Genomic DNA, 84,653 nt, shown 5'->3' with positions numbered 1-84,653 from the left:
TCTCAAGGAACGGACGCTTCCTTCGGACCGCCTTCCAGCGGACCCTCCGGGCTTCGTTCTTTCGTGTTTCCAGCTTACCAGATGCTTTCCGTTCCGTTTACCGGGGGTTTTTGCATCTGAAATCTGGCGTTAACCGCCGAGTTGCGGCGACTCGCCCAACCATAGCGGGTCGGCAGCCGGAGCGCGAACCGGGGCGCACCCGGGGTCGCTCGGACGGCGGCATGATTTGTTGCTCTCGCGAGCATATACAGCAATGGTCTCGATTCGCCAAGATGCCTGTAGAGTGCGGCGCATCGGCCAGAGGACTAGACCACTAGCGGGCCGGTGAGTCGCCGGCCGGCTAGGTAGGCAAGGGCGGGGTCTTCGCCCGGGAATGTCAGCAGTTGTCCGAAGTTGACATGAATTAGGCTTCAGTTGATCGTCGCGCCGCTCCTCGCGGCCGCTCGCTGTACTGCACTTGGGAGGCACAACCATGACCACTGTGACGTCGCCGCTGACCGGCAAGATCGTGGGGCTCGCGGGCGTGCCCGACCCGGTGTTCTCGGGTGCGATGGTCGGCCCGGGCACCGCGGTCGACCCCGTTCGCGAGCAGACCACGGCGGTCGCTCCGGTGGACGGTGTCGTCGTCTCCATGCACCCGCACGCGTTCGTCGTCGTGGACGCCGAGGGCCACGGTGTGCTGACCCACCTCGGGATCGACACCGTTCAGCTCAACGGCGAGGGCTTCGAACTGCTCGTCAACAAGGGCGACACGGTGACCCGTGGTCAGGCCGTCATCAAGTGGGACCCGGCCGCCGTCGAGGCCGCCGGCAAGTCGCCGATCTCGCCGATCGTGGCGCTGGAGGCCACCGCCGACTCGCTCGGCGACCTGCGGGAGGACGGCGAGGCCAAGGCCGGCGAGCAGCTGTTCAGCTGGAGCTGACCCCTTCCTTCCGACACCCGCCCCGGACGAGATGACGGGGCGGCCCCCACACACAGCGGTTCCCGGCGGGGCCGCTCATCTCAGCGGAGACAGTGACATGGAGAAGACGCTGCGCGGCGTGGGCGTGAGCCACGGGGTCGCGATCGGCCAGGTGCGGCACATGGGGACGGCGGTGCTGGAGCCCCCGGCCACCCAGATCCCGACCGAGGACGCCCCGCGCGAGCAGGCCCGCGCCCAGGCCGCCGTCGAGGCGGTCGCCGCCGACCTCGTCGCGCGCGGCAACCTCGCGGGCGGCGAGGCCCAGGCCGTGCTGGAGGCCCAGGCGCTGATGGCGCAGGACCCCGAGCTGATGGCCGACGTGTCCCGCCGGATCGCCGTCGGCAGCAGCGCCGAGCGCGGCGTCTACGACGCGTTCGCGGCCTACCGGGCGCTGCTCGCCTCCGCCGGGGAGTACCTGGCCGGGCGGGTCGCCGACCTGGACGACGTGCGCAACCGGATCGTGGCCCGGCTGCTCGGCGTGCCGATGCCGGGCGTGCCGGACAGCGACGAGCCGTACGTGCTGTTCGCGCGGGACCTGGCGCCGGCCGACACCGCGCTGCTCGACCCGACGCTGGTGCTCGGCTTCGTGACCGAGGAGGGCGGGCCGACCAGCCACAGCGCCATCCTGGCCCGGGCGATGGGCGTGCCGGCCGTCGTGGCGCTGCCCGGCGCGATCGAGGTCGCCGAGGGCACCGTCGTCGCGGTGGACGGCAGCTCCGGCGATGTCCTGCTGGAGCCGTCCCAGGAGAAGCAGGACGAGCTGCGGGCGGCCGCCGCCGCGCGCAAGGCCGCGCTGGCCGCCTCCTCCGGCCCGGGGCAGACCTCGGACGGTCACCGGGTGCCGCTGCTCGCCAACGTGGGCGGCCCGGCCGACGTGCCGGCCGCGCTGGAGAACGGCGCCGAGGGCGTCGGCCTGTTCCGCACCGAGTTCCTGTTCCTGGACGACTCGGCGAAGGCGCCCAGCGCCGAGAAGCAGGTCGAGGCGTACCGCAAGGTGCTGGAGGCCTTCCCCGAGGGCCGGGTCGTGGTCCGGGTGCTGGACGCCGGCGCGGACAAGCCGCTGGACTTCCTGACCCCGGCCGACGAGCCGAACCCGGCGCTGGGCGTGCGCGGTCTGCGCACCCTGCTCGAGCACCCCGAGGTGCTGCGGACCCAGCTCCGGTCGCTGGCCAAGGCGGCCGAGGGCCTGCCGGTGCACCTCGAGGTGATGGCCCCGATGGTGGCCGACCGCAAGGACGCCAAGGACTTCGCGGCCGCGTGCCGGGAGGCCGGGCTGGACGCCAAGTTCGGCGCGATGGTGGAGATCCCGTCGGCCGCGCTGCGCGCCAGGTCGATCCTCCAGGAGGTCGAGTTCCTGTCGCTGGGGACCAACGACCTCGCGCAGTACACCTTCGCGGCCGACCGTCAGGTCGGTGCGCTGGCCCGGCTCCAGGACCCGTGGCAGCCGGCCCTGCTGGACCTGGTCGCCGCGGCGGCCGACGCCGCGCGGGTGAGCGGCAAGAGCTGCGGGGTCTGCGGCGAGGCGGCCGCCGACCCGCTGCTGGCCGTGGTGCTGACCGGTCTGGGCGTCACCAGCCTGTCGATGGGCGCGGCCTCGATCCCCTACGTGCGGACCACGCTCGCCAAGTACACGCTGGCGCAGTGCCGCCGGGCGGCCGAGGCGGCCCGGGCCGCGGACAGCGCCGAGGAGGCGCGGGCCGCCGCGCAGCAGGTGCTCTCCGGCGAGTAGGGCGAGCAGCCGACGTAGCGACATGAGAAGGGGCGCTCCCACCAGGACGGTGGGGGCGCCCCTTTCGTGTGCCCCGGGGCCGGTCAGGCCTGGCGGTCGAGGCCGAGCCGCTCGAAGAAGCGCAGGTGCTCGATGCGGTCGACGGAGCCGGGGTTGACGGCCTGCTCCAGCGGGGTGCCGGAGAGGATGCGCTTGACCGGGACCTCGATCCGCTTGCCGGTGAGGGTGTGCGGGAGGCCGTCGACGGCGATGACCTCGTCGGGCACGTGGCGCGGGGAGAGCTCGGTGCGCAGCGAGGTGCGGATGCGGCCGATCAGGTCGTCGTTCAGCTCCGCACCGGGGGCGAGGACGACGAACAGCGGCATCCAGTAGCCGCCGTCGGGCTCCTCCAGGCCGATGACCAGGGACTCGGCGATCTCGGGGAGGCGCTCGACGACCTCGTAGATGTCCGAGGAGCCCATCCGGACGCCCTGGCGGTTGAGGGTGGAGTCGGAGCGGCCGTGGATGACGACGGTGCCCCGGGAGGTGACGGTGATCCAGTCGCCGTGGCGCCAGACGCCGGGGTACATGTCGAAGTAGCTGTCGTGGTAGCGGGTGCCCTCGGGGTCGTTCCAGAAGCCGGTGGGCATCGAGGGGATGGGCTTGGTGACGACGAGTTCGCCGACGGTGTCGGTGTGCGGGTGGCCCTGGACGTCCCAGGACTCGACGGCCGCGCCGAGGCAGGGGGCCTGGATCTCGCCGAGGTGCACCGGGAGGGTGGGGACGCCGCCGACGAAGCAGGAGCAGACGTCGGTGCCGCCGCTGACGGAGGCGAGCCAGACGTCCTCCTTGACCTCCTGGTAGATCCAGCGGAAGCCGTCCGGCGGGAGCGGGGAGCCGGTGGTGCCGATGCAGCGCACGGCGGACAGGTCGAGGTCGCGGCCGGGGTGGAGCTCGGCCTTGCGGCTGGCGATCACGTAGGCGGCGGAGGTTCCGAGGACGGTGGCGCCGGTGCGGGCGGCCACGGACCAGAGGGCGCCGGTGTCGGGGTGGCCCGGGCTGCCGTCGTAGGTGACGATCGTGGACCCGACGAGGAGGCCGGCCAGCAGGAAGTTCCACATCATCCAGCCGGTGGAGGTGTACCAGAGGAAGCGGTCCCGGGGGCCGAGGTCGAGGTGGAGGCCGGCCTGCTTGAGGTGTTCGAGCAGGATGCCGCCCTGGCTCTGGACGATGGCCTTGGGCAGGCCGGTGGTGCCGGAGGAGTAGAGGACCCAGAGCGGGTGGTCGAAGGGGACGGGCTCGAAGACCGGCTCCACGTCGTCGGCGACCAGGTCGTCCCAGTGCAGGGCGCCCTCGGCGGCGGGCGCGCCGAGCAGCGGGACGTGCACGACGGTGTGCAGGCTGGGGAGTTCGCGGCGCAGCTCGGCGACGACCTCGGTGCGGTCGTGGTCCTTGCCGCCGTAGTGGTAGCCGTCGATGGCGAAGAGGACGGCGGGCTCGATCTGCTGGAGGCGGTCGAGGACGCTGCGGGCGCCGAAGTCGGGGGCGCAGCTGGTCCAGACCGCGCCGACGGCGGCGGTGGCGAGCAGGGCGACGGCGGCCTGCGGGACGTTGGGCAGGTAGGCGCTGACCCGGTCGCCGGGGCCGATGCCGCGGGCGCGCAGGGCGGCGGCGAGCGAGCCGACCTGGCGGCGGAGCTCGGACCAGGTGAGGACGGCCGGCTGCTCGGTGGTCTCGTCGAGGTGGAGGATCGCGGGGCGGTCGGCGTTGGCCGGGTCGTCGGCGGCGCGCAGGGCGTGCTCGGCGTAGTTGAGGCGGGCGCCGGGGAACCAGCGGGCGCCGGGCATGGCGGCGTCGGCGAGGACGGCTTCGGGAGCCCGGGTGAAGCGGACGTCGAACCACTGGGTGATCGCGGTCCAGAACCGGTCGAGGTCCTCGGTGGACCAGGCCTGCAGGTCCGCGTAGCGCTCGGCGGCCTGCTGGTCGTCGGCGGCCGGGGCGAGCGGGGCGGCCGGGGCGCCGTGGTGTTCGGCGGCCCAGGCCTGGAAGGCCACCAGGGTGGTGGCGGCGGCGCGAGCGGGGTTGGGGCGCCAGAGCGGCTGGTCCTGCGGTGGGGTGCTCACGGTGGTGGTCTCCCGGCCGGTGGTGGGGACGGGAGCGCTCGTGGCAGACCCGTCCGGTTGGGCTGTCGGTGCAGACCATGCCATGTGATCGCCCGCCGCGCCAGGGTCGGCCGGTGGGTCAGCGGGGGGTGAACTCGCCGCTGAACCAGCGGCGCAGGACGCCGTTGTGGAAGTCCCAGACGAGCGGGGTTTCGGCGGTGGCGAGCAGCCAGCCGTCGGTCTCGTCGGTGGGGCGCGAGGGCGGGAGGTCGGCGAGCGGGCGGGCCGGGAGCAGTCCGCAGAGCATCACGAAGCGGCCGTCGGGGTCGGAGGCGGTGTGGATCAGGGTGACCTCCGCCGGGTCGGCGGTGATGCCGGTCTCCTCGTGCAGTTCGCGCACGCAGGCCTGCTGCCAGCTCTCGCCGTAGTCCATGTAGCCGCCGGGGAAGGCGAGTTCGCCGTAGCCGGGCTCGATGGTGCGGCGGATGACGACCAGGGCCGGGTCGGCGTCGGGGCGGGTGACGGGGAGGACGGTGATCGCGACGGGCAGCGGGTTGCGGTAGCTGATCTCGGCGCAGCCGGGGCAGGTACGCGGCCAGGCGCGGGTGTCGGCCGGGTAGGGCGTACCGCAGAAGTGGCAGTGCGAGAAGGGCCGGTGGGCGGTCTGCTGGGCCTCGTCGGTGGGCGTCGCTTCGTCAGTGGTCATGGCCGGATGGTAGCCCGCTCGGCCGACGGTGCCGCCGGGGGCCGCGGACCCTCAGTGGGAGCCCGCGTCGTCGGCCGTGCTGTCGGCCGCGTCGTCGTCGGCCGTGCCTTCGCGGGCGGGGCGGAGCAGCGCGGGGTGCAGCAGGCGGGCGTCGCCGGCGTGGTAGGTGCGGGCGCGGGGGCCGCCGCGGGCTCCGCCGCGCTCGGTGGTGGTGCCGGTGCTCTCGACGAAGCCGGGCACGGACAGCACCTTGCGGTGGAAGTTGCCGGGGTGGAGCTTCTCGTCCCAGACCGCCTCGTAGACGGCGCGGAGGTCGGGGATGGTGAAGTCGTACGGCAGGAAGGCGGTGGCCAGCGGGCTGTACTCGAGTTTGGCGCGCACCCGGTCGAGGCCGTCGGCGAGGATGCGGGCGTGGTCGAAGGCCAGCGTGAGCGGGCCGGGGCCGGTGCGCCCGTCGACGCCACCCCCGTGGGTGTCGGCGGGCACACCGGCGGTTCGGGACCGGCCGCAGGGCCGGAGGTCCAGGTCGGAGACGGGGTGCCAGGCGGCGGCCGCGGCGTCCGTTCCGGCCTGGGGGTCGGGCAGGTCTGGGGCGAAGGCGAGGTAGGCGACCGAGACGACGTGCATCCGCGGATCCCGCTCGGGGGTGCCGTAGGTGCCGAGCTGCTCCAGGTGGAGGCGGCAGAGCCTGGTCTCGGCCTCGGAGGCGCTCTGCAGGCCCGTCTCCTCGGCGAGCTCGCGGGCGGCGGCCTCGTCCAGGCCCTCTTCCCCTGCGCGCAGGAAGCCGCCGGGCAGCGCCCAGCAGCCCTGGTAGGGCGGGGCGCCGCGTTCGACGAGCAGGACGTGCAGGCCGCCGTGGCGCAAGGTCAGGGCGACCACGTCCACGGTGACGGCGACCGGGGTGTAGGCGCGCGGGTCGTACGCGGCGAGCCACTCCTCCTCGGCCCCGGGCCCGGTGGGGGGCGGCTGGTCGTCCGCTGCCATCGCCGGGCTCCTTTCCGTCGTCGCCGGTGCCACCGGGCCTGCCGTGCCGGTGCTGGATCGTCGTCCGAGGTCTGTTCCGACCGTTGTGATCAGGCCGTTCTTCTCGGGCTGAGCACAACGTAGCGAGTGCGTTCCCCGGCGGCAAATGGTTTTCCTGCCCGGCGGGGGCCTCCGCCTCTAGGCTGTGACCAGGAACTCTGCCCGAGGAGGCCGCCATGCCCACTGCTCCCCCGCCGGACTTCGCCGCCGCGCTGGCCGCCGGTCCGCTGGTGCTCGACGGAGGGATGTCGAACCAGTTGGCGGCGGCCGGGCACGACCTCTCGGACGGGCTCTGGTCGGCGCGGCTGCTGGCGGACGACCCGCAGGCGGTGGTGGCGGCGCACCGGGCGTACTTCGCGGCGGGCGCCGACGTCGCGATAACCGCGAGCTACCAGGCGAGTTTCGAGGGCTTCGCGCGCCGCGGGGTCGGCCGGGCGCAGGCCGCCCGGCTGCTGGCGAGCAGCGTGGAGCTGGCCCGGGAGGCGGCGCGCCCGGAGCCGGGCGGGCGGCGGCGCTGGGTGGCGGCCTCGGTGGGCCCGTACGGGGCGGTGCTGGCGGACGGCTCGGAGTACCGGGGCCGGTACGGGCTGGGCGTCGCGGAGCTGGCGGACTTCCACCGGCCGCGGCTGGAGGTGCTGGCGGCGGCCCGGCCGGACGTGCTGGCGCTGGAGACGGTGCCGGACGTGGACGAGGCGCGGGCGCTGCTGGGGCTGGTGCGCGGGCTTGGGGTGCCGGCCTGGCTGTCGTACAGCATCGAGGGCGACCGGACCAGGGCCGGACAGCCGCTGGCGGAGGCGTTCGCGCTGGCCGCCGACGTGGACGAGGTGGTCGCGGTGGGCGTCAACTGCTGCACGCCGCAGGACGCGGACCGGGCGGTGGCGGTGGCCGCCGAGGTGACCGGGAAGCCGGTGGTGGTCTACCCGAACAGCGGGGAGAGCTGGGACGCCGGCCGTCGGGGCTGGCGCGGCGAGCCGACCTTCCGCTCGGCCCGGGTGGGCGGCTGGCTCGCGGACGGCGCTCGGCTGGTGGGCGGCTGCTGCCGGGTCGGGACGGACGGGATCGCGGCGCTGGCGGCGGAGGTGACGGTGCTGCGGGCGCAGTGCGCGGAGGCGGTGGGCTGACCTCGCGGGCGGGGTGAGGCCCGGCGCGGGGCGGTGAGGACCGGCGCGGGGGCGCATGTGCACGCCCCGGCCCGGACCTGGGAGCACGGCAGGTGAACACGGGGTCGAGAGCGGGTTACCCGGGGGGAAGGTGCACGGAGTCAGGGCGGCCTGGCAGACTCGTCCCGTCACCACTGTGGTCGACAATGTCGACCGCCTGTCAGCGCGGAGGTTCCCATGCCCGGCCCGATCCAGTCGCTTTCCCGGGCCGCCGCGATCATGCGCCTGCTGGCCGGCGGCGAGCGCCGGCTCGGCCTGTCCGAGGTCTCGACGGCACTGGACCTGGCCAAGGGCACGGCGCACGGCATCCTGCGCACGCTGCAGCAGGAGGGGTTCGTCGAGCAGGACCCGGAGACCGGCAAGTACCAGCTGGGCGCCGAGCTGCTGCGGCTGGGCCAGAGCTACCTGGACGTGCACGAGCTGCGGGCGCGGGCGCTGGTGTGGGCGGACGACCTGGCCCGGGCGGCCGGGGAGACGGTCTACCTGGGCGTGCTGCACCAGCAGGGCGTGCTGATCGTGCACCACGTGTTCCGGCCGGACGACACCCGGCAAGTGCTGGAGGTGGGCTCCATGCAGCCGCTGCACAGCACCGCCCTGGGCAAGGTGCTGGTGTCCTACGACCCGGTCGCGCGCGGCGAGTTGGGCGACGGCCCGTACGAGTCGTACACCGTGCGCACGCTGACCGAGGCGGCCGACGTGGACGCCGAGTGCGCGCTGGTCCGGGAGCGCGGCTGGGCGGACTCGATCGAGGAGACCTGGGAGGGCGTGGCCTCGATCGGCGCGCTGATCCAGGACCGGCGGCGCAACCCGGTGGGCGCGGTCTGCATCAGCGGGGCGGTCGAGCGGGTCTGCGAGGACGGCTTCGTGAAGCCCTCGCTGGTGGCCTCGGTGCGCAGCGCGGCGCGGGCGATCTCCCGCGACCTGGGCGCCGGGCGGTTCTGAGCACATCCACGGGCGGCTCGCGGAGGGCCGTCGATTCGTCACGCTGAGGCGCGGACGGGCGGAGGCCTGTCCGCGCCTCTGGCGTTTTGTCCTGTTTCGGGGCGCTCCGCTCGGTAACGTCGACGGACCTGTCGGGGTCAGGGTCACAGCTCCGTAACCCTGCCTTGACGCGGGGGCGACCTGGGGAGGAAGCTTCCGCATGACGGTCGACATTGTCGAACGATGGCCGGAGAGATCACTCCCACAGTGCGCTCACCCGCACAACGATCGACCGGCCGCCTGCCCCCACCCACCCTCCGGGCCATATGGACAAGGGAGTCTTTGTGTCCGCGTTCTCCAACGGCGACGTCTTCGTCGGCGAAACCCTCGGCACCGCCGCCCTGATACTTCTCGGCGGTGGCGTCTGCGCCGCCGTGACCCTCAAGAAGTCGAAGGCCGTCAACGCCGGCTGGCTGGCGATCACCTTCGGCTGGGGATTCGCGGTCCTCATCGCCGCCTACATGTCGGCCCCGAAGTCCGGTGCCCACCTCAACCCGGCCGTCACCATCGCCCTCGCGGTCAAGAGCGGCGAGTGGAGCCAGGTGCCGCTCTACCTCGGCTCCCAGCTGCTCGGCGCGATCATCGGCGCCGTCCTGGTCTGGGCCACCTACCTGGGCCAGTTCAACGCGAACAAGGAGCCCACCCTCGGCATCTTCTCGACCGGCCCCGAGATCCGGAACCCGGTCCAGAACGTGATCACCGAGGTCATCGGCACCTTCGTGCTCTGCTTCGCGATCCTCACCATCGGCACCAACAGCGGCCTCTCCCAGTCCGGCACCGGCACCCTGATGGTCGCCTTCACCGTCGTCGGCATCGGCCTCTCGCTGGGCGGCCCGACCGGCTACGCGATCAACCCGGCCCGTGACCTCGGCCCGCGCATCGCGCACGCCCTGCTGCCGATCCCGAACAAGGGCGGCTCCGACTGGTCGTACGCCTGGATCCCGGTCGTCGGCCCGATCCTGGGCGGACTCGCGGCCGGCGGACTCTACAACGCCATCTTCTAAAGGACGGGTTCGACCCCGCCGCACACGGGGACTGACCGACCGACGCGTCAGGCCCACCCACCCCGTAACCCCCGAACCCGAGCCGAGGACCCTCCCCATGACCTCCACCGGTAACTACATCGCCGCGATCGACCAGGGCACCACCTCCAGCCGCTGCATCATCTTCGGCGCCGACGGCCGGATCGTCGCCGTCGACCAGCAGGAGCACCGGCAGATCTTCCCCCAGCCCGGCTACGTCGAGCACGACGCCGCCGAGATCTGGACCCGGGTGCAGTCGGTCGTCCGCGGCGCGCTGGAGAAGGCCGGCCTGACCAAGGACGACATCCGCGCGATCGGCATCACCAACCAGCGCGAGACCACCGTCCTGTGGGACAAGAACACCGGCGAGCCCGTGCACAACGCGCTGGTGTGGCAGGACACCCGCACCGAGGGCCTCTGCCGCGAGCTGGGCCGCAACGTCGGCCAGGACCGCTTCCGCCGCGAGACCGGCCTCCCGCTGGCCAGCTACTTCGCCGGCCCGAAGATCCGCTGGCTGCTGGACAACGTCGAGGGCCTGCGCGAGCGCGCCGAGGCCGGCGACATCCTGTTCGGCACCATGGACACCTGGGTGATCTGGAACCTCACCGGCGGTGTCGACGGCGGCAAGCACGTCACGGACGTCACCAACGCCAGCCGCACCATGCTGATGAACCTGCACACCCTGCAGTGGGACGACAAGATCGCCGAGTCGATGGGCGTCCCGATGTCCGTCCTGCCGGAGATCCGCTCCTCCGCCGAGGTGTACGGCGAGGCCGTCGGCGACCTGGCCGGCGTCCCGGTCGCCTCCGCGCTCGGCGACCAGCAGGCCGCGCTGTTCGGCCAGACCTGCTTCGACGAGGGCGAGGCCAAGTCCACCTACGGCACCGGCACCTTCCTCCTGCTGAACACCGGCGAGAAGATCGTCAACTCGTACCACGGCCTGCTGACCACCGTCGGCTACCGGATCGGCGACCAGGCCCCGGTGTACGCCCTGGAAGGCTCGATCGCCGTCACCGGCTCGCTCGTCCAGTGGCTGCGCGACCAGCTCGGCATCATCTCGACCGCCGCCGAGATCGAGACCCTCGCCAACACCGTCGAGGACAACGGCGGCGCCTACTTCGTCCCGGCCTTCTCCGGCCTGTTCGCCCCGTACTGGCGCTCCGACGCCCGCGGTGTGATCGCCGGTCTGACCCGGTACGTCACCAAGGGTCACCTGGCCCGGGCCGTCCTGGAGGCCACCGCCTGGCAGACCCGCGAGGTCGTCGACGCCATGCAGAAGGACTCCGGGGTCGAGCTCACCGCCCTCAAGGTCGACGGCGGCATGACCAGCAACAACCTGCTCATGCAGAACATCGCCGACGTCCTGGACGCCCCGGTCGAGCGGCCCTACGTGGCCGAGACCACCGCCCTCGGCGCCGCCTACGCGGCCGGACTCGCCGTCGGCTTCTGGAACGACCTCGACACCCTGCGGGCCAACTGGCACCGCGCCGCCGAGTGGACCCCCCGCATGGACGAGGCCACCCGGGAGCGTGAGTACAAGAAGTGGCTCAAGGCCGTGGAGCGCACCATGGGCTGGGTGGAGGAAGAAGAGAACAACTGACCGACAGCCGGTCGGGGCCCCGTGCCCCGACCGGCCGCCCGCCGTTCCGGCAGCGGGTGTCACCGCGTTTCACCGGCCCGCCGCACCGGGCCGACCGGCCTCTCCCGCAGAGGCCGCACCGCACACGAGAGGAGTAACGGCGCCGCCCGACCCGCGCGCCGTACACAACCACCATGGCAACCATCCCGACCCTGGGCGCCGAGCGCACCGCCGGCCACACCGCCTCCCGCGCCGAGACCCGCGAACTGCTCGGCAAGGCCACCTACGACCTGCTGGTGATCGGGGGCGGCATCCTCGGCACGGCCGTCGCCTGGACCGCGTCCCAGGCCGGCCTGAAGGTCGCCATGGTCGACGCCGGCGACTTCGCCGGTGCCACCTCCAGCGCCTCCTCCAAGCTCGTCCACGGCGGTCTGCGCTACCTGCAGACCGGCGCGGTCAAGCTGGTCGCGGAGAACCACAAGGAGCGCCGCGCGCTCTCCACCGACGTGGCCCCGCACCTGGTCAACCCGCTGACCTTCTTCGTGCCGGTCTACAAGGGCGGCCCGCACGGCGCCGCCAAGCTCGGCGCCGGCGTCTTCCTGTACTCGGCGCTGTCCGCCTTCCGCGACGGCATGGGCCGGGTCTCCACCGCCGCGCACGCCGCCCAGCAGGTGCCCGCGCTGCGCACCGAGGGCCTGCGCTCGGTGGCCGTCTACGGCGACCACCAGATGAACGACTCGCGCGTCGCCGTGATGACCGTGCGCGCCGCCGTCGACGCCGGCGCCGTGGTGCTCAACCACGCCGAGGTCACCGGCCTGCGCTTCACCGGCGGCCGGGTCACCGGCGCCGAGCTGCGCGACCGCCTGGACGGCAGCGAGTTCGGCATCGACGCCCGCCTGGTGCTGAACGCCACCGGCCCGTGGGTGGACCACCTGCGCAAGATGGAGGACGCGGGCGCCGCGCCGTCGATCCGCCTCTCCAAGGGCGCCCACGTGGTCGTCAAGCGCCGGGCGCCGTGGCGCGCCGCGCTGACCATCCCGATCGACAAGTACCGCGTCTCCTTCGCCATCCCGTGGGAGGACCACGTCCTGCTCGGCACCACCGACGAGGAGTACACCGGCGACCCGAAGGACGTCCGGGCCACCGAGGCGGACATCGACCAGATCATGGGCGAGGCCGCGCACGCGATCCGCGACGAGCACCTCGACCGCGACCTGATCACCTACTCCTTCGCCGGCCTGCGGGTGCTCCCGGGCGGCCCGGGCGACACCGCCGCCGCCAAGCGCGAGACGGTCGTCACCGAGGGCCGCGGCGGCATGCTGTCGGTCTCCGGCGGCAAGTGGACCACCTACCGGCACATCGGCCGCACCGTGCTGGAGAAGCTGGCCCACGTGCCCGGCACCAGCCTCGGCGAGGACATGTCCCCGATCGCCCCGACCGTCCCGCTGCCGGGCGTCGGCGCGCCGAACGCGGTGGCGCACCGCCTGCTGATCGACCGCGACCCGGGCTCGCGGATGGAGCCGCTGGTGGCCAAGCACCTGGCCAGCCACTACGGCACCCTGTCCTTCGACATCGCCCGCATGATCGACGAGAACCCGGAGCTCGGCCGGCCGATCCACGAGGACGGTCCGGACGTCTGGGCGCAGGTCGCGTACGCGGCGGACAACGAGTGGGCGTACACCACGGACGACGTGCTGCGCCGCCGCACCACCATGACGGTGCGCGGTCTGGACACGCCGGAGATCCGGGCCGAGGTCGAGGCCTTCCTCGCGAAGCGCGGCACCAAGTAGGCACGGCCGGGCGAAGCGCGGTAGCGCGGGTCCTCCGCGGCGGGCGGGCGTTCGGGGTCTTCCCCGGGCGCCCGCCCGCCGTTTCGCCGTGCGGCCGTTCGGCTGTGCGGCCGGGCCGTCAGACCGGGACGCCGGCCTTGACCACCCGCTTCGGGTGGAGGTCGGACCGGGTGAGGACGGTGAGGTCGGCGAGCGGGTCGCCGTCGAGCACCAGCAGGTCCGCGTGGGCGCCCGGGGCGAGGGTGCCGATCTCCCCCGCCATGCCGAGCAGCCGGGCCGCCGTGGTGGTCGCCGAGCGCAGCACGTCCGCGACCGGCTGGACCCGGGCGCGCAGGGTGAACTCCTCCAGCTGGGCCGGGTGCAGCGGGCCGAGCAGGTCGCTGCCGTAGACGAGGTCGACGCCCGCGCGGTGGGCGCGTTCCAAGGCCTCCAGGCCCCGGTCTCGGACCTCGGCGAGCTTGCCCAGCGAGGCGGCCGGCAGGCCGGAGGCGGCACCGAGCCTGGCGGTCTCCTCGTAGGCGACCAGGGTGGGCACCAGGAAGGCGTCCTTCTCCAGCAGCAGGGCGATCGTGCCGTCGTCCAGCAGGTTGCCGTGCTCGACGCAGCGCACGCCGGCCCGCAGGGCGCGGTCGATCGCGCGCGGGTGGTAGGCGTGCACGGTGACGTAGCGGTTGTGGTTCTCGGCCTCCTCGACGACCGCGCGGATCTCCTCCTCGCTGTACTGGACGGCGCCGATCTCGTCGTGCGGGGAGGCGACGCCGCCGGAGAGCAGCACCTTGAGGTGGTGGGCGCCCTTGCGGAACTCGTCCCGGGCGGCGGTGCGCACCGCGTCCACGCCGTCGGCGATCCGGGCGAAGTTCGGGCGGGACTCGCAGCAGGGCAGCACGTCCTCGCCGAGCGGGCGCAGGTCGCCGTGGCCGCCGGTCTGGGACAGCGCCTTGCCTCCGTGCAGCAGCCGCGGGCCGGGTACCAGGCCCTCGTCCAGGGCCCGGGCCATCCCGTGGTCGGCGCCCCCGACGTCGCGGACGGTGGTGAAGCCGCGGCGCAGCATCCGCTCGGCCTCGGCGAGGGCGCGCACGGTGGCGTAGCCGGCAGTCCAGTTCGCGAAGTCGGGCAGGTCGAGCGAGGTGATCAGCAGGTGGACGTGGGCGTCGATCAGGCCGGGCAGCACGGTGCCGCCGGCCGCGTCGAGGACCCGGACGTCCTCGCCGGCGGCGGGCGGGCGGCCGGTGCCGGTGGCGGCGATCCGGCCGTCGGCGGCCTCCAGCCAGCCGAGGTCGGTGCGGATGCCGTCCTCGGGGTGGAGCAGGTGGGCGTTGGTGATCAGCAGTCGACTCACGGAGCGGCTCCTCGTTCAGTATGGCTCGTATTGAATACGACTCGTACTGAATACACCATGTATCGTTCTCCCGTGAACCCGCCCCCCGCCGAAGCCACCCCCCGACCACCCAGACGCCGCGTCCACACCCGGGCCCGGCTGCTGGCCGCGGCGAGCGAGCTGTTCCTCTCCGTCGGCTTCGCCCGGACGAGCATCGAGGATGTCTGCGCCGCCGCCGGCTACACCCGCGGCGCCTTCTACTCGAACTTCGGCAGCAAGGAGGACCTGCTGCTGGCCCTCTTCGACGACCAGGCGGGGCAGCGGCTGGCCGAGCTCGCGGAGCTGGCCGCCGCCTGCGAGTCGCTGGCGCCGCGGGAGCGGGCCCGGCGGCTGGTCGAGGCGCTGCTGCGGGTCGAGCCGGCGGAGACCGGGTGGATCCTGCTGTTCCTGGAGTTCCGGCTGGTCGCGGCCCGGAGCCCGGCGCTGGCCGAGCAGGTCGCCGCGCACGACCGGGCGGTCGCGGCCGCGCTGGCCGGGGTCCTGGAGCGGAACCTGCCGGAGCTGGTGCCCCCGGGCGCGAGCGCCGGGCAGGCCGCGGCGGTGGTCCTGGCGGCGCGCGAGGGGGTGCTGGCCCGGACGGCGGCGGGCGGCGCGGCCGCGGAGGAGCTGCTGGCGGCGACGGCGGCGGTGCTGTCGGGGCTGTCGCGGCGCTGACCTGACTCCTGGCACGGCCGGGAGGCCGGAAACGCCGAGGGGCGGCACCCGTACGGTCACGGGTGCCGCCCCTCGGCGGTGCTGCTTCGCGCGCTAGATGATCAGGCTGAGCGGCATGATCAGGGCGATGGCGACCACCGAGATCACCGTCTCCATCACCGACCAGGACTTCAGCGTCTGCCCGACGCTCATCCCGAAGTACTCCTTCACCAGCCAGAAGCCGGCGTCGTTGACGTGCGAGAGGAACAGCGAACCGGCGCCGATCGCGAGCACCAGCAGGGCCGCGTGGGTCGAGGACATGTTCGCGGCGAGCGGGGAGACGATGCCGGCCGCGGTGATCGTGGCGACCGTCGCCGAGCCGGTGGCCAGGCGGATCAGCACGGCGATCAGCCAGCCGAGCAGCAGCGCGGAGATGTGCCACTTGCCGGACCACTCGCTGACCGCGTTGCCGACGCCCACGTCGATCAGGGTCTGCTTGAAGCCTCCGCCCGCGCCGACGATGAACACGATGCCGGCGATCGGGCCGAGCGACTTGCCGACGGTGTCGGAGACCCGGGCCTTGTCGAAGCCGGCCGCCTTGCCGAGCGTCACCATGCCGAGCAGGGTCGCGGCGAGCAGCGCGATCAGCGGGGAGCCGATGAAGTCGAACACCCGCTGGCCCAGCGCCTTCGGGTTGTCGATCACGACGTCGGCCAGCGCCTTGCCGAGCATCAGCACGACCGGCAGCAGGATGGTGGCCAGCACCGCGGCGAAGGAGGGGGTGCGGTCGTGCTTGGCCGTCTCCTCGGGGGCGGTGGCCGCCGGGATCTCCAGCGGGCCGACCCAGCGCTCGGCCACCCGGGCGAACAGCGGACCGGCGATGACCAGGGTCGGGACGGCGATCAGCAGGCCGAGCGCCAGGGTGATGCCGAGGTCGGCCTTCAGCGCGTCGACGGCGACCAGCGGGCCCGGGTGCGGGGGCACCAGGCCGTGCAGCACCGACAGGCCGGCCAGGGCCGGGATGCCGACCCGCATCAGCGGCACGTTGCCGCGGCGGGCGACCAGCAGCACGATCGGGATCAGCAGGACGACGCCGACCTCGAAGAACAGCGGCAGGCCGAGCACGGCCGCGATCAGCGCCATCGCCCAGGGCAGCGCCTTGTTGCCGGTGCGGGAGAGCACGGTGTCGGCGATGATGTTGGCGCCGCCGGAGTCGGCGAGCAGCTTGCCGAGCATCGCGCCGAGGCCGATCAGCAGGCCGACGCTGGCGACGGTGGAGCCGAAGCCCGTCGAGAAGCTGCTGAGCAGCTTGTCGAAGGGGGCGCCCGCGACGGCGGCCAGCAGACCGGAGCCGAGCGTGAGGGCGAGGAACGGGTGCAGCTTCAGCTTGGTGATCAGTACGACGATCGCACCGATGCTGAGCAGCACCGCGATCAGCAGCTGGGAGTCGCTGCTGGTGTGCGGCAGGGCCGGTGGGGCGGCCGCCAGCAGAGTGGGGGCAATGCTCACGCGAGGTCTCCATTGACGGGCCGCAGCAGCGCCACGGCCATCTCGACGAGTTCTTCGGGGGACGGGCCCACGTCCAGGGCGGCGCCGCGCTCGTCCGCACCCAGGGGCTCCAAGGTGGCGTACTGGGAGTCGAGCAGCGACGTCGGCATGAAGTGGCCGGTGCGGTGGGAGAGCCGGTCCTCGACCAGCTCGTGACCACCGCTGAGGTGCAGGAAGAAGGCTCCCGGGGCGTCCGCGCGCAGGATGTCGCGGTAGCGGTGCTTCAGCGCCGAGCAGGTCACCACGCCGCCGGTACCGGCCTCGGCCCGCTCCTTGAGCCAGGCGCCGATGGCGCGCAGCCAGGGCGCGCGGTCCTCGTCGTCCAGCGGGATGCCGGCCGACATCTTGGCGATGTTGGCCGCCGGGTGGAAGTCGTCCGCCTCGGCGAAGGGGAGGGCGAGGCGGTCTGCCAGCAGGCGGGCCAGGGTGGTCTTGCCGACGCCCGAGACGCCCATCACCACGATGGTGAGGGGGGACTGCGGGAAGTCGTGGTTCTCGACGCTGAGAGCCATGGGGTGGTGCTCCTTCGTTGCCTGGCCGCCACTATCGCCTCAAAGATATGACGTATTCAAGTGGCGGAAACCAAATCGTCATACTTTTGCGGTGTGGTCTGGGTCGCAGGACGCCACGCCCCGGACCGCGGGGCGGCACGACCACCGCCACAGGGCGACGTGAACGCGCGCGGGGCGGGCGTCTACCCTGGGCGGATGGAGATCCAGGGGCTGCCCGGGCGGCTGCTTGACGAGCTCGGACCGGCGATCGCGTCGGGGGAGGTCCCCGAGGGGGCCGTGCTGCGCGGCGAGGAGCTGGAGCACCGGTTCGGGGTCTCCCGGACGGTGGTCCGGGAGGCGGTGCGGATCCTGGAGGGGATGCGCATGGTGGCGTCCCGGCGACGGGTCGGGATCACCGTGCAGCCGAAGTCGGTCTGGGACGTCTTCGACCCGATGGTGATCCGCTGGCGCCTGGCCGGCTCGGACCGGCCCGCCCAGCTGCGCTCGCTCGGCTCCCTGCGGGTGGCCGTCGAACCGGCCGCGGCCGCGCTCGCCGCCACCCACGCGAGCGACGACGACCGGCGTGAACTCAGTTCACTGGCCGTGGATCTGACGGTCACCGCGCGGGCCGCCGACCTGGCCACCTTCCTCGAACACGACATCGCCTTCCACTCCCTGGTGCTGCGCGCCTCCGGCAACGAGATGTTCGCCCACCTCGGGGACACCGTCGCGGCGGTGCTCACCGGCCGGACCGAGTACCATCTGATGCCCGATCAGCCGGAGTCGTACGCGATCCGGCTGCACCGCGAGGTCGCGGAGGCGATCTGCGCCAAGGACGCCGGCCACGCCGAGCGGGCGATGCGGACGATCGTGAGCGGCGCGCTGGAGGAGCTCAACGCCCAGCTGGACTGAACCGGGGCACCGGGGGTGTCTGCCAGGCCTGCCGGGACGGCAATGACGGGCCGGATGGCACGGTTTGGCGGCAGTTCGGCGGTTATGGAGGCATAGTCCTGGTTCGGCGGGGCAGAGTGAGCCGAGGGGGCGCGTTTCGTGTGCGCCCGTTCCGTATGCTTCACCGAACACGCGCCACGCGCCTGGGGGTCGCTCGATGTCCGTGCCACGCCGCCGCCGTCGCCGCCTACCCGACGAGGTACGCGCCGCCGCAGTCCGGGCGGTGCTCTGCCTGTCCTTCACCCTGGTCGGCGTCGTGGTGGCGACGCTGGCCTCGTACGCGGACAGTTGGCTGCTGACGCCCGCGCTGCTGGCGATGGGGCTGGGGGTGTTCGGCACCATGTGGTGCCTGGTGGAGATCCTGATCTCCCGCCAGGTCGCGGCCCAGCGGATGCAGTCGCCGGGCTCCGCGCACCCGATGGCCGGCAGCCGGGCGCCCTCCGAACCGCTGGCCGCGCGGCCGTTCCCCCGGCCCGGCTCGTCCTCGGTGTACCGGCAGCCGTACGAGTCGCCGCAACCGCAACCGCAGCCGTACGGGCCGGGGCGGCAGCAGCCCCAGCCGTACGGGTCGGGGCAGCCGCCGTACGGGAACCAGCAGCCGCCCCGACCGCCGTACCAGCAGCCCTACCAACCGCCGCGGCAGCCACCGCAGCAGCAGCCGCGCCAGGCCCGGGTGCAGCCCAACCACCCGTAGCACCAGGCGGATCGGTCAGTCCCGGAGCGGCAGCGCCCGGTAGTGGGTGGTGAGCCGGCGGTCCTCGTCCAGGACGTGGAAGGCCAGCATCGGCGGGTGGTCGAAGGAGATGCCGGGCCCGCCCTCGAAGGGCAGCGTGACGGTGGAGACCACGCCGGGCGCGATCAGCAGCGGCAGGCCGGCGAAGGCGGTGGCCGCGGAGGTGTGCGCGTGGCCGCAGAACAGGGCGGCCACCCGGGGGTGGCGGCGCAGCACCCGCTCCAGCCGCTCCTCGCCGAACTGGCGGATCGGGTCGACGTACGGCAGGTGCAGTTCCACGGGCGGGTGGTGGAAGGCCACCAGGGCGGGCAACTCGGTGCGGCCGGAGGCGAGTTCGGCGTCCAGCCAGTCCAGCGTCGGCTCGTCCAGCAGGCCGTCGTGCTGCCCGGGTATCGAGGAGTCGAGCATCAGCACGTCGGCGCCCGGCAGTCGGTGCAGCCGGTTGACCGGCCCCTCCCCCGGCGCCTCGCCGAGCAGCACCTCCCGGTACGGCGACCTGGAGTCGTGGTTGCCCGGACAGGTGAACACCGGGTGCCGGGAGACCAGGACCTCGGCGACCTGCCGGTACTCCTCCGGCAGGCCCTGGTCGGCGAGGTCGCCGGTGACCAGCACCGCGTCCAGCGGGCCGGGCAGGGCGTCGAGGTACGCCATCACCTGCTCGGCCCGCCGGCGGGCACGCTTGCCGTCGTCCCGGCCGTGGTCCTGGCCGAGGTGGATGTCACTGAGGTGCGCGATCGTCAGCATGGCGATCACGCTAGTGAGTTCACGGCTGGGCGGGAACCTCCGCGGGGCGCTTGAACATCCGGGTGGCGGTGATCTCGCCGTGGATGGTCGGGCCGTCCGGGTCCGGCGCGGCGGGCAGGCCCGGGCGCAGGTGCTCCTCGACCGAGATGTACTTGAGGCCGGCCCGCAGGTCGGCGTCGTTGCGCAGGCGGATCACCAGCGGGAACTCGGCGAGCGCGGTGGTGTCGAACAGGCCGGTGGTGTAGATCAGCTGGACGCCGAGCGCGTCGGCCACGGCCCGCTGGAGCTCCAGCAGGTAGGTGGCGTTGGCGCGGCCGATCGGGTTGTCCAGGAACAGCGTGCCGGCGTGCCGCAGTTGGGACTGGCCGCGGTCGTTGGCGCGCAACGCGGCCATCGTGCAGTACAGCGCGATGGCGGCGGTGAGCAGCTGGCCGCCGGAGAAGACGTCGGACATCTGGCCGACGCTGACCCGCTCGGCGCGCAGCACCGCGTCGGGCTTGAGGATCTCGACGCTGACGCCCTTGGGGCCGATCGCGGCGGCGACCCCGCGCAGCAGCAGGGACATGCCGTCGCGGCGCAGGTCGCTGTTCTTCCTGACGGCGGCGCGGGTGGCCTCGTCGATGACCTCGCCCAGGCGCTCGACCAGGGTGGCGTGGTCCGGGTCCTCGAAGCGGATCCGGAGGAACTCCTGGCCGGACCACTCCCCCAGGCCCTCGGGCAGCCGGGAGAGCCGCTGGGCGGCGCGCAGGGTGGTGAGCGAGGACTCGACCAGGCCGCGCAGCCGGTCCACGATCGAGCCGCGGTTCTTCTCCAGCTGGGCGAGCTCGTCGGTGAGCACCCGCAGCCGGGGCGCGAAGGCGGTGGCCCAGGCGGCGGCGTGCTCGGGCAGCGCGGAGGCGGGCAGTTCGCGGATCTGCTGGCGGGCGGGGGTGCGGACGGCCTCGTAGCGGGCCGCGTTGGCGTGCCGGACCAGGGCGTCGGCGGTGTCGCGGACGGCGAGTTCGGAGGAGGACAGTTCGCCGGCGGCGGTGCGCAGGGCGCGGCGGGCCTCGGTGGCGCCGGTGCGGGCCTCGGTCAGCGAGCCCAGGTACGGCTCGACCGGGTCGTCCAGGTCCTCCTGGTGGTCGCGCAGGCCGTCGCGGAGCTGGCCGGCCAGCTCGTCGAAGTCGGCGGCGGAGGCCTGGGCGGTGTCGAAGGTCCGCTGGAGGTCGGCGTGGGCGGTGCGGGCGGCGTCCAGGGCCTCGCGGCGCTCGGCCAGGCGGCTGGTGGCGGTGCGCAGCAGGGCCTGGGCGTGCTCCGGATCGGTGGGGACGAGGTCCTCGGGCAGCTCGGTGTGCGCCTCGCCGTCGGCGGGGGCGGAGCGCTCGGCCTCGCCGCGCAGCCGGCCGAGCTGCTCGCTGGCGGTGGCGGAGCGGGCCTCGATGGTGGCGACCAGTTCCTCGGCGCGGGCGGCGGCGGCCTGGCGGGCCGGGCCGTCGGCGCCGTCGGGGCTGCCGAGGAGTTCCTCGGCGCGGATGCGCACCTTGTTGGTGAGGCGGTCGAGTTCGGTCGCGGCGGCGGCCTCGTCGCCCTCGGCGCGGGCCTGTTCGGCGCGCAGGTCGGCGCCGACGCCGACCTTCTCGTACAGCTGGGAGGCGGCGCGGTAGGCCTCGCGCAGGGCGGGCAGCGCGGCGGGGGCGGTCTCGGCGGGCTCGTCGGCCTGCTCGGCGGCGGGGATCTCGGCGCGTTCGGCGCGCAGCGCGCGGGCCGTCCGGCGGGCGTCGTCGGCGGCGCGCTGGGCGGCGCGGCGGTCCTCGTCGCAGGTGCGGGCGCGTTCGGCGCAGAGCGCCTGGCGGCGGTCGCACTCGGCGGCGTCCTCGGCGAGTTCGCGCTGGCGGCGGGCCCAGTTGGCGCGCTCGCGCAGCCGGAAGGCGAGGCCGGAGAGGGCGTCGGCGCGGCGGCGGGCGCGCTGGGCGGCCTCGCGGTGCTCCTCGTGGGCGGAGGCGGCCGCGGTGTGGTCGGTCTCGGCCTCGTCGTGGTCGGCGCGCAGGGTGGCCAGGGCGGCGGCGGCCTGCTCGGCGTGCTCGCGGGCGGCCTCGGCGGCGGCGGCGAGTTCGGCGAGGGTGCCGGGCGGGCAGCTGGCGTGCCAGGAGGCGAGGCGGGCGGCGAGGGCGCGGTCGGCGCCGAGGCGGCCGGCCAGTTCGCGGATGTGCTCCTCGCGGGCGCTCGCCCGGGCGCGCAGTTCGCGGCGCTCGCCGTCGGCGGCGGACTCGTCGTGCATGGCCGGGTTCGGCGGCACGAGGAAGAAGGCGGGCTCGTCGGTGATCGGGGCGATCAGCGAGGCGGCGGCGCCGACGGCGACGGTGGAGCGCGGCAGCAGGGCGGCGGCCTGCAGGGCCTCGCGGGCGCGCTCCAGCGAGGAGGGGTCGGTGACGACGACGCCGTCGACCAGTTCGGGGCGGGCGGCGAGGATCGCCTCGTGGTCGGCCGGGTCGACGGACTGGGCGAGGTAGCGCCAGCCGGGCAGGGCCGGGATGCCGTGCTCGGCGAGGTACTCGACGGTGGCGAGCACGTCCGGGCCGGGCGGCAGCAGGCCGCCGTCGCCGAGGGCGGCGAGGATGCGGGAGTCGTCGGCGGCGGCCGTGCGGAGGTCGAACAGGGTGCGTTCGGCGGTGGCGATGGACTCGTCGAGGAGTTCGCGCAGGTACTCGGCGTTGCGGTCGAGCAGGGCGGGGGTGAGGAAGCCTGCGTCCTCCTCGGCGCCCTCCTGGTACGGGGTCAGGGAGAGCAGGTCGGCGAGGCGCTGTTCGGTGGCGAGCAGGGCGGCGGTGCGCTGCTCGGCGGCGAGGGACCGGGCGGCGTCCTTGCGCGCGTCGCCGGCCCGCTCGGCGGCGAGTTCGGCGCGCGAGGTGGCGGCGGCGGCCTCGCGCAGCCGGGCGGCGGCGGACTCGGCGGCGGTACGGGCCTGGGCGAGCGCGGCGGAGGCGGCCTTCTCGACGTCGGCGGCGTACAGGGCGGCGCGGGCCGGGTCCACGTCGCCGTCGGCGTCGATGAAGCCGGCCGCGACGGCGGCCTCGGTCTCCTGCTCGACCTCGGCGAGGCGCTGGCGCAGGTGGTCGGCCTCGCTGCGGGCCTTCTGGGCGGCGGTGGCGGCCTCGGTGGCGTCGGTCTGGGCCTTGCCGCCGTCCTGCTGGAGTTCGCCCGCGCGCTCCTCCTCGGTGTCGGCGCGGGACTCGGCGGCCGCGGCGGCGGCCTCCAGGGCACGGGCCAGGGCGGTCGCGGCGCGGGCGCGGGCGGCGAGCGCGGGGGCGGCGTCCAGCTCGGCCTCGCGGATGGCGGCGGCGACCCGGGCGACCCGGTCGGCGGCGGCGCGCTGGCGCAGCACCGCCTCGGCGGCCTGCCAGGCGGAGTGCAGGGTGCGGGCGTCGATGAGTTCGCGGCGCAGCGCGGCGGCCTCGGCGGTGGCCGCGGTGAGGCTCAGGGTGGCGTGCCGGTGGGTGAGTTCGTCGGTGATCAGGCTGTGCCGGGTGCGGTCGGCCTCGGCGGCGGTGACGGCGCTCGCGGCGGCGGCGACCTCGATGGCGAGGTCCTGGGCGCGGTCGCGTTCGGCGGTGGCGCGGGAGGCGAGGGCGTGGGCGAGGCGGCGGGTGCGGCGCTCGGCGGTGCGGTGGGCCTCGCGGACGGTCTCGCGGGCGGTGGTGGCCTCGGCGATGCGCTCCAGGAGGTCCAGTGAGCCGGCGGTGAAGTCGCGTTCGGCGGTGAGTTCGGCGCGGCGGCCGAGCTTGGCGGCGAAGCCGTGCACGAGGTCGGCGAGGCCGTCGGTGTCCCGGGTGTCGGTGACGGCGCGCAGCAGGAGGTCGGTGAAGTCGCTGTCGTGCTTGACCGCGAAGAGGCCGGCCGCCTCGCCCTCGTCGGCGTTCATCTCGCGCTGGTAGCGGAAGAGTTCGGGGTCGAGGCCGAGTTCGCCGAGGTGCTCGGTCCAGCGGTCGTGGCCGTCCTCGAAGACCAGGTCGAGGTGGGGGTGGGCCTTGCCGGCCTCGGTGAGGGCGTCGCGGAAGCCCTTCATGGTGCGGCGGCGGCCGCGGGCCTTCTGGTCGCCGGCCAGGCTGACCCGTTCGGCGACCGGCAGCGAGTCGAGGGTCAGGCCGGGGCCGGGGCGGAAGGAGTACCAGGTCTCGGCGAACTTGCGCGGGTCGGAGGAGACCTGGCGGCCGCGCCACTCGCTGACCTTGCCGACCACGATCGGCTCGCCGGTGACGGTGTGCTGCCACTCCAGGGCGACGTGGCCGCAGTCGTCGGCGAGCAGGAACTTGCGCAGCACGCCGGAGCTGGCGCCGCCGAGGGTGTTGCGGTGGCCGGGGAGCATGACCGAGAAGATCAGCTTGAGCAGGACGGACTTGCCGCCGCCGTTCTCCAGGAAGAGCACGCCGGCCGGGGCGGGGCGGCGGACCGGGCCGTCGGGTTCCTCGCCGAACAGGCCGATCTGCTGCGGGGCCGGGTCGGCGACCGGCTCGCCGACGCCGCGCAGGTCGAGCACCGTGTCGGCGTAGCGGGCGCCGGCCGGTCCGATCGAGTAGAGGCGGACCCGGTTGAGCTCGTACATGTGCGGCTGTTCTCCGTGGCTTGCGTGGCGTGAGGGATGGGCGGCGGGCCGGATCGGGGCGGGTGGGCCGGGGCCGGCGCGGTGGGCCCGGAGCGGGTGGGCTCCGGGCGCCGGGGCTCAGAGGGAGTGGAACGGCAGCCCCGCGTCGGCGACCAGTTCGTCGCCGGTGTCCGGCGGCAGCAGGCTGGCGGTGCCGTCGGAGACCGGGACGATGCCGAGGTCGAGCAGTTCGGCCATGGCCGCGCTGCCCGCCAGGTCGCGCACCTGGAGCTGGTAGCGGGCGGTGGTGCGGTAGGTGCCGCCGGAGTCGTCCGAGACCTTCTGGAGGAAGCCGGAGTCGACCAGGAACAGCACGGCCTTGGCGACGATGCCGATGGTGGAGCCGGAGAGCCGGCGGGCGTCCTTGGTGGCGCCGGTGGCGGTGCGCCGGGCCCAGACCCGCCAGGCGGCCTCCAGACCGGGGGCGTCGGAGGCCGGGTCGGTGTTGGCGCCGTCCGCGTCGGCCTGCTCCTCCAGGCGGCGGCAGGCCTGGCGGACGAAGGAGTCGACGCCGTTGACGGTGATCCGGCCGAGGTAGCCGTCGTCGGCGAGGTCCTCGGGGCGCGGGAAGGCCATCGCGGCGACGGCCAGGTGGGCGAGGCCGTGCAGGAAGCGGTCGGTGGACTCGGAGGCGGCGCGGCGCGAGTAGTCGCCCATCCGGACGGCGAACAGCGAGTCCTCGGCGGCGGCCACGGCCATGCCGGCCCGCGGGGAGACCTCCAGGACGACCAGGCCCATGCCGGTCGCGATGGCGTCGGCGAGCCGGGCGAACGGCGGGTCCTCGCGGTGGCGGCGCACCAGGTCGGCGTACTCGGCGTCGCGGGCGGGCAGCAGCTTGGCCTGGAGGCCGAAGGAGACCAGTCGGGCGGCGTCCGCGACGTCGGCCGGGGTGATCGGCGCGGGGGCCGCGGGTTCGGTCTCGGCCGCCCAGGACGTGTCGTGGTGGGTCGTCACGGGCGGTGCTCCTCGGGGGTGGCGCGGTGGTTACGGTTCGTCATGGTTGGTCCCGGCGGGGTTGGTCCCGGCAACGTGTGCTCCCGGCCGGTCAGCCGGCGTCCTTGCGGTCGGCGGCCATGCCGACCGCGTCGAGAAGGGCGCTGCCGACGATCAGGTCGGCGCCGCCGAACTCCCGGTCGCGCAGCGGGGTGCCGTCGTCCACGGCGAACAGCAGCCGCTCCTCGCCCTGGCGGTAGGCGGTGCCGACCGGCGGGCTGGCCGCGTGCACGGCGAGCAGGGCGACCAGGTACGGCAGGTCCGGGTCCTGCTTGCGGGCGTCGGCGAGCAGGCCGGAGAGCCGGCGGGGGGCGTCCGGGGGCAGGTCGAGCAGGAGCATCGCGGACTCCAGCTGGGCCTCGGAGAACCGGCTGTCGTCCGGGGTGGCGACGAGGTCCGGGTCGGGCAGCTCGGCGCCGAGGTGCTCGCGCTCGACCGGCGGGGTGAGCAGCAGGTCGACCAGGTCGGCGACCCGCACCGAGACCGGGGTGCGCAGACCGGCGCCGCGGGCGAAGAACGCGCCGGTGGGGCGGACGGCCTGCTCTATCGGCAGCCGCAGCACGGGGGCGAGCAGCTGCCCGTAGAGGTCGATGCCGCTGCGGGCGCCGGGGGCGGCGAAGGCCTGGCGGTCCTGCTCGGCGCGGAACAGCGGGCCGGCCTCCAGCAGGCGGGTCTGGAGCTGGGTGTGGCGGCGGATGCAGTCCTTGACGATGTCGACCAGCTCGGCGGCGCGGCGCTTGTGCTCGGGGTCCTCGGCCTCGTCGCGGGCCTTGCGGATGTTGGTGAGAATCGCGTTCTCGTGCCGGTAGCGGTCCGCGATGTGGTCCAGCGCCTCCTCGATGAGATCGGGGATGGCGCGCATCCAGTCCACCGCCCGGACGTTGCGGCGGGTGGCGTCCAGGGCGCGGCGCAGCGTCTCGGCGTACTGGACGGTGCGGTAGCGGGCCTGCTCGGCGGCGAGCTGGGCGTCGGCCAGGCGGCCGCGGCGGATCAGCACCTCCAGCTTGACCTCGGCGGCGATCTGGGCCGAGGTGACGTCGGTGTCGAGCGCGCCGACCAGGACGTTGACCGCCTCGTCGGTGGTGCGCAGGTAGACGCCGCCGTCGGGGCCGGGGACCTCCTCGATCAGCTTGAAGTCGTAGTCGCGGCGGACGTACTCGCCGTCCGCGCCGAAGGTGCCGTAGACGGCGCGGAAGCCGCGGTCCACGCTGCCGACGTTGATCAGCGACTCCAGCACCCAGCGGGCGACCCGCTCGTGCTCGACGGCGGGACGGCCGACGGCCTGGGCGGCGACCCGGGGCAGCAGCCGGGCGAGCACTATCTCGCGGTCGGCCCCGGTGTCGAAGTCCATGTGCAGGGTGACCAGGTCGATCGCGGCGAGGCCGACCTCGGCCATCGCGTAGCCGCCGTACTCGCCGGCCAGGTTGACCTTGCGGTTGTCCAGGTCGTGCAGCGGGGCGGTGCAGGCCAGCGCCTTGAGCCGGCGGGCCAGGCCCTCGTCGGCGGCGGGGCCGGGCGCGGGGCGCGCGGCGGCCGGGCCGGCCGGGGGTCGGAGGCCGGGCTCGATGGGCGGGTCTGCGATGGCGGTCACGGTGGACAAGATTAGAGGTTCGCACCGAGTTCGACCGAAACGGACCTTGCGGGCGGGCGGAGCGGCAGGTGGGCGGCGGTTCGGGTGACGGATTCGGAACGTGGTTTCGACGGGATTCCGCCATTCCCGAACCGGTATTCGAGAAAACCGTGAGGGTCGCGCACCGGTTCGGTGATGATCGACCCATGATCACCCGACTGGCCAAAGCGGGCCTCGCCGCCGCGCTGTCCGTGACCACCCTCACCACCGGCGCCGTCCTCGCCACCGGTGCCACCGCCGAGGCCGCGACCCCGGCGGTCCCGACCTCCGCCCAGCACGTGACCGTCTCGCAGAGCGGGAACTACCCCGGCGGGTTCTTCACCACCGGAAACATGTCGGTGTCCTGGACCGTCGCCGGCACCACGGAACTGACCGGGCCGACCCACATCACCCTCGACCTGCCGCCCGGCGTCACCACCGACGGTGCGATGTTCTTCCCCGCACCGGCGGACTACACCTTCACCACCGCCCTCTCCCCCGACCACCGCCACCTGGAGGCCGTGTTCACCGGCACCCGGCCGGTCGGGAGCTACAACTTCATGAAGCTCAACCTGGCCACCACGCCCGGCGTGCCGATCGTCGGCGCGATCACCGCGACGGTCGCCAACCCGAACGACACCGACCCGACCGGGCACGTCTCCGGCTACGACCTCGGCAGCAAGAGCTACCTGCCGGCGACCGTCCAGGCCGCCCCCGCCGTCACCGGCCTCGACACGGCCACCGGCCCGGGCACCGGCGGCACCGCGGTGACCGTCAGCGGCAGCAACCTGGCCAACGGCATGGTGCTGGTCGGCGGCGTCCCGGCCCCCGGCCGCTGCACCGACACCGCCTGCGCGGTGACCACCCCGGGCGGCACGGGCAGCGCCCCGGTCAGCGTGGTGACGCCCGGCGGCACGACCGCGGCTCCGGTCACCTTCGACTACACCGGCGCCCCGCCGCCGGCCCCGGCCGCGCCGGTGCTCAGCAGCGTCTCTCCCACCTCCGGCCCGGCCGCCGGCGGTACCCGGGTGTACCTGTTCGGCAGCAACCTGACGTACGGGTCGGTGGCCTTCGGCGGGGTGCCGGCCACCCACGTCTCCTGCGGCCCGGCCGCCTGCACCGCCACGGCCCCGGCGGGCGCCCAGCCCGGGCCGGTGGACGTCACGGTCACCACGGCGGGCGGGACCAGCGCGCCGGTGACGTACACCTACACGGCGTAGCGGCCGTACGCGGCGCGCTGGCCGCCGTCGGTGCCCGGGTTCCGCGGAGCCCGGGCACCGCTGCGTTCGGGGCGGGGCAGTGCCGCCGCGTCCCCTGCACGACTCCGGCCGGGGCCGGCCCCGGCCACCCTTCCCGCCGACGCGGCCGGTCCCCCTCCAGCCCCCGATCCGGCCCCGGCCCACCCCTGCGTGCCCCCGACCACCCCGCCCGTTCCCCTCCTCGCCCCACCCACCCCGAAGGCTAGTTGAACACGTTCAAAAGATAGGTCTAGAGTCGGTTCCGCGCAGGCGGGACAAGGCTCCGCCTGCACTTCGGCATGCTCGGCATGGAGGTGTGCGAGATGGACGGCGACTCGGCGGTCATCCTTCGCAAGGTCCGACGGTGGCTCTGGTTCTTCCTGGTCTGCCTGGTGCTCAGCGGTCTCACCGCGTTCCCGCTGGAGACCGAGACCCGCTGGCTGGCCGACTTCGCCGCCGGCCCGGCCGCGCCGCTGAGCGATCACCTCCCCGGCGCGACGGCCTGGATCGACCGGGTCCACACGGGCGTCGCCGAGACCAACGCGCGGTACCCCTTCCTGGCCTACGGCACCGACTGGCTGGCCTTCGCCCACCTGGTGATCGCCGCCGCCTTCTGGGGGCCGCTCAAGGACCCGGTCCGCAACATCTGGGTGATCCGCTGGGCCGTGCTGGCCTGCGGGGCCGTCATCCCGCTGGCGCTGATCTGCGGGCCGCTGCGCGGGATCCCGCTGACATGGCGATTCATCGACATGTCGTTCGGCGTCTTCGGCGTCATCCCGCTCCTGGTCGTGCTGCGGGCGCTGCGCCCGCTGGAGCGCGCGTTCCGGGGGCCGGCGACCGCCGGTTGAGCCCGGGCGGCCCGCGCGCCCGGCTCGCACCCCGGCGCGACCCCGCGCGGCGCCGCCCCGGGGCGTGCGGCCCCGGGCACACGCCGCGGCGCCCGCGGGGCTCCGGGTCACGGGCAACGGCCTTCATCCGCAGGCCCTACCATCTGGCTCAACAGCTGCTGGGAGGCGGACGGGCGTGGCCGATGCGGTGATCGATCTCAATGCGGACCTCGGAGAGGGGTTCGGACGCTGGACCCTGACCGACGACGAGGCCCTGCTGTCGGTGGTGACCAGCGCCAACGTCGCCTGCGGGTTCCACGCCGGGGATCCGTCGACGATGCGCCGGGTCTGCGCGCTGGCGGCCGAGCGCGGCGTCCGGATCGGCGCCCAGGTCTCCTACCGCGACCTGGCCGGCTTCGGCCGCCGCGCGATGGACGTGCCCCCGGAGGAGCTCGCCGACGAGATCGCGTACCAGATCGGCGCCCTCCAGGTGTTCGCCCGCGCGGCCGGGTCCAAGGTCTCCTACGTCAAGCCGCACGGCGCCCTCTACAACCGGGTGGTCGGCGACTCCGAGCAGGCCGAGGCCGTGGTGGCCGGCGTGCTGCGGGCGGGCGCGGTCTGCGACGGGCCGCTGCCCGTGCTCGGCCTGCCGGGCTCGCTGCTGCTGGAGGTGGCCGAGGGCGTCGGGCTCCCGGTGGTCGCCGAGGCCTTCGCCGACCGCGCGTACACCCGTACCGGCACCCTCGTGCCGCGCCGCGAGCCGGACGCCGTGGTGCACGACCCCGAGTCGGTGATCACCCGCGCCGTCGCCATCGCCCGGGACGGCACGGTGGAGGCCGCCGGCGGCGAGCGGATCGCCGTCGAGGCCCGCTCGCTCTGCGTCCACGGCGACACCCCCGGCGCCGCCCAGCTCGCCTGGCGGATCCGCGGCGCCCTGGCCTCCGCCGGGGTCCGGGTGGAGGCCTTCACGTGACACCGGGGACGGTGCGCCGGGTCGGCGAGCGGGCGCTGCTGGTCGAGCTGCCCGGGACGGCCGAGGTGGCCGCGCTGTACGGCTGGCTGAGCGAGCGCCGGGAGTCGGGGGCGCTCGGTGCGGTGGAGGAACTGGTCCCGGCCGCGCGCACCCTGCTGCTGGACGGCGTCGCGGACGTCGACGCGGTCGCGGCCCTGCTGCGCACCGCCCGTCCGACGGCGGCGGCGGCCGGGGTGGCGCACGGACCGCTGCTGGAGGTCCCGACCGTGTACGACGGCGCCGACCTGGCCGAGGTCGCCGCGCTGTGGGGGGTCTCCGTGGAGGCCGCCGTCCGGATCCACACCGGGCCCGAGTACGTCGTCGCGTTCTGCGGCTTCGCCCCCGGCTTCGGCTACCTCACCGGCCTCCCGGCGCCGTACGAGGTGCCGCGCCGGGCCACCCCGCGCAGTTCCGTCCCGGCCGGCTCGGTCGCCCTGGCCGGCCCGTACACCGGCGTCTACCCGCACCCCTCCCCCGGCGGCTGGCAGCTGATCGGCCGGACGGCGCTCGCCCTCTGGGACGCCGACCGCGAGCCCCCGGCCCTGCTGGCCCCGGGCACCCGGGTCCGCTTCACCGCGGAACGGGCCTGAGGGGGAGACGAGTTGAACGAGCTGGTGGTGGAGCGGCCGGGGCCGCTGACCACGGTCCAGGACCTCGGGCGGCGCGGGGTCGCCCACCTCGGGGTGCCGAGGGCCGGGGCACTGGACGAGCCGGCCCTGCGGGCGGCCAACCGGCTGGTGGGCAACGAACCCGGGGCCGCCGGGCTGGAGACCACGATCGGCGGGGTCGCGCTGCGGGCCGTCGCGGCGGTCCTGGTCGCCGTCACCGGTGCGCCCTCGCCCGTCCGGGTGGACGGCCGGCCGGCCGCCTGGGGCGCACCGGTCCTGGTGCCGGCCGGAGCGCTGCTGGAGGTGGGGGCGGCGACGGCCGGGGTGCGCGGCTACCTGGCGGTGGCGGGCGGGATCGACGTCCCGCCGGTGCTCGGCAGCCGCTCGACGGACCTGCTCGCCGGGCTCGGGCCGGCCCCGTTGGCCGCCGGGGACCGCCTGCCGGTCGGCACCCCGCCGCCGTACCGGGCCCGGCCCGAGCTGGTGCCGCTGCCCGCTCCCCCGGCCGAACTGGTGCTGCGGCTGCGGCTCGGACCGCGCGCGGACTGGTTCACCCCGGAGGCGGTGGCCCGCCTCGGCCTCGACCGGTACCTGGTCTCCCCGACCGGCAACCGGGTCGGGCTGCGCACCGAGGGCCCGCCGGTCGCGCGCGCCCGGGACGGCGAACTGCCCAGCGAGGGCATGGTGTTGGGCGCGGTGCAGATTCCGCCGGACGGCCGGCCGGTGGTGTTCCTGGCCGACCACCCGACCACCGGCGGCTATCCGGTGATCGGCGTCGTGCCGGCCGCCGACCTCGCGGCCGCCGCCCAGGCCCGGCCGGGGACGCCGGTGCGCTTCGTGCCCCTGCGGGGGCGCTGAGCGGGAGCACCGGGCGACCCACGAACCCGCTCACCCCTGTTCGAGCGCCTCCGCCGCGGCGGCCGCGAAGCCGTCCGGGTTGTCGATCATGATGTTGTGCCCGCAGTCCGGCACCGCGACCACCCGGACTCCGGCCGCGCGGAGGGCGTCGGCGCCGGTGGGCTCGCCGTCCGCCGCCGGGTGGAGGAAGGTGCGCGGGAGGTCGAGGCCGAGCAGCAGCTCGCGCATGGTCGGTTCGGTCGCCCGGGCGAGGTGGCGGGCGCTGCGGTGGAGCGCCTCCGGCCCGGCCAGCCGCATGGTGGACCACCAGAACGGGCCGACCCGCTCGGCGACTTCGCCCAGGCCGCCGGCCAGGAACTCCTCCTCGTCGTAGGCCGCGATGCCGCTGCTGCCGGGGCGGCGCCGGTCGGGGTCGATCCGGTCCAGGTTGGCGTCCACCAGGAGCAGCCGCTCGACCAGGTGCGGGTGCCGCCGGGCGAGGACGATCGCGACCGCCCCGCCCATGCTGTGGCCGACCACCTCGACCCGGTCCGGCCCGGCGGCCGCGACCGCCGCCGCGACCGCGTCCGCGTGCTCCTCCAGCGTGTAGCCGAAGTCCGTCGGCCGGTCGCTGAGGCCGAAGCCGAGCAGGTCCAGCAGCAGCGAGCGCCGCCCGGCCAGCAGCGGGTGGGCGGCGGCGGCCGCGAAGTAGGCCGGCGAGCTGGAGCCGAGCCCGTGCAGGTAGAGCCGGACCGGCTCGGCGCCGGGCAGCTCGACCCAGCGGATCCGGTCGCCGTTCGGGGTGACGGGGGCCTCGCGCATGCTCACTCGCTCCTCATTCCTGGGGGCCGGCTCGGGGTACCGGCCCGGGGGTTTCCGGCGGACGAGCAGGACCATACATCGAACACGAGGTATCACGATAGCGAGATACCCATGCCCCGAGGGACGGATCTGAGAGAGTGGCCCCATGCTGAAGCTCGCCATCCTCGGATTCCTGTACGACCGCCCCCTGCACGGCTACGAGCTGCGCCGCCACCTCGCCGCGCTCACCGGGCACGTCCGACCGATCAGCGACGGCACGCTCTACCCCGCGATCAAGCGTCTGGAGGCCGACGGCCTGCTGGTCCGCGAGACCGAGCCGGGCAGCGCCGCCGCGCCCCGGCACACCCTGCACCTCACCGGGGCCGGCCGCGCCGCGCTGCTCGACCGGCTGCGCGAGCCCGAACCGCTCGACGTCAGCGACGAGAACCGCTGGTTCACCCTGCTCGCCTTCCTGCGGCACCTCGCCGACCCCGCCGCCCAGGCCGCCGTGATCCGCCGCCGACTGGCCTTCCTCGCCGAGCCGGCCAGCTTCTTCTACGAGGGCGACCGCCCGATCGGCGCCGAGGAGTTCGACGACCCCTTCCGGCGCGGCCTGCTGCTCGTCGCCCGCGCCACCACCGAGGCCGAACTCGCCTGGCTGCACGCGACCCTGGCCGACCTGGAGGACGGCCCCCGGTAGACCGACCCCGAACGCGCCGCGGCCCGCGCGGACCTGCCGACGCCCTCTTCCCCCACCCACCCGTCCGTGTTCCGATGAACGGCATGGCAGACGAACGACGCGATGGCTACGACGGGACGGGCGAGGGCGCGATCACCCCGGACGGCTGCGCCGTCGAGGTGTGGACCCGCCTCCCCGCGGGCGACGCCCCGGACGTGATCGAGGCGGCGGTGCCGCCCGGCGCGCACATCCTCGAACTCGGCTGCGGCGTGGGCCGGATGACGCACCCGCTGACCGACCGCGGCTTCACCGTGACGGCCGTGGACGAGTCCGCCGACATGCTGGCCCGGGTCCGCTCGGACGTCCGCACGGTGCGCAGCCCGATCGAAGGGCTGGACCTCGGCGAGCGCTTCGACGTCGTCATGCTCGCCTCCTTCCTGGTGCACGCCGGTGACGTGACGGTCCGCCGGGGCCTGCTGGAGACCTGCCGCCGGCACGTCGCCGAGGACGGCTGCGTGCTGGTGCAGCGCGAGGGCGAGGACTGGCACCGGAACGTGCCGAGGGAGAGCTCGATCGGCCCGGACGGGCGGGCCCGGCTGGTCTCGGCCACGCCGGTCGGCGACGGCGTCAACTCCGTGCGGTTCGAGTACGTCTTCCCGGACGGCACCTGGACCCAGACCTTCCTGTCCCGACCGCTCAGCACCGAGGCGTTCGAGCACGCGCTCGTGGAGGCCGGTCTGGTGGTCGAGCGCTACCTGACGGCGGACCGCACCTGGGTCCGGGCGCGGCCGGTGCTGTAGCTCCCGGCCGCCGCCGGAGCGGCGGGGGCCCTGTGCGCAAAGCCGGAACAAAGGGTGAACAAAGAACTGTCACTTTCACCCCGTACCATCAGCCGCGCGCCGGGCTCGCGCGCGGCCCGCGGGCCGGGCGGGTCACGGTGGTCCCGCACGCCCATCCGACCCGCAAGGACCCGCCCATGCCGCCCCTGCCCCTCGCCCGACGGATACCCCCGGCGGGTGCCCGGTGATCGATTGGTTCCACGGGGCCGTCCTCGGCCTGATCCAGGGGCTCACCGAGTTCCTGCCGGTCTCCTCCAGCGCCCACCTGCGGGTCTTCTCGGCCCTGCTCGGCTGGGACGACCCGGGTGCGGCCTTCACGGCCGTCACCCAGCTCGGCACCGAGACGGCGGTGCTGATCTACTTCCGCCGGGACATCGCCTCGATCATCAAGACCTGGGCACTGTCCCTGTTCCGGCCGGCGCTGCGCTCGGACCCGGACGCGCGGATGGGCTGGTTCGTGATCATCGGCACCCTGCCGATCGGCATCCTGGGCAAGCTGTTCCAGGACACCATCGAGACCCACCTGCGCGACCTGCGGATCATCGGCACCACGCTGATCGTCTTCGGCCTGATCCTGGCCTTCGCCGACCGCACCCGGGCCGTCCGCCACGCCCGTCCGATCACCGACCTCACGCTGCCGCACGCGGGTGTCTACGGCTTCGCCCAGGCACTGGCGCTGATCCCGGGCGTCTCCCGTTCCGGCGGCACGATCAGCGCGGGTCTGCTGCTCGGCTACAGCCGGGAGGCGGCGGCCCGCTACTCGTTCCTGCTCGCCATCCCGGCGGTGCTCGCCTCCGGGGCGCTGGAGCTGTTCAAGATCGGCGAGGGACCGGCCCCGGCCTGGGGGCCGACCATCCTGGCCACCGTGATCGCCTTCCTGGTCGGCTACGCGGCGATCGCCTGGTTCCTGAAGTACATCTCGACGCACAGCTTCCTGCCGTTCGTCGTCTACCGGGTGCTGCTCGGCGTTCTGATCATCGGACTGGTCGTTGGCGGCGTCCTGACTCCGGACGCGGGCGCGGTGAAGTAGAACCGGGTTCCACAAAACCAGGACCCGCGGAAACGAGTGGGCCGGGACACCGACACGGTGTCCCGGCCCACCGAACGTTGTGGACCCTAACGCCCGAACTCCCGGGCGGCGGTCAGCCGGCCGCGTACGGCGGCGTGGACCTCGGCCTCCTCGGCCGGGTCGGCGGCGAGCCTGCGCAACCGCTCCAGCACACGCGCGTCGCCCGTGGTGGCGACATGGCGCGCGGCGAGCTCACGCGTGGACTCCTCGCAGTCCCAGAGGCACTCGACGGCGGGCCCCTCGGGAAAGTGCACGTCGGTCGCGGCCAGCGCCTGGGCGGCGCGTCCGCGCAGCTCGGAGGAGGCGGCCTCCCCGTAGACGTGGCGCAGGACCGGGACGGCGTCGGCGGCGGCCAGCCGCCCCGCACCGTCGACCAGCGACCCGAGCCCGGTACCGCTGACCCCGCGCACGGAGATCCAGCGGCGCAGCCCGGCCACCACCAGCGGCGCGTCGGCCGGCTCCCCGGCGTCGGCGAGCAGCTGGACGGCGGCCTCGCCGAGCGCGCTGTCGGCGCCGCCGCTGGCCGGGTCGGCCCAGCGGCGCGCCTGCGTCAGCACCTCGGGGCCGCGCATCCGGCCGAGCAGCTCCAGGGCGGCCCGGACGATCCGGTCGTCCACGTCCGCGGCGGCGGCCTCGATCAGTTCGACGGCGGCCGGGTCGCGCTGTTCCACCAGGTGGCGCAGGGCGGCCCGGCGGGCGCCGGGCAGGCCGTCGCGGGCCGCTTCCAGCAGCAGCGGACGGTCCTCCGGCCGGACCACGGCGGTCAGGCAGCGGGCGGCCGCGGCGGCGCGGCGGTCCACCGCGTCGGGGCCGGACGGCGAGTCGGGGCCGCGCGCGGGCTCCGGGCGGGCGTCGGGCCGGCCGAGGAAGGCGCCGGCGCCGAGGCCGCCGAGCTCGCCCTGGTCGGCCCAGGCCAGCACGTCGGCGGTGGACCAGCCGGGGGTGACCCCGCTGCGGTTGATCTGGCGCTGCCACAGGTCGAAGGGTGACTGCTCGCTGGCCGCCGCCACTCTGGGGTGGTAGGCCGCCCAGAGCCGCCAGGGCCGGGGCTCGTACGCGTTGCGGATGAACTCGCGCAGCTCGGCGTCGCCCTCGGGGCCCGGCTCGAAGTGGTCCAGTACGGCGGTGCCGAGCAGCAGCAGGCCGCGGTCGTCGTCGCGCAGGGCCAGCTCGTCGAGGGCCCACGCCCAGTTGGCGCCGGTGGCGGCGTACTCGCGCAGCATCAGCAGCGCGTCGCGCCGGCCGTACGCGGCGAGGTGGCCCAGGACGGAAAGGGCGAGGCCGGTGCGGCTCTCGTCGTCGGTGACCAGGTCCTCGGCGGAGTGGAGGTGGTCCTCGATGCCCTCGAGGGGGGCTTCCAGGTCCATGTAGATGCGCGCGTAGTAGAGGGAGCGGCTCTCGACCTGCCAGTCGGCTCGCGGGTCCCTGGTGACGCACTCCTCCAGCGCGGCGATGGCCTCGGCACGGTCGGCGGCCAGCGCGTGGAGCTGCCCGTCACCACGGCCTCGCTGAAGGAGGCCTAGGAGGCTGGCACTGGGTGCTATCACTGGCTCGAACATGAGGTCAGCATCCGTTGCGGCGGTCGGAGTGGCAACGGGATTTCCGTCGCCGGGGTCTCTGGTCGGTACTGCGGTGGGCGCCCGGGCGCCGGAATCACCGAAGGTTACCGCCTCGGGCCCCCGTCCGCACACAGGGCGACGACGGCTCCGGCCACAGTGGCATATGCCAGCGGAAATTTTGCCCGCGTTCTGTCGAAATCACCCACAGGGGTGACAACGCTGTGCGACAGTCTTCTCACTGTCCGAACGGCCCGCACACCGCGGGCCGTGTACCGAGCGATAGGTCCGCCATGAACATGCCATTAGGCGCCACCCGCCCGCCGGGAGCCGCCCACGTGGACGGCGCCCCGGCGGGCGGGGGCGGCACGGCGAGCGCCGGGAGCGGCGCGGCGAGCGGCGTCACGGTCGGCGCCGGCGGCCCGGGCGGACCCGGCACGGGCGACGGTACGGGCGACGCCGACAGCGGAACGGACGGCAGAGTGGACGGCACGGCCCAGGAGCCGACCGGCCCGTACCTCGGCGCCGGCGGCGACCACGACGCGATCACCGACGACGGCCCGATCGGCTCCGCGGAATGGGATCTGCTGACCGACGGGATCCAGTGGAGCCCGGAGGCCTACCTCCTCCTCGGCTGCGAGCCGGGCCACGGCCCGCTCAGCCTCGACCGGCTGCCCGACCGCCTCCCCGAGGCGGACCGGCCGCTGCTGCGGCGGATGATGACCGACGCCCTGGTGCACGGCCGCTGCGCCGCCGGCACCCTGCGGGTCCGCCGGCCCGACGGGCGGTACGACGGCGTCGAGTGCGCGGGCGAGCCCGTCCTCGGCACCGACGGCACGGTCGTCGCGCTGCGCATGCTGCTCCGCCCGGCCCCGCCGCACTGAGCGCACGGCCCCTCTCACTCCGAGCCCACAACCCCCGCCCCGCCGTACCGCGCCCGACGGCCCGGCCCGGGCCCGTACGTCCGCGGGCCCGTCAGGTCAGCCGGCGCCGGTTCTTGGCGTCCGCCGCCCGCAGCGCCCGGCCCAGCTCCTCCCGCAGCTCGTCCACCACGGGCAGCCCCCGGTACTGCGCGGTCAGCCGGTACATCTCGCGCAGCCGGTCCCAGGTCCGGTGCGAGGAGTTCTGGCCGATCAGGTTCATCACCATCTTGGCCTGGAACCGCGCCGCGTCCGGCTCGCCGGTGAGCAGGTGCACCGAGGCCAGGGTGATCCGGTCGAACAGCGCCGACCGCAGCTGCCCGGTCCCCTCCCGCAGGGTGATCACCCGCTCCGCGTGCCGGCGGGCCTCGGGGGCCGCCCCCGGGTCGTGCTCGGAGAGCGTGCGCAGCACCAGGGCCTGCATGCCGCGCAGTTCGGCCTCGTCGAACACCTGCATCCACGAGGGCGGTGGCTCCGGTGCCTCCTCGGTGAACAGGTCCTCGGCCTCCCCGAGCAGCCGGTAGGTGTCCTGGGAGTGCCCGATCGAGGCGTGCGCCCACGCCTCGACGGTGTTGAGCATGGCGCGCGTTCTGGGCAGCAGCCGTCCGCCGGCCGCCTTGGCCGCCGACATCAGGTCCAGCGCCTCGTCGGCCCGGCCCAGGTGCACCATCTGCCGCGCGGCCCGGGAGATCGCCTCGCCGGCCCGTGGCCGGTCGCCGGCCTCCTTGGCCGCGTCGGCCGCGATCATGAAGTACTTCTGGGCGGTGGGCTCCAGCCCCACGTCGTGCGACATCCAGCCCGCCAGCACCGCCAGGTTGGCCGCGACCAGCCACAGCCGCTGCTCCACCGCGGGTGCGTGCCGGTGCGTCAACAGGCCGCCGACCTCGTTCAGTTGACCGACCACCGCCTTGCGCTGCAACCCGCCGCCGCGGGCCGCGTCCCAGGCCCGGAACACCTGTACCGAGTGCTCCAGCGACTCCACCTCGTCGAGCCCGACCGGGCCCGCGTCGTACACGTCCGCCGCCGGGTGCGCTCCGCCCCCGGCGACCGCCTGTCGCGGCCCTGGGACGGAGGCCGCGTACGCGACCGCGTCCCCGCCCAGCCAGCCCTTCAGCGAGTCGGCGATGACCGCCCCGGCCGTGAGCGCGGCTCCGGCGCCCACCAATCCACGTCGGTTCAGCATGAGGTCCATTCCCGTGAACTCGGTGAGGACCGCGGCTGTTCGATCCGGCGACCATGGCACTGCTGCGGACGCGTCCGCTCCGGACCTGGTGGGCCGGTGTCGTTCCAGACCGAGGTCCTCAGTGGTGACGACACGGCCGAGCCGCTCCGTGAACACGGCCGCCAGCACCCTCGGCACCGGATCGCGCGGGATCTCCCCCTGCTCGATCCAACGCCGTACCCTCGACGTGTCGGTGGACAGCTGCAGCTGCCCCATCGCGGCACCCCGACGGTTGACCAGCCGCGCCAGCTCGCCCTTCGACCATCCGGTCAGGACGAACAGGTCGGCCAGTCGGGTGTTGGGTTCCCTGCTCAACGAAGCCCCCAGGTTCCTCGGCTGATCCGAGGCTAGAGGCTCGGGCAAGTGCCGGGCGAGCATTCGCCACCGTTCGCCAGGGCCCGCCAGACTACTAAGCCAGTGCCCGACGGGTGTGTTGTAGGGGTGCGCCACCTCGCCCCCCGGGTCGGGCGGTGTCCCACCAGCGTCGGGGCTGTCCCCCGACGGTGGCACGGGGCGCTCCCGGTCCTCACCCGAGGGGGTGGCGCGGCCGGGTGGCGCGGGAGCGCCGGGCACGGCCACGGCAGTCCGGCCGACCGCATTCCCCAGGGTGCGGACGGCCGGAGCACCGCCGACCAGGGGTTCCTGACCCCGCGTCCGTGCCCGGCGCCCGCGCACCACCGACCGCACCGCTACGGGGTACCGCGCGGAGCAGCGCACCGCACGACGTACCGCACCACCCGCAGGGCCGCCGTCACGCCAGGAAGCACACGGCACCGGCCCTCCCCCGCCCCCGCGGGGCAAGCACCCGCCGACGGACCGGAAGGGACCTCCCTCAGCCCATGTACTCCTCAGCGACGACCCCCACGCCCACCGCGACCCGCCCAGCGCTGCGCCCCCCCACCGCAGCCGCCGGCCGCACCGGCCCCAGGGCCGTGCCCCCGGCGAGCCGTCCCGCGGTCCCGCGCGGCGCCGAGGGCCGGGCCACGGACACCCGGGTCGTCCCGACCGGCCGTACGGCGCTGGGCCCCGCCGGCCGTACCGCGCTGGGCCTGCGCGCCCCCGAGACCGCCCTGCCGGGCGGCGGCCGGATGCCGCTGGCCCGGCAGGCCGACGGCCAGGTGCTGCGGGCCCGGCGGCCCGGCCTGCCCGTCGGCGGCGGCCCGGAGCGGATCGACCCGTCGGCGCTCCAGACCCCGGCGGTCCGGGCGGCGCTCGCGGGCGTCTCGCGGATATGTCCCGCGTTCACCCCGCGCCAGGTCCTGCGCGAGGGCAGCCGCCACATCCTGGTGGCGGGCACCATCGGGCGGGCTCCGGTGGTCGCCAAGTGCCTGGCGCCGCAGGCGGTGCGGAGTGAGTACTTCGAGCAGCTGGTGGCCGACTTCCACCACGAGGTGGCGGTCTACCGGGCGTTCGTCCGGCACCGTCCGCCGGTGCGGCTGCCCCGGCTGGTGGCGGCCGACCACGACCGGTGCGTGCTGGTCATGGAGCGCGTCCCGGGGCGCCCGGCGGCCCGCGAGCGCCACCCGGTCAACGCGCCCACCCCGGGCGAGGTGCGGGCGCTGCTCACCGCGGTCCGCACGCTGAACCTGTGGCGGCCGCCGACCGACGTCTTCCAGCCGCGCCTGGACTACCAGTTGGAGATCTCCCGCTACCACTCGGTGGGCCAGCTCACCGACCGGGACGCCGGCGACCTCCGCGGCCTGCTGCACGGCCTCGGCAGCACCCCGCTCCAGCTCTGCCACGGCGACGCCCTGCTCAGCAACATGCTGCTGGCGCCGTCCGGACCGGTGCTGGTCGACTGGGAGCAGGCCGGCTGGTACCTGCCCGGCTACGACCTGGCGGTGCTCTGGAGCGTCCTGTCCGGGGACACTGCGGCACGCCGCCAGATCAGCCAACTCGCCCAGAGCGGCGGCACGCTGGCCCGGGACGCGTTCCTGGTGAACCTGGTGCTGGTGCTGATGCGGGAGATCCGGCTGTACGACGTGCCGGGCGCCGGCGAGGAGCAGCGGATCATGATCCGTCGGCTCTACGACGACGCGGCGCTCGCCCGCCGGGCCGTCCGCGCCGCGGTCGGGACCCGCTGAGCCACCGCCGGGGCCCGTCGGACCACCGTCAGGACCCGCCGGGCCCGGGAGTTCGACGCCGGGCCCTACGGCCGGGCGCCCCGCTCCAGGGCGGCCCGGCCGGCGGCCTCCAGGACGGTCTCGTCGGGGGCCAGGTGCACCCGGCTGCTGAGCACGTCCCGCAGGTAGCGCTCCAGCGGGTGACGCCGGCTCAGGCCGGGGTTGCCGGTGAGGGCGACGGCCTGCTGGACCACCGCCGTCGCGGCCCGGGTGGCCAGCAGGTGGGCCGGACCGGTCCGGGCGACGGCCTCCTGGTCGCCCCGGTCCACCCGGGAGGCCAGGCCCTCGACCAGTTCCTCGGCCCCGATCAGCTGGGCCTCGATCTCGCCGAGGGCGGTCCGGTAGCGGGGCAGGGTGCCGAGCGGCTCGGTCAGATTGGCCGGGGTGCGCTGGTTGAGGAAGCGGATCAGCCACGCCTCGGCGGCCCGGGCGACCCCGATCGCCACGGCGGAGAGGGCCAGGTCGTGCCAGGCCGACGAGAGCTCGGCGTCGGCATCGGCGCTCTGACGGACCGTCCGGCGACCGTTCGTCAGGCCGAGCGCGAGGTCGCCCGGCACCCGGACCCCGTCCAGCACCACGTCGTGGCTGGCGCTGGCCCGGAGCCCGAGCTGGTCCCAGGTCGGGTCGATCTCCAGGCCCTCGCTCTCCCCGCGGACCAGGAAGGTGCCGATCCGCGGCTCCTCCTCGTCGGTCCGCGCGGTCACCGCCATCCAGGCGAGCGCCTCGGCTCCGGTGCAGTACGTCTTCCGGCCCGTCAGCAGCCAGCCGTCGCCGTCCCGTCGGGCGACCGTGCCGGGCAGCTCGCCCGCCCCGGCACCGGGCTCCGCCCGCAGCGTGTTGACCAGCGCCGGGCCGCGCCGGGACTCGGTGAGCAGCCGCCGGTAGCCCGCCGTCGGCCAGTCGGCCCGGCGGGCCTGCTCGGCGTGCTGGAGCAGGGTGAAGGCGGTGACCACGGCCACCGAGGCGTCGCCGCGGCCGAGTCGGGACAGCACCCGGACGGTGTCGGCGAGCGTTCCGCCCGGACCGCCGTACCGCTCGGAGACGGTGAGGGTGAGCAGTCCGGCCTCGTGGACGGCCTCGATCCCCTGGTACGGGAAGGTCGCGTCGCGGTCGTGCTCCTCGGCGCGGGCGGCCAGCAGGTCGACCACCCGGGGCAGTCCGGCGAGGGCGGTCTCGACCGCGCTCCGGTCGGGTGCCGCGCCGCCGGGGGCCGAACTTGTGGGTGTGGAACCGGTGGATTCGAGATGGCCGGAACCCGTCGGTTCGGAACCCGCCGGCGGAGCGGCGGTCCGCGAACGGCGTCCGGCGGACGCGCTCCTGGGCGAACGGTTGTCGGCGGGGCGGTCGTCGGACGCGTGGTCCTCGGACGAACGCTCGGCGGTCGAACGGTTGGCGGCGCGAGTGGTCATGATGCTGTGCCTCCGGGCGGCAGCGTGGGCTCGGCAGGTGCGGGCAGCACGCCGTACGGGCGCGCGGTGGCGATCGGCGGCCCCGGAGGCCGGCTCACGGCCCGCCCCTGGTCCCGGCGCCGACCGGACACCCGGCCGATCGCCCGCCGCCGGGGGACGAATCCCCCCTCAGCGGCCCGGACACGCCGCGCTGGCGGTGCGCCGCAGGTCCAGATGCCTGCGACGGGTCAGCAGCGGAAGGCGGCACGGCATGTTCGCGACTGTACGAACCGTTGATCGATACCGTCAAGCAGCGTCCGACCCCCGGGCGGAGCCGGCCGGCCCCGGCGGGATCAGCCCTGCTGGAACATGTCCGCGGGGAGCGGCTTCAGCAGCTGATACAGGTCGTCCGAAATCGGTCGGTCCCAGGACGCGACGGTGACCAGGACGCCGTCGCTGCGGCCGAACTGGGCGCAGAACACGCGCTCCTCGCTGACCTTCACCTTCTTCACGATCAGCAGGTCGTCCCCGAGCATCACCGGGAAGTCCTCGGCCGAGACGAACTCGACCGGCTCGTCGTTCTCCAGCGCCGCGAGCAGCTGCCGCACCTCGAAGGGCACCTCGTCGCCGGTCTCCCGGGCGGGCGAACCCTCGGGGAGGTTGCCGATGAACATCGCCGGACCTCTGCCGCCGAACAGGTCGTAGCGCAGGAAAATCCCCTGGCAGGAGCCGTCCGGGCCGGTCATCATGGCCGCACCGAAGTCACCGGGCCAGTCGCCCGGGTCCATCGCGAGCACGTCGAAGTCCGGGCCGGCGGGCTGTCCGGAGCGACGGCGGAGAAAAGACATGGGAACATCGTACGTGTCCGGCACACCGCGTTCGCGAGGTGGGTGGGGCACCGCCGGGGGGTGGCCGGGAGATCGACGCTCAGAGACCAATGTTGACTCTGAGCAACCGTCCGGGCTACGTTCGGTTCAGCACGACAGCCGTTCTGGGTTTCACCCTCCGGGGGGACGGCATGTCGCAACGCGGCCCTACACGCGTTTCCCTCACTGTGCACTTGTCGTGCCGAACCGCCGAGCACCCAGCTTCGTCGTCGCACACAGCACGAACACACAAGCCAACAGTTCCAAGTTTCACAAGCCAGATCCGCGGGGCCCCGGCCCGTCGCTCCCGTGGATCTGCTCGGGACGCCGCCGCGTGGGGGCGTGCGGGTCCCGAGCACCGGTGCCGTCATCCGAGTCGCTCTCGGCTTCGGCGCCAACCTCCCGGCGACTGCCGGCCCCATCTCGGGGCCGGGACCGGCCGACGCACCCCGGTGCGCAGGGGATGACTGGGAGGATGGCCTGGCAGTACTGCCGGGCCGCACAGCAGGCGCCGTGTCTGGCCGCGTGGGGGCGGTGGGCACGGCGTCTGCCCGTGCTCTTACTCTGAGCTGCGTTTGTCTAACAGTCAACAGAAATTCTGACGGGGCACGCTCAATGGATCATCAGTTGTGATGTTTCGGACCCGAAAGATCGCCTACGGAGCGGACCCCCGTCGACCGGGGGTCCGCTCCCGTGCTGCCGGGCGCCGGCTCGGCGCCGACGGGCTCCGCGCGCCTCGGCTCAGGTGAGGTCGAACTCGCCGTCCCGGGCGCCGAGCACGAAGGCCCGCCACTCGCCCGGCGTGAAGACCAGGACCGGCCCGTCCTCCTGGCGGCCGTCCCGCATCCCGATGTAGCCGTCCACGAAGGCGATCTGCACGTCGCCGACACCCTGGCTGCTGCACAGCCACTCCGCCCCGGTGAAGTCCACCCTGGGCTTCCCGTTCGGCGCCAGATCCGGCTGCACCACGCTGACCTCCGTGTCCGTCCCGCTGTTGGATCCCACTGACCGATCTCCTCCCGACGGCGTTCCTGGGCCAGCCTAGCCACACCGCCCGGCCCCGGTCAGCGGGTTGACGAGGACTCCTCCGGGCGGGGACGGGCGCGACCGGAGGACGGGTCGAGGCGTGTCCCGACCGGCGGGGGCGGCGGGCAGCTGCCAGAGTGCTGCCAGGGCGCCGTACGACCGCTTCCCCGGCCCGGCCCGGGAGGTGCCGGGGCCCGGGCCGCTCCGCCCTGACCGACCGGGACAACCGGTTCGACCGAGCGCGCCTTGCCAGAACGATCCACCGACCGACCCGTTCGAGGGAGCAGCCGATGAGCCGCCGGGACGGCACCCGCGCCGACGTCATCCCCATCTCCGACGCCCCCTCGGCCCATCCCCCGGCACCCCGGACGCCCCCCTCACCCACCCAGCTGCCCCGGCCGACCCCCGCCCGGACCGCCACCCACGGGCGGGTCGGGATCGTCCTGGTCTCGCACAGCCAGGAACTGGCCACCGCCGTACGCTCCCTCGCGCTCGCGTTGACCGGATCCGACTCCCCCGCGCCGGTCGCGGCGACCGGCGGCGACCCGTCGGACGGACCGGGCATCAGCGCCGTCCTGGTGGCCGCCGCGACCCGGCGGGTGGACCAGGGCCACGGCGTGGTGGTGCTCGCCGACCTCGGCGGGGCGGTCACCACCGTCCGCGCGCTGCTGGCCGACGCGGACGAGCACGGGCTGCCCTTCCCGGTCCGGTTCGCCAACGCCCCGTTCGTCGAGGGCGCGGTGGCCGCGACCGCCACCGCCACGGCGGGCGGGGACCTGGCCGCGGTGCTGGACGCGGCGGAGGAGGCCTACCGGCAGTACAAGGGCTGACCCGGCGCGGGCGGGTGGTTGAGGACCTGCGGCGGGCCGTGATGGGCCCGCCCCCGGGCTCAGGGGCGCTCCTTGCCCTCCCAGGTGAAGACCGCCGGACCCTCGCACTCCAGCGCGTGGCGCAGCCGCTCGTGCTCGCTCTCGATCATCGGCGGCAGCTCGTCCAGCCCGAACCAGCCGACGTCCAGCGACTCGTCGTCGTTCACCCGCGCCTCGCCGCCGACCGCGCGGCAGCGGAAGGTCAGCACCAGGTACTGCGTCACATCGCCGTTCGGGTACGTGACCTGCGGCGAGACCGTGACGGAGGCGAGCAGCTCGGGCACGACCACCACCCCCGTCTCCTCCTCGCACTCGCGCACCACGCCGTCGGCGGGCTGCTCCCCGGGGTCGAGGATGCCGCCGACCGGCGCCCACCGGCCGTCGTCGGCCCGGCGGGCGAGCAGCACCCGGTCGCGGTCGTCCAGCACGACGGCGACGACGGCGCTCAGCCAGAGCGGGCGGGTTCCCACGATGGCGCGGAGCTCGGCGAGGAAGGGGGGAATGGCCATGGGCCGCAGCCTATCGGGGCGGCTCCGGGCCGACCCGGTGCGCCCGGCCGGTGTCGGGCCGCAGCAGGGCGAGCACGGTGAGGCCGAGGATGCGCAGGTCGAGCCCGAAGGAACGGTGCTCGACGTACCAGAGGTCGAGCTCCGCCCACTCGGGGCGGCTGAGCGGGCGCGGCGTCCGGCCGCGGCTCAGGGCCTGCAGCTGGGCCCAGCCGGTGAGGCCGGGCCGGACGGCGAGCCGGCCGCGCTCCCGGCGGGAGTAGTGCGCCGCCTGGTCCGGGCCGACCGGCAGGGGCCCGATCACCCCCATGTCGCCGCGCGCCACGTTCCACAGCCGCGGCAGCTCGTCCAGACCGGACTGCCGCAGCAGGGCGGTGAGCCGGCCGTCCCCTCCGGTCCGGAAGCGCAGGAGCTGGAACTCGCGGCCGTGCCGGCCGGTCCGGATCTGCCGCTGGAGGACCGGGCCGCCGGTGCCGCAGCGGAGCAGGACGGCGATCAGCAGGGCCAGCGGCAGTGCGACGACCGCGGCCAGGGCGGCGACGGCGAGGTCGCCGGCGCGTCTCATGAGACGGCCGCGGCGCGATCCGGTCTACCGCTCATCGCTCCACCTCCACGGCGCTTCGAGCCGGAAGAACGCCTTCACAGTAGAGGCGGGATGAAGCTGTCGTCCGGGAATGGTGAAAGAAGAGGGCCTGAGATTGTCCGACTGGACGATATTCAGTCGGTCTGACCAATTTCGCTCGATCGGCCGTTTCGGAATTCCGAGAGCGATCGACGTTACGGGTGGGGGCAACGCCCGGACGGAACCCGCCGACCGTACGGCCGGTACGCCGGCCGGGGCGCTGTCAGAGCGCGGCGCGGCGCCGGTCGCGGAACACGCCGAAGGCGATCCGGCCGAGCAGCAGGACGCCCGCGGCCAGACAGCCGGCCACCGCCATCGCCCAGGCCGGCCCGTCACTGTCCGGCACGAACACGGCCACGACGATGCCGAGCGCCAGGCAGGCCAGGCCCACCACCGTCAGCGGGACCTGGTGGGTGACCAGGGCTCCGCCGCTGCACGCGCGAGCCATCCGGGAGGCCCCGTGGAGGTGGAAGGGGTCACGGTCCGCATCTGCCATGAGCCCAAGGTACCCCGGGGCGGCGCGGGTGGCAGCCCGCAGGGAGTGAAGGTCCGGACACGCTGCGCAACCGGTGGATCCGGGCTGGTCAGCGGCACGCCGGGCCCGCCCCGAAGTGTGTCCGAGGCGTCCGGGCGTGCATTCCGGCTCCACAATCAGTCCACGAAAAATCCTCGTCCCCCCGGTACAACCATCCGTCCGGTGCAGCGGTCTCAATGGCATTGAGTGATCCAGGAGCCGTTCGAGGGACGGGTGTGAACCCCCCACCGAGAACAGGAATATCCAGGAGCGGAGCCGCCGCCCCTGGAGTCGGAGGCCGGGCTCCGTCCTCCGGCGGTACCGCCACGCCGCTCGGCGAACGAGGGGGAACCGTGCCGCAGTCCCAGTCCAGTACATCGATCTCCATGGCCCGCGCCCGGCCGGCACCCCGCATGCGCGCGCTGCCCCTGACCGTCGGGTGGTCGGCGGACCGGCACGGCACCGGCCGGCCCACCGACCGTCCGCACGGCGACCACCTGCACGGCGATCACCTTCGCGGCGATCAGCTCGGCGGCGATCTCCTGCACGGCGACCGTCGGCGCGAGGAGCACCGCCACGGCACGCACCTGGACGGCGGGGGCCGTCACCGGGCGGCCGTCGACACGGAACAGCAGGACGCTCGGGGCGAATGGCTGCGGTTCGCCCCCGTCCAGCCGCTGTTCCGGGCCCTGGCCGCCCAACGGCTCGCGGTGCTCGCGTACCACGGGGTGACCGACCACCGCTCGTTCGGCGCCCAGCTCGACCGGCTCCAGCGGCTCGCCACGCCGGTCTCGCTCGGCGCGGTCCTCCAGGCCGTGACCGAACGGCGGCCACTGCCGCCCCGGAGCGTCCTGGTCACCTTCGACGACGCCGACCGGAGCGTCCTCACCCACGCCCTACCGGCCCTCGACGCCCGGGGCATTCCGGCCACCGCGTTCGTCATCTCGGAGCTCATCGGCACCGAACGGCCGTTCTGGTGGCACGAGGCCGACTTCCTCGCCCGGCACGGGGGCCGGGCCCGCTCGCTCGACTGCGGACACCCGTCCCAGTTGCTCCGGCGGCTCAAGGCCATGCCGGACCCGGACCGGCGGCGCAGTCTGCACGAACTGCGGGTCAGCGCCGACCGTCGGCCGCCCCGCCAGGAGCAGCTGACCCCGGCCGACCTGCTCGCCCTGCGGGACGGCGGCGTCGCGATCGGCAACCACACCCAGGGGCACCCGTGCCTCGGGCGCTGCGACGACGACACCGTGCGCGCCGAGATCACCGGCGCCCACGAGGCCCTCACCCGCTGGCTGGGCGAACCGCCGATCGCCTTCGCCTACCCGGACGGCGGCCACGACGTCCGCGCCGAAACCGTCCTGCAGGAGCTCGGCTACCGACTCGGCTTCCTCTCCGACCACCGCCTGGGCCCCCGGCTCCCCTCCCATCCCCTCCAGATCAGCCGCCTCCAGGTCGACTCCACCACCAGCACCCGCCGCTTCGACACCATCCTCTCCGGCCTCGAACCCGCCTACCGCCGCTGGCGCCGCCAGGCCGTCGCCTAGCAACGGGCGCCATCACGCCGCACAGGAAGTCGGCCGGGTCGACTTCCTGTGCGGCGCGCACCCCGGCAGCCCATCCCCAAAGCAACCAATCACTTGAGCCAATCCCGCACCGAAAGTCGGCCGGGCCGACTTCTCGCGCGCCCAGCCAAGTCATTCCGGGCGCCCGGAATGCCACCCCCGCCCCCGCAAAAAGTCGACTCCACCCACTCGACTTCCGGCACAAACCCACCCCAGAAGTCGGCCCGCCCGACTTCCGGCGTGCCCCAAGAGGCTTCAGCGAGTGCATGCTCAACGGGCTGGGCGAGCCGGCCGCCACACAGGAAGTCGGCCTGGCCGACTTCTCGCGCGCGCAGGCGGGACCAACCTCCCGCACGCCGCCGGGAAGCCCGGAACGCTCGCTGCACGAAAAGTCGGGCCGGCCGACTTTCTGCGCGATTCGAAGCAGCGACTCCGCGAAAAGTCGGCCGGGCCGACTTCCTGTGCACCAGCAAGCCCAGGGCTAGCGACCAACAGACTCCAGGAGCCGGGCTGCCCAGCCGTTGCATCCAGGCATGGCGCGGGAAGTCGACTGGGCCGACTTCCCATGCAAGCAAGCCGGGCACGAGCCCGCATCCGGGGACTCTATGCGCATAGAGACCAGGGGCGATTGGCCGCTTGAGTCGGGGGTGGTGCCGCTCGAAGCGGTCGTTGCGCGAGAAGTCGGCCAGATCGACTTCCCGTGCGCCGACTGTCGGCGGGCCGGATCCCATGCCCAGCGGCTCTATGCGCGTAGAGGCCGTGGCGGCCAGACGCTCACCCTGGGGAGGCGGGGCGGTTCGGGGCAGTCGTTGCACCAGAAGTCGGCCGGGTCGACTTCTGGTGCGACCGACCAGAAGGGCTTCAGGGAGCGAGCTGCGTGGGAAGTCGGCCGGGCCGACTTCTCGCGCGGTCAGCCGATGAGGGTGGCGAGGGCGTTGCCCTGGGGGTAGAGGGCGGCGGCCGGGGGGAGGTGGGCGGGGGTGCCGGCGTGGAGGACGGTGAGGGTGCCGGTGCCGGTGCGGGTGGGGTCGGCGACGCGGCGGATGGCCTGGGCGGCGACGGCGTCGGCCGAGCCGTGCAGGGTGAGCCCCGGGGCGGCGGTCGGGGCGACGGCGGCGCGGATGCGGTCGTCGACGAGTTCGTAGTGGGTGCAGCCGAGCACGATGGCGTCGGTGCCGGCCGGCGTCCGGGCGGCGGCGTCGGCGATGGCGGCCGTGACGGCTTCGTCGTCGCCGTGCTCGACCGCGTCCGCGAGGCCCGGGCAGGCGACCTCGGTGATGTCCGCCGAACCGCCGAAGTCGCGGATCAGCCCGCGCTGGTACGCGCTGCCGGTGGTGGCCGGGGTGGCCCAGATGGCGACCCGGCCGCCCCGCACGGCGGCGGGCTTGATCGCCGGGACGGTGCCGACCACCGGCAGCCCGGGCTCCAGCTCGGCCCGCAGGGTGGCGAGCGCGTGGACGGAGGCGGTGTTGCAGGCGATCACCAGCGCGTCGGGTTCGAGCGCGGCGGCGGCCCGGCAGCAGCCGAGGGCCAGCTCGGTGACCTCTTCCGGCGTACGGGGCCCCCACGGCATCGAGGCCGGGTTGGAAGAGAGCACCAGATCCACGTCCGGGCGCTGCTTCCGAAGGGCGGCGGCGGCGGCCAGCAGGCCGATTCCGGAGTCCATCAGTGCGATCTTCACGGCTCAAGACTTTAGTCGATCCGCCCGTCGGGCCCGGTTCTGCGGCAGACTGCCGGGGTGACCGTCCTGCTGTGGATCGCCGCGTTCTCCCTGCTGGTCTGGCTCTGGCTGGCGTGCTGCCACGGCTCGTTCTGGCGCACCGACGTTCGGTTGCCGCCGCGTCGCCCGCCGGTCCGCTGGCCGCAGGTGGCGGTCGTGGTACCGGCCCGGGACGAGGCCTCGGTGGTCCCGGTGAGCCTGCCGACGCTGCTGGCGCAGAAGTACCCGGGGCGGGCCCGGGTGATCCTGGTGGACGACCACAGTTCGGACGACACCGGCGCGCTGGCGGCGGAGCTGCGGACGATCGACGGGCTGGAGCTCACCGTCACCACCCCTCCCCCGCTGCCGCCGGGCTGGACCGGCAAGCTGTGGGCGCTGCGGCACGGCGTGGAGCTGGCCGGTCCGGACGCCGAGTACCTGCTGCTGACGGACGCCGACATCGCGCACGGCCCGGATTCGCTGGCCGAGCTGGTGGCCGCCGCCGAGAGCAACGGCCTGGACCTGGTGTCCCAGATGGCCCGGCTGCGGGTGGAGACCGGCTGGGAGCGGCTGATCGTGCCGGCCTTCGTGTACTTCTTCGCCCAGCTGTACCCGTTCCGCCGGAGCAACCGTCCGGGTGCCCGGACCGCGGCCGCGGCCGGCGGCTGTTCGCTGGTGCGGCGGGAGGCGCTGGAGCGGGCGGGCGGGGTGGCGGCGATCCGCGGCGCGGTGATCGACGACGTGTCGCTGGCCCGGGCGGTGAAGTCGACCGGCGGCCGGACCTGGCTGGGTCTGGCCGACGACGTGGACAGCGTGCGTCCGTACCCGCGGCTGGAGCAGCTGTGGCGGATGGTGTCGCGCAGCGCGTACGCCCAGCTCAGGCATTCGCCGGCGCTGCTGCTCGGGACGGTGCTGGGGCTGGCGCTGGTGTACCTGGTGCCGCCGGTGGCGACGGTGGCCGGGCTGGTGGCGGGCGCGCCGGCGGTGGCCGCGGCGGGTGGGGCGGCGTGGGCGCTGATGGCGGGCACGTACCTGCCGATGGTCCGGTACTACGGGCAGCCGGCCGCGGCCGTGCTGCTGCTGCCGTTCACCGCGGGGCTGTACCTGCTGATGACGGTGGACTCGGCCGTACAGCACTGGCGCGGCCGGGGCTCGGCGTGGAAGGGACGGACGTACTCCCGGGCCTGAGAAACCCGCTGCACGCCGCACCGCCCCGATCCATACTGCTCGGATGGACCGTCAGCAGATCTCCCGCCTCGCCCATGCCCACCACCCGATCGCGGCCCCGCTGGCGGACGGCTCGGTGGCCCGGTTGCTGGACCGTGCCATGGCCGGGACGGAGCAGGGCCGGGCCCTGGACCTGGGCTGCGGCGAGGGCGCCTGGCTGCTCCGGGCGCTGGCCGCCGGCCCGGGCTGGCGGGCAGTGGGCGTGGACCTGGACGCGGCGGCGCTGACCCGGGCCCGGGAGTCCGCGGCCGCACTGGGCGTGGCCCGCCGGATCGGCCTGCACCACCTGGACGCACGGGAGTTCACCGCGGAGGAGCCCTTCGACCTGGTGCTGTGCGTCGGCGCCACCCACGCCTTCGGCGGCCTGCTGCCGACGCTCGCCGCGGCCCGCGAACTCCTGGCCCCGGGCGGCCGGTTGCTGGTCGGCGAGGGGTTCTGGCAGCGCGAGCCGTCCCGGGCGGCGCTGGACGGACTGGGCGCGGCACGGGAGGACTTCGCGGATCTCGCGACGACCACCGAGCGGGTCCTCGCGGAGGGCTGGACGCCGGTGTTCGGGCTTGTCAGCACCGAACAGGAGTGGGACGAGTACGAGTTCGCCTGGACGGGCTCGCTGGCCGAGTGGGCGCTGGACCACCCGGACCACCCGGACGCGGCTGCCGCCCGGGAGGCGGCGGACCGGCACCGCACCGGGTGGCTGCACGGCTACCGGGGGACGCTCGGCTTCGTCACCTACCTGCTGCGCCGCGACTGAAACACGCCGAAGGGCTCTGAACACGCCCGAACCGCCTGAGCCTCCTGCCCCCGAACACCCCGCACCGGTCGGCTACTTCCCGATCCGCGCGAGGAAGTCGTCGATCAGCGGGGCGATTTCGGGCAGCTTCTCCTCCAGCGCGAAGTGCCCGGTGTCGAACAGGTGCAGCTCGGCCCCGGGCAGGTCGCGCAGGTAGGCACGCGCACCGGCCTCGGTGAAGAACGGGTCTCCCACTCCCCAGAGCACCAGCGTGGGCGGCTGGTCGGCGCGCAGCCAGGCCTGCCAGGCGGGGTAGAGCTCGACGTTGGAGAAGTAGTCGAGGGCGAGTTCGACCTGGATGTCCTTGCGGCCGGGCAGGTCGAGGAAGTGCTGGTCGAGCGTCCAGCCGTCGGGGGCGACCAGGCTCGGATCGCCGGTGCCGCCCTCGTACTGGCCGCGGGTGACGTCCGGGGTGAGGATCGAGCGGGCGGCCCGCTCCGCGCCCGGCACGCCGCGCCTGTTCGCGATGAACTCCCTTGCCTGGTCGGAGAGTCCCTCCTCGTAGGCGTTGCCGTTCTGGACCACCAGGCCGGTGATCCACTCCGGGTGCCGGGTGGCCAGGCGCAGGCCGACGGGGGCGCCGAAGTCGAAGACGTACAGCGCGAAGCGGTCCAGGCCGAGGGCGAGGCAGAAGCCCTCGATCACGTCGGCGAGGGCGTCGAAGCGGTACGTGAAGGCGTCGGGCGCGGGGCTGTCGCTGTGGCCGAAGCCCGGGTAGTCGGGGGCTATCAGGCGGTAGCGGGTGCCGAGCGCGTCGAGCAGCCGGGCGTACTGGTGGGAGGAGGACGGGAAGCCGTGCAGCAGCAGGAGCACGGGGGCGTCGAGCGGTCCGGTTTCGCGGTAGAAGACGCGCAGGCCGTCGACGTCGACGTGGCGGTGGTGGACGTGAGGGATCATCAGCTCGCTCATGCTAACCATTAAACAGCATGTGAATGGTTAGGCAAGATGCTGTTCGAACAAGACGCCTGCCGAGCAGGGCACATGAGCGAGCTGATCCGCTGTCACCGCGAGGGCCGGAGCACCGGCTCAGTGGCCCCGCGCCTGCTCCTGCTGCACCAGGTGGTCGAGCACCTCGGGCATCGCCTCGACCCCGCCGGCCTGGGTCGGCGAGGTGCGGTACTCACCCTGGACGACGACCGTCGGCAGCTCGTTGACGCCGTAGCGGGTGAAGTCGGCGGCGGCCTCCTCGACCGACCGCGTCACCTCGGCGGAGCGGTACGTCTCGCCGAACGCCTTGGCGTCGACGCCCTGCCGCGCGGCCCAGTCGGTGGCGGTGGCCTCGGTGGTGAGGTCGACCCGCTCGGTGTGCACGGCGCGGAAGACGCTGACCTGGAGGCGGTCGACCTGGCCGAGGCGCTCCAGCGTGTAGAAGATCCGGGCGTGGCTCCGTTGCGCGGCCTCGTCCGGACTGCCGGGCCAGACGGCCGGGATGCGGCGCAGCGCGACATCGGCGCGGTGCTTCTCCGCCCAGGCCTGCAGGGGCTGTTCGAGCGCCTGGGAGTGGCTGCAGTCGTACCAGAAGAACTCGACCGCCTCGGTCCGGACGCTCTCACGGACCGGCTGCGGATGGTCGAGCTTGACGAACTGGGCGCCCCCGAACGGGATTTGGTGGGTGATCGCGCCGGCCTGGACGGGGGACGCGGCAATCCCGACGGCGACGGCGAGCAGGACGGTGGACCGCAGCAGCGACTTCGATTTCACACCGGGCAGTGTGCTGGCGACGGTTCGCTACCGGCCGGTTGCTGCGCACGGGCCGCGCCGGATTCGCCCGGACGGCGTAGCCGGGCCGGGCGCGCGGACGGGCCGGCCACCCGACGGGGTCGGCCCGGCCACCCCGGTCGGCATGGCACCCCTGGCCCGCCTGGCCACCCCGGTCAGCGGGCGGCCTCCGGACCCGCCGTCCATACCTCGGCGACCAGTTGCTGCCAGGCGTCCACGACGGCGCCCAGCTCGAAGTGCTCCAGCGCGTGCGCCCGGGCCGCCGCGCCGAGGCCCGCCCGGTTGACCGCGAGCACCTTGCCCAGCGCCTCGGCGAGGGCGAGCGGGTCCCCGGGGGCGACCAGCGCGCCGGTGGCACCGTCCCGGACCACCTCGCGCACCCAGCCGACGTCGGTGGCCACAGCGGGCACCCCGGCCAGCGCCGCCTCGATCAGCGCGCCGGGCACGCCCTCGCTGTCGCTGGTCAGCAGCAGCGCGTCGGCGGCGCGGTAGAGCGGGGCCGGGTCGGGCAGCGGGCCGAGGAAGTGGGCGCGGGCGGCGGCCGGGTGGCGGGCCAGCGACTCGCGCAGCGGTCCGTCCCCGGCGACGGCGAGCCGGACGTCGGGCAGCCGGTCGAGCACGTCGAGGGCCAGGTCGAGCCGCTTCTCCGGGGCTATCGCCCCGATCCAGGCGACCAGCAGCACGTCGGCCGGCAGGCCCAGCGCGTGCCGCGCGGCACGCCGGTCGTCCCGGCCGTCGGCGGGTGGATAGCTCTCGGCGGCACGGGAGTTGGGGATCACGTGCACCTTCCCGTCGGGCAGCCGGAACTGCTCCTCCAGGACGACGCGCGCCTCGTCGGTGAGCGTGGTGACGGCGGCCGCGCGGTGCATCAGCGCGCCGCCGCGCACCCGGCGCAACCGGTTGGCGGTCCAGTAGCGCGGGTGGCCGACCGAGACGTAGACGAAGGGCGTACGGGTCCCAGCCAGGGCGAGGGCGCAGGCGGCCAGGGTGTCCGAGCCGTGGGCGAGCACCACGTCGGCGGCGCGGGAGGCGGAGCGCAGCGCCCTCAGGGTGCTCGGGTGCAGCCGGCCGGGGCCCAGCACGGCGGCGGAGCGCAGCCCGGCGGCGGAGCAGTCGACGGCGGCCCGGCCGGCGGCCTCGGGGTCCGGGCTCGCGGCCCCGGAGCCCGGACCTGCGGAATCGGGGCTCCGGCCTGCGGAACCGGGGCCGGCGGAGTCCCGGCCCGCCCCGGCGGGGCCGGAGGGGACGGCCGGGTGCGGGGCGAGGGCGCACAGCGCGGAGGACTGCCCCCGACGGCCCAGTTCCCGGTGGAGGTCACGGGCGAAGTTCTGCGCGCCGCCCCGGCGTGAGTCGCTGATCAGGTGCAGGACACGCGGACGGTTTCCGGCCGGATCGGCCGACAAATGGTCGGGCATGGACCGACCTTGGCACAGTGCTCCGCCCGGTACATCCCCTTCGCGCAACCTGATGGTGGCCCATCCGCCCGCGCTTGTACACCGGATGTGCGCCACGGGGCCGCCGTCGTGCGCCGTACGCGACCGCTGTGCGCCCCGTCTCGCCCCCTGCCGCGCTCCGGTCCACCCTGTCGCGCCGGGTCGGCGCCGCCCCGGACCGGCGCGTGCCGGTGTCACATGCGGCGCCACACGCGGTGCCACAGGGGCGAGTTGGAGCGGCCGACCAACCGGCTGGCTCGGCTGTTCGACCGGGGAAAGGCCGGTACGCGGAGCGTCCCCGCCCCGCAGGGCCCACGGACGCGGGGCGCCGCGGCGGTTACCCGATTCGGGTGAACGCGGTTGGACCTCGGCCCGGCCCGCTCGGCAGGATGTCCGGCCTGGGGCGGCACCCGCCGTGCCGCCCCATCTCCCCCTCCCCCGTACGGATTTGGAGTCACCCGGTGTTCAAGGGATTCCGCAGCTTCCTGCTGCGCGGAAACGTGGTGGACCTCGCGGTCGGCATCGTGATCGGCGCTGCCTTCACCGCCGTCGTCACCGGGTTCGTCAGCGCCTTCCTCACCCCGCTGGTCGGCGTCGCGTCCGGCGCCGTCGGCGACTTCACCCAGAAGACCTTCGACGTGGCCGGCACCCGGTTCCCGTACGGCCTCTTCGTCAACGCGGTCATCGGCTTCGTCCTGACCGCCGCCGTCATCTACTTCGCCGTGGTGCTGCCGGTCGGCAAGCTCCAGTCCCGCTTCGAATCGGCCAAGCCCGCGCCGGCCGCGAAGGTGGACTGCCCGGAGTGCCTGAGCAGCATCCCGGCCGCCGCGACCCGGTGCTCCTTCTGCACCTCCGAGATCGGCAAGCCGGCCCTGCCCGCACAGGCCCAGGCCCTGCAGTCGCACTGAGCGCCGACACCCGGACCAGCGACGGGCCGCCGCCTGATCAGCGGCCGGCCATCGGGCCGACGGCCCAGGTCGCGGGCCTGAACCGGGCCCCGGAGAGCTGACGGGAATTTTATTCCCGAAACATTCACGAGCCCCCGTCGCCTGCTCGGCGGGGGCTCGAATGCGCCCGCGCACGCCCTGTCCGGGAAAAGTTTCTCCGCAGGGCCCCCGACCGTCCACCGGCCGGTCACCACAAGGCCTTCCGGGGCCTCCGTCCGGCCGCCGTTCGACCACTGACGGGGTGCCAAGGTTGTCCGGAACCGGTCGCCGGAATGTCCGTCTTTCCTACTTTCGAAACCTTTGTGCGAGCGAAGACTGTGTAAACACTCGAACTGCTCCCCCTCCCGCTCTCCTCAGCAGGCGCGTTGTGGGCTTACCGTATGCCCCATGACCTCGCCCCGCTCCTACGACGGAGTCGGCTACCCCTCTCCGTCCTACTCCTCCGGCACGCCGATCTACGACAGCCTCGTGGCTGAGCGCGGCGTCCCCCAGATCGCGCCCATCAACGTGCCGGCCGCCCTGCCGCCGGCACTGTCGTCCGGTTACGGATCCGGCCTCGGCCCGTCCTACGAGAACCGGTACGCCAACGGGTACGAAAGCGCCGGCAGCAACCTCCCCGCGCTGCCGCCCGCCCGCCTCGCCCTGGGCCCCGGCCCGAGCAGCGGCCCCTCCGCCGGCCCCGCCACGGCGTACATCCCCGCGCAGCCCGCGCCGGCGTACGCCGCCCCCCAGCCTCCGGTCCCCGGCTACGGCGCCCCCCAGCCGTACCAGCGACCGCAGCCCGGCACCCCCGCCTTCAGCCAGACCGCCGGAGGCGGCTACCAGCCGACCGGCGGCCAGAGCTTCGGCGGCCAGAACACCTTCATCGGCGCCCAGGGCGGCCAGCAGACCTTCGGCGCGCAGCCGGCCGGCGGACCGGGCGGTTTCGGCCAGGGCCAGCCCGCCGCTCCGCAGGGCTTCGGCGGCCAGCAGTCGTTCGGCGGTCCGGCCGCCGGCGGCCCCGGCTTCCAAGGCCAGGGCGGCGACCAGTCCTTCGGCGGTGCCCAGCTGCGCCCGGCCATGGCGCCGGTCGCGCCGGTCCGCCCGACGCAGCCGCAGCGCCCGGGCCCGTACGGCGAGTCCGGCCAGTTCCAGGGCGGCTACCAGCAGCAGGGCCAGGGCTACTGAGCCGCTGACACCCCGAGGCCGTCCCCCCACGCGGCCCGCACCCGCACCACCTGAGCAGCACCCGGCGCCCCCCGTACGCCGGGCGAACGGAGAAACGGGTCATCCACGGACCGCCCGGAACGCCCCCCACGGCGTCCGGGCGGTCCGTGCGCATTAGGGGGCATTCCCGGCGAACCCCCGCAGGCTGGCAGGATGGAGGAATGCACCTCACCGGACTCCACGTCTACCCCGTCAAGTCGATGTACCGCCTGAGCCCGGACACCGCCGTGGTTCACCCCTGGGGTCTGGCCGGAGACCGTCGCTGGATGCTCGCCGACGCGAACGGACGCTTCGTCAGCCAGCGCGAGGACGCGGCCCTCGCACGGGTGCGGACCGGACTGCTGCCCGACGGCGTCCTCACCCTGACCACCCCCGACGGCTCCCGGATCGAGGTCCCCGCCCCCGCCGTCGCGGCCGGCGACCCGCTCGCCGACGTCGAGGTCTGGGGAACGCGCTTCCGTGCCGCGGAAGCCGACAAGGAGACGCACCGGTGGATCGCCGAACACCTCGGCGACTACCGCCTGGTGCACCTGGACGACCCGCGCGCCCGGCCGGTCGACCCCGAGTACAGCGCGCCCGGCGACAGCGTCTCGATGGCCGACGGCTATCCGCTGCTGCTCACCACCACCGCCTCGCTGGACCGCCTCAACGAGCTGATCGCCGCCGAGAATCCGGACGGCCACGAGACCCTGCCGATGGAGCGCTTCCGTCCGAGCGTGGTGATCGGCGGCACCGAGCCGTGGGCCGAGGACACCTGGCGCCGGATCCGGATCGGCTCGGTCACCTTCAAGGTGGTCAAGCCGTGCGGCCGCTGCATGATCACCACCACCGACCAGGAGACCGGCGAGCGGCGCGGCAAGGAGCCGCTGCGCACCCTGGCCCGGCACCACCGGCTGCTGCGCAAGGCCGCGTTCGGGCAGAACCTGATCCCCGAGCGGCCGGCCGGCGTCGAGGGGGACGAGCTCGGCACGCTGCGGCTGGGCGACGAGCTCGAGGTGCTCGAGGACGGGGCGCACTGGCCCGCCGACGGGCGCTGAGCGCTCGGGCCGGTTCTCCGGGAGAGTGGGCCGCTCCCGCCGACCCTCCGCGCCGGCTGCCGACGGTCGAGTACTGACCACCGACCGTCGGATGCCGACCGCCGACCGCCCGTGCCGGAGGGCGGGGCGCATCGGCCCGTGGACCGGCGCCGGGCACGCGCCGCACTCCGAAACCGGCGCGCCCGGACGGAACCACCGCTGTGCGCGCTCGTTGAAACAAGTGGTCGGAACCTGTGGCGGCGCTGAGCGCTACCGGTGTCCGCGCGACCGCGGGCGGCCGGACCACCCACGTGGGCGCGCTACGGTGGGCGGACGGCCCGCGCACCCCCGCGCGTTCGGCCCGTTGATCGCCGGCTCGACGAAGGTGGGGACGACAGACCGTCATGGCTGAGCACAGGGTCCGGGTCACCCAGGACAGCGCATCCCGCTGGCGTCGCCGCGCGGGCGAGTACGACACGCTCGCGGAGGCCCTGGCCGCCGCCGAACCGGGCGACACGGTGACCGTCCGCCCGGGCACCTTCCGGGAGAACGTGCTGCTGGACAAGCCGGTGACGATCGTCCCGGCCCAGGGCCCGGGGACGGTCCGGATCGACCCGCCCTCCGGGGTGGCGCTCACCGTGACCGCCGCCGCCACCGTGCGCGACCTGGTGGTCGAGGGCGGCGACAGCACCACCCCGGCCGTGCTGGTCACCGGGCCGGAGGCGACCCCCTCCTTCAGCGGCTGCCGGGTGGAGACCCGCTCGGCCACCGGCATCGAGGTCACCGGCGGTGCCCGGCCGACCCTGCGCGGCTGCGTGGTCACCAACCCGGGCGGGCTCGGGCTGCGGCTGCGCGGCCCGGACACCGCCGCCGCCTTCGAGGACTGCGAGGTCGCCGCCGCCGGCCAGGCCGGACTGGCCGTCCTCGGCGGCGCCACCGCGGCCCTGGACCGCTGCCGCGTCCACCACGCCTCCGGCGCCGGCGTCCTGCTCTCCGACCCCGGCAGCGCCGCCGAACTGACCGGCTGCGAGATCTACGAGATCCGCGGCAGCGGCGTGCAGGCCGAGGCGCAGGCGGGCGGGCGGCTGGTCGACTGCGAGATCCACCGGGTCACCGGCAACGGTCTCACCCTGGACGGCGAGGCCGAACTGGTGCTCACCGGCTGCCGGGTGCACGACCTGCCCGAGAACGGCGCCGACCTGCGCGGACGCGCCCGGCTGAGCCTCGCCAACAGCACCGTCCGGGACTTCGGGCGCGGGGCGCTGTCGGTCTGGGACCAGGGCACCGAGGCGGTCGCCGAGTCCTGCGAGATCCACGGCTCGACCGGCGAGTATCCGGCGCTCTGGGTCAGCGACGGCGCCCGGCTGACCCTCACCGACTGCTCGCTGCACGACCTGCCGGACGCCCTGTTCGTCCTCGACCGGGACTCCGCCGCCACCGCCGAGGGCTGCTCGTTCAGCCGGATCCGCAGCTCGGCGGTCTCCGTCAGCGGCGGGGCCACCGTCTCCCTGGCCTCCTGCCGGGTGCAGGAGGCGGGCACCGGGCTCTGGTTCCGCGACCACGGCAGCGGCGGACTGCTCACCGACTGCGAGATCTCCGACGTGGCCACCGGCGTGATCGTCACCAAGGGTGCCGACCCGGTGCTGCGCGCCTGCACCGTACGGGCCAGCACGGACGCCGGGGTGTACGTCTCGGCCCAGGGGCGGGGCACCTTCGAGGACTGCCGGGTCTCGCAGGGCAAGGGCTTCGGCTTCCACATCATCGACGGCTGCCGGACCCAGCTCACCCGTTGCCGGGCGGAGCACAACCAGCGGGCCGGGTTCGAGTTCTCCGAGCCGGGGCCGGTCACCGAGGGGTGCATCTCGGACGACGTCGGGGCGGCTCCGGTGCCGTCCGCTCCCGCCCCGCCCGGCGGCGGGGCGGGGCCGGGATCCGCGGGTGGGCGCGGTCCGGGGCTGGGGTCGTCGTACGGGTCCACCGACGTGCCCGCGCCGCGGACCGCCCAACTGACCACGGTGGCACCGCTGTTGGCGTCGGCCGCAGCCGGTTCGGCCGCGATCTCGCCGATCCCGGACTGCCGGCCGGCCGAGGAGGCGCTCGCCGAACTGGACTCGCTGGTCGGGCTGGCCACGGTGAAGCAGGAGGTGCGCACGCTGATCGACCTGATCTCGGTCGGCCGGCGCCGCCGCCAGGCCGGGCTCAAGGCTCCCTCGCTACGCCGCCACCTGGTCTTCACCGGCGCACCCGGCACCGGAAAGACCACCGTCGCCCGGCTGTACGGCGAGATCCTCGCCTCGCTCGGGGTGCTCCAGCGCGGACACCTGGTCGAGGTGGCACGGGTGGACCTGGTCGGCGAACACATCGGCTCCACCGCGATCCGCACCGCGGCCGCCTTCGACCGGGCGCGCGGCGGGGTGCTCTTCATCGACGAGGCGTACGCGCTCGCACCCGAGGACGGGGCGCGGGACTTCGGGCGCGAGGCGATCGACACCCTGGTCAAGCTGATGGAGGACCACCGCGACGAGGTGGTCGTCATCGTGGCCGGCTACACCGCCGAGATGGAGCGCTTCCTCTCCGCCAACCCCGGCGTCTCCTCCCGTTTCTCACGCACCATCGGCTTCCCCGACTACACGGCGGACGAGCTGCTGGAGATCGCCCGGTCGCAGTGCGCCGAGCACGAGTACGCGCTCTCCGAGGAGACGGAGGAGGCGCTGCTGGAACACTTCGGCGGGATGGAGCGCGGCCCCAACTTCGGCAACGGGCGCACCGCGCGACAGGTCTTCGAGACCATGGTCGAGCGGCACGCGGTACGGATCGCCCACCTCGCGGACCCGTCCACGGAGGAGCTCCAGCTGCTCGTCCCGGCCGACCTGCCCACGGCGCCGCTGCCGTAGGGCCCACTGCGGTAGGGCCGGCGGCCGGGGAACTCGTCGCCGGGGAACTCGTCGGCCGCGCCGGGCCGTTGAGGCGGGCATGGGTGTGCTGTTGACGGGCGCGGCGGGCGGGTTGCTGCTGCCGGCCGGACTGGTCGTGGTGTTCTTCCTCGGTGCGGTGGTGCGGCGGCTGCGCGCCCGGCCGGCGGTGGGACCCGACGGCGGGCACGGCGGTGGGCGCGGCGCGGGGGCGACCGCGACGGAGGAGCTGCACGCGCTGCTCTATCCGAGCAAGCGGGTGCAGCTGGAGCAGCGACGGGTCGAGCTGGTGCTGCGGGACGACGAGCACGACGGCGCGCCGAAGCGGACGGGGATCGACCTTGCGGGCGGTCGGGCGGTGATCCGGCGGGTGGCGGGCACCGGCTGACGACTGACGGCTGACGACGAACAGGCAACAGCGAACAGATAACAGATAACAGACGACAGCTGACAGCTGACAGAGTTTGAAATCTGTCAGCTGTCACCCGTCCGCCGCCCGGCGCGTCAGCCCGTCCAAGCGCCGCCGGCCAGGAAGGACTCCATGGCCGCCCGGTAGGGCGCGATGTCGATCCGCTCGCCCGCCAGCCAGTCGTCCGAGTAGTACTTGTCCAGGTAGCGGTCCCCCGGGTCGCAGATCAGGCCGACCACGCTGCCCGTCCGCCCGGCCGCCCGCATCTCGGCGACGATCCGCAGCGCGCTCCACAGGCCCGTCCCGGTGGAGGCCCCCGCCTTCTTGCCGAGCACCTGCTCCAGCACCCGGACGGCGGCGATCGACGCGGCGTCCGGCACCTTCATCATCCGGTCGATCGCCCCGGGGACGAAGCTCGGCTCCATCCGCGGCCGTCCGATGCCCTCGATCCGCGAGCCGCTCTCGCAGACGGCCTCCGGATCGTGGCGCACCCAGCCGTCGAAGAAGCAGGAGTTCTCCGGGTCCGCGACGCAGATCCGGGTGTCGTACTGCATGTAGTGCACGAACCGGGCGATGGTCGCCGAGGTGCCGCCGGTCCCGGCGGTGGCCACGATCCAGGCCGGCTCGGGGTGCGGCTCCAGGCGCAGCTGGGCGAAGACCGACTCGGCGATGTTGTTGTTGCCGCGCCAGTCGGTGGCCCGCTCGGCGTAGGTGAACTGGTCCATGTAGTGCCCGCCGGTCTCCTCGGCGAGCCGGGCGGAGGCCTCGTACACCTCGTCCGAACGCTCGACCAGGTGACACTCGCCGCCATGGAACTGAATCAGGTCGATCTTGGACTGGCTGGTGCTCTTGGCCATCACGGCGATGAACGGCACGCCGACGAGCTGGGCGAAGTACGCCTCGGAGACGGCGGTGGAGCCGCTGGAGGCCTCGATCACCGGCTTGCCGGGCCGGATCCAGCCGTTGCAGAGCCCGTAGAGGAAGAGCGAGCGGGCCAGGCGGTGCTTGAGCGAGCCGGTCGGGTGGGTGGACTCGTCCTTGAGGTAGAGGTCGATCCCCCACTCCGCGGGCAGCGGGAAGCGCAGCAGATGGGTGTCGGCGGAGCGGTTGGCGTCGGCCTGGACCTTGCGCACCGCCTCCTTGAGCCAGGCGCGGTACTCCGGGTCGGAGCGGTCGACGTCGGCGGTCGGCTCGATGCCGGACTGGGTGCTCATGGTCGCTGTCTCCCTCGTGGTGGCCCCCCGATGCTCACTACGAGTGTATGAGAGTGACGATAAGTGACCGTTTTCGAAGAGCCAGCTTCCGCTTATCGCCGTCAGGGCAGTTCTGGTCACCGTCGGGGGCGGAACTCATCGACCAGGGCAGACCCGATCGCCGTCAGGGCAGCACCGGCACCGACTGCGGGTCCGCCAGGTACGGCCCCCAGCCCAGCTCGGCCGCGCCCGCGAGCGCGCCGTGCGCCAGCTCCGCGCCGACGATCGGCACCCGGCCGCTGCGCCCCCACAGGCTGCGCTCGGCGACCACCGACCGCAGCCGGTCGGGCGCGGCCTCCAGCAGGTGGAGGTGCAGCCCGCTGAGGACCACCCGGTCGGGGTTGAGAATGTTGGCGACGCCCGCCAGGCCGAGTCCGAGCCGGTCGATGACGTGCTCCACCGCCGCCCGCGCCCGGTCGTCCGTCGCAGCCGCCCGGCACAGCTCGCGCGCCTGGTCGAGCAGCGGGCGTCCCGGTTCCGGGGTGAGCCCGGCGGCGGTGAACAGCGCGTCGGGGTCGGTCTCGGAGTTCAGGCAGCCCCGGTTGCCGCACATGCAGGGCCGTCCCTGCGGGTCGACGGTGAGGTGGCCGACCTCCAGGGCGAGGCCGGCGCTGCCGGTGTGCAGGTGCCCGTCGATGACCAGCGCGCCACCGACGCCGCGGTGGCCGGAGGTGACGAAGAGCAGGTGGCGGGCGCCGCGGCCGGCGCCGTGCCGGTACTCGGCGAGCGCGGCCAGGTTGGCGTCGTTGGCGATCGCGGTGGGCAGCGGGCGCAGCGCCTTCGGGCCGTGGTCGGCGCGTCCGACCTCGACGTCGTACAGGTCGGCGACCGGGGTGCCGCTGGGCCAGGCGAAGTGCAGCGCGGCGAGGGCGGTGCCGTCCGGCTCGGTGACCGGGTTGGGCAGCGCGAGCGCGGCGCCCAGGCAGCGGCGGTCGGTCGCGCGGGCGAGTTCGGCACCGGCCACGGCGACGGCGCGCAGCATCCGGACCGGGTCGGTGGCGGCGGGCAGCGGCAGGTGGACGGGCGGGTCGAGCAGTCCGCCGAGGCCGGCCAGGGTGACGCTCAGTCCGTCGGCGTGGATCTGCCCGGCGACCACGACCGGGCCGTTCGGGTCGATCGCGAGCCGGTGCGACGGGCGGCCGCGACCGCCGCCGGCCGGGCGCGAGTCAACGGTGATCAGGCCGAGCGCCTCGAGTTCGGCGGTGACCGCGCCGGCGGTGGCCCGGGTGACGTCCAGCGCGCGGGTGAGCGCCGAGCGGGTCGGCGTCTGGCCGGTGTGGATCAGGGAGAGCGCTGGGCCGAGCAGCGTCCGGCCCCGGTCGGGAGCCGCGCGGCGGTGGTTGTCGCGCTGCGCGTCGGAGTCGTTCCCGGTACCGGGCCTCGGGCTTGATGGTGAGAGCTGCACGCCCCTATTGTGACTTTGTGTCGCTTCGAAACAAAATCGGTTCACGCACCCGGCCCGATCGCCCCTCCTCCCAGTCTCGCAGCACACCCCCGGTGACGGACAGCCCCTGGGGTCCTGCACGCATCGCCCTCACCGCGTTCTTCGCCGTCGACGGCTTCCTCTTCGCCTCCTGGGTCGTCCGCATCCCGGACATCCGCAGTCAGGTCAGCGCCTCGCACAGCGCCCTCGGGCTCGCCCTGCTCTGCCTGTCCATCGGCGCCGTCCTCACCATGCCCGTGATCGGCCGGCTCTGCCTGCGGTACGGCTCCCGGCCGGTGACCGTCGGCTCGCTCGCCCTGCTCAGCCTCGCCGTGCTGCTGCCCGCGCACGCCCACTCGGTCACCGCGCTCGGCGGGGTGCTGCTGCTGTTCGGCGCGGGGTACGGCGGGGCCAACGTCGCGATGAACAGCGCCGCCGTCGACCTGGTCGCGCAGCTGCGGCGGCCCGTGATGCCCAGCTTCCACGCCGGGTACAGCTTCGGCGGACTGGTCGGCACCGGCGTCAGCGGACTGCTCGCCGGCCCACTGAGCACCGCATGGGCGCTCGCGCTCAGCGCGGCGCTGGGCATGGCCGTCACCGTCGGCGCGGGCGTCGTCCTGCTGCGCAGCCCGGCGGCGGCAGCGGTCGCACCGGGCCATACGGACCGTACGAGCCACACGGACCGCACGGCGGAACCGTCCGGGACCGCGCGGCCGAACGCGGGCTCGACCCGCCCCCGTACCCGCCTGCTCGTCCTGCTGCTCGGCCTCACCGCGCTCTGCACCGCGTACGGCGAGGGCGCGATCGCCGACTGGGCCACGCTCCACCTCACCGACGACGTCCGGGCGAGTTCCGTGGTGGCCGCCACCGGCTACGGCGCGTACGCGTTCGCGATGGCCGGCGGGCGGGTCGGCGGCACCTGGCTGTCCATCAGGCTCGGCCAGACCCGGCTGATGCTGTTCGGCGGGCTGACGGCGGCGGTCGGCATGCTGGTCGCCGCCCTGGCGCCGGTGGTGCCGGTGGCGATCTGCGGGTTCGTGCTGGTCGGCCTCGGCCTGGCCAACCTCTTCCCGCTCGCCATCGCCCGGGCCGGTGCGGCGGGCGGGCCGCAGGGCGTCGCGTTCGCCTCCTCGCTCGGCTACGGGGGGATGCTGATCGGCCCGGTGGTGATCGGCTTCCTCGCCGACGCGGCCGGACTGCCGCTGGCCCTCACCACGGTCTCCCTCGCGGCCACGGTGGCGGCGCTCCTGCCGCTGTCGGTCGGACGGCGGGTGACGGACGACCGGTGACGGTCGACAGGCAACGGATGACAGGGAACAGCGAACAGATGACAGCTGACAGATAACAGCTGACAGACACTGAAATCTGTTATCTGTCACCTGTCATCCGCCGTGTGACAGGATGCGAGGCCATGACGACCAGCGAACGCTTCCAGGTACTGCGGGCGGGCGAGCGCCCGGCGACGGCGTGGCTCAACGGGGGCGGGGTGACCAGGGAGGTCACCGGTTTCCCGGCCGGCGCCGGACTGGACGCCTTCGACTGGCGGGTCAGCCTCGCGGACGTCGCCTCGGCGGGGCCGTTCTCCCCGTTCCCCGGGATCGACCGGGTGATCACCCTGGTCGAGGGCGCCGGCATGGCGCTCACCGTCGACGGTACCGAGCAGCTGGTCGACGCGCCGTTCCGGCCGTTCGCCTTCTCCGGCGACGCCACCACCGACTGCTGGCTGCTGGCCGGCCCGGTGGTGGACTTCAACGTGATGACGCGCCGCGGGCGGGTCGAGGCTGCGGTCGACCTGGCCACCGCGGCCACCACGGTCGACGTCCCGGACGGGAGCACCGCCCTCCTGGTCTGCCTCGCCGGCACCGCCACCGTCCACGGCGCCTCCATCCACGGCGCCTCCGTCGACGGCGGCACCGTCGACGGCGTCGAACTCGCCCGCTACGACGCCGCGTTGATCGACACCCCGGGCACGTACGAGCTGCACCCGGACGGCACCACCGCCGTCATCGTCTTCCGCACCGCGCCCTGAGAGCCGGCCAAGGGCCGCACCACCGAACAGCGGCGCTCCCACCCCCCGGGACCACCCCGGGGGCAGGAGCGCCGCCGCCGCTTCACCCGCAGAACACCGGCGTGGCGTGCCCCGGATCCAGCGCGTTGGTGACCAGGTGCAGCGCCGTCGGCGAGAACGCGATCCCGACGTGCTCCACCAGCGAGACCGGGCAGTGTTCCTGCACCACCTGGTTGTCGACGCCCGGGCCGCTCAGGAACTGGGTCCGCCACGGGGTGACGACTTCATCGAGGACCGTCGAGATCACCGTGTAGCGCACGCCCGGTACGGTGTCGGGCCGGGAGGCCATCACCATGTTGAAGTCGGAGCCCACCGCCTGGTCCCGGCAGGCCTTGCAGACCGTGTAGATCAGGTCCGCGACGCCCGGGAAGTACGGCACCAGGTTGGTGATCCCGTCGAGCGTCGTGCCGTGGTTGGACGGCGCCAGCCCGACCAGCCTGCCGACCTTGGACCCGCCACCGAGGAACTTGAGGTAGTAGTTCGGCAGCATGCCGCCCTGCGAGTGCCCGACGATGTCGACCTTGGCCGCGCCGGTCGCGGTCCGCACCAGGTCCACGAACCGGCCGAGTTGGGCCGCCGACTCCGGCACCGGCCCGAGGCCGCCGATCGGCAGCAGCAGGCCGCTGCCGCTGGAGGTGACGCCGGGGATCATCCCGTAGTCGAGGGCGAAGACGCAGTACCCGAGGCTCTTCAGCAGCGGGGAGAGCGCCAGCCAGTTCTCGTAGCGGTTGGCGAAGGTGCCGTGCACCAGGACGACCGGGTCGGGGTGCGCGGTGGTCGGCCGGCAGGTCCAGTCGTTGGCGCCGGGCGGCGAGGCCACCGTGTCGCCGTCCGGCGGCAGTTCGGCGGACGAGGCGGACGAGCTGGACGAGGCGGACGCTGCGGACGAGCCGGCCGCGACGGCCGAGGCGCTCGCGACGGGCACGGCGGCGCTCGCCGGCGACACCGTCGCACCGACCAGCACCGCCCCCGCCAGCAGCAGCGCACCCAGCGCGCCTGCGCCCCTGCGGCGCACCGGAGTTGCGGAGAAGCGGAGAAGTGGGGTTCTCAACTGTTGCCTCCACAGCGGAAGTTTGTTACCAACAGGTAACCCGAGGGCACCATCATGCGGTCGCCCCTCCGGCCCGGCCCTTGGGCGTCCCCCAGACCTGGACGGTGTTCTCTGTGACCGGTCACAACGCACCCCACCCCGCACCCCCGAACACCTCCGACCGGACGCCGGACTGGCGCGTCCCGGTGATCGGCGGGCTCCCGGCCGACCAGCGACTGCTCGGCGGCGTACGGGAGCTGGCCGAGACCGTGGTCGCCGCCCTGCTGGAGCGGGTGCCGGTCTACCGCCGGCTGCCGCGCGAACAGCTCACCGGCGAGCTGACCCGGGACACCGAGCGCCGCATCCGCGCCCTCGCCCACACCGTACGGACCGGACTCCCCGCCCCCGCCGAGGAGTTCACCGCCGTCCGGGAGGCCGCCGCCCGGCGGGCCGAGGAGGGCCTGCCACTGGACGCCGTCCTGCTCGCCCACCACCTCGGACTGGAGGTCTGCTGGGAGTTCGCCACCCGGCACGCCCGGGACGACGACGCCGCCGACCTGCTCGCCCTCAACCGGCTGCTGCTCGACCAGCTCCGCCAGGCCGTCACCGCCGCCGGGGCGGGCTACCTGGACGGCCGCCGCCCGGCCACCGGCCGACGGGACTCGGCCCGGCACTCCCTGCTCGGCGCGCTGCTCGCGGGCACCCCCGCCGACGCGGCCGCCGAGCGCGCCGGGCTCCGCCTGTCCACCGGGTACACCGTGCTCTGCCTGTCCCTCGCCGACCACCCCGACGAGCACTCCCCCGGTGTCGATCCGGGCATCGCCGCCCTCCGCAAACTCCGCCGGTTCGAGGCCGAACTCGACCACCGCACCCGGCAGTCGGCGCTCACCGCGCTCACCCCCACGGGCGGCCTGGTACTCGTCCCGTTCGGACCGTCACCCGGTCCGGACGAGGACGGGACCGGCGAGGCGCCGTGGCCGCTGCTCGCCGCCGCCCTCGCCGCAGCGGCCCGGGCGGCCGGCGTTCCCGTCCTGGCCGGGGCCGCGACCGCCACCCCCGCCGAGGTGCCCGGCGCGGCCGCTCTCGCCTACGAAGTCCTCGACGTGGCAAGGGCGTTCGGCCGACCTCCGGGGCTGCACCGGCTGGACGACGTCCTGCTGGAGTACCAGCTCACCCGCCCCAGCCAGGCCCGCTCCCGGCTCGCCGCCCTGCTCGAACCGCTCGCCGACGCCGGGGAGTTGCTCATCACCCTGCACACCCACCTGGCCGGCGGCCTGAACCGCCGCCACACCGCGAGCGCCCTGCACCTGCACCCGAACACCGTCGACTACCGGCTGCGCCGGATCGCCGCACTGACCGGCCTGGATCCGGCCCGCCCCGCCGACCTCCCGCGGATCGCCGCCGCCATCGCCGCCCGCACCGCCGAACAGGCCTCCCTCGCCGGGTAGTTCGGGACGACTGCCAGCACCGGGCCGGTGCCCGGCGACCGACCTCAGCCCTGCTCCCCCGGCAACCGCAGGTCCCAGCCGACCAGGGCGCGCAGCTGCTCCGCGGTCACGCCGTCCGGCACCGGCTGCGGAGCGTCGTGGCGCAGCGGCGGCTGCCAGCCCTCCTCCTCCGTCCAGCGGCGCACCACCTTGGCCGGCGCCCCGGCGACCACGCTGTGGTCGGGAACGTCGCCGCGCACCACGGCGCCCGCCGCGACCACCACGTTGCGGCCGATCCGCGCCCCCGGCAGGATCACCGCGCCGGTGCCGATCCAGCTGCCCGTGCCGATCTCCACCGGTTCGTTGCGCGGCCACTGCTTGCCGATCGGCAGCTCGGTGTCCCGGTACTCGTGCGACTGGTCGCTGATGTACACGCCGGGGCCGGTCCACACGTCGTCGCCGATGACGATCGACTGGTGGCCGACGATGTGGCTGTCCCGGCCGATCACGCAGCCGCCGCCTATCCGCACGATCGGCTCCGGCCCGAGGTCGAGCCCGGGCAGGAAGCCCGCGCTGATGGTGACCCGCTCGCCGATGATCGAGAACGGCCCGATGGTGATCCACTGCTCGTTGAACACCGCCCCGAGCGGGAAGCTGAGCGTCGTGCCGTCCCCCAGCTCGCCGAACCGGTACGGGCCGGGGTTGCGGCTGGTGACCGCTCCGGTCCGCTGCACCCAGCGCCAGCCCCGGTGGACGAGGCGTCCGGCGGCGCGGCGGCCACCGGTCCGGACGGCTGAGACGAGCGAACGGGTTATCGGCATGCGCTCACGTTACCGGCCCGTAGCATCCGCCCGTCCGCCGGGAGGCAACCGGAGGAATGTCCGAAATCCGCGACCGGCGGACGGGCCGCGATGGAAGACTCCGTCCCATGGAGATCACCGAGCACATCGACGCGCTGCGCCGCGAGGGCACCAGGCTCGCCGAGGCCGCGGCCCGTACCGAGTTGTCCGCCCCCGTACCGACCTGTCCGGACTGGCAGCTGACGAAGCTGCTGCAGCACATCGGCTCCGTCCACCGCTGGGCCGCCGCGATCGTGTCCGGAGGCGCGCCGACGCCGCCGGACGAGGCGGACGCGCAGGCCGCCGTCGGGCCGCTGCCCTCGGACGCCGCGCTGCTCGACTGGTACCGCGAGGGCCACGCCGCCCTGGTGGACACCCTCACCGCGGCGCCCGCCGACCTCGAGTGCTGGACCTTCCTGTCCTCGCCCAGCCCGCTGGCGTTCTGGGCCCGGCGCCAGGCGCACGAGACCGCCGTGCACCGCCGCGACGCCGACGCGGCCACCGGGGTGCCCGGTCCGGTCGTGGACACCGCGCTCGCCCTCGACGGCATCGACGAACTGGTGAGCGGCTTCACGACCCTCGGCCGGTCCAAGCTGCGCAGCGACCGGCCGCGCACCCTGCTGGTCCGGGCCACCGACGGCCCCGGCTCCTGGCACCTGACGATCACCCGGGATGCGCCGGCCGTCACCGCCGGCGAGGGCCCCGAGCCGGCCGATCTGACCCTCGCCGGCCCGGCCCACGAGCTCTACCTGCTGCTGTGGAACCGGCTGTCCGCCCAGCAGGCCGGGGAGGTCAAGGCGATCGGCGACCAGAGCCTGCTCGCCCTCTGGAGCGAGACGGCGGCGGTCCTCTGACCGTGCCGGCCGCGACCCCTGCGCACGGGTGGTCACGCCCGGGGGCGGCGACGCCCCCGGGCGAACGGGCACCCGGGAAACCCGGCCCTCAGCGCACCCAGCGCGCGGGCCGCTTCTCCAGGAACGAGCGCATCCCCTCCTGCGCCTCCGCCGAGCCGAAGAGCCGCGCCGACAGCTCCACCAGCTCCTCCGCGTCCCGCTCGAAGGAGCGCACCACCTCGGCGTTGGCCAGCCGCTTCGACTCCGCCAGGCCCTGCGGGGAGCCCAGGCGCAGCGCGTCCAGCAGGCCCTTGAGCGCCACGTCGGTGGCCTCGGCGGAGTCGGTGGCGCTGGTGATCAGCCCGATCCGGGCGGCCTCGGCGGCGTCGAAGACCTCGCCGGTGAGGTAGTAGCGGGAGGCGGCGCGCGGGTCCAGCTTCGGGCGCAGCGGCAGCGAGATGACGGCGGGCGCGAGGCCGAGCCGCACCTCGGTGAAGGCGAAGGTCGAGGCCGGTCCGGCGACGGCGAGGTCCGCCGCGCCGACCAGGCCGAGGCCGCCGGCCCGGACGTGGCCGTGGATGACGGCGATCACCGGCTTGGCGCAGTCCACGATCGCCCGCTGGAGCTCGACCAGGCCGCGCGGGCCGACCGTCGGGTCCGCGCCGGTCGCCTCGGAGAGGTCCGCGCCCGCGCAGAACACCTTGCCGGTGTGCCCGAGCACCACGGCGCGGACCTCCGGGTCGGCCGCGGCGGAGGCCAGTCCGGCGTGCAGCTCGGCCATCAGCCGGGTGGAGAGCGCGTTGCGGTTGTGCGGCGAGTCGAGGGTGAGGGTGGTGACGGCGTCGGCGGTGCTGACGTGGACGAGGGGCGCTGCGCTGGTCATCGGCGGGGCCTGCCTTCCGGCTGAGGGTGGGTCGGACTGCGGGTGCGGTCCGGGAGGTGCCCGGACGACGCCCGGACGACTCTGGCACGCCCACCCGCCCCTCGGCCAGAGCGAGCCGGAGCCCCCGGGCCGTCGGGCTTGCCTGCCCGAGGGGGCATGGATCAAGATCCGTCCCATGACCACCTCTCACCTCACCCGCATCACGGAGCCGCCCGGAGTCGCGCCCGGCACCGGCTACACCCAGGTCGTCGCCGGAAGCGGCCGACTGGTCCAGGTGTCCGGGCAGGTCCCGTTCGACGAGAACCGGGACCTGGTCGGCCCGGGGGATCCGAAGGCGCAGGCGCGGCAGGTCTTCGAGAACCTCCGCCGCTGCCTGGCCGCCGCCGGGGCCGGGTTCGAGGACGTCGTGAAGTTCACCTACTTCATGACCGACATCGCCCACCTCGCCGTGGTCCGCGAGATCCGCGACGAGTACCTGGGCTCCGTTCCGCCGCCCGCTTCCTCCGCCGTGCAGGTCTCGGCGCTGTTCCGGCCCGACGTGCTGATGGAGATCGAGGCGATGGCGATCGTCCGCGAGTAGCGGGAGCGGCGGGAGCACCAGGGAATAGCGGAGCGACGGGGGCGGCGAGACGGCGGGAGCATCGGGGACAACTCCCAAGTGGTACAGACCTGTTGACGCATTGGTCCAGTCCTCCTACAGTTCCCATGCCTTGCCTCCCCACGGCACAGGCATCGATCGCACACGGATCAACCGCACGGATCAACCAAGGTTCTACGTCACCCTGTTCAACCCCCACAGTCACAGGGAGAACCATGTCCGCTCGATCCCGGGCCGGGCGCCCGCGCGTGCGCAGCAGACTGCTGGCACTGCTCTCCGTCCTGCTCCTGCCCCTCGCCGCGCTCACCGCGCTGGCCGCCCCGGCGAACGCCGCCGGAAAGCTCACCGCCACCTTCACCACGGCCGACAACGGCTCCTGGTGGCAGGGCACCTACATCGTCCACAACGACAACGCGACCGCGGTGAGCGGCTGGACCCTGGAGTTCGACCTCCCGGCCGGCGTCACCATCAGCAACAGCTACAACGGCACCGCCACCGTGAACGGCCGGCACGTCACCGCCACCGCGGCGTTCTACAACTCCACCGTCAACGCCCACGGCACCACCGAGCCGTACAGCTTCTGGTTCGTCGGCAACGGCCCGGTCACCGCCCCGCTCAACTGCCGTGTCAACGGCGACAAGTGCGACGGCAGCGCGGACGTCCCGCCGTCCGCGCCGGGCACCCCGACGGTCACCGAGTCCACCGCGCACACGCTCGCCCTGAGCTGGCCGGCCGCCACCGGCGGGGACTTCCCGGTCGCCTCCTACGACGTGCTGAGCGGTAGCACGGTGCTCGCCTCCAGCCCGTCCACCGGCGTGCTGGTCACCGGCCTCACCCCGGCCACCTCGTACACCCTGACCGTCCGCGCCAAGGACAGCCGCGGCAACACCGGCCCGCTCAGCGCGGGTGTCACCGCGTCCACCTTCGACCCGTCCACCGACACCTCGCCGCCCACCGCACCGGCCAACCTCCGGGCCACCGCGGTCGGTTCGACGGACGTGACGCTCGCCTGGAACGCCGCCACCGACAACGTCCGGGTCGCCGCGTACGACGTCTACCAGGGCGGCACCCTGGTGGCCACGGTCACCGGCAGCACGCTCGGCGCGGCCGTCGGCAGCCTCTCCCCGTCCACCGCCTACACGTTCACCGTGAAGGCCCGGGACGCCGCCGACAACGCCTCGCCCGCCTCCGCCCCGCTCACCGTGACCACCTCGGACCTGGTCGGCGCCGGGAAGTACGCCCGGGTCGGCTACTTCGTCCAGTGGGGCATCTACGGCCGCCAGTACTTCGTCAAGAACCTGGACACCTCGGGCGCCGCCGCCAAGCTCGACGTCGTCAACTACGCCTTCGAGAACATCGATCCGGTCAACCTGACCTGCCAGGCCGGCGTCACCAAGGGCACCACCGCCAACCCGGAGGACCCGGACCAGGGCACCGGCGCCGGTGACGCCGACGCGGACTACGGCCGGGCGATGAGCGCCGACCAGTCGGTGGACGGCGTGGCCGACGACGGCTGGGGCAAACTCCGCGGCAACCTCAACCAGTTGAAGAAGCTGAAGGCCAAGTACCCCAACCTGAAGGTGGTCGTCTCGCTCGGCGGCTGGACCTACTCCAAGTACTTCTCCGACGCCGCCGCCACCGACGCGTCCCGCCAGAAGTTCGTCAAGTCCTGCGTCGACACCTGGATCAAGGGCAACCTGCCGGCCTACAACGGCGCCGGCGGCGACGGCGTGGCAGCGGGCATCTTCGACGGCATCGACCTCGACTGGGAGTGGCCCGGCTCCGCCGACGGCCACCCGGGCAACCACTGGAGCGCCAACGACAAGGGCAACCTGACCCTGCTGCTGGCCGAATTCCGCAAGCAGCTGGACGCGTTGGGCGGCTCGCACAAGCTGCTCACCGCCTTCACCCCGGCCGACCCGGCGAAGGTCGCGGCCGGCTGGGACCTCTCGAAGATCTTCGGCTCGCTGGACATCGCCAACGTCCAGGGCTACGACTTCCACGGCTCGGGCAGCGACAACTCCTGGGAGCCGAACCGCACCGGCCACGCCTCCAACCTCTACCAGGACCCGAACGACCCCTACGCCACCCACTTCAGCGTGGACACGGCCGTCCAGACGTACCTGAACGCCGGGGTCAACCCGCGCAAGCTGACCATCGGCTTCCCGTTCTACGGGCGCGGCTGGCAGAGCGTCGCGGACGGCGGCGCGAACGGCGCCTGGCAGTCCGCGAACGGCGCCGCACCCGGCCAGTTCAGCGACGAGGCCGGCACCCGCGGGTACAACAACCTGATCACCAGCCTCTCCGGCCTCAAGGTCTACCACGACCCCAAGTCCGTTGCGACGTACGGCTACACGGGAGCCGGCGGGCAGTGGTGGACCTTCGACGACGCCTGGTCGATCTCGCAGAAGACCGCCTACCTCAAGTCGAAGAACCTGCTCGGCGGCATGATCTGGGAGATGTCCGGCGACACCCCGTCCGGCACCCTGATGTCCGCACTGGACACCGGGCTCAAGTAGCGCTCCCCGCAAGGGAAGCGGGGCCGGTGCCCCTCCCGCGCACGGAGGGACACCGGCCCCGCTCCACAACGTCACGAGCTCACGACGCCACAGCGGCCGCCCTACCGCGAGGCCATCGACGCCAGCCGCCGCGCGGCCCGGTACTGCCGCAGCACCTGGGCGAAGGAGGTGTGCCCCTGGGTGGTCCGGGCGAAGGCCCGCCAGGCCGGCGGCACCAGGCAGACCGCCGCGTGGAACAGGTACGGCCGCCGCTCGAAGGCGCCCAGCAGCTGCTTGCCCGCGCGCATCTCCACGCCCAGCCCGGCCTTGACCGCGAACGCGTAGTTCAGCGCCTCGCGCCGCACCGCCGCCGCGTTGCCCGCCTCGGCGACCTGCACCGCCCACTCGCCGGCCAGCCGGCCCGAGCGCAGCGCGTACGAGATGCCCTCGCGGGTCCACGGCTCCAGCAGTCCGGCCGCGTCCCCGGCGACCAGCACCCGGCCGCGGGAGAGCGGCGAGTCCTCGGTCCGGCAGCGGGTCAGGTGCCCGGACTCGACCTGCGGGGTGAACCCGGACAGGCCCAGCCGGCGGATGTAGTCGGCGAGGTACTGCTTGGTCCGCTCGCCGTCGCCGCGCGCCGAGATGACGCCGACGGTCAGGCTGCTGGTCTCGGTCTTCGGGAACACCCAGCCGTAACTGCCGGGCAGCGGGCCCCAGTCGAGGTGGATCCGGCCCGCCCAGTCGGCCGCGACCTGGGCCGGCACCGGGATCTCGGCCTCCAGGCCGAGGTCGATCTGGTCGAAGGTGACGCCGACGTGCCGGCCGATCCGGCTCGCGCTGCCGTCCGCGCCGACCACCGCGCGGGCCTCGAAGGTGCGCCCGTCGGCGGCCGTCACCAGGGCCGTCCGGTGCTCCCCGCCGCGCTGCTCGACGCCGGTGACGGTCACTCCGGTGACCAGCACCGCCCCGGCCTGCTTGGCCGCCTGCACCAGGCGCAGGTCGAACTCGTCCCGGTTGACCAGGCCGAACAGCATCCGCTTGGACCGCCGCGTACGGGTGTACCTCCCGTTGTAGGCGAAGGTGACGGCGTGCACCCGGTCCTGCAGCGGCAACCGGAAGTCCGGCGGCAGGCTGTCCCGGGAGGGGCCGATGATGCCGCCGCCGCAGGTCTTGTACCGGGGGTGTTCGGCCTTGTCGAGCAGCAGCACCCGGCGGCCCTGGGCCGCGGCGGCGTGCGCGGCCGAGGAGCCCGCCGGTCCGGCGCCGACCACCACGACGTCCCAGACGCCGTCCAGCGGCGCGGCCGCGTCGTCGGTCGGACCGCCCTCGGCCGGGCTGTCGAGCGGGCTACGGGAATCGGAGCTTCCGGAGTCAGTCACGTCGAGCAATCCTATGCGTCCGGCCGCGCCGGTCGAGCGCGCCGCCCCCGCACCGGCGCCACCCGGCCGTACGGCCCGCCCGAAGGCGGCCCGCCCCCTCGGAGGCCCGGTCCGCGACCCACCCTCGGAACTCCCTGTTCCGCTCCACCTATGATCGGCACTACCGCAAACCGCCTCCTCCGCCCGCACCACCCCAAGGGCGGACCGTCCCCCCGGAGCCCCGATGTCACAGCCCCTGGCCGACGCCGTCCGATCCCTGATGGACCGTGCCCGCACCGACCTCGCCGAGCTGGTCGCCTTCCCGTCGGTCGCCGACCCGCGCCAGTTCCCGGTCGAGGAGTGCGAGAAGGCCGCGCGCTGGGTCGCCGACGCCTTCGCCGCCGAGGGCCTGACCGGCATCCGGCTGCTGGACACCCCGGACGGCACCCAGTCCGTCTACGGCGAGCTGCCCGGCCCCGAGGGCGCGCCGACCGTCCTGCTCTACTCCCACTACGACGTCCAGCCCCCGCTGGACGAGAACGCCTGGCACAGCCCCGCCTTCGAGCTGACCGAGCGCGACGGCCGCTGGTACGGGCGCGGCGCCGCCGACTGCAAGGGCAACATCCTGATGCACCTGACGGCGCTGCGGGCGCTGCGTCAGGTCCACGGCGACGCCTACCCGGTCGGTCTGAAGATCATCGTCGAGGGCTCCGAGGAGCAGGGCACCGGCGGCCTGGAGCGCTACGCCGAGGCCCACCCCGAGCTGCTCGCCGCCGACGCCATCATCATCGGCGACACCGGCAACTTCGCCCCCGGCCTGCCCACCGTGACCACCTCGCTGCGCGGTATGACGATCGTCGAGGCCACCGTCACCACGCTGGCCGGCAACCTGCACTCCGGGGCCTTCGGCGGCGCCGCCCCCGACGCGCTCCAGTCCCTGGTCCGGATGCTGGCCTCGCTGCACGACGAGAACGGCGACGTCGCGGTGGCCGGCCTGACCGCCGACCAGACCTGGACCGGCGTCCAGTACCCGGAGGAGCAGTTCCGCTCCGACGCCAAGGTGCTCGACGGCGTCGCCCTGACCGGCACCGGCACCCTCGCGGACCGCCTCTGGGCCCGCCCGGCCGTCACCGTCCTCGGCATCGACGCCCCGCCGGTGATCGGCGCCACCTCCTCCGTCCAGGCCACCGCCAAGGCCCTGATCAGCCTGCGCGTCGCCCCGGGCACGGACGCGGGCGCCGCCCAGGACGCCCTGGTCGCCCACCTGGAGGCGCAGGTCCCGCTCGGCGCCCGGCTCACCGTCGAGCGCCAGGGCAACGGCGCGCCGTTCCGCGCCGACACCAGCGGCCCGGCGTACGAGGCGATGGGCGAGGCGATGGCCGAGGCCTTCGGGACGGCCATGGTCGCCTCCGGCGAGGGCGGCTCGATCCCGCTCTGCAACACGCTGCGCTCGCTCTACCCGCAGGCCGAGATCGTGCTGATCGGCGTCGAGGAGCCGACCACCCAGATCCACGCGGTCAACGAGAGCGTCGACCCGCGGGAGCTGGAGCAGATGGCCCTCACCGAGGCGCTGTTCCTCCGCCGCTACGCCGAACTGCGCTCCGTCTGACGGACCTTCGCAGCGACGTCCCGAGGCTCTTCGCGGAGGACGTCCGGCCGCCCGCCGCGCAACCGGCGGGCGGCCGCCAGCACCGCCGCGTAACCGACCGCGCCCACCGCGAGCCCGGCCCCGGCGCCGAAGCAGACCTCCGGCACCAGGTTCCGCCGCAGCGGAGCGAGCCGGTGCAGCACCCCGGCGGCCGTCGCCGCGCCCAGCGTCGCGACGGCCGCCCGCCGGGCCCGGGGCGCCAGCCGCACGGCCGGCCGCACCGGCTCGACGGCCCGCACCGCCCGCGCCGCCCAACCGCCCAGCGCCGCCAGGGCGAGCGCCGAACTGCCGTACTGCAGCGCCTCGTACAGCGGGACCCCGGCCACCGGGCGGTCCAGGACGGGCAGCAGCCGCACCCCCAGCCGGTCCCCGTGGGTGAACGCGTCCCAGCCGACGTGGGTGGCCGCCCCGATCGCCGCCGAGGCCGCGAACCACGCCGCGCCGCCGACCGCACCGGCCTCCGCGGGGTCTGCGGCGTTCCCGGCCCGCCGGACGGTCAACGCCTCGGCGCCGCCCACCCACCGCTCGGGCAGCAGCGCCACCAGCGGCCCGCGCAGCAGCCCGTGCCAGCCGGCCACCAGCGCGCCGGCGATCGCCACGTCCACCGTCGGCACCGCCCACCAGCGGTGCGTGAGCCCGCCCTGGCCGTACACCCCGGGCAGCAGGGACTCGGCGAAGAACGGCACGTCCGGCGCCATCGACCCGGCGACCAGCGCCGACGCCACCAGGGGCCCGCGCGCCCCGGCGGCGCGCAGCAGGGGCAGGACGGCGGCGGGGTGGCTCAACGTGAAGGGCATGCCCCCATCCTGCCGCCCGGGACCGCGGCGCGGCGCGCCGGGAGGCGCACCACGGTCCCTCCACCAGCCCCCGGCCCCGCGCCGACCGGCCGCTACGCCGCGTCCGCCGTGCTCGCCAGCCCCACGGCCACCCGGCTCCCCGCCTCCAGGTACCGCAGCTCGCCGCTCCGCCGCGCGTCCAGCGCGGCCGCCAGCCGCCGGTAGCGTCCCGGGGGCAGCAGCTCCCCGGCCTCGTCCAGGGTGACGAAGCGACAACCGCGCAGCTCCTCCTGCTGGAGCAGCAGGTGCTGCCGGCCCTCCTCGTCCAGCAGCCCGCCGTCGTACATCAGCCGCAGGCCGCCGCGGCGCGGGCCGGTGCGCGGCTCCCAGTCGACGGCGAGCAGGCGCAGCGCGGACGGGTCCAGGCGCAGGCCCAGCTCCTCGGCGGTCTCGCGCAGGGCGGCGTCGGTGGGGGCCTCGCCGCGCTCGACCACGCCGCCGGGGAAGTCCCAGTCGGGCTTGTAGACCGGGTCCACCAGCAGCACGCGGTCCTGCTCGTCGAAGAACAGGACGGCGGAGGCGACGGTGTCGCCGGTCGGGTCCGGGGTCTGGACGATGGGGCAGCGGGCGGCGCCGACCCGGACCAGCTCGGCGATCCGGTGCGCGGTCTCCCGGGGGGAGATCCCGCTGGTGTCGATCATCCGGGCGTCCCCGACCAGCCAGCGGCGGGCGGCGCGGTAGCGGGGCAGGTGCTCGAGGCACCAGGCGCGGACCCGCTCGCTGCCCTCCGGGTCGCCCGGGCACTCGTCGCGATGGGCTATGCGATCGCGCAGGATCGTTTCTTCAGGGTCCAGCACGACGTGGTGCACCGTGATCCCGTTCGAGGCCAGGTCCCCGAAGATCTCGTCCCGGTAGTCCTCCCTGAGCAGGGTCATCGGGACCACCAGCGGGCCCCCGACCTCACCGAGCAGCGCCGCCGCCGTCTCGGGGACGAGCCGGCGCCAGGCCGCCAGGTCCTGGAAGTCGGACACCGTCGCCAGCCGGTCGGCCGGGAGCATCCGACGCAGGCCGAAGCCCACCAGCTCGGGATCGAAGAGCACGCTCCCGGGCAGCAGTTCCACCAGCTCGCGGCAGGCGCTCGTCTTGCCCGCCCCGAATGTGCCATTGACCCAGACGATCACAACGTCCCCTGCCCTCGACTTCCCCCGATGCCGTTCGCACCGGGCAGCGCCCCCGTTGGTCGAACCAGCGCCACCCGTGGTGGTACCCGCGCCACGCCGCTCCCCATGCCTCCCCGGCGCGCCCGCCCGCACGCCCCGCTCTGCCCCGTGACAGCGGCATGTGCCCAGGTCAGACGCCCGTACGCGGAAATATGCAGACCGGTCTACATCAAAATTGCACCCCTTCGCCACTGCTAGGGCACAGGATGCCTGGTGGGTCGACCCGCTACGCACGCCCCACGCGCACGCTCCGCACGCCCCCCACTCGTACGCCCCTGTGCGCCGCGCGCGCCCCGGGCTCGGCCCGTACGCGCCCTGCGCTCGACCGCCACCGCCCGCCTCCTTGCGCCGCCCGCGCCCCACCGCGTACAGAGGAACGATGAAGCTGCTTCCCGCCGGTCGGGTCGTCGTCATCGGCTCGGTCAACACCGACCGCATCCTCCGCTGCCCCGTGCTGCCCTCCCCCGGCGAGACCGTCCTCGCCACCGCCGCCACCCGGGGCTTCGGCGGCAAGGGGGCCAACCAGGCGGTGGCGGCGGCCCGGATGGGGGCGGCGACGCACCTGGTCGCCAAGGTCGGACGGGACGCCGAGGGCGAGGCGGCGCGTGCCGACCTGCGGGGCGCGCAGGTCGAGACGGGCGCCGTGCTCACCCACCCGGACGCGCCCACCGGCCAGGCGATCGTCATGGTCGACCCGGCCGGCGAGAACAGCATCGTCGTCGTCCCCGGCGCCAACGCCCACCTGACCCCGGAGGAGGTCACCGCCGCGCTCGCCCGCCTCCGGCTGCTCCCCGTCGACGTGGTCCTGACCAGCAACGAGGTCCCCGCGGAGTGCATCCGCGCGACCGCCGCCGCACTGCCCGCCGCGGGCCCCTCGGGCGGCACCCGCTGGCTGCACAACACCGCCCCGGCCGGCACCCTGCCGGAGGCCGGCCCCACCGGACGCCGCCCGCTGGTCGTCGCGAACGCCGTCGAGGCCCGCCAGCTCACCGGCGCCGCCGACGTCACCGGGGCCGCCCGGGCGCTGGCCGAACACGCCGAGGGCGCCGTGGTCACCCTCGGCGGCGAGGGCGCGCTGGTCGTCGTGGACGGGACGCCGACCCGGCTGCCCGCCCCGACCGTCCGAGTGGTCGACACCACCGGCGCCGGCGACGCCTTCTGCGGCGCCCTCGCCGCCGCACTCGCCCGCGGCGCCGCGCTGCCCGACGCGGCCGCCACCGCCGTCGCCGCCGGGGCCTTCGCCGTCACCGGCCTCGGCGCCCGCGGCGCGCTGCCCCGCCCGACGGACCTCTGACCGGGCGTCGGGCCGAGCGGGCGTCGCGCGCCCCGGGCTCGGCCCGGACCGACGAGGACACCCCCGTCGGGGGCACCGGGCGGACCCGGCACCCCCGACGGGCGGACGGCGACCCCGCTACGGGCGCCCCATGTACGACGGGTAGTAGCCGCTGCTGATCCCCGAGATCCGGATGTTGGTCCCGGGCCGCGCGGCCTCGACGTACCTGTTGTCGCCCAGGTAGATGGCCACGTGCTGGATGCCCCGGGCGGTCCCGTCCGGCGACCAGAACAGCAGGTCGCCGCGGCGCAGCTGGCCGGCCCCGATCGGCGTGGTCGCCGCGTACTGGTCGTTGGCCACCCGCGGCAGGCTGATCCCGCCGCGCCGGAAGGACTGCTGCACCAGGCCCGAGCAGTCGTAGCCGTCCGGCCCGTTGCCGGCCCGGCGGAACGGCACGCCCAGCTGGGAGAGCGCGAACTGCACGGCGGTCTCGACGTCCCGGTCCTCGGCGACCGAGTCGTCGAAGTAGCCCGGGGAGTCCGAGGAGGAGCCGCCTCCGGTGCGCTCCAGGTAGATGTCGTAGTGCGAGGTCCAGCGCCACTCGCCCCTGCTGTTGCGGAACCAGTAGCGCGAGCCGTCCCAGCCCTGGGTGATCCCGCCGGAGGACGTGGTCGTGGTCCTGGCGGCGGACGAGGAGCCGCCTCCGGTGCGCTGCACGTAGACGTCGTAGTGCGAGGTCCAGCGCCACTGCCCCTGGCTGTTCTTGAACCAGTACCGGGAGCCGTCCCAGCCGGCGTGCGCCGGGGCGGGCTCGGCGGCCGCGGGGCTGACACCGGTGCCGAGGCCGATCAGGCCCGCACTGGTCGCGATCACGGCCACCATGCCTATCCCCCGACGGAGCCGCGCGCCGCGGGACGGACGGGAGGGACGGACGGTGGCAGCGTCCTGCTGCCCGGTCGGTTCGCCGGCGGCCTCCGGCGCGCCGGTGTTGACGGTGGTCATCGTGCTGACTTCCTTCACTGCTGCGGATCGCTGCGGATCGCTGCGGATTTGCAGCGGGTTGCTGTGACCGGCCAGGACTGGCCGTGCTTGTCGGCAGGGCCCCCGCCCGGCACACCGCGGCTTCCGGTCCTGCGACCGGAAGCCGTCGGCGTGCCGCCCGGGGGGTCGGCCCTGCCTGCGTGTCACGTTAGGCACGCGTCCGCTCACTGCGCGCAGTGGAGTGCGCCAATGGAAGGGTCACGGGTGGTGAGCACCGACGGCGCATCAGGGTGAACACCCGTCATCCGAGGGGGCGTCCGACCACCCTCTCCTCAGCGGCCGCCGGCCTCCGTCAACAGCTGCTTCTTCAGCACCTTTCCCAGGGCGTTCCTGGGCAGTTCGGGCACCAGGACGACCCGGCGCGGCCGCTTGTGCACCGAGAGCCGCTCCGCCACGAAGGCCGTCAGCTGCTCCCCCGTCACGGCGCCGTCCGGGATGACGTACGCGACGATCGCCTGTCCGAGGTCCTCGTCCGGCACGCCGACCACCGCCGCGTCGGCGACCGCCGGGTGGTCGCGCAGCGCGGCCTCCACCTCGCCCGCGCCGATCCGGTAGCCGCCGCTCTTGATCAGGTCGACCGAGGCGCGGCCGACGATCCGGTGGAAGCCGTCCGCCCCGATCACCGCGACGTCGCCGGTGCGGAACCAGCCGTCCGCCGTCCACGCCTCGGCGTCCGCGTCCGGCCGGTTGAGGTAACCGCTGAACAGCGTCGGCCCGGAGACCTGGAGTTCGCCGACGCTCTCCCCGTCACTGGGCACCGGCGCGCCGTCCTCGCCGACCAGCCGGGTGCGGACCCCCTCCACCGGCAGCCCGACGCTGCCGGGGCGCCGCTCGCCGTCCGCCCGGGTGCTGACGGTGATCAGCGACTCGGTCATCCCGTACCGCTCGATCGGGGCGTGCCCGGTGAGCGCCGCGAGCTTCTCGAACACCGGCACGGGCAGCGGCGCGCTGCCGGAGACCAGCAGCCGGGCCGGGGCGAGCCGGGCCGCGGCCTGCGGGTCCGCCGCCAGCCGGGACCACACGGTGGGCACCCCGAAGTACAGACTGCCGCCCGCCGCCGCGTACCCCTCCGGGGTGGGCCGTCCGGTGTGCACCAGTCCGCTGCCGGTGCGCAGGGCGCCGAGCACGCCGAGCAGCAGCCCGTGCACGTGGAACAGCGGCAGGCCGTGGACGAGGGTGTCCTCGGCGGTCCACTGCCAGGCGGCGGCGAGGGCGTCCAGGTCGGCGGCGATCGCCTCGCGCCGGATCACCACGCCCTTGGGGGCGCCGGTGGTGCCCGAGGTGTAGAGCACGAAGCCGGTCGACCCGGCGGCGGGCTCGGCGTAGCTGGTGGTGGAGCGCCGCGCGGGGTCGACCGGCAGCCCGGCCACCGAGGTGTCCTGCGGCAGCACCTCCCCGACGGCGTGCGCGAGCAGCGCCGCGCCCGAGTCGCGCAGGATGTGCTCGCGCTCCTTGGGCCCCGAGTCGGGCGGCAGCGGCACCACCGGGACGCCCGCCAGCAGGCCGCCGACCACCGCGGTGACGGTCTCGACGGTGGGCCGGGCGAGCACCGCGAGCGCCGGGGCGCCGGCCACCCGGTCGGCGACGGCGGTCGCCGCGCCCAGCAGGTCCTCCCGGGAGAGCGTCCGACCGTCGATCCGCAGCGCGTCCGCCGCGTCGCCGAAACCGCCCTGAAGTGCCGTCAGCAGTGCCATGCCACCGTCCTCGCCTCGTCCATCACCACCGCGCCGCGCCCGTGCGCCACGCGCCGGCGCCGACTCTACGGGCCGCCGTCCGGCCCGCCGCGCGCCGGGGACGGCGAGCGGGGCCGGCGACGGCGGAGAACGACCGGGAAGGCCGGGGAAGGACCGGGGACGACGGAGGGCGCGGCACCGGGCACCCGGCACCACGCCCTCCGAACCTTCCGCGCGGATCAGGCCTTGCGGGCCTTCACCTCGGCGGTGAGCTGCGGCAGCACCTGGAAGAGGTCGCCGACCACGCCGTAGTCGACCAGCTCGAAGATCGGGGCCTCGGGGTCCTTGTTGACGGCCACGATGGTCTTCGAGGTCTGCATGCCGGCCCGGTGCTGGATCGCGCCGGAGATGCCCGCCGCGATGTAGAGCTGCGGGGAGACCTGCTTGCCGGTCTGGCCGACCTGGCTGCTGTGCGGGTACCAGCCGGCGTCCACCGCGGCACGCGAGGCGCCGACGGCCGCGCCCAGCGCGTCCGCGAGCTCCTCGACCACGCCGAAGCCCTCGGCGGCACCGACGCCACGGCCACCGGAGACCACGATCGCGGCCTCGGTCAGCTCGGGACGGCCGGAGGACACCCGCGGGGTGCGCGAGACGACCTTGGCGGCGTTGCCGGTGAACGCCACGGCGACGTCCTCCACCGCACTGGCGGCCGGAGCGGCCTCCGGGGCGACGGCGTTCGGCTTCACGGTGATGACCGGCGCGCCCTTGGTGACCTTGGACTTCACCTGGAAGGACGCGGCGAACACCGACTGGGTGGCGACCGGACCGCCGTCGCCGGCCTCCAGGTCGATGGCGTCGGTGATGATGCCGGAGCCGATCCGCAGCGCGACGCGCGCGGCCACCTCCTTGCCCTCACCGGAGGACGTCACCAGCACCGCCGCCACGTCGTTCGCCTTGGCGATCTGCGCCAGCGCGTCCACCTTCGGGACGACCAGCTGGTCGGCGAACTCCGCGCCGTCGGCGACGTACACCTTCGCCGCGCCGTACTCGCCGGCCTTCGCCGCGATGCCGGCCGCGGCCGCACCGGCGCCCAGGACGACGGCGGACGGCTCACCGATACGGCGGGCCAGGGTCAGCAGCTCCAGGGCCGGCTTGCGCACCGCGCCGTCGGCGTGGTCCACCAGAACCAGGATCTCAGCCATGATTCGTTGCTCCTGATCGATAGTTGGGTTCGCGAACGGGTGGGACTAGATGAACTTCTGGTCGGCGAGGAAGCCCGCGAGCGACTTGCCGCCCTCGCCCTCGTCCTTGACGACCGTGCCCGCGGTCCGCGCCGGACGCGCCGCCACCGACTCCACCGCCGTCCACGAACCCGCCAGACCGACCTCGTCCGCCTCGATGCCCAGGTCGTCCAGGTCCCACGACTGCACCGGCTTCTTCTTCGCCGCCATGATCCCCTTGAACGACGGGTACCGGGCCTCACCCGACTGGTCCGTCACCGACACCACCGCCGGCAGCGCCGCCTCCACCAGCTCCGTCGCCGCGTCACCGTCCCGACGACCCTTCACCACGCCGCCCTCGACCGACACCTCCGACAGCAGCGTCACCTGCGGCACACCCAGCCGCTCCGCCAGCAG

73 protein-coding genes are annotated in these 84,653 nt (G+C 74.4%); 37 read left to right on the top strand and 36 right to left on the bottom strand.

Features of this window, described 5'->3' with window-relative positions; translation table 11 throughout:
- Positions 1-472 precede the first annotated feature (472 nt).
- Together ACLWS4_RS32735 and ptsP are read left to right on the top strand one after the other, a co-directional pair.
- A complete protein-coding gene (locus tag ACLWS4_RS32735; RefSeq protein ID WP_049657699.1) occupies positions 473-922 on the top strand; it encodes a PTS sugar transporter subunit IIA in 450 nt (149 codons plus the stop codon).
- 97 nt (positions 923-1,019) lie between these two features.
- Positions 1,020-2,690, top strand: coding sequence for a phosphoenolpyruvate--protein phosphotransferase (ptsP, locus tag ACLWS4_RS32730; RefSeq protein WP_049657698.1), 1,671 nt, complete (start codon positions 1,020-1,022; stop codon positions 2,688-2,690).
- An 83-nt stretch (positions 2,691-2,773) separates the two neighbouring features.
- Here ptsP and ACLWS4_RS32725 read toward each other — a convergent pair whose 3' ends face one another.
- The 3 genes from ACLWS4_RS32725 to ACLWS4_RS32715 all read right to left on the bottom strand — a co-directional run bounded on the left by ACLWS4_RS32725 (position 2,774) and on the right by ACLWS4_RS32715 (position 6,461).
- A complete protein-coding gene (locus tag ACLWS4_RS32725; protein ID WP_416876030.1) occupies positions 2,774-4,792 on the bottom strand; it encodes an acetoacetate--CoA ligase in 2,019 nt (672 codons plus the stop codon).
- Positions 4,793-4,910: 118 nt separating this feature from the next.
- Positions 4,911-5,477, bottom strand: a complete 567-nt coding sequence (locus ACLWS4_RS32720; RefSeq protein WP_380780089.1) for an NUDIX domain-containing protein — start codon at positions 5,475-5,477, stop codon at positions 4,911-4,913.
- 51 nt (positions 5,478-5,528) lie between these two features.
- The gene (locus ACLWS4_RS32715) at positions 5,529-6,461 is read right to left on the bottom strand and encodes an NUDIX hydrolase (RefSeq protein WP_380744535.1); all 933 of its coding nucleotides are present in this window, start codon (positions 6,459-6,461) and stop codon (positions 5,529-5,531) included.
- 215 nt (positions 6,462-6,676) lie between these two features.
- On the opposite strand from ACLWS4_RS32715, the gene mmuM reads away from it, so the two are divergent.
- From mmuM to ACLWS4_RS32690, 5 genes are all read left to right on the top strand, one after another.
- Positions 6,677-7,621, top strand: coding sequence for a homocysteine S-methyltransferase (gene mmuM, locus ACLWS4_RS32710; RefSeq protein ID WP_074006349.1), 945 nt, complete (start codon positions 6,677-6,679; stop codon positions 7,619-7,621).
- 216 nt (positions 7,622-7,837) lie between these two features.
- Complete coding sequence (locus ACLWS4_RS32705; RefSeq protein ID WP_049657378.1) at positions 7,838-8,602, top strand: IclR family transcriptional regulator; 765 nt, start codon at positions 7,838-7,840, stop codon at positions 8,600-8,602.
- A gap of 323 nt (positions 8,603-8,925) precedes the next feature.
- On the top strand, positions 8,926-9,645 hold the full coding sequence (locus ACLWS4_RS32700; protein WP_234348595.1) for an MIP/aquaporin family protein: 720 nt from the start codon (positions 8,926-8,928) through the stop codon (positions 9,643-9,645).
- A gap of 97 nt (positions 9,646-9,742) precedes the next feature.
- A complete protein-coding gene (glpK, locus tag ACLWS4_RS32695) occupies positions 9,743-11,263 on the top strand; it encodes a glycerol kinase GlpK (RefSeq protein WP_049657375.1) in 1,521 nt (506 codons plus the stop codon).
- A 173-nt stretch (positions 11,264-11,436) separates the two neighbouring features.
- Entirely contained in the window at positions 11,437-13,032 is a 1,596-nt protein-coding gene (locus ACLWS4_RS32690) for a glycerol-3-phosphate dehydrogenase/oxidase (RefSeq protein ID WP_049657374.1), read from the top strand.
- Between the two features lie 118 nt (positions 13,033-13,150).
- Here the strand turns inward: ACLWS4_RS32690 and ACLWS4_RS32685 are convergent, their stop codons facing one another.
- Positions 13,151-14,371 carry an amidohydrolase family protein gene (locus tag ACLWS4_RS32685; RefSeq protein ID WP_416876029.1) on the bottom strand — a complete coding sequence of 407 codons (1,221 nt, stop codon included), beginning with the start codon at positions 14,369-14,371 and terminating at the stop codon, positions 13,151-13,153.
- A gap of 72 nt (positions 14,372-14,443) precedes the next feature.
- On the opposite strand from ACLWS4_RS32685, the gene ACLWS4_RS32680 reads away from it, so the two are divergent.
- Positions 14,444-15,064 (top strand): TetR/AcrR family transcriptional regulator, encoded by a 621-nt coding sequence (locus tag ACLWS4_RS32680; RefSeq protein WP_416876028.1) that lies wholly within the window; start codon positions 14,444-14,446, stop codon positions 15,062-15,064.
- A 93-nt stretch (positions 15,065-15,157) separates the two neighbouring features.
- Here ACLWS4_RS32680 and ACLWS4_RS32675 read toward each other — a convergent pair whose 3' ends face one another.
- Together ACLWS4_RS32675 and ACLWS4_RS32670 are read right to left on the bottom strand one after the other, a co-directional pair.
- Positions 15,158-16,546 carry a gluconate:H+ symporter gene (locus tag ACLWS4_RS32675; protein ID WP_416876032.1) on the bottom strand — a complete coding sequence of 463 codons (1,389 nt, stop codon included), beginning with the start codon at positions 16,544-16,546 and terminating at the stop codon, positions 15,158-15,160.
- Between the two features lie 2 nt (positions 16,547-16,548).
- Positions 16,549-17,103, bottom strand: a complete 555-nt coding sequence (locus ACLWS4_RS32670) for a gluconokinase (protein WP_074006352.1) — start codon at positions 17,101-17,103, stop codon at positions 16,549-16,551.
- Positions 17,104-17,298: 195 nt separating this feature from the next.
- Between ACLWS4_RS32670 and ACLWS4_RS32665 the strand changes: the two genes are divergently transcribed.
- Complete coding sequence (locus ACLWS4_RS32665) at positions 17,299-17,994, top strand: FadR/GntR family transcriptional regulator (RefSeq protein ID WP_049658539.1); 696 nt, start codon at positions 17,299-17,301, stop codon at positions 17,992-17,994.
- Between the two features lie 196 nt (positions 17,995-18,190).
- Positions 18,191-18,727 carry a hypothetical protein gene (locus tag ACLWS4_RS32660; protein ID WP_416876027.1) on the top strand — a complete coding sequence of 179 codons (537 nt, stop codon included), beginning with the start codon at positions 18,191-18,193 and terminating at the stop codon, positions 18,725-18,727.
- Between the two features lie 15 nt (positions 18,728-18,742).
- On the opposite strand, the gene ACLWS4_RS32655 is transcribed toward ACLWS4_RS32660, so the two are convergent.
- The 4 genes from ACLWS4_RS32655 to ACLWS4_RS32640 form a co-directional block, all read right to left on the bottom strand.
- A complete protein-coding gene (locus ACLWS4_RS32655; RefSeq protein ID WP_416876026.1) occupies positions 18,743-19,510 on the bottom strand; it encodes a metallophosphoesterase in 768 nt (255 codons plus the stop codon).
- A 19-nt stretch (positions 19,511-19,529) separates the two neighbouring features.
- Positions 19,530-24,092, bottom strand: a complete 4,563-nt coding sequence (locus ACLWS4_RS32650; protein ID WP_416876025.1) for a hypothetical protein — start codon at positions 24,090-24,092, stop codon at positions 19,530-19,532.
- A gap of 117 nt (positions 24,093-24,209) precedes the next feature.
- Complete coding sequence (locus ACLWS4_RS32645; RefSeq protein WP_049658421.1) at positions 24,210-25,085, bottom strand: hypothetical protein; 876 nt, start codon at positions 25,083-25,085, stop codon at positions 24,210-24,212.
- Between the two features lie 91 nt (positions 25,086-25,176).
- Positions 25,177-26,715 (bottom strand): hypothetical protein, encoded by a 1,539-nt coding sequence (locus ACLWS4_RS32640; protein ID WP_369808353.1) that lies wholly within the window; start codon positions 26,713-26,715, stop codon positions 25,177-25,179.
- A 185-nt stretch (positions 26,716-26,900) separates the two neighbouring features.
- Between ACLWS4_RS32640 and ACLWS4_RS32635 the strand changes: the two genes are divergently transcribed.
- From ACLWS4_RS32635 to ACLWS4_RS32615, 5 genes are all read left to right on the top strand, one after another.
- Positions 26,901-27,953: an IPT/TIG domain-containing protein gene (locus ACLWS4_RS32635; RefSeq protein WP_416876024.1), complete on the top strand. Its 1,053-nt coding sequence runs from the start codon at positions 26,901-26,903 to the stop codon at positions 27,951-27,953.
- A 341-nt stretch (positions 27,954-28,294) separates the two neighbouring features.
- On the top strand, positions 28,295-28,819 hold the full coding sequence (locus tag ACLWS4_RS32630) for a hypothetical protein (protein ID WP_416876023.1): 525 nt from the start codon (positions 28,295-28,297) through the stop codon (positions 28,817-28,819).
- A gap of 175 nt (positions 28,820-28,994) precedes the next feature.
- Positions 28,995-29,771 (top strand): LamB/YcsF family protein, encoded by a 777-nt coding sequence (locus tag ACLWS4_RS32625; protein ID WP_234348727.1) that lies wholly within the window; start codon positions 28,995-28,997, stop codon positions 29,769-29,771.
- Entirely contained in the window at positions 29,768-30,400 is a 633-nt protein-coding gene (gene pxpB / locus ACLWS4_RS32620; RefSeq protein WP_416876022.1) for a 5-oxoprolinase subunit PxpB, read from the top strand. Before ACLWS4_RS32625 ends, pxpB begins: the two co-directional genes overlap by 4 nt.
- Before the next feature lie 12 nt (positions 30,401-30,412).
- Complete coding sequence (locus tag ACLWS4_RS32615; protein ID WP_416876021.1) at positions 30,413-31,276, top strand: biotin-dependent carboxyltransferase family protein; 864 nt, start codon at positions 30,413-30,415, stop codon at positions 31,274-31,276.
- Positions 31,277-31,306: 30 nt separating this feature from the next.
- On the opposite strand, the gene ACLWS4_RS32610 is transcribed toward ACLWS4_RS32615, so the two are convergent.
- The gene (locus ACLWS4_RS32610) at positions 31,307-32,077 is read right to left on the bottom strand and encodes an alpha/beta fold hydrolase (protein ID WP_416876020.1); all 771 of its coding nucleotides are present in this window, start codon (positions 32,075-32,077) and stop codon (positions 31,307-31,309) included.
- Between the two features lie 145 nt (positions 32,078-32,222).
- Between ACLWS4_RS32610 and ACLWS4_RS32605 the strand changes: the two genes are divergently transcribed.
- From ACLWS4_RS32605 to ACLWS4_RS32595, 3 genes are all read left to right on the top strand, one after another.
- On the top strand, positions 32,223-32,756 hold the full coding sequence (locus ACLWS4_RS32605) for a PadR family transcriptional regulator (protein WP_416876019.1): 534 nt from the start codon (positions 32,223-32,225) through the stop codon (positions 32,754-32,756).
- A gap of 83 nt (positions 32,757-32,839) precedes the next feature.
- Positions 32,840-33,535: a class I SAM-dependent methyltransferase gene (locus ACLWS4_RS32600; RefSeq protein ID WP_416876018.1), complete on the top strand. Its 696-nt coding sequence runs from the start codon at positions 32,840-32,842 to the stop codon at positions 33,533-33,535.
- A gap of 226 nt (positions 33,536-33,761) precedes the next feature.
- Positions 33,762-34,604 (top strand): undecaprenyl-diphosphate phosphatase, encoded by an 843-nt coding sequence (locus ACLWS4_RS32595; protein ID WP_049659308.1) that lies wholly within the window; start codon positions 33,762-33,764, stop codon positions 34,602-34,604.
- An 86-nt stretch (positions 34,605-34,690) separates the two neighbouring features.
- On the opposite strand, the gene ACLWS4_RS32590 is transcribed toward ACLWS4_RS32595, so the two are convergent.
- On the bottom strand, positions 34,691-36,202 hold the full coding sequence (locus ACLWS4_RS32590) for a HEAT repeat domain-containing protein (RefSeq protein WP_387830694.1): 1,512 nt from the start codon (positions 36,200-36,202) through the stop codon (positions 34,691-34,693).
- A gap of 290 nt (positions 36,203-36,492) precedes the next feature.
- Between ACLWS4_RS32590 and ACLWS4_RS32585 the strand changes: the two genes are divergently transcribed.
- A complete protein-coding gene (locus ACLWS4_RS32585; protein WP_416876017.1) occupies positions 36,493-37,083 on the top strand; it encodes a PAS domain-containing protein in 591 nt (196 codons plus the stop codon).
- Between the two features lie 91 nt (positions 37,084-37,174).
- Here ACLWS4_RS32585 and ACLWS4_RS32580 read toward each other — a convergent pair whose 3' ends face one another.
- A complete protein-coding gene (locus ACLWS4_RS32580; RefSeq protein WP_049660292.1) occupies positions 37,175-38,656 on the bottom strand; it encodes a hypothetical protein in 1,482 nt (493 codons plus the stop codon).
- 524 nt (positions 38,657-39,180) lie between these two features.
- Here ACLWS4_RS32580 and ACLWS4_RS32575 point away from each other — a divergent pair.
- On the top strand, positions 39,181-40,425 hold the full coding sequence (locus ACLWS4_RS32575) for an aminoglycoside phosphotransferase family protein (protein ID WP_338016391.1): 1,245 nt from the start codon (positions 39,181-39,183) through the stop codon (positions 40,423-40,425).
- Positions 40,426-40,490: 65 nt separating this feature from the next.
- On the opposite strand, the gene ACLWS4_RS32570 is transcribed toward ACLWS4_RS32575, so the two are convergent.
- The 4 genes from ACLWS4_RS32570 to ACLWS4_RS32555 all read right to left on the bottom strand — a co-directional run bounded on the left by ACLWS4_RS32570 (position 40,491) and on the right by ACLWS4_RS32555 (position 43,687).
- Positions 40,491-41,873, bottom strand: coding sequence for an acyl-CoA dehydrogenase family protein (locus ACLWS4_RS32570; RefSeq protein WP_416876016.1), 1,383 nt, complete (start codon positions 41,871-41,873; stop codon positions 40,491-40,493).
- A gap of 168 nt (positions 41,874-42,041) precedes the next feature.
- A complete protein-coding gene (locus ACLWS4_RS32565) occupies positions 42,042-42,125 on the bottom strand; it encodes a putative leader peptide (RefSeq protein WP_350526312.1) in 84 nt (27 codons plus the stop codon).
- Positions 42,126-42,205: 80 nt separating this feature from the next.
- Positions 42,206-42,700, bottom strand: coding sequence for a hypothetical protein (locus ACLWS4_RS32560; protein WP_049656052.1), 495 nt, complete (start codon positions 42,698-42,700; stop codon positions 42,206-42,208).
- Between the two features lie 759 nt (positions 42,701-43,459).
- Positions 43,460-43,687 (bottom strand): DUF397 domain-containing protein, encoded by a 228-nt coding sequence (locus tag ACLWS4_RS32555; protein ID WP_234348556.1) that lies wholly within the window; start codon positions 43,685-43,687, stop codon positions 43,460-43,462.
- Positions 43,688-44,034: 347 nt separating this feature from the next.
- Here ACLWS4_RS32555 and ACLWS4_RS32550 point away from each other — a divergent pair, with 347 nt between their 5' ends.
- Positions 44,035-44,574: a PTS-dependent dihydroxyacetone kinase phosphotransferase subunit DhaM gene (locus tag ACLWS4_RS32550; RefSeq protein ID WP_082345992.1), complete on the top strand. Its 540-nt coding sequence runs from the start codon at positions 44,035-44,037 to the stop codon at positions 44,572-44,574.
- 59 nt (positions 44,575-44,633) lie between these two features.
- Here ACLWS4_RS32550 and ACLWS4_RS32545 read toward each other — a convergent pair whose 3' ends face one another.
- The 3 genes from ACLWS4_RS32545 to ACLWS4_RS32535 form a co-directional block, all read right to left on the bottom strand.
- Entirely contained in the window at positions 44,634-45,122 is a 489-nt protein-coding gene (locus tag ACLWS4_RS32545; RefSeq protein ID WP_049656056.1) for an NUDIX hydrolase, read from the bottom strand.
- A gap of 10 nt (positions 45,123-45,132) precedes the next feature.
- Complete coding sequence (locus tag ACLWS4_RS32540; RefSeq protein WP_049656058.1) at positions 45,133-45,684, bottom strand: sugar transferase; 552 nt, start codon at positions 45,682-45,684, stop codon at positions 45,133-45,135.
- 280 nt (positions 45,685-45,964) lie between these two features.
- Positions 45,965-46,237 carry a hypothetical protein gene (locus tag ACLWS4_RS32535; RefSeq protein WP_143204765.1) on the bottom strand — a complete coding sequence of 91 codons (273 nt, stop codon included), beginning with the start codon at positions 46,235-46,237 and terminating at the stop codon, positions 45,965-45,967.
- 371 nt (positions 46,238-46,608) lie between these two features.
- Between ACLWS4_RS32535 and ACLWS4_RS32530 the strand changes: the two genes are divergently transcribed.
- Positions 46,609-47,799 carry a polysaccharide deacetylase family protein gene (locus ACLWS4_RS32530; protein WP_416876015.1) on the top strand — a complete coding sequence of 397 codons (1,191 nt, stop codon included), beginning with the start codon at positions 46,609-46,611 and terminating at the stop codon, positions 47,797-47,799.
- Positions 47,800-48,727: 928 nt separating this feature from the next.
- Here ACLWS4_RS32530 and ACLWS4_RS32525 read toward each other — a convergent pair.
- A complete protein-coding gene (locus ACLWS4_RS32525) occupies positions 48,728-49,498 on the bottom strand; it encodes a glutamate racemase (RefSeq protein WP_375876694.1) in 771 nt (256 codons plus the stop codon).
- A 57-nt stretch (positions 49,499-49,555) separates the two neighbouring features.
- Between ACLWS4_RS32525 and ACLWS4_RS32520 the strand changes: the two genes are divergently transcribed.
- Both ACLWS4_RS32520 and ACLWS4_RS32515 read left to right on the top strand, forming a co-directional pair.
- Entirely contained in the window at positions 49,556-50,704 is a 1,149-nt protein-coding gene (locus ACLWS4_RS32520) for a glycosyltransferase (protein WP_049658710.1), read from the top strand.
- A 43-nt stretch (positions 50,705-50,747) separates the two neighbouring features.
- Positions 50,748-51,494, top strand: coding sequence for an SAM-dependent methyltransferase (locus ACLWS4_RS32515; protein WP_380777228.1), 747 nt, complete (start codon positions 50,748-50,750; stop codon positions 51,492-51,494).
- 72 nt (positions 51,495-51,566) lie between these two features.
- On the opposite strand, the gene ACLWS4_RS32510 is transcribed toward ACLWS4_RS32515, so the two are convergent.
- The 3 genes from ACLWS4_RS32510 to ACLWS4_RS32500 form a co-directional block, all read right to left on the bottom strand.
- Positions 51,567-52,442, bottom strand: a complete 876-nt coding sequence (locus ACLWS4_RS32510) for an alpha/beta fold hydrolase (RefSeq protein WP_380777227.1) — start codon at positions 52,440-52,442, stop codon at positions 51,567-51,569.
- Between the two features lie 117 nt (positions 52,443-52,559).
- On the bottom strand, positions 52,560-53,234 hold the full coding sequence (locus tag ACLWS4_RS32505; protein WP_049658715.1) for a thiol:disulfide interchange protein DsbA/DsbL: 675 nt from the start codon (positions 53,232-53,234) through the stop codon (positions 52,560-52,562).
- Positions 53,235-53,407: 173 nt separating this feature from the next.
- A complete protein-coding gene (locus ACLWS4_RS32500) occupies positions 53,408-54,667 on the bottom strand; it encodes a glycosyltransferase family 4 protein (protein WP_416876014.1) in 1,260 nt (419 codons plus the stop codon).
- Positions 54,668-55,146: 479 nt separating this feature from the next.
- On the opposite strand from ACLWS4_RS32500, the gene mscL reads away from it, so the two are divergent.
- The 5 genes from mscL to ACLWS4_RS32475 all read left to right on the top strand — a co-directional run bounded on the left by mscL (position 55,147) and on the right by ACLWS4_RS32475 (position 61,154).
- Positions 55,147-55,593 carry a large conductance mechanosensitive channel protein MscL gene (gene mscL / locus ACLWS4_RS32495; RefSeq protein ID WP_049650971.1) on the top strand — a complete coding sequence of 149 codons (447 nt, stop codon included), beginning with the start codon at positions 55,147-55,149 and terminating at the stop codon, positions 55,591-55,593.
- Between the two features lie 426 nt (positions 55,594-56,019).
- A complete protein-coding gene (locus ACLWS4_RS32490; protein WP_074006368.1) occupies positions 56,020-56,799 on the top strand; it encodes a DUF6643 family protein in 780 nt (259 codons plus the stop codon).
- A 200-nt stretch (positions 56,800-56,999) separates the two neighbouring features.
- Entirely contained in the window at positions 57,000-57,875 is an 876-nt protein-coding gene (locus tag ACLWS4_RS32485) for an MOSC domain-containing protein (protein WP_074006369.1), read from the top strand.
- Between the two features lie 383 nt (positions 57,876-58,258).
- The gene (locus ACLWS4_RS32480; protein ID WP_049650969.1) at positions 58,259-60,748 is read left to right on the top strand and encodes a right-handed parallel beta-helix repeat-containing protein; all 2,490 of its coding nucleotides are present in this window, start codon (positions 58,259-58,261) and stop codon (positions 60,746-60,748) included.
- 79 nt (positions 60,749-60,827) lie between these two features.
- Positions 60,828-61,154 (top strand): DUF6191 domain-containing protein, encoded by a 327-nt coding sequence (locus ACLWS4_RS32475; RefSeq protein ID WP_388051163.1) that lies wholly within the window; start codon positions 60,828-60,830, stop codon positions 61,152-61,154.
- Between the two features lie 116 nt (positions 61,155-61,270).
- Here the strand turns inward: ACLWS4_RS32475 and ACLWS4_RS32470 are convergent, their stop codons facing one another.
- Positions 61,271-62,389, bottom strand: coding sequence for a PLP-dependent cysteine synthase family protein (locus ACLWS4_RS32470; RefSeq protein WP_049650968.1), 1,119 nt, complete (start codon positions 62,387-62,389; stop codon positions 61,271-61,273).
- A 163-nt stretch (positions 62,390-62,552) separates the two neighbouring features.
- Complete coding sequence (locus ACLWS4_RS32465) at positions 62,553-63,833, bottom strand: ROK family protein (protein ID WP_079272930.1); 1,281 nt, start codon at positions 63,831-63,833, stop codon at positions 62,553-62,555.
- Between ACLWS4_RS32465 and ACLWS4_RS32460 the strand changes: the two genes are divergently transcribed.
- Together ACLWS4_RS32460 and ACLWS4_RS32455 are read left to right on the top strand one after the other, a co-directional pair.
- Entirely contained in the window at positions 63,818-65,140 is a 1,323-nt protein-coding gene (locus ACLWS4_RS32460; RefSeq protein WP_416876031.1) for an MFS transporter, read from the top strand. The genes ACLWS4_RS32465 and ACLWS4_RS32460 overlap by 16 nt on opposite strands.
- A gap of 122 nt (positions 65,141-65,262) precedes the next feature.
- Positions 65,263-65,880: a HutD family protein gene (locus ACLWS4_RS32455; protein WP_416876013.1), complete on the top strand. Its 618-nt coding sequence runs from the start codon at positions 65,263-65,265 to the stop codon at positions 65,878-65,880.
- An 82-nt stretch (positions 65,881-65,962) separates the two neighbouring features.
- On the opposite strand, the gene ACLWS4_RS32450 is transcribed toward ACLWS4_RS32455, so the two are convergent.
- Positions 65,963-66,970 (bottom strand): esterase/lipase family protein, encoded by a 1,008-nt coding sequence (locus tag ACLWS4_RS32450; protein ID WP_416876012.1) that lies wholly within the window; start codon positions 66,968-66,970, stop codon positions 65,963-65,965.
- 113 nt (positions 66,971-67,083) lie between these two features.
- Between ACLWS4_RS32450 and ACLWS4_RS32445 the strand changes: the two genes are divergently transcribed.
- Complete coding sequence (locus ACLWS4_RS32445) at positions 67,084-68,397, top strand: PucR family transcriptional regulator (protein ID WP_416876011.1); 1,314 nt, start codon at positions 67,084-67,086, stop codon at positions 68,395-68,397.
- Between the two features lie 44 nt (positions 68,398-68,441).
- Here the strand turns inward: ACLWS4_RS32445 and ACLWS4_RS32440 are convergent, their stop codons facing one another.
- Entirely contained in the window at positions 68,442-69,197 is a 756-nt protein-coding gene (locus ACLWS4_RS32440) for an acyltransferase (protein ID WP_049650964.1), read from the bottom strand.
- A 107-nt stretch (positions 69,198-69,304) separates the two neighbouring features.
- On the opposite strand from ACLWS4_RS32440, the gene ACLWS4_RS32435 reads away from it, so the two are divergent.
- Positions 69,305-70,069, top strand: coding sequence for a maleylpyruvate isomerase family mycothiol-dependent enzyme (locus ACLWS4_RS32435; RefSeq protein WP_416876010.1), 765 nt, complete (start codon positions 69,305-69,307; stop codon positions 70,067-70,069).
- An 88-nt stretch (positions 70,070-70,157) separates the two neighbouring features.
- Here ACLWS4_RS32435 and ACLWS4_RS32430 read toward each other — a convergent pair whose 3' ends face one another.
- The gene (locus tag ACLWS4_RS32430; RefSeq protein ID WP_074006376.1) at positions 70,158-70,931 is read right to left on the bottom strand and encodes an enoyl-CoA hydratase family protein; all 774 of its coding nucleotides are present in this window, start codon (positions 70,929-70,931) and stop codon (positions 70,158-70,160) included.
- Between the two features lie 175 nt (positions 70,932-71,106).
- Here ACLWS4_RS32430 and ACLWS4_RS32425 point away from each other — a divergent pair, with 175 nt between their 5' ends.
- The gene (locus tag ACLWS4_RS32425; RefSeq protein ID WP_049650961.1) at positions 71,107-71,511 is read left to right on the top strand and encodes a RidA family protein; all 405 of its coding nucleotides are present in this window, start codon (positions 71,107-71,109) and stop codon (positions 71,509-71,511) included.
- A 233-nt stretch (positions 71,512-71,744) separates the two neighbouring features.
- A complete protein-coding gene (locus ACLWS4_RS32420; protein ID WP_416876009.1) occupies positions 71,745-74,048 on the top strand; it encodes a glycosyl hydrolase family 18 protein in 2,304 nt (767 codons plus the stop codon).
- A gap of 101 nt (positions 74,049-74,149) precedes the next feature.
- Here the strand turns inward: ACLWS4_RS32420 and ACLWS4_RS32415 are convergent, their stop codons facing one another.
- On the bottom strand, positions 74,150-75,406 hold the full coding sequence (locus ACLWS4_RS32415; RefSeq protein ID WP_079272936.1) for a geranylgeranyl reductase family protein: 1,257 nt from the start codon (positions 75,404-75,406) through the stop codon (positions 74,150-74,152).
- Positions 75,407-75,629: 223 nt separating this feature from the next.
- Here ACLWS4_RS32415 and ACLWS4_RS32410 point away from each other — a divergent pair, with 223 nt between their 5' ends.
- On the top strand, positions 75,630-76,994 hold the full coding sequence (locus ACLWS4_RS32410; protein ID WP_049650959.1) for a dipeptidase: 1,365 nt from the start codon (positions 75,630-75,632) through the stop codon (positions 76,992-76,994).
- Here ACLWS4_RS32410 and ACLWS4_RS32405 read toward each other — a convergent pair.
- A complete protein-coding gene (locus tag ACLWS4_RS32405; protein ID WP_416876008.1) occupies positions 76,970-77,830 on the bottom strand; it encodes a DUF4184 family protein in 861 nt (286 codons plus the stop codon). The genes ACLWS4_RS32410 and ACLWS4_RS32405 overlap by 25 nt on opposite strands.
- A 92-nt stretch (positions 77,831-77,922) precedes the next feature.
- The gene (locus ACLWS4_RS32400) at positions 77,923-78,990 is read right to left on the bottom strand and encodes an NUDIX domain-containing protein (protein WP_416876007.1); all 1,068 of its coding nucleotides are present in this window, start codon (positions 78,988-78,990) and stop codon (positions 77,923-77,925) included.
- Positions 78,991-79,408: 418 nt separating this feature from the next.
- Here ACLWS4_RS32400 and ACLWS4_RS32395 point away from each other — a divergent pair, with 418 nt between their 5' ends.
- Positions 79,409-80,323 (top strand): PfkB family carbohydrate kinase, encoded by a 915-nt coding sequence (locus ACLWS4_RS32395; RefSeq protein WP_416876006.1) that lies wholly within the window; start codon positions 79,409-79,411, stop codon positions 80,321-80,323.
- 117 nt (positions 80,324-80,440) lie between these two features.
- Here the strand turns inward: ACLWS4_RS32395 and ACLWS4_RS32390 are convergent, their stop codons facing one another.
- From ACLWS4_RS32390 to ACLWS4_RS32375, 4 genes are all read right to left on the bottom strand, one after another.
- Positions 80,441-81,304, bottom strand: coding sequence for a C40 family peptidase (locus tag ACLWS4_RS32390; RefSeq protein ID WP_375876709.1), 864 nt, complete (start codon positions 81,302-81,304; stop codon positions 80,441-80,443).
- Positions 81,305-81,615: 311 nt separating this feature from the next.
- Positions 81,616-83,037, bottom strand: coding sequence for an acyl-CoA synthetase (locus ACLWS4_RS32385; protein WP_375876710.1), 1,422 nt, complete (start codon positions 83,035-83,037; stop codon positions 81,616-81,618).
- Positions 83,038-83,255: 218 nt separating this feature from the next.
- Complete coding sequence (locus ACLWS4_RS32380; RefSeq protein ID WP_416876005.1) at positions 83,256-84,218, bottom strand: electron transfer flavoprotein subunit alpha/FixB family protein; 963 nt, start codon at positions 84,216-84,218, stop codon at positions 83,256-83,258.
- 45 nt (positions 84,219-84,263) lie between these two features.
- Positions 84,264-84,653, bottom strand: a 390-nt coding sequence (locus ACLWS4_RS32375; RefSeq protein ID WP_416876004.1) for an electron transfer flavoprotein subunit beta/FixA family protein, incomplete at its 5' end; no start/stop codon positions are given.

Origin of the sequence: Kitasatospora sp. SC0581, assembly GCF_048159585.1 — a bacterium.
In the GTDB taxonomy this organism is placed as follows: Bacteria; Actinomycetota; Actinomycetes; order Streptomycetales; family Streptomycetaceae; genus Kitasatospora.
This window is presented reverse-complemented; position numbering and strand designations above follow the sequence as displayed.

Excerpts from the sequence above, each read along its gene's own strand:
- ACLWS4_RS32735 (WP_049657699.1), top strand. The coding sequence starts at position 473 with ATGACCACTGTGACGTCGCCGCTGACCGGCAAGATCGTGGGGCTCGCG.
- ptsP (WP_049657698.1), top strand. The coding sequence starts at position 1,020 with ATGGAGAAGACGCTGCGCGGCGTGGGCGTGAGCCACGGGGTCGCGATC.
- ACLWS4_RS32720 (WP_380780089.1), bottom strand. The coding sequence starts at position 5,477 with ATGACCACTGACGAAGCGACGCCCACCGACGAGGCCCAGCAGACCGCC.
- ACLWS4_RS32715 (WP_380744535.1), bottom strand. The coding sequence starts at position 6,461 with ATGGCAGCGGACGACCAGCCGCCCCCCACCGGGCCCGGGGCCGAGGAG.
- mmuM (WP_074006349.1), top strand. The coding sequence starts at position 6,677 with ATGCCCACTGCTCCCCCGCCGGACTTCGCCGCCGCGCTGGCCGCCGGT.
- ACLWS4_RS32705 (WP_049657378.1), top strand. The coding sequence starts at position 7,838 with ATGCCCGGCCCGATCCAGTCGCTTTCCCGGGCCGCCGCGATCATGCGC.
- glpK (WP_049657375.1), top strand. The coding sequence starts at position 9,743 with ATGACCTCCACCGGTAACTACATCGCCGCGATCGACCAGGGCACCACC.
- ACLWS4_RS32690 (WP_049657374.1), top strand. The coding sequence starts at position 11,437 with ATGGCAACCATCCCGACCCTGGGCGCCGAGCGCACCGCCGGCCACACC.
- ACLWS4_RS32670 (WP_074006352.1), bottom strand. The coding sequence starts at position 17,103 with ATGGCTCTCAGCGTCGAGAACCACGACTTCCCGCAGTCCCCCCTCACC.
- ACLWS4_RS32665 (WP_049658539.1), top strand. The coding sequence starts at position 17,299 with ATGGAGATCCAGGGGCTGCCCGGGCGGCTGCTTGACGAGCTCGGACCG.
- ACLWS4_RS32660 (WP_416876027.1), top strand. The coding sequence starts at position 18,191 with ATGTCCGTGCCACGCCGCCGCCGTCGCCGCCTACCCGACGAGGTACGC.
- ACLWS4_RS32655 (WP_416876026.1), bottom strand. The coding sequence starts at position 19,510 with ATGCTGACGATCGCGCACCTCAGTGACATCCACCTCGGCCAGGACCAC.
- ACLWS4_RS32650 (WP_416876025.1), bottom strand. The coding sequence starts at position 24,092 with ATGTACGAGCTCAACCGGGTCCGCCTCTACTCGATCGGACCGGCCGGC.
- ACLWS4_RS32635 (WP_416876024.1), top strand. The coding sequence starts at position 26,901 with ATGATCACCCGACTGGCCAAAGCGGGCCTCGCCGCCGCGCTGTCCGTG.
- ACLWS4_RS32630 (WP_416876023.1), top strand. The coding sequence starts at position 28,295 with ATGGACGGCGACTCGGCGGTCATCCTTCGCAAGGTCCGACGGTGGCTC.
- ACLWS4_RS32610 (WP_416876020.1), bottom strand. The coding sequence starts at position 32,077 with ATGCGCGAGGCCCCCGTCACCCCGAACGGCGACCGGATCCGCTGGGTC.
- ACLWS4_RS32605 (WP_416876019.1), top strand. The coding sequence starts at position 32,223 with ATGCTGAAGCTCGCCATCCTCGGATTCCTGTACGACCGCCCCCTGCAC.
- ACLWS4_RS32600 (WP_416876018.1), top strand. The coding sequence starts at position 32,840 with ATGGCAGACGAACGACGCGATGGCTACGACGGGACGGGCGAGGGCGCG.
- ACLWS4_RS32590 (WP_387830694.1), bottom strand. The coding sequence starts at position 36,202 with ATGTTCGAGCCAGTGATAGCACCCAGTGCCAGCCTCCTAGGCCTCCTT.
- ACLWS4_RS32585 (WP_416876017.1), top strand. The coding sequence starts at position 36,493 with ATGAACATGCCATTAGGCGCCACCCGCCCGCCGGGAGCCGCCCACGTG.
- ACLWS4_RS32575 (WP_338016391.1), top strand. The coding sequence starts at position 39,181 with ATGTACTCCTCAGCGACGACCCCCACGCCCACCGCGACCCGCCCAGCG.
- ACLWS4_RS32570 (WP_416876016.1), bottom strand. The coding sequence starts at position 41,873 with ATGACCACTCGCGCCGCCAACCGTTCGACCGCCGAGCGTTCGTCCGAG.
- ACLWS4_RS32565 (WP_350526312.1), bottom strand. The coding sequence starts at position 42,125 with ATGCCGTGCCGCCTTCCGCTGCTGACCCGTCGCAGGCATCTGGACCTG.
- ACLWS4_RS32560 (WP_049656052.1), bottom strand. The coding sequence starts at position 42,700 with ATGTCTTTTCTCCGCCGTCGCTCCGGACAGCCCGCCGGCCCGGACTTC.
- ACLWS4_RS32550 (WP_082345992.1), top strand. The coding sequence starts at position 44,035 with ATGAGCCGCCGGGACGGCACCCGCGCCGACGTCATCCCCATCTCCGAC.
- ACLWS4_RS32545 (WP_049656056.1), bottom strand. The coding sequence starts at position 45,122 with ATGGCCATTCCCCCCTTCCTCGCCGAGCTCCGCGCCATCGTGGGAACC.
- ACLWS4_RS32540 (WP_049656058.1), bottom strand. The coding sequence starts at position 45,684 with ATGAGACGCGCCGGCGACCTCGCCGTCGCCGCCCTGGCCGCGGTCGTC.
- ACLWS4_RS32535 (WP_143204765.1), bottom strand. The coding sequence starts at position 46,237 with ATGGCAGATGCGGACCGTGACCCCTTCCACCTCCACGGGGCCTCCCGG.
- ACLWS4_RS32515 (WP_380777228.1), top strand. The coding sequence starts at position 50,748 with ATGGACCGTCAGCAGATCTCCCGCCTCGCCCATGCCCACCACCCGATC.
- ACLWS4_RS32510 (WP_380777227.1), bottom strand. The coding sequence starts at position 52,442 with ATGAGCGAGCTGATGATCCCTCACGTCCACCACCGCCACGTCGACGTC.
- ACLWS4_RS32500 (WP_416876014.1), bottom strand. The coding sequence starts at position 54,667 with ATGCCCGACCATTTGTCGGCCGATCCGGCCGGAAACCGTCCGCGTGTC.
- ACLWS4_RS32490 (WP_074006368.1), top strand. The coding sequence starts at position 56,020 with ATGACCTCGCCCCGCTCCTACGACGGAGTCGGCTACCCCTCTCCGTCC.
- ACLWS4_RS32485 (WP_074006369.1), top strand. The coding sequence starts at position 57,000 with ATGCACCTCACCGGACTCCACGTCTACCCCGTCAAGTCGATGTACCGC.
- ACLWS4_RS32480 (WP_049650969.1), top strand. The coding sequence starts at position 58,259 with ATGGCTGAGCACAGGGTCCGGGTCACCCAGGACAGCGCATCCCGCTGG.
- ACLWS4_RS32475 (WP_388051163.1), top strand. The coding sequence starts at position 60,828 with ATGGGTGTGCTGTTGACGGGCGCGGCGGGCGGGTTGCTGCTGCCGGCC.
- ACLWS4_RS32470 (WP_049650968.1), bottom strand. The coding sequence starts at position 62,389 with ATGAGCACCCAGTCCGGCATCGAGCCGACCGCCGACGTCGACCGCTCC.
- ACLWS4_RS32460 (WP_416876031.1), top strand. The coding sequence starts at position 63,818 with ATGGTGAGAGCTGCACGCCCCTATTGTGACTTTGTGTCGCTTCGAAAC.
- ACLWS4_RS32455 (WP_416876013.1), top strand. The coding sequence starts at position 65,263 with ATGACGACCAGCGAACGCTTCCAGGTACTGCGGGCGGGCGAGCGCCCG.
- ACLWS4_RS32440 (WP_049650964.1), bottom strand. The coding sequence starts at position 69,197 with ATGCCGATAACCCGTTCGCTCGTCTCAGCCGTCCGGACCGGTGGCCGC.
- ACLWS4_RS32435 (WP_416876010.1), top strand. The coding sequence starts at position 69,305 with ATGGAGATCACCGAGCACATCGACGCGCTGCGCCGCGAGGGCACCAGG.
- ACLWS4_RS32430 (WP_074006376.1), bottom strand. The coding sequence starts at position 70,931 with ATGACCAGCGCAGCGCCCCTCGTCCACGTCAGCACCGCCGACGCCGTC.
- ACLWS4_RS32425 (WP_049650961.1), top strand. The coding sequence starts at position 71,107 with ATGACCACCTCTCACCTCACCCGCATCACGGAGCCGCCCGGAGTCGCG.
- ACLWS4_RS32420 (WP_416876009.1), top strand. The coding sequence starts at position 71,745 with ATGTCCGCTCGATCCCGGGCCGGGCGCCCGCGCGTGCGCAGCAGACTG.
- ACLWS4_RS32410 (WP_049650959.1), top strand. The coding sequence starts at position 75,630 with ATGTCACAGCCCCTGGCCGACGCCGTCCGATCCCTGATGGACCGTGCC.
- ACLWS4_RS32405 (WP_416876008.1), bottom strand. The coding sequence starts at position 77,830 with ATGCCCTTCACGTTGAGCCACCCCGCCGCCGTCCTGCCCCTGCTGCGC.
- ACLWS4_RS32395 (WP_416876006.1), top strand. The coding sequence starts at position 79,409 with ATGAAGCTGCTTCCCGCCGGTCGGGTCGTCGTCATCGGCTCGGTCAAC.
- ACLWS4_RS32390 (WP_375876709.1), bottom strand. The coding sequence starts at position 81,304 with ATGACCACCGTCAACACCGGCGCGCCGGAGGCCGCCGGCGAACCGACC.
- ACLWS4_RS32385 (WP_375876710.1), bottom strand. The coding sequence starts at position 83,037 with ATGGCACTGCTGACGGCACTTCAGGGCGGTTTCGGCGACGCGGCGGAC.
- ACLWS4_RS32380 (WP_416876005.1), bottom strand. The coding sequence starts at position 84,218 with ATGGCTGAGATCCTGGTTCTGGTGGACCACGCCGACGGCGCGGTGCGC.